Annotated in this window: 102 protein-coding genes and 10 pseudogenes (1 of these 112 running past the window's edge); 51 read left to right on the forward strand and 61 right to left on the reverse strand. The window is 58.7% G+C overall.

Going from position 1 to position 115,343, the window contains the following annotated elements:
- Positions 1-62 precede the first annotated feature (62 nt).
- From P0D73_RS26880 to P0D73_RS26890, 3 genes are all read left to right on the forward strand, one after another.
- Positions 63-1,199: a porin gene (locus P0D73_RS26880; RefSeq protein ID WP_408178695.1), complete on the forward strand. Its 1,137-nt coding sequence runs from the start codon at positions 63-65 to the stop codon at positions 1,197-1,199.
- A gap of 477 nt (positions 1,200-1,676) precedes the next feature.
- Positions 1,677-1,913, forward strand: coding sequence for a hypothetical protein (locus P0D73_RS26885; protein WP_408316132.1), 237 nt, complete (start codon positions 1,677-1,679; stop codon positions 1,911-1,913).
- A gap of 181 nt (positions 1,914-2,094) precedes the next feature.
- Positions 2,095-3,063, forward strand: a complete 969-nt coding sequence (locus tag P0D73_RS26890; protein ID WP_408433510.1) for a LysR family transcriptional regulator — start codon at positions 2,095-2,097, stop codon at positions 3,061-3,063.
- Positions 3,064-3,294: 231 nt separating this feature from the next.
- On the opposite strand, the gene P0D73_RS26895 is transcribed toward P0D73_RS26890, so the two are convergent.
- Entirely contained in the window at positions 3,295-4,485 is a 1,191-nt protein-coding gene (locus tag P0D73_RS26895) for a porin (RefSeq protein WP_408178692.1), read from the reverse strand.
- A gap of 719 nt (positions 4,486-5,204) precedes the next feature.
- Positions 5,205-5,642 (reverse strand): annotated as a pseudogene (locus tag P0D73_RS26900) (IS3 family transposase); the annotation flags it as partial.
- Positions 5,643-5,755: 113 nt separating this feature from the next.
- On the opposite strand from P0D73_RS26900, the gene P0D73_RS26905 reads away from it, so the two are divergent.
- Entirely contained in the window at positions 5,756-6,964 is a 1,209-nt protein-coding gene (locus P0D73_RS26905) for a cytochrome P450 (RefSeq protein ID WP_408433478.1), read from the forward strand.
- 598 nt (positions 6,965-7,562) lie between these two features.
- A complete protein-coding gene (locus P0D73_RS26910; protein WP_408316138.1) occupies positions 7,563-9,023 on the forward strand; it encodes an alpha/beta hydrolase in 1,461 nt (486 codons plus the stop codon).
- A 788-nt stretch (positions 9,024-9,811) separates the two neighbouring features.
- On the opposite strand, the pseudogene P0D73_RS26915 reads toward P0D73_RS26910, so the two are convergent.
- The 4 genes and pseudogenes from P0D73_RS26915 to P0D73_RS26930 all read right to left on the reverse strand — a co-directional run bounded on the left by P0D73_RS26915 (position 9,812) and on the right by P0D73_RS26930 (position 14,411).
- A pseudogene (locus tag P0D73_RS26915) lies at positions 9,812-10,430 on the reverse strand (FMN-dependent NADH-azoreductase).
- A 581-nt stretch (positions 10,431-11,011) separates the two neighbouring features.
- Positions 11,012-11,323, reverse strand: coding sequence for a DUF4148 domain-containing protein (locus tag P0D73_RS26920; protein ID WP_408316140.1), 312 nt, complete (start codon positions 11,321-11,323; stop codon positions 11,012-11,014).
- Positions 11,324-11,968: 645 nt separating this feature from the next.
- A complete protein-coding gene (locus tag P0D73_RS26925; protein ID WP_408316142.1) occupies positions 11,969-13,189 on the reverse strand; it encodes an NHL repeat-containing protein in 1,221 nt (406 codons plus the stop codon).
- A gap of 376 nt (positions 13,190-13,565) precedes the next feature.
- Positions 13,566-14,411, reverse strand: coding sequence for a transglutaminase-like domain-containing protein (locus P0D73_RS26930; protein WP_408291223.1), 846 nt, complete (start codon positions 14,409-14,411; stop codon positions 13,566-13,568).
- A gap of 241 nt (positions 14,412-14,652) precedes the next feature.
- Here P0D73_RS26930 and P0D73_RS26935 point away from each other — a divergent pair.
- The 4 genes and pseudogenes from P0D73_RS26935 to P0D73_RS26950 all read left to right on the forward strand — a co-directional run.
- Positions 14,653-14,832 (forward strand): annotated as a pseudogene (locus tag P0D73_RS26935) (transposase); the annotation flags it as partial.
- Between the two features lie 205 nt (positions 14,833-15,037).
- A complete protein-coding gene (locus tag P0D73_RS26940) occupies positions 15,038-15,739 on the forward strand; it encodes a potassium channel family protein (RefSeq protein WP_408291221.1) in 702 nt (233 codons plus the stop codon).
- A 235-nt stretch (positions 15,740-15,974) separates the two neighbouring features.
- Positions 15,975-16,268: an alpha/beta hydrolase gene (locus P0D73_RS26945; RefSeq protein WP_408316144.1), complete on the forward strand. Its 294-nt coding sequence runs from the start codon at positions 15,975-15,977 to the stop codon at positions 16,266-16,268.
- A gap of 19 nt (positions 16,269-16,287) precedes the next feature.
- Complete coding sequence (locus P0D73_RS26950) at positions 16,288-17,781, forward strand: acyl-CoA synthetase (RefSeq protein ID WP_408316146.1); 1,494 nt, start codon at positions 16,288-16,290, stop codon at positions 17,779-17,781.
- Between the two features lie 157 nt (positions 17,782-17,938).
- On the opposite strand, the gene P0D73_RS26955 is transcribed toward P0D73_RS26950, so the two are convergent.
- A complete protein-coding gene (locus P0D73_RS26955) occupies positions 17,939-18,814 on the reverse strand; it encodes a LysR family transcriptional regulator (protein WP_408178681.1) in 876 nt (291 codons plus the stop codon).
- A 100-nt stretch (positions 18,815-18,914) separates the two neighbouring features.
- On the opposite strand from P0D73_RS26955, the gene P0D73_RS26960 reads away from it, so the two are divergent.
- The 4 genes and pseudogenes from P0D73_RS26960 to P0D73_RS26975 all read left to right on the forward strand — a co-directional run bounded on the left by P0D73_RS26960 (position 18,915) and on the right by P0D73_RS26975 (position 22,540).
- A complete protein-coding gene (locus tag P0D73_RS26960) occupies positions 18,915-19,928 on the forward strand; it encodes an HPP family protein (RefSeq protein ID WP_408316147.1) in 1,014 nt (337 codons plus the stop codon).
- A gap of 59 nt (positions 19,929-19,987) precedes the next feature.
- Entirely contained in the window at positions 19,988-20,524 is a 537-nt protein-coding gene (locus P0D73_RS26965; RefSeq protein WP_408316149.1) for a carboxymuconolactone decarboxylase family protein, read from the forward strand.
- A 135-nt stretch (positions 20,525-20,659) separates the two neighbouring features.
- Positions 20,660-21,601 (forward strand): LysR family transcriptional regulator, encoded by a 942-nt coding sequence (locus P0D73_RS26970; protein WP_408178770.1) that lies wholly within the window; start codon positions 20,660-20,662, stop codon positions 21,599-21,601.
- 346 nt (positions 21,602-21,947) lie between these two features.
- Positions 21,948-22,540, forward strand: a pseudogene (locus P0D73_RS26975) (IS5 family transposase).
- A gap of 38 nt (positions 22,541-22,578) precedes the next feature.
- On the opposite strand, the gene P0D73_RS26980 reads toward P0D73_RS26975, so the two are convergent.
- Positions 22,579-23,520, reverse strand: a complete 942-nt coding sequence (locus P0D73_RS26980; protein WP_408316151.1) for a LysR family transcriptional regulator — start codon at positions 23,518-23,520, stop codon at positions 22,579-22,581.
- A gap of 146 nt (positions 23,521-23,666) precedes the next feature.
- Between P0D73_RS26980 and P0D73_RS26985 the strand changes: the two genes are divergently transcribed.
- The 4 genes and pseudogenes from P0D73_RS26985 (at position 23,667) to P0D73_RS27000 (ending at position 26,751) form a co-directional block, all read left to right on the forward strand.
- A complete protein-coding gene (locus tag P0D73_RS26985) occupies positions 23,667-25,175 on the forward strand; it encodes an amidohydrolase family protein (RefSeq protein ID WP_408316153.1) in 1,509 nt (502 codons plus the stop codon).
- Positions 25,172-25,537, forward strand: a complete 366-nt coding sequence (locus P0D73_RS26990) for a Rieske (2Fe-2S) protein (protein WP_132380096.1) — start codon at positions 25,172-25,174, stop codon at positions 25,535-25,537. The genes P0D73_RS26985 and P0D73_RS26990 overlap by 4 nt, the downstream gene beginning before the upstream one ends.
- Before the next feature lie 83 nt (positions 25,538-25,620).
- Positions 25,621-25,743, forward strand: a pseudogene (locus P0D73_RS26995) (IS5/IS1182 family transposase); the annotation flags it as partial.
- 54 nt (positions 25,744-25,797) lie between these two features.
- Positions 25,798-26,751 (forward strand): PDR/VanB family oxidoreductase, encoded by a 954-nt coding sequence (locus P0D73_RS27000; RefSeq protein WP_408178676.1) that lies wholly within the window; start codon positions 25,798-25,800, stop codon positions 26,749-26,751.
- 33 nt (positions 26,752-26,784) lie between these two features.
- On the opposite strand, the gene P0D73_RS27005 is transcribed toward P0D73_RS27000, so the two are convergent.
- Positions 26,785-26,928, reverse strand: coding sequence for a hypothetical protein (locus P0D73_RS27005; RefSeq protein WP_408178675.1), 144 nt, complete (start codon positions 26,926-26,928; stop codon positions 26,785-26,787).
- Positions 26,929-27,056: 128 nt separating this feature from the next.
- On the opposite strand from P0D73_RS27005, the gene P0D73_RS27010 reads away from it, so the two are divergent.
- The 4 genes from P0D73_RS27010 to P0D73_RS27025 all read left to right on the forward strand — a co-directional run bounded on the left by P0D73_RS27010 (position 27,057) and on the right by P0D73_RS27025 (position 32,491).
- Positions 27,057-28,154: a porin gene (locus P0D73_RS27010; protein ID WP_408178674.1), complete on the forward strand. Its 1,098-nt coding sequence runs from the start codon at positions 27,057-27,059 to the stop codon at positions 28,152-28,154.
- Positions 28,155-28,441: 287 nt separating this feature from the next.
- Complete coding sequence (locus P0D73_RS27015; protein ID WP_408178673.1) at positions 28,442-29,536, forward strand: BMP family ABC transporter substrate-binding protein; 1,095 nt, start codon at positions 28,442-28,444, stop codon at positions 29,534-29,536.
- A gap of 516 nt (positions 29,537-30,052) precedes the next feature.
- Complete coding sequence (locus tag P0D73_RS27020; protein ID WP_342960633.1) at positions 30,053-30,637, forward strand: DUF308 domain-containing protein; 585 nt, start codon at positions 30,053-30,055, stop codon at positions 30,635-30,637.
- A 408-nt stretch (positions 30,638-31,045) separates the two neighbouring features.
- The gene (locus P0D73_RS27025; protein WP_408433481.1) at positions 31,046-32,491 is read left to right on the forward strand and encodes a DEAD/DEAH box helicase; all 1,446 of its coding nucleotides are present in this window, start codon (positions 31,046-31,048) and stop codon (positions 32,489-32,491) included.
- A gap of 495 nt (positions 32,492-32,986) precedes the next feature.
- On the opposite strand, the pseudogene P0D73_RS27030 reads toward P0D73_RS27025, so the two are convergent.
- Positions 32,987-33,171 (reverse strand): annotated as a pseudogene (locus P0D73_RS27030) (transposase); the annotation flags it as partial.
- A 291-nt stretch (positions 33,172-33,462) separates the two neighbouring features.
- Positions 33,463-34,536, reverse strand: coding sequence for a type II asparaginase (locus P0D73_RS27035; RefSeq protein ID WP_408316158.1), 1,074 nt, complete (start codon positions 34,534-34,536; stop codon positions 33,463-33,465).
- A gap of 481 nt (positions 34,537-35,017) precedes the next feature.
- Here P0D73_RS27035 and P0D73_RS27040 point away from each other — a divergent pair, with 481 nt between their 5' ends.
- The 3 genes from P0D73_RS27040 (at position 35,018) to P0D73_RS27050 (ending at position 35,705) form a co-directional block, all read left to right on the forward strand.
- Positions 35,018-35,197: a hypothetical protein gene (locus tag P0D73_RS27040; protein ID WP_408178670.1), complete on the forward strand. Its 180-nt coding sequence runs from the start codon at positions 35,018-35,020 to the stop codon at positions 35,195-35,197.
- 99 nt (positions 35,198-35,296) lie between these two features.
- Positions 35,297-35,461, forward strand: a complete 165-nt coding sequence (locus tag P0D73_RS27045) for a hypothetical protein (RefSeq protein ID WP_165923964.1) — start codon at positions 35,297-35,299, stop codon at positions 35,459-35,461.
- Between the two features lie 34 nt (positions 35,462-35,495).
- Positions 35,496-35,705, forward strand: coding sequence for a hypothetical protein (locus P0D73_RS27050; protein WP_408316160.1), 210 nt, complete (start codon positions 35,496-35,498; stop codon positions 35,703-35,705).
- A gap of 247 nt (positions 35,706-35,952) precedes the next feature.
- Here the strand turns inward: P0D73_RS27050 and P0D73_RS27055 are convergent, their stop codons facing one another.
- The gene (locus P0D73_RS27055) at positions 35,953-36,699 is read right to left on the reverse strand and encodes a hypothetical protein (protein ID WP_408178668.1); all 747 of its coding nucleotides are present in this window, start codon (positions 36,697-36,699) and stop codon (positions 35,953-35,955) included.
- Between the two features lie 50 nt (positions 36,700-36,749).
- Here P0D73_RS27055 and P0D73_RS27060 point away from each other — a divergent pair, with 50 nt between their 5' ends.
- Positions 36,750-36,962, forward strand: a complete 213-nt coding sequence (locus tag P0D73_RS27060; protein ID WP_459252079.1) for a hypothetical protein — start codon at positions 36,750-36,752, stop codon at positions 36,960-36,962.
- 30 nt (positions 36,963-36,992) lie between these two features.
- On the opposite strand, the gene P0D73_RS27065 is transcribed toward P0D73_RS27060, so the two are convergent.
- Genes P0D73_RS27065 through P0D73_RS27080 form a run of 4 tightly spaced genes read right to left on the reverse strand, consistent with a single transcriptional unit; the run spans position 36,993 to position 41,607 of the window.
- Positions 36,993-37,682, reverse strand: coding sequence for an isochorismatase family protein (locus P0D73_RS27065; protein ID WP_408316162.1), 690 nt, complete (start codon positions 37,680-37,682; stop codon positions 36,993-36,995).
- A gap of 45 nt (positions 37,683-37,727) precedes the next feature.
- Complete coding sequence (locus tag P0D73_RS27070) at positions 37,728-39,074, reverse strand: MFS transporter (protein ID WP_408316164.1); 1,347 nt, start codon at positions 39,072-39,074, stop codon at positions 37,728-37,730.
- A gap of 39 nt (positions 39,075-39,113) precedes the next feature.
- On the reverse strand, positions 39,114-40,484 hold the full coding sequence (locus tag P0D73_RS27075; RefSeq protein ID WP_408178665.1) for a dihydroorotase: 1,371 nt from the start codon (positions 40,482-40,484) through the stop codon (positions 39,114-39,116).
- Between the two features lie 25 nt (positions 40,485-40,509).
- Entirely contained in the window at positions 40,510-41,607 is a 1,098-nt protein-coding gene (locus P0D73_RS27080) for a CobW family GTP-binding protein (RefSeq protein WP_408316167.1), read from the reverse strand.
- 143 nt (positions 41,608-41,750) lie between these two features.
- Here P0D73_RS27080 and P0D73_RS27085 point away from each other — a divergent pair, with 143 nt between their 5' ends.
- Entirely contained in the window at positions 41,751-42,554 is an 804-nt protein-coding gene (locus P0D73_RS27085; RefSeq protein ID WP_408316169.1) for an IclR family transcriptional regulator, read from the forward strand.
- A 131-nt stretch (positions 42,555-42,685) separates the two neighbouring features.
- Here the strand turns inward: P0D73_RS27085 and P0D73_RS27090 are convergent, their stop codons facing one another.
- From P0D73_RS27090 to P0D73_RS27105, 4 genes and pseudogenes are all read right to left on the reverse strand, one after another.
- A complete protein-coding gene (locus P0D73_RS27090) occupies positions 42,686-43,102 on the reverse strand; it encodes a ketopantoate reductase C-terminal domain-containing protein (protein ID WP_408433484.1) in 417 nt (138 codons plus the stop codon).
- Between the two features lie 17 nt (positions 43,103-43,119).
- The gene (locus P0D73_RS27095) at positions 43,120-44,253 is read right to left on the reverse strand and encodes a branched-chain amino acid ABC transporter substrate-binding protein (RefSeq protein ID WP_408316173.1); all 1,134 of its coding nucleotides are present in this window, start codon (positions 44,251-44,253) and stop codon (positions 43,120-43,122) included.
- A gap of 40 nt (positions 44,254-44,293) precedes the next feature.
- Positions 44,294-45,369 (reverse strand): annotated as a pseudogene (gene ocd / locus P0D73_RS27100) (ornithine cyclodeaminase).
- A gap of 63 nt (positions 45,370-45,432) precedes the next feature.
- Positions 45,433-46,464: a histone deacetylase family protein gene (locus tag P0D73_RS27105; protein WP_408178661.1), complete on the reverse strand. Its 1,032-nt coding sequence runs from the start codon at positions 46,462-46,464 to the stop codon at positions 45,433-45,435.
- Positions 46,465-46,580: 116 nt separating this feature from the next.
- On the opposite strand from P0D73_RS27105, the gene P0D73_RS27110 reads away from it, so the two are divergent.
- Entirely contained in the window at positions 46,581-47,069 is a 489-nt protein-coding gene (locus tag P0D73_RS27110) for an Lrp/AsnC family transcriptional regulator (RefSeq protein ID WP_168790669.1), read from the forward strand.
- A gap of 228 nt (positions 47,070-47,297) precedes the next feature.
- Here the strand turns inward: P0D73_RS27110 and P0D73_RS27115 are convergent, their stop codons facing one another.
- On the reverse strand, positions 47,298-47,786 hold the full coding sequence (locus P0D73_RS27115; RefSeq protein WP_408178660.1) for an NUDIX domain-containing protein: 489 nt from the start codon (positions 47,784-47,786) through the stop codon (positions 47,298-47,300).
- Positions 47,787-47,850: 64 nt separating this feature from the next.
- Here P0D73_RS27115 and P0D73_RS27120 point away from each other — a divergent pair, with 64 nt between their 5' ends.
- On the forward strand, positions 47,851-49,215 hold the full coding sequence (locus tag P0D73_RS27120) for a hypothetical protein (RefSeq protein ID WP_408178659.1): 1,365 nt from the start codon (positions 47,851-47,853) through the stop codon (positions 49,213-49,215).
- A 205-nt stretch (positions 49,216-49,420) separates the two neighbouring features.
- On the opposite strand, the gene P0D73_RS27125 is transcribed toward P0D73_RS27120, so the two are convergent.
- From P0D73_RS27125 to P0D73_RS27135, 3 genes are all read right to left on the reverse strand, one after another.
- Complete coding sequence (locus P0D73_RS27125; RefSeq protein ID WP_408178658.1) at positions 49,421-50,044, reverse strand: MlaC/ttg2D family ABC transporter substrate-binding protein; 624 nt, start codon at positions 50,042-50,044, stop codon at positions 49,421-49,423.
- 202 nt (positions 50,045-50,246) lie between these two features.
- Complete coding sequence (locus tag P0D73_RS27130; protein WP_408178657.1) at positions 50,247-50,846, reverse strand: NADPH-dependent F420 reductase; 600 nt, start codon at positions 50,844-50,846, stop codon at positions 50,247-50,249.
- Positions 50,847-50,950: 104 nt separating this feature from the next.
- Positions 50,951-51,685 (reverse strand): SDR family NAD(P)-dependent oxidoreductase, encoded by a 735-nt coding sequence (locus P0D73_RS27135; RefSeq protein WP_408178656.1) that lies wholly within the window; start codon positions 51,683-51,685, stop codon positions 50,951-50,953.
- A 129-nt stretch (positions 51,686-51,814) separates the two neighbouring features.
- On the opposite strand from P0D73_RS27135, the gene P0D73_RS27140 reads away from it, so the two are divergent.
- On the forward strand, positions 51,815-52,390 hold the full coding sequence (locus tag P0D73_RS27140) for a TetR/AcrR family transcriptional regulator (protein ID WP_408316179.1): 576 nt from the start codon (positions 51,815-51,817) through the stop codon (positions 52,388-52,390).
- 167 nt (positions 52,391-52,557) lie between these two features.
- On the opposite strand, the gene P0D73_RS27145 is transcribed toward P0D73_RS27140, so the two are convergent.
- From P0D73_RS27145 to P0D73_RS27195, 11 genes are all read right to left on the reverse strand, one after another.
- Positions 52,558-52,743, reverse strand: coding sequence for a thiamine pyrophosphate-binding protein (locus P0D73_RS27145; protein WP_408178654.1), 186 nt, complete (start codon positions 52,741-52,743; stop codon positions 52,558-52,560).
- A gap of 99 nt (positions 52,744-52,842) precedes the next feature.
- Positions 52,843-54,600, reverse strand: coding sequence for an L-aspartate oxidase (locus P0D73_RS27150; RefSeq protein ID WP_408178653.1), 1,758 nt, complete (start codon positions 54,598-54,600; stop codon positions 52,843-52,845).
- Entirely contained in the window at positions 54,597-55,211 is a 615-nt protein-coding gene (locus P0D73_RS27155) for a fumarate hydratase C-terminal domain-containing protein (RefSeq protein WP_408178652.1), read from the reverse strand. Before P0D73_RS27155 ends, P0D73_RS27150 begins: the two co-directional genes overlap by 4 nt.
- Positions 55,212-55,215: 4 nt before the next feature.
- Entirely contained in the window at positions 55,216-56,091 is an 876-nt protein-coding gene (locus P0D73_RS27160; protein ID WP_408178651.1) for a fumarate hydratase, read from the reverse strand.
- A 48-nt stretch (positions 56,092-56,139) separates the two neighbouring features.
- The gene (gene sdhC / locus P0D73_RS27165; protein WP_408178650.1) at positions 56,140-56,493 is read right to left on the reverse strand and encodes a succinate dehydrogenase, cytochrome b556 subunit; all 354 of its coding nucleotides are present in this window, start codon (positions 56,491-56,493) and stop codon (positions 56,140-56,142) included.
- Positions 56,493-56,840, reverse strand: a complete 348-nt coding sequence (locus P0D73_RS27170; protein ID WP_408178649.1) for a succinate dehydrogenase/fumarate reductase transmembrane subunit — start codon at positions 56,838-56,840, stop codon at positions 56,493-56,495. The genes sdhC and P0D73_RS27170 overlap by 1 nt, the downstream gene beginning before the upstream one ends.
- Positions 56,840-57,559: a succinate dehydrogenase/fumarate reductase iron-sulfur subunit gene (locus tag P0D73_RS27175; protein WP_408178648.1), complete on the reverse strand. Its 720-nt coding sequence runs from the start codon at positions 57,557-57,559 to the stop codon at positions 56,840-56,842. The genes P0D73_RS27170 and P0D73_RS27175 overlap by 1 nt, the downstream gene beginning before the upstream one ends.
- A 98-nt stretch (positions 57,560-57,657) precedes the next feature.
- Positions 57,658-58,929 (reverse strand): C4-dicarboxylate transporter DctA, encoded by a 1,272-nt coding sequence (gene dctA / locus P0D73_RS27180; protein ID WP_408178647.1) that lies wholly within the window; start codon positions 58,927-58,929, stop codon positions 57,658-57,660.
- A gap of 146 nt (positions 58,930-59,075) precedes the next feature.
- Entirely contained in the window at positions 59,076-60,251 is a 1,176-nt protein-coding gene (locus tag P0D73_RS27185; RefSeq protein ID WP_408178646.1) for a UxaA family hydrolase, read from the reverse strand.
- A 54-nt stretch (positions 60,252-60,305) separates the two neighbouring features.
- The gene (locus P0D73_RS27190) at positions 60,306-60,587 is read right to left on the reverse strand and encodes a UxaA family hydrolase (RefSeq protein ID WP_408292028.1); all 282 of its coding nucleotides are present in this window, start codon (positions 60,585-60,587) and stop codon (positions 60,306-60,308) included.
- A gap of 100 nt (positions 60,588-60,687) precedes the next feature.
- A complete protein-coding gene (locus P0D73_RS27195) occupies positions 60,688-61,491 on the reverse strand; it encodes a sulfite exporter TauE/SafE family protein (RefSeq protein WP_408178644.1) in 804 nt (267 codons plus the stop codon).
- A 257-nt stretch (positions 61,492-61,748) separates the two neighbouring features.
- Here P0D73_RS27195 and P0D73_RS27200 point away from each other — a divergent pair, with 257 nt between their 5' ends.
- A complete protein-coding gene (locus P0D73_RS27200) occupies positions 61,749-62,627 on the forward strand; it encodes a LysR family transcriptional regulator (RefSeq protein ID WP_408178643.1) in 879 nt (292 codons plus the stop codon).
- Positions 62,628-62,633: 6 nt separating this feature from the next.
- On the opposite strand, the gene P0D73_RS27205 is transcribed toward P0D73_RS27200, so the two are convergent.
- The 3 genes from P0D73_RS27205 to P0D73_RS27215 form a co-directional block, all read right to left on the reverse strand.
- On the reverse strand, positions 62,634-62,855 hold the full coding sequence (locus P0D73_RS27205; protein WP_408316183.1) for a hypothetical protein: 222 nt from the start codon (positions 62,853-62,855) through the stop codon (positions 62,634-62,636).
- A gap of 25 nt (positions 62,856-62,880) precedes the next feature.
- Positions 62,881-64,278 (reverse strand): MFS transporter, encoded by a 1,398-nt coding sequence (locus tag P0D73_RS27210; protein ID WP_408292021.1) that lies wholly within the window; start codon positions 64,276-64,278, stop codon positions 62,881-62,883.
- Between the two features lie 76 nt (positions 64,279-64,354).
- A complete protein-coding gene (locus tag P0D73_RS27215) occupies positions 64,355-65,272 on the reverse strand; it encodes a TauD/TfdA dioxygenase family protein (protein WP_408316185.1) in 918 nt (305 codons plus the stop codon).
- A gap of 184 nt (positions 65,273-65,456) precedes the next feature.
- Between P0D73_RS27215 and P0D73_RS27220 the strand changes: the two genes are divergently transcribed.
- On the forward strand, positions 65,457-65,723 hold the full coding sequence (locus P0D73_RS27220) for an ArsC/Spx/MgsR family protein (protein WP_408316187.1): 267 nt from the start codon (positions 65,457-65,459) through the stop codon (positions 65,721-65,723).
- A 48-nt stretch (positions 65,724-65,771) separates the two neighbouring features.
- Here P0D73_RS27220 and P0D73_RS27225 read toward each other — a convergent pair whose 3' ends face one another.
- Together P0D73_RS27225 and P0D73_RS27230 are read right to left on the reverse strand one after the other, a co-directional pair.
- The gene (locus P0D73_RS27225; RefSeq protein ID WP_408316189.1) at positions 65,772-66,893 is read right to left on the reverse strand and encodes a mandelate racemase/muconate lactonizing enzyme family protein; all 1,122 of its coding nucleotides are present in this window, start codon (positions 66,891-66,893) and stop codon (positions 65,772-65,774) included.
- 4 nt (positions 66,894-66,897) lie between these two features.
- Positions 66,898-67,785, reverse strand: coding sequence for a TauD/TfdA dioxygenase family protein (locus P0D73_RS27230; RefSeq protein WP_408316191.1), 888 nt, complete (start codon positions 67,783-67,785; stop codon positions 66,898-66,900).
- Positions 67,786-67,925: 140 nt separating this feature from the next.
- Here P0D73_RS27230 and P0D73_RS27235 point away from each other — a divergent pair, with 140 nt between their 5' ends.
- Positions 67,926-68,873, forward strand: a complete 948-nt coding sequence (locus tag P0D73_RS27235) for a LysR family transcriptional regulator (RefSeq protein ID WP_408178635.1) — start codon at positions 67,926-67,928, stop codon at positions 68,871-68,873.
- Positions 68,874-69,281: 408 nt separating this feature from the next.
- Here the strand turns inward: P0D73_RS27235 and P0D73_RS27240 are convergent, their stop codons facing one another.
- The gene (locus P0D73_RS27240) at positions 69,282-71,456 is read right to left on the reverse strand and encodes an alpha-galactosidase (protein ID WP_408316193.1); all 2,175 of its coding nucleotides are present in this window, start codon (positions 71,454-71,456) and stop codon (positions 69,282-69,284) included.
- 356 nt (positions 71,457-71,812) lie between these two features.
- On the opposite strand from P0D73_RS27240, the gene P0D73_RS27245 reads away from it, so the two are divergent.
- Entirely contained in the window at positions 71,813-73,057 is a 1,245-nt protein-coding gene (locus P0D73_RS27245; protein ID WP_408316195.1) for an MFS transporter, read from the forward strand.
- Positions 73,058-73,457: 400 nt separating this feature from the next.
- Here P0D73_RS27245 and P0D73_RS27250 read toward each other — a convergent pair whose 3' ends face one another.
- Complete coding sequence (locus P0D73_RS27250; protein ID WP_408316197.1) at positions 73,458-75,497, reverse strand: arabinofuranosidase catalytic domain-containing protein; 2,040 nt, start codon at positions 75,495-75,497, stop codon at positions 73,458-73,460.
- A 920-nt stretch (positions 75,498-76,417) separates the two neighbouring features.
- Here P0D73_RS27250 and P0D73_RS27255 point away from each other — a divergent pair.
- The 8 genes and pseudogenes from P0D73_RS27255 to P0D73_RS27290 all read left to right on the forward strand — a co-directional run.
- Positions 76,418-76,567 (forward strand): annotated as a pseudogene (locus tag P0D73_RS27255) (IS6 family transposase); the annotation flags it as partial.
- Between the two features lie 688 nt (positions 76,568-77,255).
- Positions 77,256-80,045 (forward strand): bifunctional YncE family protein/alkaline phosphatase family protein, encoded by a 2,790-nt coding sequence (locus P0D73_RS27260; protein WP_408433489.1) that lies wholly within the window; start codon positions 77,256-77,258, stop codon positions 80,043-80,045.
- A gap of 217 nt (positions 80,046-80,262) precedes the next feature.
- Positions 80,263-82,452: a TonB-dependent receptor gene (locus P0D73_RS27265; protein ID WP_408433491.1), complete on the forward strand. Its 2,190-nt coding sequence runs from the start codon at positions 80,263-80,265 to the stop codon at positions 82,450-82,452.
- Positions 82,453-82,464: 12 nt separating this feature from the next.
- Positions 82,465-83,163 (forward strand): MotA/TolQ/ExbB proton channel family protein, encoded by a 699-nt coding sequence (locus P0D73_RS27270; protein WP_408316203.1) that lies wholly within the window; start codon positions 82,465-82,467, stop codon positions 83,161-83,163.
- A 1-nt stretch (position 83,164) separates the two neighbouring features.
- Positions 83,165-83,566 (forward strand): ExbD/TolR family protein, encoded by a 402-nt coding sequence (locus P0D73_RS27275; RefSeq protein WP_408178629.1) that lies wholly within the window; start codon positions 83,165-83,167, stop codon positions 83,564-83,566.
- Position 83,567: 1 nt separating this feature from the next.
- Positions 83,568-84,302, forward strand: a complete 735-nt coding sequence (locus tag P0D73_RS27280; RefSeq protein ID WP_408316205.1) for an energy transducer TonB — start codon at positions 83,568-83,570, stop codon at positions 84,300-84,302.
- Positions 84,303-85,344: 1,042 nt separating this feature from the next.
- Positions 85,345-85,713, forward strand: coding sequence for a BON domain-containing protein (locus tag P0D73_RS27285; RefSeq protein ID WP_408291998.1), 369 nt, complete (start codon positions 85,345-85,347; stop codon positions 85,711-85,713).
- 236 nt (positions 85,714-85,949) lie between these two features.
- Entirely contained in the window at positions 85,950-87,362 is a 1,413-nt protein-coding gene (locus P0D73_RS27290; RefSeq protein ID WP_408316207.1) for a DUF2252 domain-containing protein, read from the forward strand.
- Between the two features lie 323 nt (positions 87,363-87,685).
- On the opposite strand, the pseudogene P0D73_RS27295 reads toward P0D73_RS27290, so the two are convergent.
- From P0D73_RS27295 to P0D73_RS27305, 3 genes and pseudogenes are all read right to left on the reverse strand, one after another.
- Positions 87,686-88,144, reverse strand: a pseudogene (locus tag P0D73_RS27295) (ISKra4-like element ISBte2 family transposase); the annotation flags it as partial.
- Positions 88,132-88,836 (reverse strand): hypothetical protein, encoded by a 705-nt coding sequence (locus tag P0D73_RS27300; protein WP_408291994.1) that lies wholly within the window; start codon positions 88,834-88,836, stop codon positions 88,132-88,134. The pseudogene P0D73_RS27295 and the gene P0D73_RS27300, both read right to left, overlap by 13 nt.
- 285 nt (positions 88,837-89,121) lie before the next feature.
- A complete protein-coding gene (locus P0D73_RS27305; RefSeq protein ID WP_408316209.1) occupies positions 89,122-89,652 on the reverse strand; it encodes a hypothetical protein in 531 nt (176 codons plus the stop codon).
- A 108-nt stretch (positions 89,653-89,760) separates the two neighbouring features.
- On the opposite strand from P0D73_RS27305, the gene P0D73_RS47005 reads away from it, so the two are divergent.
- Positions 89,761-90,078, forward strand: coding sequence for a hypothetical protein (locus P0D73_RS47005; RefSeq protein WP_427482132.1), 318 nt, complete (start codon positions 89,761-89,763; stop codon positions 90,076-90,078).
- 63 nt (positions 90,079-90,141) lie between these two features.
- Here P0D73_RS47005 and P0D73_RS27315 read toward each other — a convergent pair whose 3' ends face one another.
- The 3 genes from P0D73_RS27315 to P0D73_RS27325 form a co-directional block, all read right to left on the reverse strand.
- Positions 90,142-91,494, reverse strand: a complete 1,353-nt coding sequence (locus tag P0D73_RS27315; RefSeq protein ID WP_408316211.1) for an FAD-dependent oxidoreductase — start codon at positions 91,492-91,494, stop codon at positions 90,142-90,144.
- 191 nt (positions 91,495-91,685) lie between these two features.
- Entirely contained in the window at positions 91,686-91,826 is a 141-nt protein-coding gene (locus tag P0D73_RS27320) for a DUF3563 family protein (RefSeq protein WP_408316213.1), read from the reverse strand.
- Between the two features lie 418 nt (positions 91,827-92,244).
- Positions 92,245-93,594, reverse strand: coding sequence for a phthiocerol/phthiodiolone dimycocerosyl transferase family protein (locus P0D73_RS27325; RefSeq protein WP_408433495.1), 1,350 nt, complete (start codon positions 93,592-93,594; stop codon positions 92,245-92,247).
- A 1,291-nt stretch (positions 93,595-94,885) separates the two neighbouring features.
- Here P0D73_RS27325 and P0D73_RS27330 point away from each other — a divergent pair.
- Positions 94,886-95,152 (forward strand): hypothetical protein, encoded by a 267-nt coding sequence (locus P0D73_RS27330; protein WP_408182940.1) that lies wholly within the window; start codon positions 94,886-94,888, stop codon positions 95,150-95,152.
- Between the two features lie 324 nt (positions 95,153-95,476).
- Here P0D73_RS27330 and P0D73_RS47010 read toward each other — a convergent pair.
- Positions 95,477-95,618, reverse strand: a pseudogene (locus P0D73_RS47010) (IS5/IS1182 family transposase); the annotation flags it as partial.
- Between the two features lie 213 nt (positions 95,619-95,831).
- Between P0D73_RS47010 and P0D73_RS27335 the strand changes: the two are divergent.
- Together P0D73_RS27335 and P0D73_RS27340 are read left to right on the forward strand one after the other, a co-directional pair.
- Positions 95,832-97,559, forward strand: coding sequence for a methyl-accepting chemotaxis protein (locus P0D73_RS27335; RefSeq protein WP_408316217.1), 1,728 nt, complete (start codon positions 95,832-95,834; stop codon positions 97,557-97,559).
- Positions 97,560-97,658: 99 nt separating this feature from the next.
- Positions 97,659-97,805: a hypothetical protein gene (locus P0D73_RS27340; protein WP_408316219.1), complete on the forward strand. Its 147-nt coding sequence runs from the start codon at positions 97,659-97,661 to the stop codon at positions 97,803-97,805.
- 158 nt (positions 97,806-97,963) lie between these two features.
- On the opposite strand, the gene P0D73_RS27345 is transcribed toward P0D73_RS27340, so the two are convergent.
- The 6 genes from P0D73_RS27345 to P0D73_RS27370 form a co-directional block, all read right to left on the reverse strand.
- Positions 97,964-98,608: a glutathione S-transferase family protein gene (locus P0D73_RS27345; protein ID WP_408316221.1), complete on the reverse strand. Its 645-nt coding sequence runs from the start codon at positions 98,606-98,608 to the stop codon at positions 97,964-97,966.
- A 9-nt stretch (positions 98,609-98,617) separates the two neighbouring features.
- Positions 98,618-100,270 carry a class I adenylate-forming enzyme family protein gene (locus tag P0D73_RS27350; RefSeq protein WP_408433498.1) on the reverse strand — a complete coding sequence of 551 codons (1,653 nt, stop codon included), beginning with the start codon at positions 100,268-100,270 and terminating at the stop codon, positions 98,618-98,620.
- 50 nt (positions 100,271-100,320) lie between these two features.
- Complete coding sequence (locus P0D73_RS27355) at positions 100,321-101,307, reverse strand: NAD(P)H-dependent flavin oxidoreductase (protein ID WP_408182932.1); 987 nt, start codon at positions 101,305-101,307, stop codon at positions 100,321-100,323.
- An 88-nt stretch (positions 101,308-101,395) separates the two neighbouring features.
- Entirely contained in the window at positions 101,396-102,019 is a 624-nt protein-coding gene (locus P0D73_RS27360; RefSeq protein WP_408182930.1) for a 2-hydroxychromene-2-carboxylate isomerase, read from the reverse strand.
- 187 nt (positions 102,020-102,206) lie between these two features.
- Positions 102,207-103,037: an IclR family transcriptional regulator gene (locus tag P0D73_RS27365; protein WP_408316270.1), complete on the reverse strand. Its 831-nt coding sequence runs from the start codon at positions 103,035-103,037 to the stop codon at positions 102,207-102,209.
- Positions 103,038-103,198: 161 nt separating this feature from the next.
- Positions 103,199-104,767 carry a class I adenylate-forming enzyme family protein gene (locus tag P0D73_RS27370; protein ID WP_408316226.1) on the reverse strand — a complete coding sequence of 523 codons (1,569 nt, stop codon included), beginning with the start codon at positions 104,765-104,767 and terminating at the stop codon, positions 103,199-103,201.
- 178 nt (positions 104,768-104,945) lie between these two features.
- Between P0D73_RS27370 and P0D73_RS27375 the strand changes: the two genes are divergently transcribed.
- The 3 genes from P0D73_RS27375 (at position 104,946) to P0D73_RS27385 (ending at position 108,374) form a co-directional block, all read left to right on the forward strand.
- Positions 104,946-105,680 (forward strand): SDR family oxidoreductase, encoded by a 735-nt coding sequence (locus P0D73_RS27375; RefSeq protein WP_408316272.1) that lies wholly within the window; start codon positions 104,946-104,948, stop codon positions 105,678-105,680.
- Between the two features lie 293 nt (positions 105,681-105,973).
- Complete coding sequence (locus P0D73_RS27380; RefSeq protein ID WP_408316228.1) at positions 105,974-107,155, forward strand: acetyl-CoA C-acyltransferase; 1,182 nt, start codon at positions 105,974-105,976, stop codon at positions 107,153-107,155.
- 13 nt (positions 107,156-107,168) lie between these two features.
- Positions 107,169-108,374 (forward strand): acyl-CoA dehydrogenase family protein, encoded by a 1,206-nt coding sequence (locus P0D73_RS27385; RefSeq protein WP_408316230.1) that lies wholly within the window; start codon positions 107,169-107,171, stop codon positions 108,372-108,374.
- A gap of 6 nt (positions 108,375-108,380) precedes the next feature.
- Here P0D73_RS27385 and P0D73_RS27390 read toward each other — a convergent pair whose 3' ends face one another.
- On the reverse strand, positions 108,381-108,614 hold the full coding sequence (locus P0D73_RS27390) for a hypothetical protein (protein ID WP_408316231.1): 234 nt from the start codon (positions 108,612-108,614) through the stop codon (positions 108,381-108,383).
- Here P0D73_RS27390 and P0D73_RS27395 point away from each other — a divergent pair.
- Positions 108,613-108,936 (forward strand): DUF485 domain-containing protein, encoded by a 324-nt coding sequence (locus tag P0D73_RS27395; protein WP_408316233.1) that lies wholly within the window; start codon positions 108,613-108,615, stop codon positions 108,934-108,936. The two genes, P0D73_RS27390 and P0D73_RS27395, sit on opposite strands and share 2 nt — an antisense overlap.
- Positions 108,933-110,615, forward strand: a complete 1,683-nt coding sequence (gene actP, locus P0D73_RS27400) for a cation/acetate symporter ActP (protein ID WP_408316235.1) — start codon at positions 108,933-108,935, stop codon at positions 110,613-110,615. The genes P0D73_RS27395 and actP overlap by 4 nt, the downstream gene beginning before the upstream one ends.
- 323 nt (positions 110,616-110,938) lie before the next feature.
- Here actP and P0D73_RS27405 read toward each other — a convergent pair whose 3' ends face one another.
- Positions 110,939-111,349: a hypothetical protein gene (locus P0D73_RS27405; protein ID WP_408316274.1), complete on the reverse strand. Its 411-nt coding sequence runs from the start codon at positions 111,347-111,349 to the stop codon at positions 110,939-110,941.
- On the opposite strand from P0D73_RS27405, the gene P0D73_RS27410 reads away from it, so the two are divergent.
- Positions 111,258-111,692 (forward strand): PaaI family thioesterase, encoded by a 435-nt coding sequence (locus P0D73_RS27410; protein WP_408433501.1) that lies wholly within the window; start codon positions 111,258-111,260, stop codon positions 111,690-111,692. The two genes, P0D73_RS27405 and P0D73_RS27410, sit on opposite strands and share 92 nt — an antisense overlap.
- Before the next feature lie 185 nt (positions 111,693-111,877).
- Here P0D73_RS27410 and P0D73_RS27415 read toward each other — a convergent pair whose 3' ends face one another.
- From P0D73_RS27415 to P0D73_RS27430, 4 genes are all read right to left on the reverse strand, one after another.
- Positions 111,878-113,563, reverse strand: a complete 1,686-nt coding sequence (locus P0D73_RS27415) for a cation acetate symporter (RefSeq protein WP_408316239.1) — start codon at positions 113,561-113,563, stop codon at positions 111,878-111,880.
- Positions 113,563-113,883: a DUF485 domain-containing protein gene (locus P0D73_RS27420; RefSeq protein ID WP_408316241.1), complete on the reverse strand. Its 321-nt coding sequence runs from the start codon at positions 113,881-113,883 to the stop codon at positions 113,563-113,565. Before P0D73_RS27420 ends, P0D73_RS27415 begins: the two co-directional genes overlap by 1 nt.
- 215 nt (positions 113,884-114,098) lie before the next feature.
- A complete protein-coding gene (locus P0D73_RS27425; protein WP_408316243.1) occupies positions 114,099-115,085 on the reverse strand; it encodes an NAD(P)H-dependent flavin oxidoreductase in 987 nt (328 codons plus the stop codon).
- A 36-nt stretch (positions 115,086-115,121) separates the two neighbouring features.
- Positions 115,122-115,343, reverse strand: partial view of a CaiB/BaiF CoA transferase family protein gene (locus tag P0D73_RS27430; protein WP_408179670.1) — the 3' end only. 987 nt of this gene lie beyond the right edge of the window; 222 of the gene's 1,209 nt are visible here — the last part of the coding sequence; the start codon falls outside the window, past its right edge — the gene reads right to left on this strand; it ends in the stop codon at positions 115,122-115,124.

Here is a 115,343-nt window from a genome sequence, read left to right on the forward strand (position 1 = left end):
CTTCGAGATCTGCGTTCTCCATTTTGTGAAGCTATTTCACCGTAATTTTCTGGAGTGATGCAATGAAAAGAAACCTTATGGCGGCAGCCCTTCTAGGCGTGCTTGCGAGTGCCGCACAGGCCCAAAGCAGCGTCACGCTGTACGGCCTGATCGATGCCGGCATCACCTACACGAACAGCCAACTCACAAGCCAAGGCGGCCGCAGCAACGTGCAGATGACGAGCGGCTCGGTGGAGGGCAGCCGCTGGGGCCTGCGCGGAGCGGAGGATCTAGGGGGTGGTCTGAAGGCAATCTTTACGTTGGAAAGCGGCTTTAACGTGAACAACGGGACCTTTTCACAAAGCGGTCGGGAGTTTGGGCGTCAGGCCTTTGTCGGCCTGTCGAGCGTCGACTTTGGTGCTGTCACATTAGGTCGCCAGTACGACAGCATGATCGATTATGTGGGGCCGTTGGCGCTGACTGGCACGGAGTATGGCGGAACGCACTTCGCCCACCCGTTCAACAACGATAACCTGAACAACAATTCCTTCTCGATCAACAACTCGGTCAAGTACCAGAGTGCGAACTATGCGGGTTTCCAATTCGGTGGGCTGTACGGCTTTTCCAACGCAGCAGGCGCTTTTGCAAACAACCGTGCATACAGCGTGGGCGCGTCGTACAGTTGGGGCCCCTTGAACTTCGGTGCCGGGTACCTTCACCTGAATAACGGCGCGAGCTCGCAGGCGGCGGCCAACTTCAATGCCAACGGCGCCGTGACGGATGGCCAGGCGCTCACTGCCGCGCGCCAGCAGACGTGGGGAGCGGGGGTGAACTACGCGTTTGGACCGGCAGTCGTTGGTTTCGTATACACACAGACCAACCTGACTGAGATATTCCAGACTGGCTTGAGCACCCATATCCAGAACTTCGAGGGCAATATCCGCTATAACCTGACGCCAGCGATGAACGTGTCCGGAGCGTATACATACTCACGCGCGGGCGGTAACGCCGGAAGCGGTGCTCCGCACTGGAACCAGGTTGGCCTGCAGACGGGTTACAAGCTCTCCAAACGCACGGACGTGTATCTGCAGGGTGTCTACCAGTCAGTCAGCACGAGCCAGAACACCGCACTCGGGGTGGCGTTCATCAATGGACTGAGCGCGCCTTCATCGACCACCAACCAGGTCGAAGTGACGGCGGGCCTGCGTCATCGCTTCTAGAGCAAGCGCATGCACAAGCGCGACCTGCGAATTCGCGGGGTGGGGCGACACCGCGTGTGCACTGCATTTGTGACACGCGGCGGGACACGTCAAGCACGGCCCGCCGTGAAGGCCAAAGGTTGTCAGCCGGGGGCGAACTTCCGTGAGTGAATACGTAGCAATCAGGTTGTCCTACAGCAGATGAAAAGACCGTTCATAGGACATGCGCAACGCAGCGGCCAGGCATACCCCGGACGCTTGGTCAACCCCACAATTCGAACGGACCACGCGAAAACGGAGCTTCGCTCAGTTCGCACTGGGCCGGTGGGCCTGCTGGATGATTCCGAAGCTTTCCGTGAAAACAGGCGGCTTCACGGCTTGCTGCAACAGTGCAATGAAGACGGGCGTGTTTGACTGCTTCCGATATTCTCGCGCCACACCTGACGCCCAGTGGTCACCTGCTTGCGGTGCCGGAGGACGCTGCGCCACTATTGACGGATGAAACACGACTGCCTTATTGCCGATGCGCCGCCGCTGACGGGCGGGGAGTATCTAACGGCAGATGAGCTGGCCACGCTGTGGCGCGAGATCAATGCTGCCTTGAACCAGGAACTGGCGACCACAAAAGTCTCGCTTCAGGATTTCCTCAAGTTGCGCCACCCGGCCTGGAATCTCGTCGGCCGCGTGCATTTCAACCTCGCCGTCGCTTCGCAAACCTCCGTCCCTTTCTGCTGAAGTACACTATGGCGACATTCCCCAAAGAAAGCCGCTCGCACAAGGATGCGGACCCCTCGGGCACAGAGGTGTATTCATCGCAGTCCCGGTCGGCAAAAAATCGCCCCGTGGTATGACTAGTCAGTTTCCAGGCATTGACCGATTGTTTAACGCCCGAACGGAGCGAAATCGATCCATGGATATGTTACAGGCCATCCGTGCCTTTTCTCACGTAGCATCAGTTGCCAGCTTTACCACGGCAGCACAAGAACTCAACCTCGTTACATCTCAGGTATCACGCGCTATAGCAGACCTTGAGACGCACTTGAACATACGTCTGTTGCATAGGACGACTCGGCACGTGGCATTGACGGAGGCAGGGGAGCGGTATCTTTCCCACTGCGAAGTGATTCTCAAACATTTGGAACAGGCGGAGGCTGAGGCGTTGGGAGTGAGCGCCGAGCCCTCTGGGACACTTCGGATCGGCGTCTCCGCGAGCTTTGACCGGCACCACCTACCGGGTCTGATATCAGGCTACCTGGAGCGATTTCCGCAGGTTTCGGTGAGCGTTACACTGGTGCAGCAGATACAGGAAGCGATGCTTGGCCATCACGACGTCGTACTTCTTTGCTCATCAGAACCGCCCGTACCCGGCATAAGCTCTGAGTGTCTTGGTGCGATGTCTTCGATCCTCTGTGCTTCACCTGTCTACCTGGCACGTTACGGAGTACCAAAGACACCTTATGACCTTAAGCAACATCGGTGCATTGATCTCGCTGGCGATGTGTCATCTGGGGAATGGCAATTTGAGGGGCCATTGGGTCATGAGGCATGTTCGGTCGGCCACACAGTTCTTCTGAGCGACCTATGCGACGTACTCAAAGATTCCATTCTGGCTGGTCTGGGCGTAGGCCCATTGCCCCTTCGGGTTGGAATGCAAGAACTGCGTGCTGAGTCAGTGGTGCGCGTCCTGCCTGAGTACAGGGTGAACACGCGTAATGTCCACGTGGTTTACTCATCTCCCCTGCCTCTCGATAAAAAAATAAGGACATGGGTCGAGTATCTGCAGGAAGTGTTGCCCCAACGTCTTGCTAGTGATGAGGCCGCGTTCGCGCCTCTTGCTGCGGCGTCGGCTGGCAACGGCATGTCCGCAAACGACATACAAAACTGAGGTACTGACGATACCTCGAAATAAACGCGACTTTTCGATTAGAGGGCTAGACTAGAGAGCCAATACCGGTCTCACTTTGAGTTCTTTGAGTAAGCGGTTATCGCTCACGGAGACGCGCCCTCGTGTGGGTGCAAGGAACATGACAAAACAAAAAAGCCAACCTTTGGGCTTGCACCCGTGGTTGGCTTAAGAGTGCGGCCCGACGTTTCGAGCCGTATGTCATGCGTTCTATTAGAACTTGTGACGGATACCCAGGCTGACGATTTCCTGACTGGACGAACCTGCTCCGAAGCCATACGAGCCAACCGATGCGCCTGCGTCGACGATGGCGCCCGTGCTTTGATCACGCTGATGGCCGCTTGCTTTCTGGTAAGCACCGATCAGGTACAGGTCGGTACGCTTCGACAGACTGTAGTCGCCGCCCAGCGAAACCTGGTTGTAGCTTGCCGACGCATCGCCAGAGCCGTGCGTGTAGGTGTAGCCCAGACCGAGCAGCATTGCCGGCGTGACCTGCCAGCCTGCGTAAGCGCCAGCAACCTGGTACTTCTGCTGCGACGCGAAGCCCGAGAATGCGTCCGGCTTGTACTGCGCGAAGCTGTAACGCACGTTGAACGTGAACGGACCCGTGACAAATTGGCCAGCTGCCGAAGTGATGTCGATCTGCTTGGCAGACTGGTACGCGCCGTTGATGTTCGAGCCGTCAAACGTACCGTCCGACGTCGCGCCCGAACCCCAGACGCCAGCCGGCGTTGCCGGAGTGAAACCGCGGCTTGCCAGCGTGTTGCCGTTTTCCATGCGGAAGTAACCAGCAGCAACGCTGAACGGACCGCCGCTCCACGTTGCTGCGCCTGCCCACGATTGGCCTGAACCCGTTGCGCCAGCGACGCCGCCGAGAGCGTACATGCCTTCGAACTGGAAGCCGCTCCACACCGGCGAGACGTACTTGATGGCGTTGTTCGTACGCGAGCTGTTGTCGTTGTTGTCAACGTCGCCCGGCGTCGCGAACGTGCTGCCGAAGTAGTTGTCAGCCGTCAGCGGCTGGACCATATCGACGAGCGGGTCGTATTGGCGACCCATCGTGAACGTACCGTAGGCGTCGTGCGCCAGACCGACATACGCCTGACGACCGAACAGGCGACTGCTTTGGAGGCTTTTGCCGTTATTCGGATCGAAGCCGCTTTCCAGCTGGAAGATCGCCTTCAGGCCACCGCCAAGGTCTTCCGTACCCTTCATGCCCCAGCGGCTACCCTGCAGGTTGCCGGCTGCCAGCTGCCACAGGTTGTCGTTGGCCGTGTTGGCGTTGTGAATGTACTGGATCGATTCGTCGATCAAGCCATAGAGCGTCACGCTGCTTTGTGCATGAGCTGCGCCTGCAGCGCCAAGCAATGCCAGCGAGAGGGTCGACAATGCAATTCGTTTCATCCGTTTCTCCGCGCAGAATGATTCGCTTTGTTGTTACGAACGGGAGGGTAACTCGATATCCTTGGATTAACGAAGCGAAACAAAATTGTGTATCAAAATACTGACACCTACGCGCCTCATATTTGACTCGGACTGCTTGCCGTTTATTTTTTTCATGGCAACACGTAGGGATCCTAATAGGGTTTTCCCGGGGCTTTCTTCGCCCCGTTCTGAAAAGACCGGTACTGAAGCCCGTCAGTAACCCACTAAACCGAGAAGTTTGTATGGAGTATTTGCTGAATTTATGGACGGTTGGGCGGTGGCGAGAGAAATCCGGCGCAGACTCTGCGCCAAAGCAACTTTGATCCGACCTATGCCAACGCCCCTGATCGCTCCAGCCGCTATATCCTCTGCGACCCATTCGCCCGTGATGCAGCAGTACCTTCAGGGGTGACACTTCAATCCTCAGATGCGGTTTAACAGGTTCGTCTTCCTCAACCGTCCCATGCTCAGTCTGGAGGCTCATCTTGGCGTACCCGCTTCGCCACAAGCCCCGTTTCCCACGGACTACGTCACCTTGCCAGTGTCGGCAAGTCACAGCCGCTTCGGCTCACTTCCTCTCGCAGCAGAGAGAGGGCATGCCCCGGTACCGCAACGTCAACTTCTCCGGGTACTGCATTCCAGACATGCTCAAGCAGCTTCACCCCCCATACGGGCGGGCTACGCTGGCTGGGCGTACCGTACGTGAAATCCGAAACCCACAGCTGGTTTGGCCGGTCTGCCCTGAACTGACGGTTGACACGATCCAGCGGGCGTGGGGCCGATACTTCGGGGATGGTAGTACGCACTCGCTTACCGCGAATCACGCCGCGCAAACCCTGTAGCTTCATCAGCCGCTCAACTGTGCAACGTGCCACTGCGACACCTTCCCGCTTCATCTGCTTCCAGACTTTGTCCGCGCCGTAGACCCGCATGTTGTCCTGCCAGAGGCGCTTGATCTGCGGCCGCAAAAACTCGTCGCGTTTTGCGCGGCCACATCGCGGCGACGGATCGTGAAGTTGTGCGGCATGACGCCGGTAGCCCGACGGGGCAATCCGCAAGACCTTGCAGATTGGCTCGAGCCCGAAGGCGTCGCGGTGCAGATCGATAAAGGGCAACTCGGCCATTCTGAAGGCACCAGATCGCGCCCCCTCTGGACCACGATCCAAGATATAAATGCCACACATGACGGTGACGGCGCTTTGGTTTTTGTTGTTCGCTCACCCGGACCCTAGCGTGAGGCCAAACCATAATGCGCGAACGTCCGCACCGGTATCGCCGTCATGCATCGATAGAGTCGGTGCTGGAGGAGCTCGGCTGCAACGGACTCTTCTCTGCCGAGGGCGCAGCGTGGGCGCCTCAACGAAAACTGCTTATGCATTCGTTGTCCATTCCACATATCAAAGCCTTTTATCCCAGTCTTAAGGCCACTACGGAGAGGCTTTACCCACGTTGGCAACGCGCAGCGGCGCACGGAAATGTAGTCGAGATGACTGACGATCTCAAGCGCTACACGGTGGATGTCACCAGTGCTCTTGCTTTTGGTGAAGATCCGAGAACTCTAAAAAAACACCGTGGTGTCATACAAGAGCATCTCGCGCTTATATTTCCGATGTTAACGAATCGTATCAACGCGCCTTTTCCATACTGGCGATATGTGAAACTCCCTCGGGACTGCGAACTCGACCGCTCTCTGATCGAAGCCCACGGATACGTGCGAAATATGATGAGCCGGGCACGTGAACGAATGCGCGATGACCCGTCGGAGTTGCCAAGTCATCTCCTTGAAGCGATGCTGGTTATGCGCGACGCGCCGGAGTCCGATGTAACCGACGACCAGGTCGCTGCAAATGTTCTCACGCTACTGCTTGCAGGCGAAGACACGACAGCGAATTCGGTAGCGTGGACGCTGCTAAACGTTGCTGCCGATTCGGCCTTGCAACAGAGACTCTTTGACTCGTCGCGCGGTGTGCTCGGCTCAGCTCCCGTTTGCCCGGACTTTACGTCGTTGAAGCAACTGGATCTGCCCGAAGCGGTTTGTACGGAAACTGGAAGGCTATGTCCTGTCGTCGCGATCAACTCGTTTGAGCCATTGGAAGACGTGTGTCTCGACGACATCATGCTACCGGTTGGTACGAAAATGTTTTTCTTGAATCGGGCCGCCACACTCGACGCGCGCAATTTCTCTAATCCTTTGCAGTTCGACCCTGATCGCTGGCTGCATGACGGGAGCCGCCCGCGCACCACGCACGACTCACGTGCGTACCGGCAATTCGGCGCCGGGCCACGTGTGTGTCCGGGACGTCACCTGGCCGCTGTGGAAATGCGCCTGGCGCTGTCGATGCTGATGGCCAACTTCTCGATCCGAATGGCTGTCAACCCAAGTACGATTCGAGAGATGAATGCCTTCACCATGGTCCTGAGTGCCATGCCGGTGCATCTGTCAGCACGGACCACGTGAATTTCCTCGGCTCGCGCGCGCACTCGAAACATCAATGCGTATTGGCTTGAACCAGAATTCTTTGTGAACCTCAGTGATGAAACTTGCCGGCCAAGGAAGCTCAGCTTCAGGCTGAGTTCGACCAACAGCCGACTTCCGGCAAAAACAGCAAAGCGGACGTTGCAACGCCTCGCTTTCGCCACGGCGTTCTGCCCGTCGTCGCTGCGCGAAACTCGCCCTCGGTCGCGGGCGCCCCCCTTCGCCTGGTTTCTTGACGAAGTAGATACCGACGAACCGCCTGGAAGCAAAACGCGACGGTAAACCCCGTCTGCGTATGACCCTTTCGTCAGCAGAGAACCGAGGCGGATAAGCACAAGCACGTCCAACACGATGACGTGTACTATCGCCACAGTGTGAATGTTGTCCACTGCTGGAATGTCGCCTCTCTGCCGTGCAGCGCCTTCGACATTAATACCCAATCTGGCAGCGCGGTTCGCAACAGAACGAATTGCATATGGGAGAGCCGAGCGTGATGAGACCTGCGAAGCATTGCGTGGTAATCGCGGCGGTGTGCCTCGTGGCGGTATGCCTGATGGCCGCATGCTCGGGGAACGGCTTGTTGAACAGCAAGTCCACTCGTGCGGCGTCCTTCCGGACCATACCGTGTCCCCAACCGAACATCGCAGGCTTTCCCGAACTCGACTTCCCGTCAGGTGTTCAGTGTGGCTACCTCACCGTGCTCGAGAATCGGGCCAAGCCCGACGGGCGCCGTATCCGTATCTTCGTGATGCGCGCACCCGCTGTCTCGGCGACGCCCAAGCGCGATCCAGTCGTCTACCTCTCGGGCGGCCCCGGCGGGGCCGGGTCGTTCGAGGTGGCGTTCATGGTCGAGCACGGACTCAACGCCGACCGCGAAGTCATCTTCGTTGACCAGCGTGGCACGCACCGCGCCGATTCCCTCCTGCGATGTCCCGGCTGGGAGCAGTTTTTGTTCGACGCGGTCAGCCTTCCCTTCGCGGCGGAATCTAGCACCGCCGCAGACGCCGCGGCGATCAAGGAGTGTCGCGACCAGTTGGCCGCCACCGGCGTCGACCTCGCTGCCTACAACAGCACGGAGAACGCCTCCGACATCGCCGACCTCCGGGTGGCATTGGGCATCGACAGCTGGAACGTCTACGGGGTCTCCTACGGATCGAGGCTGGCGTTGACCGTCCTGCGAGATCACCCACAGGGCATCCGAAGCGTGGTCCTCGATTCGGTGTCGCCCCCCACGGTCAACATCGTCGAGACGTGGTGGTCGGCTCCGGCCAGCTCGTTCAAGGCGATCTTCGCCGCGTGTGCGGCCCAGGCCACCTGCGCCAAGGCTTTCCCGAACCTGGAATCGGACTTCACGGCCACGGTGAACCGCCTCGACCAGACACCGGCGGTCACCCAGGTGAAGGACGAGTCCGGCGCATTGGTGAGGGTCAACGTCGACGGGTTCTCTTTCGCCTATACGATCATCATGGCGAGCGAGCGCGGCGATGCCTCCGGTATCCCCAAGATGATGGCCGACATGGCGCGAGGCGACCCCCGCGCGGTCGCGGCCACATATCTCGCCTTACGAGGCCCGCATGATTTCGTGGGACTGGGCGGCGTCGGTCTGGCCCTCGACGTGTTCTGCGCGGAGAGCGCCAATCTCACCACCGAGGCTGCCACGTTGGCGAAGGCGAAGGCGGCGCTCCCCGGGTTCCCGGACCGAGTGCTAAAGGTGCAGCCCAAACAGGGACGACTCTTCACCGAGTGCCCGATCTGGAACGTCGGAAAGGCGGACCCGGCGGTGAGCGCCCGAATCGTGAGCGACGTGCCAGTGCTGATCCTCGAAGGCACCTTCGATGCCGCGACAGCGCCCGAGTGGGTCGACGTGATCACCCCGGACCTCAAGAACGGCCAAGTCGTGCCATTCCCCTTCACGGGCCACTCGGTCCTCGGCAAGTCCACGTGCGCGCCCTCGATCATGGCCGCCTTCCTCGACAACCCGACGAAGCCGGTCGACCCGACCTGCGCCAGACAAATCACGCTGAATTTCACGACAGGTTGATGTCCTACGATGAACAAAAACGCCCAAGGCCGGTGGTGTTCCCGAGTTCCATTCCTTGACCCCATGCATTTCGAAGACGCGAATGCAAACGCCGTTAGGGAACGCTAGATAAAGTTAGATTCGCGATAGTTATCCTATGACTACTTGATCAATGGTGGGGGCAAAGTGATTCGAACACTCGATCCCCTGCACCCCAGGCCGAGGCGCTGAGAGTTATCGTGCTCATCTGAATCGCCTCGCAGCGGAGAGGCACCGAGCCGGGTTATACCCCTTTCTTTCCGCGTGCCCCGAATAGAATGCGGCTCGATCTGCAATGACCGCTTACTAGTAATTTCGGCGACGACAATCACCGATTGCTTCTTTATTTGGGCGGTGATGTCAAGGGTCGATCTCCCCATTGCCATGGTCCTCGTCGCGTTGCCGGTGCTACCAGGCCTCCTCTATTCGACGCATACGGGCGGGGACCGACCGGCTGCTTTCCCGACACCAGGACCCGTCGAGATGTCCCGAAAAGAAGAGGGCCAACTAACAGCAGAAATCTTTGCCTAGATACGCAGCCACCGGTCGCACTCGCTCAAGGCCCGGCATTAACTTCTCACCTTTCCTTTCATGGCTAGAGGATCTTCCGGCTCGCCGCGTTAGTGCGGCTTAGGTCATTCAGCGTCAGTTCACACCACTGCTCGGAAACCGTAGTTTAGCCAGCGGCTGCTCTCGCCCGGGATATTAGGCTGCGCTGGATGCTTTGCCAACGAAATGACTGGCGGCCCGACCTGACTAGTGCGGCCCCCTCATCGATTCCAGTTATCAGGCGACAGAATCGCATCGATTTGCGATTCCGCATCGGCCTGAGCCTTCGAAACAGCTTCCGGACCGTAAGCGATGCCTTCAGCGTAGACGAATTGCACATCCGTCATACCGAGGAACGCGAGCATGGTTCTAAGAAATGGCACCTGGCTGTCTGATGGACCGTCCTTGTGAATCCCACCGCGTGCGAGGGCCACGATGACTTTCTTGTTTTTGAGCAGACCTTCCGGACCGCTTTCCGTATACCGGAATGTAACCCGTGCGCGGGCAATCGCGTCGAGCCAGCTTTTGAGTTAAACGGTCACGCCGAAGTTATACATTGGTGCGCCGATCACTAACACGTCAGCGCTTTGTACTTCTGCAATCAATGCATCGTCGATGGCTACGCGAGCAGCTTGTTCGGCATTACGTTCCTCCGGCGCGGTGAACAACGCGGTAAGGGCAAACTCATCGATATGTTGGAGCGGTGCGCTGGCAAGGTCGCGGCGGATGACTGTCGCGCTGTGTGATCGCCATTTGCAGCCGAGATACAACAATGTCAGCGAGGCGGGTTGATTCCGATCCAGTGCTACGGGCGCTGGAATTGATTTGCAGAATGTTCAATTTAATTAACCTCAAGCAAGCTTCCCTGTTACGAGAGAGCTTTTTCAGTTCTGAATCGATGCGTTGGCCCCGTGCAAGTTCATCATGTGCGACAGGTTGCACGGCACGCCCCCTGTACCCTTTTGCAGCATCGGCATCGCTCTGCCGGCTGCGGCTGCTTCCGCACCTGCCGCTGGGGCGGGTAAACAAAGAGCCCGCGACAGCCGAGGCTGGGCGGGCGAAGCTCGCGACAGGTGACGCACGAGCGAGGAGACACGGTGGTTGCTTGGCCCGGAATCGAGCCGCGCGCTACCATGGAATCAAGATAGACGGACGGCCCAAAAGAAACCATTCTACGAACGGTCGCTGCAGTGTTCCGTATGTATCGTGCGCTTATACGTTTGGATTGGCAGGCTTCAGTCCTAAAGCCTTGCAGCCAGCGCAACTGGCCCAATCAAAACTGTGCCGCATCGGATGGACTCGTTGAGTGCGGAACCCTTGGATGATTTCCACCGCACGCGCCAAGGGATCACGACCGCGATGCGACGTGCAGGTAGTGCGCGCCGCTAAGCCTGCAGGGGTTGGCATTCACCTTGACTTTCTCAACCGGGTTGAGGCTGCTGGCACTCCGTTTGGAACCAGTAGTCGACCAGGCGCTGTGCCGCTTGTAGGTCATCCGGGTAGTATGGATCGTCATACCACGGTGACGGGTTGTAGCCCGCTTTCCTCAAGGCAGCCAGTTCGCTATGGTGTTGCGCCATCGTAGGAGGCGCGTTGGTCCTGAGCGCGGCTAGGTCGCGGCACTCTGTTGGACTGAGGTGCGGCCCGGCATACGGCCTGCCGCCGACGGCACAACCGGCGAGCAAAAGCACCAGAGCTGAAAGTATTGACCGTATTCCAGGCGCCCTTCTCATAGTACGTGTCCTTCCCTACGATGGTGGCAGCCCGCCCAGTGGCATGCCGCCGCGCCCGGCGTCTCGTGGTCGAGTCGTTTCGTCCTTCGAGTGACGATGCCGTCTTGCTGCCGGCTAATACCTACTTGTTGCCGCTGTCAAGCTCGCCGCGCTTGTGCGAGTGCGTCGCGCCGTGAACCAACTAGCGCACACCCTTGCCGCTGCGCGTTGAGGGAAAATGCTCGCCTTCGACACACGTCACTTCTGAGCCGGAGCCACCGTCGCCTTCATTCACCCTTATAGATCCCAGACGTCTGAACCTTCTCGCTGGGTTTGTGCTGTTCGGCCATGTCAGGCTCCTTTTGACTTGCCTTGCGACACGCAAGCATTGTTCCCGCCTCGCTATTAGCAGCCAGGTCAGGAAAGCGCGCGGCGAATGCTCACGCGAGGCGCGCACCCGAGCCGTCGTCGCTCCCTGAAAGTCTCTTCGACTCGCTACCTTGTCGTCCAGCTTCGTGCTCCAGTCGTTTGCGATCAGTCTCGGGCGCGGCGGTGCCGCGCCGCCGGCGCTCGAAGACGACCACCTACTGCGGTTACCCAAAGGCCGACGGGAGCCGCGCGGTCAGCGCGGCAGAAAAGGGCTTGCGGAAGTGTCTGCGCTGCAATTCATTCGAGCGGTCCGAATGGACTCGCGAACGGATTTGTTCGGGGTGCGGCGACAAACCCCGCGTCGTTGGCGTTTTCCGGCACAACCGCAATCTCAGAGATCCACACGAACGGCGGTCCTTGCTTCAGATTCCTTGAATTACTAAGCAAAGTCCGTCGCCCGGTCTGCGGGTCAACCCGGAAGAGCAGGGTTGGGTCGGTGACCCTATTCGCCGGGTTACCCGCGCCAACGATTATTCCTCCCGCCCTCGGCTGCTCCAGGGCGATGCCGGAAAGGCGCCACCCAAGCGGTCCTTGCGCAGCATTGTCGAAATCGCTGAGGACAGCACGGTTCCCGGTATTGGGATCAATTCGCAGAAGCAGATTTCTGGGGACGGGCGCAATTGACGACCCATGCGAATTGACCAGGATCTGCCCGGAGGTCTCGACGGCAATGCCGGTTGAAGGTACCAGGTCGGTGGCACCCTGTGCCGGGCTGTTGAAATCGCTGAGCAGCGATCGTTGACCCGTAACCGGATCGACCCGGTACATGTCTCCTACGTCCCGGCTGGGGCCGACGGGGACGAACCACGTGACGCTTGCGACCACCGCCCCGGTTTTCTCCAGCGCGAGGTCGGTAAAGTACGCGACGCAACAATTGAACACGTCGCCCTGAGCCGGGTTCGCGAGATCGCTGACCACAACGCGGGTGCCAGTCAGTGTATCTATGCGAACAATTGACCTCGGAGCGCCACCGAATTGCGGTTGCGCCCAATTTGTCATGAGACGTCCGGACGCATCCACTGTCGAGCCAAAGACGTCTCCACGAAATGGCCCGGTGGTGAAGTCGCTCACGAGGGTCCGATTACCGGTGCGCGGATCGACCGCGTAAATGCCGGTAGTAGCAGCGGCGACGAAAATCTGCCGGCGTCCTATGGCGACACCCGCGAGAAACGATCTGTCCACAGGCCCTTGTGTCGGATCCAGAAAGTCACTGATGATAGTGCGGGCGCCGGTATTGGGATTCACAAGAAACAGCTTGCTCGCACGAGCGTCGACAACCAGGATATCGCCTCCATGGACAGTAGCAGCCTGCGCGAGGTTGCCTGCCAGCAGAAGGGCGCAGAGCACGCCGAGCCAAGCGCGAAGGAAGCGCCGACAAGAGACGCGACATGGTGCTTTCCAACTTGAACCGGCGATGCTGTGGCCTAGCACCGTGATCCACTTTGTCGCGTTTGCCATCACTATTCTCCTTTTGAACCGTGGCGCGTGGAAGCCCAGGAGGTCGAACACCGTAAGGCGTACTTCTAGCGTATGAAACTGGCGGTCAATTGCAAGGTTGTGAGCTGCTACAGCAATGTCGGTGCCGGAAGACGTGTTCGGGCGGCCCGCAGCGGAGACGCGCGTGCCCCTCCGTCGCACACAGCGAGCAGATCAAAGGGCAACTCCAGCCAAACCGAATTTTCTCGTGATGGTTTGCGCCCCAATTCAGCGCGTGGTAGACGGCCGCGAAGATCCGTTTGATCATACGCGCCCAGAACACAGCAATGGCTTGCAACCGAGCCGGGCATCACGGAGAAAAAGTTGCATGACCGTGTCGTCGTCATGACATGGCGATTTATGTCCGGAGGCTCGCTCGCCGCAGGTCGCTCGAGGGTCCATTGTCCGGCTCGCAGACGACCGTGAATTTGCTGAGCAGCGACGGGCCAAATGTATTGCTGATCGCGACATCGGCAGCATCGCGGCCGCGCGCCATCAGAATCCGTCCCGTGCGCGGCGCGTTGTTACGCGGATCGAAAGTCTCCCAGCCGTTGCCTAAATACGCCTCGAACCATGCGCAGAAATCCATCGGTGCGTAGGGAGGTGGAAGTCCCACATCGCTGATATAACCCGTGCAGTAGCGCGCCGGAATGTTCATCGCGCGGCACATCGCGACGGCAAGGTGCGCGTAGTCGCGGCAGACGCCCGCACCGTCCTGCCACGTCTGCCACGCCGTTTTCGTCGGGCGGGCGCAGTTGTAGTCGAAGCGGACATGGTTGTGCACGAAGTCGCAAATCGCCTGCACGCGACTACGTCCGAGCGGCGTCTGGCCGAAGAGTTGCCACGCACTCTCGGAGAGCAGATCGGTTTCACAGTAGCGGCTGCCGAGCAGGAACATCATGCATTCGTCGGGGAGTTCTTCTATCGCATGTTGATAGTCGCTGGAGCCGGATAGTTCGTGATTCGGCGGCACCTCGAATAGGCCGCGTGCCGACAGCGTCAGGACGCCTGGCGGCGCAGTCAGACGCGTGCAAAGGTTGCCGAACGTGTCCTGATACTGCCGCAGCGGAACCGACGGTACGGTGTTTATGTGATCCGGAACGAGCATGTCCTGTGCGCGGGAATAGTGCGTGTTAAGCATCAGAAGCATCGGCGTCGGTTGCGGACACTCGTACACCAATTCGTAACCCACGCGAAGTCTCATTCCATCACCCTTATCGGCGGCACTGCGGGCGCCTGACTGACGCCTTGACGAAAGTGAGAGCAACGGCCGTTCCCGAGGCGGCGTTCTCCACGCCGATGCCGGATGCCCCGCGACATTCCGAAGACTCCGAACATGCCCGCTAGCGATACCGGTTCCAACTCGCCTCATCTCGATGACGGCGAGCAGCAACAGGCAGCGCAGCACGCCTCTCCCCGTGCGCTAGTGATTCGTTGAATGCGATGACCGCAAGCAGGTCGCACTACTCCCCGAATGCGTCGATGACTACATCGGACAGGACAACCCGGTCAGAGTCATAGACGCCTTCGTCGACGAGTTGGACGTTGCAGACCTTGGTTTCAACGGTACCATGCCGGCGATCACGGGCCGCCCGTCCTATCACCCTGGCGTGATGCTCCAGATCGGCAATGGGTCGGTCACGGTCTTTCGCGTCAGGCAGGTGCCGGCCATACACGGTCTGTCGCGATCCGTTCGCGAATGTCCGCTGACGAGGGGATAAACTGCCCTTTGACGCGATAGGCGTGACCGGCGACTCGGCCGAAGCGAGCAGTTGCCCATCGCACCCGGGCCTTGCGACAGACGCGGATGCACGTTAAGCGGGATGGATCATGACATACATACAACGTTGGCGAGAGCGCGCCGCACGGCTGCGCAACGGCGGCATGGTCATTCTGCTGGTGCTGCTCATCATCACGGTGTTCGTTCTGCCGGTCGTTGTTACGTCGAACAGTGTGATCGACAGAATCGCACAAGACGTGCTTCTGTCGTCGATTCTCGTGTGCGGAGTGGCGGCGGCCCCAGGCCGCTCGAAAGGACTCGCGTGGATCGCGTTGGTCATGTTCGTCGCGATCGTCGTGCGCTGGATAGGATGGTTATCGCCAAATGGTTCCGGGCTGCCGATCCGTGACGCAGTTGGAATCCTTTCACTTACGCTGCTTGGCGCGCTCATGGGGACGCAGGTGTTCGGAGCCGGTACGGTGACACGCGACCGGATCGGGGGAGCAGTCGCGCTTTACATGTTGGTCGGGCTCGTTTGGGCTGACGCGTATCAGCTCATCAGCATCGTAGTTCCCGGTTCTTTTGTAGGCATTTCGGCGCATGACGGTTCCGTAGCTCGCTCGACGTTGGTGTACTTTAGTTTTGTCACGTTGACAACCGTAGGGTATGGCGATATCACGCCCGTCGCGCACGTGGCGAGGTCGCTTTCGAATCTCGAAGCATTGATCGGTCAACTCTATCCCGCTATCGTGCTGGCACGACTGGTGTCCTTGCAAGTCGCAGGGAGCGGGTCCGGTTCGAACAAATCCTGATGCCACTGTGCCGACCCTGAGGGTCAGGTTTCGCCGATTGTGCAAAGGTTCTCTTAGGACGGAACCGCTTCCCTTCAATTTTAGTGTTGCCCCTGCGGACGACGGTCAACACGGATTCATGCTCTTCTGGAAGGACTTCGGCCGCAAGCGCCAAGGCAGCGACATCGCGCCGCCAGTGAGGCGAGACGTCACTTCAATGCCAAGGCTGGCGCGGACCTTCTTTCCAGCATCTTCCTTGAACACCAGGCCGCCGCGTCATATCGTATGGAAGGCGCTACTCGGCTCGGAAAAAGTCGTGCTGGCCGGCTGGAGCGGTGGCGGATTGCTACTGGTGATTGAAAACAGCGCCGACGACGCCGTGCCGCAGCCGCATTCGAAGATGCTGCATGATGCCGCGCTATCAACCGACAACACCTTCCACGTTGTCAAGGGAGCGACCCACTACTACGCCGGGCAACGCGCGTTGCTGGCCGAGGCGACCTCCCTGATTTTCGACTGGCTGTCGGCGCGCCGTATCGGCGTGCATTGATTTTCCCTGGAGATTGCAAGTGAACCTGTTCCACCTGCTCGACGGTTCCGCGCAGCGCTTTGCCGACCGCGAGGCGGTTTTCCACGGCACGGAACTCTTTGCCACCTATGCGGAACTGCACCGGCGCGCACTCGCGCTGGCGAATGCACTGGGCAGCATGTACGAACCCGGCAGCCGCATCGCCATCGTCAGCGAAAACCGGCCGGAATATGTCGAGCTGATGTTCGGCGTTTGGGGGGCCGGCATGGCGGCCGTGCCATTGAACGCCAATCTGCATGCGAAGGAAGTGGCGCAGATCGCCGAGGATGCGCAAGCCGCCGTGGTGTTCGCCTCGCCGAAACATGCGCTGCCGCTGGCAGGGCAGTTGCGCGCACAGCGTCCGGTAGTGGCCATCGGCGAGACGGCTTACCAGCAATGCCTGGATGCCGCCCCTGCCATGCCGGTCGAGGTGCGGCCGGAGCAGCTCGCATGGCTGTTCTACACCAGCGGCACGACCGGTCGACCGAAGGGAGCCATGCTGTCGCACCGTAACCTGCTGGCGATGGCGGTGGCGCACCTGGCCGACATCGAGCAGATCGACGAGCACGCATCGCAAATTCATGCCGCGCCGATGTCGCACGGCTCGGGCATGTACATACCGGCCTACATCGCGCGTGGCGCGCGGCACGTGATTCCCGCTTCGGGTGCGTTCGAGCCGGACGAATTCCTCGCGCTGTGCAACGTGCATGCATCATGCGGCGCTTTTCTCCCGCCTACGATGGTGCAACGCCTGCGGCAGGAGGTCGAGCGCAGCGGGCTGCGTCCCCGCCACCTGCGCTGCATCGTCTATGGCGGCGGACCGATGTACGTCGATGAGCTGACAAAATCCATCAACACCTTCGGCCACGTACTTGCACAAATCTACGGCCAGGGCGAAGCGCCGATGACGATCACCGGCATGCGCTGTAGCGACCACGTGGACGCCGGCGAGAACGTGCTCGGTTCGGTTGGTTGGCCGCGCACCGGCGTCGAGGTCAGGGTCGTCGATAGCCAGGACAGGGATCTGCCCGCCGGCGAAATTGGCGAGATCGTCTGCCGCGGCGACGTAGTGATGGCGGGCTACTGGAACAATCCGGCGGCGACGGCGGACACCTTGCGCGGAGGATGGCTGCATACCGGCGACATGGGCTCCTTCGACGAGCGCGGCTGCCTGACGCTGCGTGACCGCTCGAAGGATGTGGTGATCAGCGGTGGCAGCAATATCTATCCGCGCGAAGTCGAGGAAGTGCTGCTGCGTCATCCCGGCGTGGCCGAAGTATGTGTGGTCGGCGCGCCGGACCCGGAGTGGGGCGAGATCGTCGTCGCCTTCATCGCGCTCAGCGGCGGCGCGTCGGTGACGCAGGAGGAACTGGACGCGCATTGCCTGGCCAACATCGCGCGCTTCAAGCGACCCAAGCGCTTCCTCTTCATCGACGAGTTGCCCAAGAACAGCACGGGCAAGGTGCTGAAGCGCGAATTGCGCAAGCAGATCTGAATACCGGAAGAGTCTACATGGCAACAGCAATCGCCGGCTGGGCGCATACGCCCTTCACAAAGTACGACAACGAGAGCGTGGAGAGCCTGATCGCTTCATCGCAGGGGACCGGGCTCGGCCAACAAGGGACGTTCGCGTCAATGCAACGAGCGTCCGCTTAGGGTCGATGGTCCGCCAAGGCGGGATTTTCGGCTACGATTTTCACCAGGAAGTCCATGACTGCCCGTATTTGCGGCGAACGGCGCAAGTCTCGATGAACAGCCATCCAGATATCTCGCGAAAACGCTTCGCCACCGTACGTGAGGCGCTGCAGCTTCGCATCGGTATCCGCCAGGAAATCTGGGAGACCCGCCACGCCCGCGCCTGCCCGCGCCGCTACCAGATGGCCATTGATATCGCTGATTTCGCAGGCAATAGGCCTTTTCCCTGCAACGCTCGTCAACCACTTCTGCTGTGGCACGCCGACGAAGCCAGCGTCATAGGCGATGAACTCCCAGGCGGACGGATCGTGCAGATGAGGATAGTCCTTGCTCGCGTACAGACCAAACGACACGCGCCCCAGCTTCCGCGCGACGCTCGTGAGTTCCTCCGGCCGAGTCAGTCTCAGGACAACATCTGCCTCCCTTCGGCTTAGGGAGACCTGACGTGCTTCGCACGAAACGGACAGTTGTACGCCTGGATTTGCACGACGAAAGTCTGCTAGATGCTTAACCAGAAAATTCGCCACGAGGACGGGCGGTGCGCTGAGCGTGACCTTGCCGCTCAGCGGCGAACGGCTGGCGTCCAGGAGTCGTTCGACAGCGTACGCGCCTTCTTCCATTTCCTGCGCCAATTCGAACACGCGCTGGCCGATCGGCGTGAGCCTGCAAGTCCTGGGCTGGCGCTCGATCAAGCAGGTCTTGATTTCGCTCTCCAGTGCGCTCAAACGCCGACTCACCGTCGCGTGATCAACCTTGAGGCTTCGGGCGGCGCCCGACAGCGTCCCGATGCGAGCAATAGCCAAGAAATATCGAATGTTTTCCCAATCGAACATCGGTGCATTAACGCAAGGTAGGGTTGCAGATACGGGGAATATTCGCACAAATCCGAAATCCCTATCATCGGACTATGCAAGCCGGTAGGGTTTATTTCTGATGAGCATTTCCATGCGCCGCGACCGACGTGGCACGTTCACCGACGCATTGATCCTTGGGCCAGTGCTTTCGGTTGTCCTTCTCGCTGCTGTCGCGAAGGCGGCGCTTTTGACTGGCGCGTTCTACGTTCTTTTTCCCGAACTGGCCGCGTTGAGCTATGACGTATTCACGCGCCCCGCGGGAGAGTGGGCACGCTCGCCGGTCATGCTGGCGATCACGCCCTCTGTGACCGCGGCACTGGGCACCGCGCTCACGCAAGCGATGGTGTACAGCCTATGGTCGGTGGCGATGACCATTGCCGGCGCGATACTGATCATCGGTTTGATGCGTTCGCCCATCATGCCAGCCATTTCCGCAGCCTTTCTGCCCCTCGTGTTCGGTATCACGAGCTGGTGGTATCCAATCTCCATCGCTGCCGTGATGGCGATTCTGGCCCTCGTCTCCACGATCTATGGCCGTATATTGGCTTCGGGCGATGTTGGTCAGGCGCCCGCGCTCGATACCGTGGCCCAAGCCGATGAAATTGAGCGTGCGCCCCGGCTCAGGATGTGGCTACCCATTTTCATTTTCTTCGGGTTTGTTCTCGTGGCGTACGGATTAGCCCGCGTCACCGGTCTACGGCTGATCCTGTTTCCCCCACTTGTTATGACCGCATTCGAGATCTTCACCAACGCTAACATCCGTCCATGGGCGAAGCGGCCCCTCACTTTGCCCCTTGTCTGCACGATCACCGCCGCTGCGGGGCTCGCCGCGCTTTTGTGGTTCGGCGCCGGCCCGTTGTCCGTCGTCGTTTCGTTGCTGGTCGGAATCGTGACGTTACGTGCACTGCGACTCCACTTTCCACCCGCCCTGACGGTGGGTCTTTTGCCACAGATCATGCTGCACCCTGATTGGCGTTTCGTGCTCGCTGTCACACTGGGTAGTGCGGCGCTTGTCGGCGCATTTCTGCTCGCTCGTCCCCTATTGCTTGATCAAAGCGCACGCTCACAGCGGATGACTGATCAGGTTCACTAAGCTTCACGCGCCATCCGCCCGCTATTTGCCTATTTTTCACCGCCCCAAAGGAATACAACATGCCTCGCTTCCATACTATCTCAGTGTCTGAAGCCACCGGCCACACGGCCGAATTGTTTAAAGGTGTCAAAGCGGCTGTCGGCAAGGTCCCGAATTCATACATTGGAATCGGTGCTAATAGCCCGGTCGCGCTGGAGGCAGTACTCAATCTTGAGGCATCGCTCAAAAAGAGCAACTTGAGCGCACGAGACATCGAAGTCGTTAAACTGGTCGTCAGACAGACAACCGGCTGCGGCTATTGCGTCGCCGCACACACGCTGTTGAGCAAAAAAATGGGCCTTGACCGTGAGGCCATTCTGGCGTTGCGTCAGGCCCGGCCGTCGGGCGACGCGCACGATGATGCGTTGGCCAAGTTTGTGCTGCATCTAATCACAACGAGCGGCACAGTTCAAACCGATGTGATAACCGAGGTCAAACAGGCCGGTGTCACCGATGCACAAATCGTCGATGTCGCGATGGCCATAGCCAGCATTGCATTCACCAATCTGTTTAACCGTATCAACGACACTACGCTCGACTTCCCTGCTGCGGACTAGTGCGAAAGCATCGGCTCCTTCCATTCATAGTACTTGCGTGAGCCAAGCGAGCGCAAGCGCTGCTGAAAATTGCTCGATGTTCGCGCTGACGGCGATCAACGGGTAGCAACAACTGAGGACGCAACGTCTGTGGCGATAAAGCTTTCGTTTGAAGTTCTTGCGGTCTTGGACGCGATTGACCGCACTGGCACATTCGCTGAAGCAGCAACGTCGTTGCATCGAGTTCCTTCGTCACTCACGTACCTCGTGCAGAAGCTGGAAGGCGATATGAACGTCGAGCTTTTCGATCGCAGCGGCAGACGAGCAAAACTCACGCAAGCCGGTCGCTTCCTTGTCGATGAAGGGCGGCAACTTTTACACGCTGCTCGACATCTGGAAATCAGAACAAAGGGAATACAAGACGGCTGGGAATCGGAGCTGCGGATATGCCTCGACGCAATCTTGCCTTCCGCATCTTTGTGGCCGTATGTACGTGCCTTCTACGATCTCGAGATGGTTACCCAACTACGCCTTTCCACCGAGGTGCTTGGGGGAGTCTGGGATGCGCTGATTACCCGACGGGCCGATCTGGCCGTGGGTGCATTTGGTGAGCCGCCGCATGCCGCCAACATCGCAGCTCGACCAATCGGCACGCTCCGACACGTGTTCGTCGTTGCACCGGACCATCCACTAGCAGGCATCCTCGAGCCGTTGCGAAGCGAGACGATCGCAAGATACCGAGGTGTTGTCATAAGCGACACTTCGCGCAAGCTGCCACCTCAATCGGTGGCCAAACACGATGGACAGATGGTGATTGTCGTGCCGACACTGGGCGCGAAGGTTGAAGCGTTGTGCGAAGGTATCGCTGTCGGAATGCTGCCCGAGCGCGTAGCGGAAGGGCCGATCCATGAGGGGAGACTCGTCGCCCGACACATTGTCGGCGTGCGTGAACTGACAAATTGCTACCTGGCCTGGCGCGAAGACAAGGTGGGGCGAGCATTGGAGTGGTGGATCGAGCGACTGGACACATCCGATTTGGCTGAGCGGTTCCTGGCGGGACTTGGTGACACGAAAGAACGGCAATCGTCCGGTCAATAGGCACGACCCGGCCGCGAGGAGACAGTCGTCCGGCGCTACCGAATGGCCGGTCACGACGTGAGCGGACGTTCCTGTTTTGCGGACGCAATGGCTCCTCAGGGTGGCGGATTCAACCGGTGGATGCAATAGTTTGCAGGAATCAGTTGACTGCCGAGTTGCAAAGTAAAACGCCAGTTTCAACGAATACAACGGGGCGAGCCCTCACCCCCGCCGGGAGAACCGTGCATGGACCGCCGCTCACAGAACGCTAGTGAACCGTCGAAGCCACCGCCGACTGCGGCGCGCTAGGGTCTGTTTACATTTGAAAAAATGTGTTTGCATCCTGTCTTTTGCGCTGCGACACAGGATGGTACGAACGTTACTGAGCGACGAAGTATGGAACAAAGTCCAAGCTATCCTGCCGGGCAAGGAACGCGACCCTGGCCCAACGGCATTCAACAATCGCTGGTTCCTCGAAGCGGTGCTATGGATTGCCCGAACCGGCAGTCCGTGGCGTTAAAAAAAGCGGGCCGCAAGCGCTCGGACGTTCCCGAGGCGGATTGAGCACCAAACTACATCTGGCGGAGGATTCGAAGGGTCGCCCGTTGCGACTGATCGTCACTGAAGGACAGGCCGTCGACATCACGTGTTCCGTGCAACTGGTCGAGCATCTGCGCACGGGAGCGGTTATCGCAGACAACGGCTACGATGCTGACCATTTCGCAACGGATTCGGGCTACCCGCGCAAAGGTCGTGATCCCCCCGCGTTCAAATCGCAACACAAAGCGCCGCTACAACCGTGTCCTGTACCGTACACGCAACCTGGTCGTGCGGTTCTTCAATCGCATCAAGCATTGTCACCGCGTCTCCACTCGACATGACAAGCTCGCGGAGAGCTATCTCGTGTTTGCATCGCCTGGCTGCGCGTTTGGCCCAGTCGTAAATGTAAACAGACCCTAATAAAACAGTTCCCGATGTCGAGCTATGAGTTGCTCACTCTATCGTTCCCAATCTCTTCGAGGATGAGCCCCACGGTTACGTGGCATTTCCATGGTGGCTAATGCGTCTTTAAAGTATTCCTGAAGTTTTGATGCAATCGGTGGAAGTTTACGTCCGCTTTGTTCAATGAGTAATAAACGTTCAGTCAACTTTTCCACGAGTGGCCGAAAGATAAGCTCGTTATTCCGAATCTCTCGTTCGATTCCAAGCCGGCTTTTGAACATGAGGCCGGCCCCGTCCCGCACTAACGCTTTCAACGTCTCCACCGAGTTACACATGATAAACGGTTCGAGGTCGATGTTCTGTTGCGACAGAGCGTCGTTGACGACGGACGTAACTGAGATAGAGGTTGTAGCAAAACAAATCGGATAGTGCGCGCAATCCACGACCCTGATCGATTTCTTTGAGGCCAATGGATGATCAGGGCGCATAACCACGCCTATCTCAAGTTCGGCCGAAGCGATGCGACGCACCCCACGAGTTATCGGCGAATTAAACGACACGCCAATATGGGCCTCGCCTGACGCAACCAGGGTTGGTATGGCAGCCGAGGGAGCAACGGTGATGGAAAAGGTGATGTGGGGATAACTCTTGCCGAATTCAGTGAGCACTGTTGAAAGTAGATCAATTGCCACCCCCTCAATGACCGCAATAGAGACTCGTCCTCGGCGCAGGCCTCGCAAATCCTCGATCTCGGATCTGGTGCGCTCCAGATCCTGCAGTGTCCGTCGGATATGTTGAGCCAGTATCTCGCCGGCGGCCGTCAAGCGTAAGCCAGATGCATGACGTTCATAGATCGCCGTGCCGAGTTGCTCCTCTAGCAACAGTATCCGCCGGTCGATTGCGGAAGGGGTGACATGCAAGGACATCGCCGCTTTGCGGATCGAACCAGTGCGCGTGACTTCGTCAAGATATTTCAAGGCTCGGCTATGCAGGTGCATGGGGGGCTCCTTTCATGCAATGTGGCGTCCAGTCGGGATGGGTGTATACAAAAAGTGGACACCCGAGACTAAAAATTGCGCTTTTAATCGACACCGAGTCCGCCCAATATTGCCCTACCGAAGCTCAGATATACAAGGATTTCAATATGAAATCGGATACCTCGATCCTGCGGGGGGCACACGTCATAGACCCCAAGCAAGGAATCGACGCCATTGCTGATGTTGTCGTCGCGAACCAGCGTATCGAATTCGTTGGTGATGCATCGCACGTTGATGGCGAAGTGCTTGATTTGACCGGCCATTATCTATCGCCTGGCTGGATTGACATTCACGTTCATACATACGGCACGCTTGGTTTTTCGGATCCCGACGCAATTGGTGTCTACCAGGGGGTTACCACCTTTGTGGATGCGGGAGGCGCAGGTATCGGTGTGCTCGACGAGTTCGTCGCAACAATGGATGGTCTCCATACGAGCCTTTACGCTGGTCCGTTCGTGCGTCCACTCGGGTTGATCGCGTTAAACTTCCTTGAGGGTGAGATACGTAGCTTGGGAAATATTCCCCTGTCCGAATGGGTGGATTTCATGAAGCAGAAGCGAGGCATGCTCCGCTATCTCAAATGCAACGCGATGGGCAACTATGGGCCAGGGTCGCTCAAGATCTCGAAGGGGCTGGCGCAGGTTCTTGGCGTACCCCTCTACATGCACATTGGGGAGTTTCAGCAGCACAAGGTCGAAGAGACTCTGGCTATGGAGGCTTTCCGGATTGCAGAGCCGGGTGACATGATTACGCATGTCTATCACGGAAACATGGGGAAGGTAGTCGACGACCACGGCAAAGTCCTCGATCTTGTCCGTCGAGCGCAGGACCGGGGCGTGCTTTTCGATATTGGTTTCGGTGGCTACAACTTTGCCTGGAAAGTGGCTGAGCAGGCGTTCAGTCAGGGATTACTGCCGGACACCATCAGCTCCGATCTGCAGCAGTTCAACGTTGTCACCCCGGTCAAGTCTCTGGCGAACGTGATGACGGCAATGATGATCTTGGGAATGGGCTTGTACGACGTGATCTCAAGAGTGACCGACCGAGCCGCGCGGGCTATCTCCTTGCAGGATGAGGCAGGTACTCTCGCTCCAGGTATGCCCGCGGATATCACGGTGTTCGACCTGGTCAAAGAGCCCCTTGTGGTAACCGACTGCATTCTGCATAAACGCACAGCTTCCGCGTATCTGAAACCTCTGATGGCGTTCAAACACGGGCAGCGTTTCGACTGTGACATGGAACGAGCAAAGAAAGAGAGTAACTGGCTGGTCCAGTACTCTGACGAAAAGGTTCCACAAAGGGCGAAGTGGCTAACTGCTCCACAGAAACAATTTCTGAGTGATCTGGTCAATGCGCTTGCTCACGTGGAGTGGAGTATCACACCAGAGGAAGAATTCGATTACGACAAAGCATTGGAGCTACAGCGAATCTTCCATTTGGTTAGGAAACGCCACGTTTTGACGCTCAAGGCCTGTTTGGATTCACTCTATTCCAGTTTCACCGATCACCAATTCCCGATACAGGCTGGGCTATTCATCATGTGTCAAGAGCGCGACTTCTTCTTCTCGCGTATTCGCGAGATCCTTGCCAACCAAGCTTCTGCTGAGATCCTGTGAACTGCGAGCAAGCACATAGTGCTGATGCTGAATGGGCTATAGCATCACCGGTACCAATTGGTGACCTCAAGTTTCCGCTGCGCGTGAAGATCGGTGATGAGACGATCGTGATTCACCGGACCAAGGCCGGTTTCCGGGCGGTGGATAGAGGTTGCCCACACCAGGGCGCTTCTTGGACGCAGGGGGACCTCATTATGAACGAATCTATGATCAAGTGTCCACTCCATGCCTTTACTTTCCGACTCTCCGATGGAAAAGGCGTGAACTGTCCTGGATTTCGGATCAAGGTTTTTGATGTGAGGGAAACCGACGGACTGCTCTATGTTCGAATCCCAAAAAAGGTTGTCGTGAAGGATGCTTAATCGATTTGATTGCATCTTGCTACGGGAAATTGGCCTCGTGATCGATCTTTTTCGCTTATTCCGATAAGCGCAAAGCGAACCACGTCGAGCGTCCACATGCCTGGTTGCATAACTTCCGCCGCCTGCGTATTCGCTTTGAACATCGTGGGGACATTCACGATGCGTTCCCCAAACTGGACTGTTGCTTGATCTGCGGAACATTCTTCAGCGAGTTCAACAGCGTTTATAAAAACCGTCTCTTACTACACGTTTCTTTTGCCATGAACGTTGTCGTCTCCCGTATTGAGGATGTCGCTGTCGACATCCGCGCGTTCGAATTCACGCCGCTCGACGGACAATCATTGCCCGGTTACGAAGCGGGCGCGCATATTGACATCTGTCTGCCGGGCGTAGTCCGTCAGTACTCGCTATGCGGCCGTCGAGAAGCCACTGGCGCTTATATGGTCGCGGTTCAGCGCGATGCCGCGTCGCGAGGCGGATCAATCGCGATGCATGCGCTAAGGGTTGGCGACGTGCTGCGCATTGAAGGTCCGCGCAATCACTTTCCGCTCGAGGCGGCCGCTACGGAGTCGATCCTGTTCGCCGGTGGTATTGGCATCACGCCGCTGCTCGCGATGGCCGAACATCTTGCCGCGCTGAACTCATCGTTCGAGCTTCACTATTGTGTGCGGGAGCGCTCGCGTGCCGCGTTTCGTGACCGGCTGGATTCGCCGGCGTTGCGCGAGCGTTCATTTCTGCATGTCGACGCGGAGCGGGGAAGCCCGGCGCTCGATGCGGCGCTTGCGATGGGTGCGCCCGCGCCGGGAAAGCATCTGTATGTCTGCGGCCCGGGCGGGTTCATGACCCATGTGCTGACTACCGCGCAACAGGCAAGATGGGACGACGCGCATCTTCACCGCGAATATTTCAGTGCGCCGGCGCAAGCGTCCGACGCCGCTTCGCCGCACGACGCGTTCAACGTGCGGCTCGCGAAAAGTGGTCGTGTCATTCCGGTCAGCGCGTCCCAGACCGTCATCGAGGCACTTGCCGCGCATGGGGTCCGCCTCGAAACGTCGTGCGAGCAGGGAGTTTGCGGTACCTGCCTGACACGCGTGCTCGAGGGCGAGCCCGATCATCGCGACGTGTACCTCACGGAAGCGGAGCGGGCAGGAAACGATCAGTTTCTGCCGTGTTGTTCGCGCTCGCGCACGCCGGAGTTGGTGCTCGATCTGTAAGCGGCTGCGCGCTCCAGCGCGGGAGATGTCGCCCTACTCGACCTTCGAGCGCGTCCTCTCGTCGGCCAACGGCTGATGAAGCGCCGTCTGCTGTCGCTCGCCTAAGGCCTGCTGCTCGCGCAGTTGTTTAGTCGCGGCACCCGCCTCGGCAACGAACCGCACGTTGTCCTTGTTCAATTGACTGATCGATGATGGGCGCTCCTTCTGCGGCCCACCCCCGGAAGCTACTCAAAGAACAGCGCGGCGAGGCGAAGTCCCTTGCCGGCCACAGTTATATTTTTTTCGACAAAATTACTGGAGAATCCATGAAGCCTCTCGTCCACCGTACGCTAAAAACCGCAGTCAAATTCACAGCCCTCGCTAGCATATTCGGGTTGTTGGTCACAAATTCAGCACATGCGCAATCAAGCGTGCGACTGTATGGTTTGGTCGACGAATGGGTTGGCGAGCAGAAATTCCCGGACGGCAAGGGTGCAGCGGTGGTGTCGGGCGGTGGTATGGCCACCTCTTACTGGGGTTTGGGTGGAGTGGAGGATCTGGGCAACGGCTACAAGGCGATCTTCGCTTTGGAAGGCTTCTTCCGGGCTCAGAACGGCGCGTACGGCAGCTTCACGGGCGACACGTTCTTTTCGCGTAACGCGTATGTCGGTATCGCATCGCCGTACGGCATCGTCACGGCCGGACGTCTGACGACACCGCTATACGTCTCGACGATCCAGTTCAACCCGTTCGTCAACTCGTACACGTTCTCGCCGATGGTCAAGCATACGTACCTCGGCCTCGGCTCCTTTCCGACGTACACCACCGACATGGGCGTGGTCGGCGGCTCGGACTGGAACAACGCGGTGGAATATTCGTCGCCGAACTTCAATGGCTTGAGCGCCAACGTGGTGTATGCCCTCGGCAATACGGCGGATGAGAACGGTGCGAAGAAGTGGAGCGCTCAGTTCCTCTACTTCCATGGTGCGTTCGCGGCAACCGGCGTGTATCAGTACGTGAACTTCAACGGCGCCCCGGGCGACCTGACCAGCCTCGCGCAGAGCGTCGGGCTCGCGGGCATGAAGAGCCAGAGCGTCGCTCAACTGGGTGCGACCTATGACCTGAAGTACGTCAGGTTCTTCGGTCAGTACATGTACACCGACAACGCGCAGGACACCGGCAGCTGGCACGTGAACACCGCACAGGGCGGCCTCACGGTTCCGGCGGGCCTGGGCTGGATCATGGCGTCGTTCGCGTACTCGCGCGACGGCGGCGGTCTGGACCAGACGCGTCAGACGACGTCAATCGGCTATGACTATCCGCTATCCAAGCGCACTGACGTCTACGCAGCTTACATGTACGACCACCTCAGCAACCAGACTTCGGGCGACACGTACGGCGTAGGTATCCGCACGAAGTTCTGAATCTCACAGAACGACTTCTGCAATCGGCTTCTCGAGTCCGTGCGTCGAGTGTCCGTACCGACTGACAGCGAGGGGCCATCTTCGAACTAGGTACCGGATGAATCAAATTTGCAAACATGGATGGTTGATCGGGCATATCCAGCGCCGTCGCCTCGAGCAGCTGTCAAATCGCTGTGATGTGCAGCACAACGCCGGGCAGACGGCAGCTCAGATGCTTGTGGCCGACCGATTTCCCCCCAAATTTTTTACGACAACATGGAAACACCGTACAGGACTGGAGAATCACGATGAAGATAACATGGCTGAATGCGCCACGAGTCGCCCGTTTAGCACTTGTGCTGTCAGCAGCGATTGGTGCATCAGGCGCTTCGGCAACCGACGCCCCCGGCGTCGCATTTGTCTACCTTGGCAACCCGGGAGACGCCGGCTGGACCTACGGGCATGACCAAGGTTCGAAGGAAGTCGAAGCGAAGTTCGGCAACAAGATCAAGATCACACGCGTGGAGAACGTGCCGGAATCGGCCGACTCGGAGCGCGTGTTCCGCGATCTGGCAAACAAGGGCAACAAGATCATTATTGGCTCGACCTTCGGCTTCCAGGATTTCGAACTGAAGGTTGCGAAGGATTTCCCGGACACGGTGTTCCTGCACGCAACCGGCTACAAGAAAGCGCCGAACTTCGGCACCTATGCCGTGCGGATGTATCAGGGAGCGTACCTCGCGGGCGTCGCCGCAGGCTACGTGACGAAGACCAATACGCTCGGCTTTGTCGCGTCGGTGCCGATTCCCGAAGTGGTCCGCAACATCAACGCGTACACGCTCGGCGCGCGCTCGGTGAATCCGAAGATCCATACCAAGGTCATCTGGATCAATAGCTGGTTCGATCCGGGCAAGGAAAAGCAGGCGGCGGAAACGCTGATCGGCCAGGGCGCCGACGTGCTGCTGCAAAACACCGATTCGAGCGCCACGCTCGCAACCGCTTCGGAAAAGCACGTGCATGCGTTCGGCTGGGATTCGGACATGAAGAAATTCGGCCCCGACGCGCACCTCGGTTCGGTGGTCGCGCATTGGGGCGTGTACTACACCGCGGCGATCCAGCAGGTGCTGGACGGCAAGTGGAAGAACGATCCGGTGTGGTGGGGCATTCCGCAGAAAGGGGTTAGCCTAGATGACCTGAACACGTCGGCGCTTCCGGCCAATGCGCTGAAGGACGTGGCGACAAAGCGCGACCAGATCGCGAGCGGCAAGTGGGATGTGTTCACCGGTCCGCTCAAGGATCAGGCGGGCGAAGTAAAGGTGCCGGCCGGCAAGACGCTCAGTGATACAGACCTTCAGCGCATCAACTGGTACGTCGATGGCGTCGACGGTTCACTGCCGAAATAGACGTTGGAGTTTCGGGACTGCTTAGGCCATCCCGGCGCTTCCTGCTGATTGTCTGAATCGTCGCGATGTCCAGTCGCGGGGCCACCACTGCACGGATCGTCGAATAGGCACCGGTCGATGAGCGCCGTCATTGCGTCATCGGATGATCGGCGCGTAGCCGCTGCATGACGCTGCTCTGCCCGCAGGGGAAGTAGCGTGGTCGGGACGCTCATAAAGGTCCCCTTTCAACTGACCGGTGAAGGCTCGGGCGGCCAAACAACCAGGGCAAACGACTGCGGACTCCGACGCGGCCGCCGAGCCTGGCGACGATTCGGAGCCGATGGAGCACGCCGAACTCGGCGCACGCCTATCGGTCGTTTGACCGATGCCATCAAGAAAGGCCGAATGCCATGATCTCTACCAACACAGGATTCTTGTCGCGATGACGCTGGTGTGATCCTGCCGACAGCTCATCGCGACGAGAGCCTGGCGCGTCGTTCAAGGCGACGCGGTCGACAAAATTTTGAAGGAGTTCCAATGGCTGATCATCTTTCAGATACCACCCGCCTTCAGGGTGAGCAGTGGCTCAAACACTATTATTTTATCCGTGCCGCATTTTCTGTCGTGTGGGTCGCGCTCGCGTTCGCCATCGGGCAGCATGCCACGGCGATCGGAGCAGCACTGCTCATCGTCTATCCCGTATGGGATGCGCTGGCTAACTATGTCGACATGTCGCGTAGCGGTGGGATGCGCGAAAACCCTACTCAGGCTTTCAACGTCTTCGCTAGCGCGGTGATAGCGATTGCGGTGATTGTAGTATTGAGCGTCAACACAAGCCTGGTCCTTGATGTATTCGGAGTCTGGGCCATTCTGTCCGGATTGCTTCAGCTCGCCACCGCCGTTCGCCGCTGGAAGCGCTTTGGTGCGCAATGGGCAATGATTTTGAGCGGGGGCCAATCGGCGCTGGCGGGCGCGTTTTTTATCGCGCAGGCCCATGCATCAGTGCCTCCGGCGATTGTCAAAGTGGCTGGCTACGCAGGTGTCGGCGCGATCTATTTTCTTGTCTCCGCGTTGTGGCTATCGGCCGGCCAACTGCGGCGCAAGTTTGCATCGACGCATTAAATGACCGGATTATCGTGGCCGTATTTTGCAGGTGCTGCGATTTGGCGACGACTACAAGGTCAACGCTGGCATAAGTCGAATAGGCTGCTGAGCAATGGTACGTCTTACGTGTTAGCGGCGTGGTGCTGCAACCCTCGGTCGCCGCCTCTCGCTTGCGCTCTCATCCGATTGATGTCGATACAGGTGCGCCCCTATGAATTTAACAAGATGACCGGTGGCTGTACCGCTGAAGCGGTCGTTCCGACCGCGCGTGTTGGAGTAACGGCTCCGGGTCGACTTCGTCGGGTGCAACCACTGCACTTTCAGACTACCCGCCAAAGACAACACCCAGAAATCCCAGGCGTTAGACTTTCAGCACAGGCTGTAACCGTAACCGCTAGAATTGCGGCTTTAGCCCGGAATACGCCAATGTCTTTTGCCTCGCTTGGCCTGATCGATCCCTTGCTGCGTAATGTGCAGGACCTCAATTACCAGACACCTACGCCGGTGCAGGTCAAGGCGATTCCTGCTGTGCTCAGTGGCAAGGACGTCATGGCTGCGGCACAGACCGGCACTGGCAAAACGGCGGGTTTTGCGCTGCCGCTGTTGCAACGGCTGGTGCAGCACGGCCCCGCGGTGTCCAGCAACCGCGCGCGTGTTCTGGTGCTGGTGCCCACGCGTGAACTGGCCGAACAGGTGCTGCAAAGCTTTATCGCTTACGGCAAAGGCCTCGACTTACGGTTTCTGGCCGCCTACGGCGGTGTGAGTATCAACCCGCAGATGATGAAGTTGCGCAAAGGCGTGGATGTGCTCGTTGCCACGCCGGGCCGTTTGCTAGATCTCAATCGCCAGAACGCAGTGCAGTTTGATCAAGTCCAAACGCTGGTGCTGGATGAAGCCGACCGCATGCTGGATCTGGGCTTTGCGCGCGAACTCAACGCCGTCTTTGCTGCGTTGCCCGCTCAGCGCCAGACCCTGCTGTTCTCTGCCACGTTTACGGATGATATCCGCGCCATGGCGGCCGGCATTCTGCGCGGCCCGGTCAATATCAGCGTCAGCCCACCCAATGCCACGGCCGGCAAGATCAAGCAGTGGGTGGTGCCGGTGGATAAAAAGAACAAGCCTGACCTCTTCATGCACCTTGTGGCTGAGAACAACTGGGAGCACGCGCTGGTGTTCGTCAAAACCCGCAATGGCGTGGATTACCTGGCGGCCATGCTGGATGAAGCGGGCTATGCGGTCGACACCATCCACGGCGACAAACCGCAGCCCGCGCGCCTCCGTGCGCTGGAGCGCTTCAAGACGGGCGAAGTACATATGCTGGTAGCCACCGATGTGGCTGCGCGCGGGCTGGATATCGACGACCTGCCGCTGGTGATCAACGTTGATCTGCCGATCGTGGCGCAAGACTATGTGCACCGTGTTGGCCGTACCGGCCGCGCGGGCGCCAGCGGCGCGGCGGTGTCCCTTGTGTGTGCCGATGAAGCGCCGCAACTGGCCGCGATTGAAGCGCTGATCCGGCAAACGCTGCGCCGTGAAGAAGTGCCGGGTTTTGAAGCCGAACACCGCGTGCCGCAAACTAGCGCGACGGGCCAGATCATCAAGAAACCCAAAAAACCTAAGAAACCGAAAGTGCCGCAAGCTACGCCTGGTGCCGTGCAGGTGCCCAGCAAAAAACCGCGACCGCAGAGTGGCGAAAACAAACGCAAGCCTGCGGCGCAGCGCGCTGTGGCCTCGGGTAAAGGCACAAACTTGTCCAGCGGCAACCCATTCAGCGTGCAAAAGCCACGCAGCAAACCCGCCAGCAAGCCAGTTGCGGATTCACGTAAGCCGGCTGGCAAACCCGCTGGTGGCCGCGGCAAACGCCAACCCTGATCCATGGGGATGAGTAACGCCAGGCCCTGGAACAGGCTGGCGGTTTGCGGCCCGCTGACGGGCAGCGGCGCGGCTGCGGCGTGCATCAGGTCGGCGGGTAACGGCGCACTGAATCCCGGATCGATAACAACTTCGGGGCCGAGCGGACGTTGAAATCGCGCGCAGCGAGCGTTCGATCGAGGTCGTCTCTGGTGAATGTGTCCGCTTCTCAAACGAAAGCCGTCATTTGATTCCCTCAACGCGAACTACCGCCTTGAGTCGGGTACGGAACTCCAGACCAGGTCGGCGGCCGCGCTTTGCAGCGCTGACCTCGTACTTCCGAATTCGGCCCGGAGTGTGTCAAAACGCGAAGGAGAAACGATTCGGGAGGTTTCCTGCGGGGTCGTGGCTTGGTAGCTCTCGCAAGGCTATGGCGGTCTGCCTTTCGCGTGCTCCGGTTTGCCGGGAACAGCGCCACGTCGCGTCTAGGAGGGCAGTCGAGTTTTCTGCTGGCCCTTAGGCCCGAATAGCTTTCATCAGCGCGACCGCGCCGAGTAGCTTGATCGTTCGCTTCATGTTGTACGCCTGCACGTGCAAGCGATTTCCGTGGCCACACGGTTGAGTGTTCTGGTCAGGAAATGGGTGGCTCCCATCCACGACTTGATCGTGCCAAATGGATGCTCGACCGTTCGGCGGCGGATGAACGCTCTCTTCACCAGCGAGATGGAACTCAACGGGTCGAGCACAATGGTCCAGAGGATGATGGCGCTTTGCCACGACGCACTCTGAACACGTTTCGAGCTCAAGCTCGTAGCAACTGCTTTCAAGTCGCGGGCAACAGCGACTGCGCTTGCTCCGCGCCGAAATCTCTACATATCACGTTGGGAAAAGCGGCCGCAGTTGGACATCTGTTTGAGGGCCTTGGAGGCTACGCTTAATAGACGAAGCGCGCGGCGATGACTGGCGTCAACGTCGCCGCGCTGGTCGCACGTTTAGAACTGTTGGAACATCTCCTGCACGCGAGCAGGGTCGTTCGTCACCGTCAGCGCGAGCATCAGGAGAACGCGAGCTTTTTGCGGGTTGAGGTTGTCGCCGAGAAGACCGATATAAGCCGAGTCTTCGGGGACATAGCCACTGCCGGTTCGCGACGAGCGGACCACGACGACTCCTTTATCTACAGCCTTCTTGATAGACGGCAGCGTGAGAAGAGACTCGCTACCCGCGCCGACGCCCGCCACGACGATGCCGCGAGCGCCGTGAGCCACCGCAGCGTCATACATGTACCCCCCGTCGTTCTGGTGCCCATAGACGATGTCGACTTCCGGCAGAGAATCCAACTTCGATACGTCGAACGGAGTCTGCGTTGTTTGCAGCTTGGCTACAGCTGTTTCGAAGTGCGGCACCTGGTCAATCAACGTGCCGATAAATCCATCGTCCGAACTCTTGAACGTGTCGAGCGTGTTCGCGTTCGTCTTCGTCGTATATCGAGCCGAGCCGATGCGGTCGTTGAGGACAATTAGTACGCCACGTCCTCTCGCAGTTGGGGAGGCGGCAACTGTTACGGCTTGAAGGATATTGCTGGGACCGTCGGCGCTAATTGCTGTCGACGGGCGCATCGAGCCAGTGAGGACCACCGGCTTGTCACTTTTCACCACCAGGTTGAGGAAGTAGGCCGTTTCTTCGAGCGTATCTGTTCCATGCGTGATGACCACGCCAGCGATGTCAGGTTGAGCAAGAAGTGTATTTACCCGCTTGGCCAGCTTCAGCAAAATTTCATTAGTGATGTTCTCGCTGCCGACGTTCGACACCTGCTCGCCAGACACCCGCGCCACCTTTCCAAGCGACGGAACGGACTTCAATAGAACGTCCGCAGTGAGGACGCCGGACTTGTAGCCGGTGGTTTGCGTTTCGCTCGCGCCGGTTCCAGCGATAGTGCCACCCGTCGCCAGCACGGCGACATGGGGCAGCGTCGTCTGTGTTTGATTTTGAACTTGCGCTATCGCCGTTCCTGACGAAATAAAGCCAAATACCAAGGCCGAACAGAAAAGATTCCTGTACTTGCTCATCTGAGCACTTATGTCTCGCACCATGAACTCCAGATTCAAAGTGTAAATGTTGCCTGCGCCTCCGCGGATGACGCGGGAGAGGATAATCGGACCTTGGGACTGCCGGCATTACCACCTCTGGGGACACCGGAACTCGATTAGTTATCGGTCCAATGGCAAGAGTTTAGTGACCAACAGAACAAAGCCAATCGGGGTTTCCTGATTATTAAAAAACTTGATACTGCGCTATGGATAAGCTGACAGTGGGCTTTTCCTCGGGGAATTTCGGTTGCGCAAATCTTTTTGAAGAGACGTGCGTAGAGGACAAACTCGATATGAACCGCAGCCTTCCAGCGCCGAAAACCAGAACCCGCTACTGACTCCGTCTTCGACGGCGGTCGCCGCGTTCGCGCTCCTGCTGGCGCTTCGCCAAGAACAACTTTGTGTCTCTTGAGAGTACGTGCACGATGGCGTTGGAGTTTGATCGTGGTATGAATTGGACGTGACGCCACTGGCAGCGGCTTCGTACGGCGACAGTTTCCGTGGATTGGACAGCGACGTGTTACGTGGCCCTGGCAGAGAACATCCCAAGGATTTCAACGGCTTCCACCAACAGCAGTATCTGGTCGCCGTCTCTATTGTTGTCGTTTTGAAAACTGTGAATTCACCGTGGCTGCGTTGATGTCCAGTGCATAGTGCTTAAAATGGATTGTGTGAGCAAACGGCTCGCGCGCATCAGAGTGGTAACAGAATCGCATGATTCAACGATGTGGAGCATCAGATGGACATCCTTGACCTGGCTCGGAAATCGGGCATGACAGTGGTGCTTGACGCGAAGATTGGACGTCAGGAGTACCGCACAGTGCACGGCTCAGTCGCGGCGCTCGAGCGCTTCGCCGAGCTTCTCGCCGCGTCCATGCACGATGAGCTGGCGGAGCAGGATTGATACGCGTTGACAGCAACCTCAAACAGGAATCGCAATGAACTACGACTCATCGAAATCCAGAAACATCGGCCGCGCTGAGCGCACGAACGACCATTACGATGGAGGTTCGCCCTCCGAAGAGGTCGCACAGGCGGTCGCCAAAAAAAGTGACGCAGCAAGGAACTGGGCGTGGGCGCACAGCAACGAATCGTACGATTGGATGGACTCTCATAGTCTCTTCAACACCCGGGACTCGATTCATTGAGCGATTTACCAGGGGGCAACGGTTTTGCGCGATCGCAGCGTTGAACTGTATCGATCTTTGAAGTTGGCTTAACCCATCTCGAGCAGCAGACTGTCGGCGTTCATCTCGATCTGTCTGACGTAGACGGATGCAAAAGTGTCACTATTTCGAGACCGATCAAAAGTTGAGGAGGTCGATTTCGTCTGACCGCACTGGCTGATGGCAGGGTTACAGGGTCTGTTCTGTTCGTTGCTCGGTCCCGGCCTGGTCATGGTACCGCGGTGCATTCACCGTGTCGCGAGGCGGCTATCTTGAACCCCGAGATGCGATGTGAAGAGAATTCCCCGTTCAAAACCGTGACTCTGACCTGCGCCATGCAATGCGCTCCTTTGTCAGTCCAGCGCATCTGTCGCTTCGTGGCCATACGGTAGCTGACAACCTGGTTCACCGCAGACTCGGCGATGCTGCTGCTGATCGGCAAGGCCTGACGATGCCGCGCGCTGTAGTTGACCAACGTGCGCGTGTTGTTCCTCAGGTAACTGGAGACGGTATTCAGATTCCACCACAGCGTTTTGAATTCGTATCCTTCTCTCGCCAGCAACCGACTGTCGAGCGCCTTGATCCGCTCGACCGCCTTGCTGCCCTTGCCATGCCAGACCAACCACTTCGCGTGCGTGATTTCGGTCTCCACTGACTCCTGGTCCATCGAGTCGATCATCTTGCTGCCGAACACGGAACGCTGCGTCGCCTGGAACTTCATCGCAATGTGGAACCAGTCGAAGATCCGGCCCCGAGCCGGTTGACTGCCCTCGACCGTCTTTGCAAATTCACCAGCGTCGTCGCTGATCACGGTCACGCGTTCATCGCTCGCCACACCGTTCCAGCTGAGGAACTGATCGAGTCGCGCTGCAGCCGAGGTAACCTCCCTGTGCGCAATCACAGCCAGAACTCCGTCACCTTCCTCGACCGTATCATTGTCTCCGTCGGCCAACCTTGCTTCGATGATCAACCGCATGGCTTGCTCCCACCGTTGCGAGACCGATCAGCCTACTCCAGACGAAACCGATGCCGCTGTCGGAAGCAAAAACGCTCCTCCGCGGGAGCCTCCCCAACTTTTTGCACGCTCTCCTTTACGACCACGCGCCGATGGAAAGCTTCTGGGGCTCGCCCAAGACCGACCTCGCCACGCGCCAGGACGCCCGCGAACAGGCTCGTCTGGGCTACCTGTCTCCTGCCGCCTTCACGCAGCCGTTATTCAAAAATCAACCCGCTGCTTAACCGGTTGGCCTCCGCCATTGGCGACCGACCTCAATAATCCCGCGGCGCAATGTGAGCGAGGCGGGTCAGCAGATCGGACGTTGTGCCCACGTCAGCATATTTTTCGGACATGTCGAACAGGTTCACCGCATGTGAAGTCAGGCTACGGTCATACACGCAGTCTTGCGGGACGAACACTCGAAAGTTCAGCGAAAACGCGTCGACAACGCTTCCGCGCACGCATCCACTCGTGGTGCAGCCCGTCACAATCAAAGTATCAGCCTGCGCGTCGATCAGATGGCTGGCGAGCGCGGTCCCAAAAAACGCGCTCGGATGTTTTTTTGGCAGCAGAACGTCGCCGTCGCGCGGCGCAACCTCTTCGACGAAATCGTAGCCCCGAGCGGGAATGTTCATTATTGACGGGATTTTTTCTGCCAGTCGTCCGCCCTCTGTGGACTTTTTGGGCGCGACATGCGGGTACAGTACGGGCCAGTTTTTCGCCCGGAACACTTCGAGCAACTCTGCAATGTGGTCCACCGCGGCCCAACCCACGTCCCCGCAACTCGTCGGGAATTCCTTGATCGATTCCCAGAAGGGCTGACGTTTGGTGCCGACAGTTCGGTACTGTACGTCAATGATCAGCAAGGCGGGACGCTTGCCCAGGCCGGACGGACGCCCGAAACCGGCAGCACGGTATTTTCGCTGCTCGTCATCCAAGATGATGTTTTCCCAAGGTTTCATGCAAATGCTCTCCGTATTCTCCATGGTTCAAGTAGGGCCAGCACGTCACGGCTTAAGCGCCGATCCCGCGGTTTCTTTAAGCGTGAAGGCTGAAAAAAGCGTCACAACGGCCGTGCCGATAAGAAAATAGGCTGGGGCGATCGACGAACCCGTCACAGATACGAGCCACGTGCAAATAAGCGGCGCAGTTCCGCCCGCGACGACGCCGCCGATGTTGAATCCCAACGCAACGCCGGTATAGCGGACGCGGGTCGGAAACAGCTCGGCCATCGTTGAAAACGCGACGCCCATCAGGGCCGATTCAATCAGACCCAGTACAATCTGCATGCCAACGGCAGTCAAGCCGCCAGCATTCATCAAGTTGAAGCACGGTACCGCGAGCACCAGTGCGGCCAGGCTCGACACGACGAAGACTGGCCTGCGCCCTACCCTGTCTGACAGCGCACCAAACAGTGGCATGCAAACGACAGAGACGGCCAGCGTCAGCGTCGTAGACCAGAAAGCAAGCTTCGAACTCACTCCGACCACGCGCTGCAAGTGGATGTTCACGTACACGTACGCGATGTAGTAAAGCGAGAACAGCAGGATCGATAGCCCTATGCTTTTGGCAAGGGGCCCACTATAAGACCGGAGCAGTTCGATAACCGGCGCGGATTCGGTCCTGTCGCTCTCAGACAGCACCTGAAACGATTTGGCCTCTGTGAGTCGGGAACGAATCCAAAGTCCGATCACACCAATCGGGATCGCCACCAGGAAAGGGACCCGCCATCCCCATGTGGTCATATCAGCTTTCGAAAGAGTCTGGTTCAATGTGGCAACGACAATCGAGGCCAGCAGAATGCCCGCAAGCGCGCCGGTCTGAGTCGTAGAACACAGAAGTCCCCGCCGGTGTGCAGGTGAATGCTCCGCGACAAACGCGATTGCGCCGCCCAACTCGCCGCCCGCAGCAATGCCCTGCATGCATCGCGCAAGAACTAACAGGGCACTTGCGCCTACGCCAATCGCCGCATAGGTGGGAAGAAAACCAATCAGTCCACTTGCCACAGACATCAACAACACGGTCGCGGCGAGTGCGTTCTTTCTGCCGAAGCGATCACCAAAATGACTGAATACCAATCCGCCAACCGGTCTCAGCACAAACGCAATCGCGAAAGCTGCCAGCGTGTTCAAGATTGCGGAGGTTGGATTGCCGGAAGAGAAGAACTGGGTAGCGAGGATCACTGCGACGTAGCCGTACACGCCAAAGTCGAAGTACTCCACGATCGAGCCCACCGCGCCCGCGACAACAATACGCGGGGAAATTCGCGCTGGAAAAGGCGCATCCAATTCGGACGTGCGATCGATGTCCAGCGCGGGCAGGCTTTGAGTGCCAAGACTTGCTTGTGTTTCCATGATTCTTTTCCTTGCAAGCGTTCGTTACGATGAACTTGCTTAACGCGACGTCAACGGACGCGACAGGTAGCGCCCATACCCGGGCTTTCCAACGATCTCGCCGTCCAGCATGATCGTCTCTCCACGCACAATCGTGCGCACGGGCCAGCCTTTCAGCGACCAGCCGTCATAGAGGCTGTAGTCCGAGTACGAACCGAGCTCTTCTGCACGCACTACCCGACTGAGGTTGAGATCGACAAACGTCAAATCAGCGTCGGCGCCCACCGACAGTGAGCCTTTCGCCGACGCCATGCCGAAGATTTGCGACGGAGCTTCAGTCAGTACCTCGGCTATTCGTGACAAACTCAGCCGGCCCTTGTGGTAACCCTCGCTGAGCAGCACCGGCAAGATTGTCGCCGTGCCGGGGAACCCTTGCGAGGCAAGCCAGAAAGGACGCTCCTTGGTGGCTTTCTTGCGCGGCACATGGTCGGAGGCGACTACGTTTATGCTGCCATCCTGCAGGCCTTCCCACATCGCCGCCACGTCGTCCTTGCTGCGAAACGGCGGGTTCGCGCGACCCAATGAGCCCAGTTGCGAATCTTCATCGTGCGTCAGATAGTGCGGGCACGTCTCGACATATACATGTGGATAGCGCTCACGCCAACGACGTACTTCATCAAGCGCCATACGCGTGCTCAGATGCGGGATATAGATGTGCGCGCCGAAATGCTCGGCAAAATACATCGCACGGATACAACTCTCGGCCTCGGTGAAAGGTGGCTTGACGGACGCCCAATCCTTGAGCGTCGGTGCGTCGAGATCCTTCATCGCCGTACGCAGACGGTTGACGATCTCGATGTTCTCGGTATGGCACACGACCTTTACCCCGTCCATACAGCCCGCCGTCCTGAGCAAATTGAACAGATACCCGTCGTCCGTTCCGTCGAGACCGAGATAGCGTCCTTCCTCGCCCTTGAAGTTCATGAAGTACTTGAACGACGTCACGCCGTAGTCGCGCACGTAGGCCGCCATGTCGCGCACGTGTTCTTCGTTCGCGACACTGAAGTGAAATCCGTAGTCAATATGTGCGCGAGCCCGTGCGTATTCCTGTTCGCGCTCGAAAACTGCGCCGTACGCTTCGTTGTTGAGGAAGTAGCCGAGAATCGACGTAAAGCCGCCTTGTGCGGCATACGCGGTCTCCGTCGAATACTCGGTGATCTTCTCGCCGAATCCGAAATGGACATGTGCGTCGATCAGGCCCGGGAAGATATGCAGGCCCTGTGCCTCTATGACAGATATCGACGCATCCACCGGTGTTCCCGGCAAGAACCGGCCGGCAATCTTGCCGTCCCGGATCAGCAGGTCGAGCGGTGCCGGGTCCTTTCCCGCCTCGACGATCTGCGCATGGCGTACGACGAATTCCTTACTCATCTTGAAGACTCCGCAAATACTGTGATCAATGTTGTCCGGGCAATATACGGTCGAGTTCGTCCAGATTGCGGGGCAGCAATCCCGCCTCATCTATCCGCAAAGCACGCAAGCTCGACGCCAGCCAGTCGCGTTCGAGCGCCTCGCCGATAACCGTCAATCGCGCACGGTTATCACCGATGGGCCAGCGCAAAAGCGTCTCCGGCGGATAGAAGTGCGTGCCGACACCCTGAATCAGCACGGCCGCCTGAGTCTCTTTCAGGCGAAATAATCCCTTGCAGCGCAGCAACCGTGCGCCGTATCTTTCGACGACCAGTTGCCACCACGCCGCGATGCCGGGCCACGAGGTGTCTCCATCGATCCAGAAGCTCTCTGCGCCTACTGACGTCTCATGCACGCCACGGGCGTGATCGTGGTGCCCGTGCTCATGCTGATGGGCCAGCGCTTCCAGCGGCGCAATCGGCACTCTGTCGGGCGTCGCCTCGCAGAAGGCGGCGTGAAGCGCGTTATCGGCTGCCGCATCGATCCGGCTTGCTCGCGGATTCATCGCGATCGTCATGGTGCCCACAGCGGACACTTGCGCCGCGTCCACCAGATCCGTCTTGGTTATCACCAGCACGTCCGCCACCGCGATTTGCCGAGCGGTCTCGCGCTGCATCCTGATCTGCTCTGCGGCCAATCGGGCGTCGACCGTGGTGATCACGCGTCCGAGTGCAATGTAGCCCGCGAGCGCCCTATCACCGATCAGCGAATGCAGGACGGGCAATGGCTCGGCGAGTCCTGTCGTTTCAACAACCACCTTGCGCAGTGGCATACCGATCCGCTTTGCCTGTGCGGCAATATTGAGCAAGGTCTCGCGCAGCGCGCCGTTCAATGAGCAGCACAGGCACCCCGAGTCAAGCAGCAACACGTTGTCCGACACCTCACCGAGGATCACCTGATCGATACCGATTTCACCCACCTCGTTGACCACGACGGCCGTCCCCAGAGCCTCGGAGCTCTTCAGGAAACGATTCAGGAAGGTTGTTTTGCCGCTGCCGAGGTAGCCGGTCAGCACGTCGCAAGGAATCGGCGCGCCGTGCTGAGACACTTCCCCGGCTACATCGTGGAGTTTTTCCATGATCATTTAAATCGTTACGTTTAGCGATACATCGTTACGATCAGCATAACACGCTAATTTTTTTGTTTGCAACTGGCCGCAGCGAAGTCGCTTGATGGGCGTCGCGGCCTGCTAATCTCTCGTTTCACGCGTGAAAAAGAGAAGGACGTATGACGGAGAAGAAGCTGAATTCGGTGGATGCGGTCAAGGTATCGGTGCGCATCATGGAAGCAATGGCGCTGGCTCAACGCGCTATGGGCGTGACTGAACTGGCGGACTTGCTTTCAGAAACGAAACCGCGCGTGCATCGACATCTCGTGACGCTGAAGGAAGTCGGCATGATTGAGCAGGACGCCTCCAACGATCGGTACCGATTGGGATGGAGAATTTTTCAGCTGGGCGAAGCGGCTGGAAACCAGTTTGATCTACGCCGCCTTGCTCAACCCTATCTGCTCGACCTGCGCGACGCGTTGCATGAAACGGTCGTGTTGGCCGTACCTACCAATGGCCTGCCGATGGTGATCGACTCGGTCGACAACATCTATGCGCGCATCTGCGTGAGCGTCAAACCGGGGAACCGGCCGCCACCGCATTGCTCAGCGCTTGGCCGCGTCACAATGGCATTTGCCACTGAGACTGAGCGTCAGGCGCTGGTCGGGGATTTACTGAAGGAAGACTTGAGCTTTTCCAAAGCGGCGCTGACGCGACTCGAGAAGCGCCTTGCACGCATTCGCTCAACGCGGTTCGATGTTTGCGCCGGAGAAATGATGCCAGGTATCAATACACTGGCCGTGCCGGTCTTCCGCGACGGCGCGACGCTCGCCGGCGTGATCGCAATCATCGGCTCCGTCGAGAGCATCACTGAGCCGCCTGCGGTGAAACAACTCAGTCTGCTGCACCATGCTGCATCCGAACTATCGCGACATCTTCACGGCGACGTCTATGCCCTCGATGTCGGCGGCACGCCTGCCTAAACGCTCAGCACGTTCCGCCAGCTGTTCAGGCACATGACTGGCCGGACGACTTAGGCGGGCGACGCGGAAGTCGTGCGAGCCTCGCCAACTTTTGCGCGCTCTCTACTTCTAATCAGACATGCCATGTCCATTCATGTTCGTTGCGCGCGTAACTTCAATAGCGCCAGCACGCCATCGATAGTGGGCGTTTCAAGCCCGGCAACATCGCGCATCGCCTGGATCGAATCGACGATCACCTCGTACTCGAGCGGTCGTCCACGCTCCAGATCCTGAAGCATCGACATCTTGTGATGCGGCGCTGCGCGTGCCGCCGCCATGCGCTCAGAGCTCGCGATGGGTGGTGCGCCGCCTAATGCTGTCGCGACGGCATCGGCCTCGGACATCATGCGCCGGAGGAGTCGCAGCAATTCGGGACTGTCGCTGATTTCGCCCCGTGTCGCCAACGTTAAAACCGCAACCGCATTCCAGCACATGCTGCTTATCATCTTGATCCACGGCCAGCTGCGAATGTTGTCCACCACGGGCGAATCGAAACCCGCCGCGATCATCGCCTCAGACAATCGCTTCACATCCGAACGACATCGAGCAGGATTTTCTTGCCGTCCTTATACGAGAACACCGAGATCGCACCGTGCCTGAGATCGCCCTGTGCCGTGAAGCTCGTCTCGCCGATCACACCCTTGTAGTCGGCGGACGGCATGGCGGCCACTACCTTTGCCGCGTCGATCGAGTTTGCCCGCTTCATCGCGTCGACGATGATGTACACCGCGTCGTAAGCAAAGGGCGCATAAACCTGTAACGGCTGATGGAAACGCGCCTCGTACTTCCGTGCAAACGCCGCACCGCCAGGCATCTTTTCCAAGGCCATGCCGGCCTCCGAGCAAACCACGTTATCCGCTGCCGCGCCCGCCAGCTTGGGGAGGTCTGAAGAACAAACGCCATCGCCGCCCAGAATCTTTGCCCTCACACCCAACTGTCGCGCCTGCTTCGCGAACGGCCCGCCGGTTGCGTCCATTCCGCCGTACAGGATCGCGTCCGGATTTTCGCCCTTGATCTTCGTGGCGATTGCGCGAAAATCGATCGCCTTGTCGTTCGTGGCGTCGCGTGACACGACCTTCAGGCCGGCGGCTTTAGCCGCTTTCTCGAACTCATTGGCAAGACCTTGTCCGTAGGCTGTCGAATCGTCCACGATCGCAATGGTTCTCACACCGAGGCTCTTGCCAGCGTAGATGGCCAGCGCGGGGCCTTGTTGCGCGTCGGTGGCGACAACCCGGTACGTCGTGTTGAAGCCCTGCTGCGTATAGGTCGGATTCGTCGCTGCCTGCGAGATCTCGACGATGCCGCCATCCTTGTAAATCCGCGACGCGGGAATCGAGGTGCCGGAATTCAGGTGACCAACGACGCCGACTACCTTATCGTCGACGAGTTTCTGCGCAACCTGGGTGGCAGTACGCGGATCGCCCGCATCGTCTTGTGCATCGAGCTGCAATGTGATTCGCTTTCCTCCAATCACGAGGCCCTGTGAGTTGATTTCTTCGACCGCGAGCCGCGCGCCGTTTTCGCTGTCCTTACCCAGGTGCGCGATGGCCCCTGTGAGCGGCGCGACGTGACCGATTCGCACCACCTCCTCGGCGTGAGCAGCGAACGAGCAAGCGATTGCGGCAGCCGCGACCGCGATTTCCTTGTAATGCTGAGTCATGTCCCCTCCTCTTCGTGCGGCGCCAAAGGCGCCTGTTCAATCAATGACGAATCGCGTCAGCCAGCGCGGTATCGACGCGCTTCAACGGTTCACACGAGGTGCTACCGATCGCCACGCCATAGAGATTCTTCGGGTCAGGCGGCGTGGGAATAAGATCGAGTTCGATGCCGATGTTCCGTTCGCGTGACGCGGCATTGAGGTAGCGCAGCGCGGAGAAGTCTTCCAGCGCGAAACCGACCGAGTCGAACACGGTGACCTGCGAGGCGGATTCGCGGCCTTTTTCCGCGCCGGACACGATCCGGTGGAACTCGACAACAGGAAAGTCCGGCGTGAGCTGCTGAATATCGCCTTCGATGCGCGTCTGCGGCTCGTACTCGACAACGACACGTGCGCGCCGGAGAACATCGGCATGCAATTCCGTCTTGCCGGGACAATCGCCGCCGACGGCGTTGATATGCATGCCGTCTTCGATCATCTCCGGCGTCAGAATCGTCGCGTTTGTCTTGTCCGCGGTAACCGTGGTCACGATGTCCGCGCCGCGGACCGCGTCCGCCGCGGAGTCGCTCCGGATCACTCGAAGCGTCCTGTACGGCGCGAGGTTGTGCACGAGCTTTTCCGTCGCGGTCTCGTCGACGTCGAAGACTCTGATCTCGTCGATGCCCAGCATCTCGTGAAACGCAATGGCCTGAAATTCGCTTTGGGCTCCGTTGCCGATCATGGCCATCGTGCGCGAGGCCGGTCGTGCAAGGTAGCGTGCAAATAGCACTGAAGTCGCGGCCGTCCGAATCGCCGTCGTCAACGTCATCTCGCTCAGGAGCAACGGATAGCCCGTGTCCACATCCGCCAGCACGCCGAATGCCATGACCGTGAGCAGATCAGACTGTGTATTCTTAGGATGCCCATTGACGTACTTGAACGAATACAGCCGGTTATCCGACGTCGGCATCAGTTCAATCACGCCATCAGTCGAATGGCTTGCCAGCCGGGCAGTCTTTTCGACGTATCCCAACGGCGATAGTCCTGTTCGATGTAAGACGCCATGGTCGTCAAAACTCGTGTCATGCCGACCTCGGCGACCAGCTTTGAAACATCCTTTACATCTATGTATCGCGTCATGCTTTTAGCTCCTTGTGTGCGGGCGACGGTCAGATCGCAAAGCGACGAATCGGTAAAACAACATCAGGCTCTGCCTTCAAAGCCCAACAGAACGTTGACCGCGTTGATTCCAATCTCGTCGACCATATATCCGCCCTCCATCACGAAAAGCGTGGGGACGTTGAAGCTTGCGATCGCCTCGCCGATGCGCAGATAGTCTGGCGTGCGCAGGCGGAAGTGGCTGATGGGGTCGTCTTCGAACGTGTCGACCCCAAGAGAAATGACCAGTGCGTCGGGTGCATGCTGCCCGATCGCCGTGCCGGCGTGGCGCAGCGCGTGGTCGAAGCCTTCCCAGGCCGTTCCCCTCGGAAGGGGCAGGTTCAGGTTGAAACCCTCTCCCGCGCCGACGCCACGTTCGTCGGCATGCCCCGAGAAATATGGATAGGACACCGTGGGATCGCCATGAGTCGACACGAATAGAACATCAGGTCGATCGTAGAAAATGTCTTGCGTGCCGTTGCCGTGATGGAAGTCGATGTCGAGAACGGCTACGCGCTTTGCGCCGCCGTCGATGCAATGCTGGGCCGCAATCGCCGCGTTGTTCAAGTAACAATAGCCGCCCATGTATTCACGACCAGCATGGTGACCGGGCGGGCGGCAAAGCGCGAATGCGGCGCGCGCGCCACCCAACAACGCATCCATGCCGGTCAGTGCTGAGTTGGCACTGGAACTGATCGCGGCCCACGTACCCGCGTTGATGGGGGAACCGGCGTCCATCGAAAAGAAGCCAAGCTTGCCATCGATGAATTCGGGCAACTCGTGACCGGGCAGTCCCCTCACGGGCCAGACGAGTGGCAGAGCCTGACAGGTTCTGCCCGTTGCAAGCCACTCGTGCCACGCTCCTGCCAGAAAGTCGACGTACCGCTGGCTGTGCGCGCCTGCGTAGTCCGCGCATTGGTAGGCCTTCGGGCTGATGACATCGCCGAGTCCGGTTGCCCTCACTTGCGCAAGCACCGTCTCGGCGCGGAGGGGCTTCTCGAAGGAATCGGAGATGGCGCCGTCCTTTAGTTCGACGCCATGGTGCAAGCGATGATCGCTACTGTAAATGGTGAGCATGGTTGACTGCCGCGTTGAAGACAGCCAACAGTTTATTGAGCGGCGGCCGCATTGGTTTTGCTTTCGGATGCGGAAAAGCCTAATATTTTGGGAAATTTGTCTAACAGGAATGAAAGATGAGCACAAATCGCCCAAAAATAGAAATGGACGCTGTCGACCGCTCGATGTTGCGCCTGCTTCAGGACGATGGTGCCGTGTCGAATGCCGCACTCGGTGAGAAACTCTCGCTGAGCGTGACGCCATGCTGGAGGCGGCGCAAGCACCTGGAAGACGAAGGTGTGATTACCGGTTACCAGGCGAACATCGACCGGCGCGCGGTCGGCCTGAATCTTCTTGCGTTCGTGCATCTCCGGTTCAATGTGCACTCGGACAAAACCGCGGATAACTTCGAGGCCGTCATCCGCGGTCGACCGGAAGTTCTCTCGTGCCACAAAATCACAGGCGATGCGGACTATATTCTGCAGGTGGTCGCCGCTGATCTGGACGCATACGGTGAATTTGTCGAGCGGGTGCTACGACGGCAGCCGGGCATCGCGTCGATACAATCGAGTCTTGCGCTACGCGAGGTGAAGTTTTCGTCCCGGGTTCCGATTCCTGACGCCTGAACACATCACTCAAAAGTGGGCTGCCGATTCGCCACTCGTTGCGACTCAACTCGGAGCGGGCTGTCAACGCGCGCTCGACCACCACGCGCTGCACCCCGTTGTGGACCCTCGCCCTAGCCGCGCGTGCGTCCGATATCCGTTCGGAAGAGCATTCTCTCGATGACTTCCGCCCTGCTTGCTGGCCGCATTGAACTACCCCTCGAGATGTCCCGAAAGGAAAAGGGCCAGCTAACAGCAGAGATCTCTGCCGAGATACGCAGCGACCGCCCCTGTCAGCGCGATGCCGTGCAATTCCTCCGGCGATACCAGATGCGCGGCGATAATCTCACGATTATCAAGCCGCAACTCGGGTATGCAATCGAGGTGCAGTTCAAAGAAATGCACCCGGTCTCTTCGCCCATCCCAAATGCCGCAGGCGCTGCCCGCGGGAAGTAATGGGTACGACGAGAGACCAATCTCCTCCCCCATCTCGCGCTGCGCCGCTGTATCAGGTGTCTCACCGGGCCGGACACTACCGCCGGGAAAATTCCACTCTGCCCGGTACGATGACTCCACCAGTAACAGCGCCCGCCCGACGTAGATTGCTACTAGTGCTCCCTCATGCCGAGGCCGTCGAAGGTGCCACCAGGCGCGAGCGAACGGGAATCCAAGACGAAGCACCATGCGCCAGACAGAGTCGATAGGTATAGCTGGTCGCACTTGCTCAAGGCTCCGCATGAGGTCTCCCCTCCCTTATAATCCCTGCATTGATAGTGATTTCACCGGCGGAGAGCCCCACTTTATGAGTCAAGCACACGGGCGATACTCGGGATCTCGGGACAAGGGCCCGCGTCAGTCGCGCCAACCTTCAAAAACGACATCTTACCGACAGAACAAATCATACGTAAAGGCGCCACCTGCCCGAGACCCGGCCCAGACGGCGTCTATTTTCAAAACGCGTTCCTTTAAATTTTTGGTCGATGCAGTGGGCGCGGAGAACATCGCACTAGGACTCGATTCCAACCTGACGCGCGTAACCGAATTGATGAATGGCGAGAGATTCACACCTGAGACGGCCTTCCACATCGAAACGACGCTCGGGCTACCGGATGGGTTTTTCGATCAACCTCATCCCACCCTCCCGTCCGAGACCATCAGTCGCTTGAGGGCGCCGCTCGACTTTATTCACCCGAATGCTGAACCGGAATCAGCGCACGGGCAGGTATTGGAGACGGCTCCCGCCACACAGGCGAATTCCCGCCCTACCCCCACAGATCGTTTGCCCAGGGAATCAGAAATGTCAAAGAGGACAGATGGCAGTTCGACAAAGGCCGCCGCGAAGAGTAATCCCGCAGGGGCAAAGCCTGCCACGACTCCCCCGTCGAAATCTGCGTCAGCGAAAGCCAAAGCGTCTCCAAAGTCAGGGACTCAGCAATCGTTGCCACTGAACGACGTCGCAGCGTTGGAAAACATCCGTCGTGCCAATCTGCATGTGCTTACCCACCGTAAGGGATCGAAGGTGCGGCTCAGCGCAGTAGTGAGTATCAGCGCCTCCAACCTCGACAATCGTCTGTATGGACAGAAGCGCATGGACGACGCCGAAGCCAACCGCTTCACCGAACGTCTTGGTCTGCCAACCGGTTGGCTGGACGTTCCCCGTTCAGTCAGAGACATCCCTGAATCGGTCTCGGCTCTGCTTGATCCAGATCCACGGTCCGGTCGACATGCGACTGATCAGCAGGAACTACCAACTGCTTTAAAACCGGAAGCTACGGTGGCAAGAAAGTCTGCGGTTAAGAAAGCGAAAACCGCGCGCCGTCGAAACACCGACCCGTCGGAGGCAGATCACACGGGCGTCGCCGCCGAAACGAAGGCAGTTGTGGAGCAACAGGATGCGATGCTCCCATCAGCCGCCGATCCGGACGTTCGGCAAGCTGTTGACCGCGATGTCCCGTCGTCCGCCTCTCACCCGCAGCCTGCGCTGGCCTCCGTCACAGAGGTTATCGCGGAGCCACACCGTTATGCTTCCGTGACGAGCCTGGACGATCTGATAGGTATTGAACCGATAGCAGAGGCGCTGATCAAGACGCTCGCGGGTAAGGCACGCACCGGCCGCCTGGACGAGATGAAAGCGTTGGAACTCTTGCGGCAGATCGTGGCGCTCTGACCTCAATCGACAATTCACCGGTATTCCACGGCCGCCGGAGATTCCGCCGGAACGGAGTGCCTTTCCAGCAAACGCTGCGTATCCGATCATTGAGATGGGAACTGCGCCTCGTCACATGGCGGGTTTGCTGGAGTGTCGTGCGAGATCTTCGCGAACGTCACTTAACGGTCGGTAAGCGCCCGCCGCCATGATACCCAGCGGTCACTTACTGCTTGCCGGAAGCGAGCTGCTGGTTGCGCTCGGCAAGAAACTGGATCAGACCGTCAACACCGCTTTCCTTGATCTTGTCACTGAACTGCTGCCGATATGTCTGGATTAGCCAGACGCCGAGCACATTCAGGTCATACAACCGCCAGCCCTGCGGCGTGCTGTACAGCCGGTAGTCGATCTCTGCTGGTTCGCCGTTCCTGATTGCAACCGTGCGCACCACCACGTCCGTATCGGTTGGAGCGATGTGTATCGGCGGGTAGTCGATCCGTTGGTCTGGACGGAGCTGACCGATAGCACCCGAATAGGTGTGGATCAGGAGCATCTTGAACTGTTCGACCAGTTGCTGCTGCTGCGCGGGCGTAGCCGTCCGCCAGTAACGGCCCATCGCCAGTGACGTGGTGCGGTGAAAATCGGTGTAAGGAAGAATGTCCCGGTTTACGATATCAATGATGCGAGGAATATCGTCTGGCGCGATCGCTCGGGTCCGCACCTCGTCGAGTATCTGTTGCGTCGCGGTCTTGATCAGCAGCTGAGGCTCAGATTGGTCGACTTGCGCGTACGCCGCACCGCCGAACGACAACAACGCTGCGCAAAGAGTCAGTAGAGAAAGTGTCTTCATGTGCAGAATCCTGGCTGGACGCGTTGGCTTGCTGCTACGAAGTATCCTCCATCTACGCCCGAATGCGTCGCGGCAGCACTCGTCGCTGTTTCAAGTCCGAAGGCCATCATGCACTCGCTCACAGGCACTAACCGAATCTCGGTCAGATCACCAGCACGCGTTTAGCGATGCGCGTGGCCGCTGTCTTCGTCGTGAGGCGCCGCTATTTGAACTTGACGAGATCCTTGAAGATCAGTTGCCCCCAGGTATTCCCCCTACCTTGGACAAGCAAGCCGCCATCCTTGAGCGGTCCTAGCGCAATCGGCGCGAAACCGAGTTGTTCGGCCAAAGCAGCGACCGATGCCACCGCATTTTCGTCATCGCTCGACAAAAACACGACGCGGCTGCCGCCATTCACGCTTGGATCAGCGGCCAGAACGGCAGCGGGCAGATGGTTAAAGCCCTTTACGAACCTGGCGCCGGTAAACGCTTTGGCGACAACCGCGGCCGACGGCAGACCTTCCAGGTCTGCAACGGGAACACCGTAAGCATTGGTCGTATCGATGATTGTCTTGCCCTGCCAGGCTGGGATCTGCTTCGCGACTTCGCGATGTTCCCAGAACGGTACCGCCAGGAAGATCGTGTCGGACGAGATTGCATCCTGCAGCGTCCCGGGGACAACGGTGCGGCCAATCGCTTGTGCCTGCTGCATCAACGTCTCGGGAGAGCGCCGGCTGGCGACGGTCACATCGATGTTCTTTCTTGCAAACGCTCGGGCGAGTGCCTGACCTACCGCGCCAAAGCCAATAATTGAATAGCTCATGCGAACTCTCCATTCCGTATTGACAAGGAATCCATATTTATCGACCCAAATCGGATCATCTTCGTCGAGTTGACAGGTCCTTCTACACGCTTTTCGGCGCGATTTCAGATGGCCGAGAAGCCGCCGTCGACAGACAACTCCACCCCATTCACGAAGCTCGAATCGTCTGAAGCAAGAAACAGCGCGACCGTCGCAATTTCCTCAGGACGACCCATCTTTCCCCGCGGAATCAGGGATTCGAACATCCGCTTCGCCTCCTCGGTGAGAACCTGGTCCTGCATCGGTGTGGCGATCGGCCCCGGGCTCAGCACGTTCACCCGGATATTCCTACCCTTCAGTTCGTTAAGCCAAGTGCGTGCGAATGAGCGCAACGCCGCCTTGCTCGCCGAATACACGCCATAACCAGGAAAGCCTTTCACCGAAGCAACGGACCCGGTCATGAAGATCGATCCGCCATCGTTGAACAGCGGCAACGCTTTCTGAACCGCAAACAGCGTTCCGCGCGTATTCAGACCGAAGATCGCATCGAAGTGCTGCTCGGTAATCTCGCCCAGAGGGACAGCTTCGCCCGTGCCTGCGCTCGCGAACAGGATGTCGATCTTGCCCTTTTCCCGCTTGACTGTATCGAACAGGCGGTCGAGGTCGTCCAGATTGGCCGCGTCGCCGCGCACGCCGGTCACGTTCCGGCCAATCAGCTTGACGGCCTCGTCGAGCGCCTCCTGCCTGCGGCCCGTGATGAAAACATAGGCGCCTTCTTCAACGAACCGCTTGGCGCTCGCCAGCGCCATGCCGCTCGATCCACCCGTGACGACTGCAACCTTACCCTCAAGCTTTCCCATGACATCTCCTTTCGTGGTGTCGGACAGCGTCTCTGTTCCAATTTGCACAAATGCGCTGTATCTTATGGATCAGTGATCCATATTCCGATTCAAATATATGGATCACTGATCCATTTGTCAAGGAAAGTTATGCGGGCCGACGCCAGAAAAAATTACAACCACCTGCTTGCAGTCGCACGTGACGTCGTCACCGAGAATGGCGCCTATGCATCCATGCGTGACATCGCCCGCCGGGCCGAGGTCGGGTTGGCCACAGTGTTGCGTCATTTCCCGACGCGAGAAGCCTTGTTCGAAGCGTTGCTGCGTGCGAATCTGGACGCACTGACGCAAAAGGCAGGCGAACTCGAAACGTCGAATCCGCCGGGCGAAGCGCTCGTGTCCTGGTTTCGCGAAGGGGTCGCATTCGTTCATAGCTATAGCGGCGTTGTCGCCTTGATGGCGAGCGCCCACGCGGACCCGGACTCCGCGCTTTACGCTTCATGTGCAGCGGTGCATGAAGCAGGCGAGCGACTACTGCGCCGCGCTCAGGGCGACGGAACGGCGCGCGCCGATATGGATGGGGTAGATCTGTTCGCCCTGATGTCGGCGCTCGGCTGGCTCGTCGACCAACCCTCATTCGCGTCACGGGCCGATCATCTCCTTCACGTTATTACGAGCGCCATCCTGACAAATCGGCCTGGCAACGATATCAAGAAGGCAACGTAACAGAGCGCAACGAATTGTTGTCTGCATTGCGTCGGATGGCGTCCTCTATGACCGGCGCCGGCGACACTATGCACAAACGTCCTGGCAAAGGTGACGAATGCACTGATCGTGTCGGGAGTTTTGAGCGGCTGTTATCCGCCGGGCTGGACAGCAGGACCACGCGGGACTCAACTAGGCACGGCGTGTATGGGGGCCGACACAGCGTTGGCGTGCCCGGGACCGCCCGTGATCGCGGCCATGCCTACTCTGCCGGTCATCCGCGCCAGTGAGTCGGCCATGTGAACGGTAACGGCCTCGTGCCTCGTATGTATCAGCTTGATTCCTGTCTCGAAGGACGCGCCGAAGACCGGCACGATGTGATTGCGCTAGACCGTAAGGATCTGCCCGACTCCATCCCGAAGCACAGTCTGCGGAGTCAGGTCTGCGCCACGAGTCTCTGTCATTGATTACTCTCAAGTCACCCGGACCGGCGGCGTCGAAAATGTAGCATCCTCCTCCCGGATTACCGTTTCACCGGGCTTCACGATGACAAACTCCACTGGCTGCCTCGCGATCTTCACAGTTCCTCCTGAGAGCTTCGCCGTCGTAAAGGCCGAAGATTCGAGATTCCCCGCCGCTGGGAAGTCTTCGCGGAAGTGAGCCCCGCGGGAATTTTCGCGCGCGAGCGCTGCTTCCGTGATCACGCGGCTGACGGAGATGAGATTTCTCAGGTTCAACCAGTCATGCCACTGAGCATTCAACGCGCGATCGCCATCGACGACGCCAGTATCCATCAGCTTCGCCTGCATATCAGAGAGGCTGTCTCGTGCTTTCACGAGCCCCTCTTCATTTCTGATGATCCCGACATCCTTCCACATGCATTCGAAGAGTGACTCGCGGATCGACTCAAGGTCCTTGCCCTTTCTGGCAAACGGTCGCTCTGCCTCGTTGATCGCGGCGAGAATCGACTGCTCGTCGGGTGCACGATAGCTAGTATTGACCTGCACCCAGCGCGCCATGCTGTCGCCCGCGATGCCTCCAAACACAGTCGAATTCGCAACACCATTACCGCCGAGACGATTCGCCCCATGCACGCCGCCCGTGTCCTCGCCTGCGGCAAAAAGCCCGGTCAAGTCCGTCTGACAGTCCGCCTTGAACACCACGCCACCCATCATGTAGTGCGCGGTTGGAACGACTTCGACTTCGCCGCCTGCCAGATCGAATCCACAGTCAGCGCAGCGTTCTACCATGCCTTTAAATTGTTTGCGAACCTTTTCAGGGCCAAGATGATTCATCTTGATATACACACCGCCGTTGGGCGACGTACGGCCCGCACGCAACTCCGAATAGATCCCGCGCGAGACGATGTCACGCGTCGCGCGCTCGCCCCTGGAATCGTACGATTGCATGAAGCGCTCATGCTGACCGTTGAGAAGATGCCCTCCAGCCCCTCGCAGCCCTTCTTCGAGAACAGTGCCAGTCATTCGAGTATGGCTTCCTGCGAGAAGTCCGGTCGGATGAAACTGCACCATCTCCATGTCCCGCAGCGTCAGCCCCGCACGCAGTGCCATTGCGAGCCCGTCGCAACTCTTGTCACCGGACGGCGTGTGATATTTGTACATGGTCGGCCCACCGCCGGTCGCAAGCAATACCGCTTTGGCCTGCACGAACACGAACTCGCCGCTTCGCATATCAATCATGAGCACACCGGCTAAGCCATCGCCGCTCGGCGTCTTGATCAGTTCGATCGCGCGATGTTCTTCCAGTCGGTTGATCCCCCGACTCCAAACTTGTTCGGCCAGGCGATTGATGATCTCGATGCCGGTCAAGTCGCCCTTGTGAACAGTCCGATCGAAGGTCTGTCCAGCAAACGCCTTCTGATGTATAGACCCGTCGGGATTACGATCGAAGAAACAGCCGAGTTCGTTTTCCAGCTCGCGCACTCGCTCGACCGCTGTGCTCACCAACGTCCACGCCAGTTCCTGATTCGACAGCCACTTGCTGCCTTCAATCGTGTCCATGAAATGACGTTCGATGGAGTCTCCGGGCGCCAGCGCGACGTTGTACCCGCCCTGAACCATCCGGGTGCAGCCGCACTTGCCCAAAAGACCTTTCACAGCGACGGTAATTGAACATTTTGGCGCGTTCTGATGCGCGTGCAGCGCGGCAAAGAGGCCAGCACCGCCCGAGCCCAGAATGAGGATATCGGTCTGGATTCGTTTGACGTTCATGATGCACGCACTCCGAGGCTTTCGAGGGCAGCCGCTCGACGCTTGGCGGTATCGTCCTTGACGGCATCATAGAGACTGGTGCCCTCACTATCCATCGCGACGAGCAAAGGCCCGAACTCCTTGATTTTGAATCGCCACAGCGATTCGGGGTTGAGATCGTCGAGATCCACCGCTTCGATGCTCTCGATCCAGGTCGTCTCGAGCGCCGCCGTACCGCCGATGATGGCAAGGTAGACACCGCCCAGCTCTTTGAAAGCGGCCTTCGATCCGTCGCGCAGGCCGCCTTTCCCGACGATCACCCTAACGCCGTACTGTTCCATGAGCGGCCTTGTAAAGCGCTCCATGCGATCCGAGGTGGTCGTCCCAATGCAGATAGGTTGATAGCCTGCGGGGTACTCCGGGCTTGGGGGGACCTTTCGAACATTGGGCGCCGTGTGAATGACCGCATGTCCGCGCAGGTCAAAGTCCGTCGTTCGCCCCTTGTCGAACAGGTGAATCTGCGTTGCGTCCCGGATGCCGTAAAGCGTTGTTTCAAGCGTGACCGTGTCGTTGACGCGCAGCTTGCGGATCGTGGCTTCGTCAACCGGAGTGGCGAGTTCATAATGGGCCATGGCGTCAGAATCCGTAAGTGATGCCTTCGTTCGAGAAAACCGCTTTTGCGCGGCGAGCCGAGTGACATTGCATGTTCACCGCGATTGGATTCATCGTGATATGCGTGGAAGCAAGTTCGATATGCACCGCGAACGCAGTGCTGTCGCCGCCCAGTCCCTGCGGTCCGATGCCAAGCTTGTTGACCGCCGCAGAGAGCTCTTTTTCGAGGGCCGCGCCCTCAGGATCCTCGCAATGGGTGCCCAGCTCTCGTGTCGCAGCGCGCTTGGCGAGCGCGACAGAAAGGTCGGACGTCCCACCAAGACCCACACCAACGATCGTCGGCGGGCAGGTCTTTCCGCCGGCCGAGACCGCACAGTCGATCACAAAGGTCTTGATCGCGTCGATACCGTCAGCGGGAACCGCCATCTTGAGAAACGAGTTGTTCTCGGAGCCGCTTCCCTTTGGCACCATTTCCAGCGACACATGGTCCGGCTCGGCCGAGAAATCGATATGAATCACCGGCACCTCTATGCCGCACGACGTATGGTTGTTTTTTCGTGAGAGAGGATGAACCACGGACGAGCGTAGCGGATGTTCTCTTGTCGCTCGCTCACAGCCACGGCGGATAGCTGCTTTCAACTCGAAGCCTTCGAATTCGACATTGCGGCCGATACTCACGTTGTAGATCGGAATTCCCGTGTCCTGACACAAGAGATTTTCAGTTTCTTCCGCCACCCGAATATTCGTTTTCATCGTCCCGAGCACGCGTTGAGCGATGGGCGACGTTTCATTCGATGCCAGCGTTTCGATTCCAGCCTTTACATCCGGAGGAAGGATCTTCAGCGCACGGATGTAAAGCTCCTTTGCCGTCTCCTCGACAGCGTTCAGGTCGAGCCTCATTTTCTCGTCTCCTACTCTGATTGTGGGGTGTAGTGTGTTGGACGAACTTCAATGAACCAGCGCCAAGAGAAAAGCCAAGCCGGTGCAGGCACTCGCTCCGGCGCCCAGTGCGAGCCAGTTCTTTCGCAGACCGCTCCAGGGCAGAAACTCGATGGCGAGCAAGCGCAAGCCGCCCATCAGATGAAGCGAAAGTAGGATGACCAGCCCCCATTCGGCGAACTTGAACAGTGGTCTGTCGGTGAAACGCAGAAAACCATCCAGTGAGCGGTCATGTGAAAGCGTTTTGCCGAGCGCCCAGAAATGCACTGGAATAAAGAAGGCAAGCGCAAGTCCTGACAAACGATGGACAATGAAGGCCCAGTACGCGGGGTGGGATTTCGCCCGGAAGTCGTTCTTTCTCATCACAGGATCACCCCCGTCACTGCTCGCATGCCGAGCGTGAGCAAGCCAAGCGTCACCACCGAACAGGCAAAATGAGCAGAACGACCACGCCATGCGAGCCACTCTTCCGCGATCCTTAAGAGGCCAATCGGCACATGAACTGCACATGCCAGGACAAAAAGCGTATAAAAGCCGGCAAAGAACCAATTCTTGTGTGTGCGTCCGAGGATCGCATGCTCGCTGAGCCCGCTGTGGACGGCATAAATAATGACGACGATGTGCAACACCACGCAGGCGGCGAGCACCATCGCGCTCATCCGCTGCCAGTACCACAAGCGAGCCTGCATTTTTAAAGAGAGTGTTTGCATCACAGTTTTCCCTCGATCGCGGCCTTCATCACGAGCCGCTTCAAACCTGCGATGCCTGCTGTCGGCGACAGCTGCTTTGGGCAACGCTCCGTGCAGGAGCCCTGCGTGTGACAAGAGTGACACCCGGCATCACCTGCGACAGCCCGCAGGCGCTCGACGCCTTCGACATCCCGTTCGTCGTTCATCAGCGTCCAAGCACGGTTCATCGCTGCAGGTCCAAGATAGTCACGCCTCCACGTCACGACGTCGCAGGACGAGTAACACACTCCGCAACCGATACATTCGATGCCGGCGTCGGCCGATGCGCGCTCCTTGCTTTGTGGCGACACCTTGCTAAAGTCGTCGGACCGTGTTCGTTCGCCTTTGAACCGTCCCTTCGCTTCCGCCCATTTATCGAAGAATTGCTCCATGTTCGTCGCCAGATCCTTGATCACGGGCAAATTGGACAGCGGCGCGATCTCCAGTTCTTCTTCGACTGCAACCTTCGATACGTGGGTCCTGCAAGTCCACCGAGCCTTGCCGTTTACGTTCATTGCGCATGATCCGCACATGCCGACCCGGCACGCATATCGGAAGGCCAGATCGGGCTGGAGATTGCGCTGGATGTACATGACCACATCCAGCACAGTCTGGTTTTCGAACCGTGGCACGTCGTAAGAAACCAACTCGCCGGAGGTCCGCCCCCTCCAAACCTTCACGCGGAATGTCTTGTTGCTCATGTCGTCTCTGGTGTAGTTGTGCATCGGCTAGAAAAAGTCTGCGCCCGCGCAATGCAAAGAAAAAGCGAATAATTCCTCGTTTTAGATAAAGCTTTTATCTACGTTTCCGCAGCGCGTCGCTTTTGTACGAATGCCATCTTTGTCTCGTCGCGCTCTTTCTCCAAGCCAGAGATGACAAGCGTCGCCACCGCATTGCCGATCATGTTCGTAACCGCCCGGATCTCCGAAATGAAGCGATCAACGCCGAGAATTAGTGCCGCCCCTTCTATTGGTATATGTTTGAATGCGGTCAATGTTGCGAGCAAGGTTACGAAACCCGCCCCTGACACGCCGGCGGCCCCCTTCGAACTGATCATGGAGAGAACCATGAGCGCAATCTGTTGTTCCCAGGACATCGGTACGCCATACGCCTGTGCGATGAACATTGCGCAAATCACCTGAGCGACGCAGGTACCGTCGAGATTGAAGGAGTATCCCATCGGCATCACAATACCCACGACCTGTTTCGGACAGCCGAGCGCTTCCAGCTTCCTGATGAGTTGAGGAAAGACGGATTCCGATGAGGTGGTCGCAAGCACCAACAATATCTCCCCCTTCAGATGACCCATCAGCCTCCAGAGACTGAAGCCGCTCATCCGACAGATCGTTCCAATGACTACAACTAAAAAGAAGATCGTTGCAACATAGACCGTGATCAACAACATGCCCAACGAGTGCAGTGCGGACAGCCCGTATTTTCCGACAGCAAATCCCATCGCACCGAGCGCACCGAGAGGCGCAAGACGCATGATTAGCGCGACAATGCGAAACAGGACATCGGAGACAGATTCGAAAAAGGAAAGCAGCAATTCGCCTTTCGGACCTAAATATGACAGCCCTATTGCAAATAGACACGCAATCACGACGATCTGCAGCATGTCCCCGGAAGCGAACGGACTCATAAAGCTGCTGGGAATCATGTGCAGCAAAAAGTCGACGAGATCACCGTTCCCGTGTTGCACCGAAGTCTGGTACTGGGCCAAGACGTGCGTATCGGTCGTACCGACCTGCAAGTTCAAACCCTCGCCCGGCGCAAGCAGGTTCACCATGAGCATGCCGACCAGCAGCGCCAACGTGGTGACCACCTCGAAGTAAATGAAAGTCTTTCCTGCGACTTTCCCCAACGACCGGAGGTCACCAATCTGCGACGCGCCACAAACGATCGTTGTAAAAATGAGCGGGGGCGTGATCATCTTCACGAGTCGGATAAAGGCATCCGACATCGGCTTCAACGACTGTCCGAAGGTGGGAAAGAAATGACCAATTAGAACGCCGATTACGATCGCGATAAGCACCTGCACGTAGATGTGTCTCAAGCTGCGGCCAAGCATGGTGTCTCCTTTGTCTCATCGCTCTCAATGCTTCCCAAGAGCCGATGAGATCGTTCTTTGGTGCCGCGCCTCATTCGCCTCTTTTAGGGCGGTGCAATACGTAGGCGCGCCGCCTTACCTGGGATGGTCCTCGTGAACAAGGTTGGTTACGCGCTTTCAAACAGACGCGTCAGTACGAACTCGCGATGGCCGAGCGCTTCCGCCGCGGTAAGGCGGCCGTTGATCGTGGCCAACATGCATTCGAGCAGTTTGTCGCCGCTCTGATCGAGATTCTGTTCGCGCTGCAGGATGCCCGACACGTCGACGTCGATGTGTTCGCTCATCGTGCGCACCGTGCGCGGGTTCGCGCAGATCTTGATGACTGGCACGATCGCGTTGCCGATCACGTTGCCTTGTCCCGTCGGGAAGAAGTGCACGGCGAAGCCCGAGGCCGCGCAGAGCGTGACCATCTCCGCCGCCGCCGATGACGAATCCATGAACCAGAGACCAGGGTGCGTCGGCGTTTCGGCCTTGTCCAGCACGCCGTCGACCATGCACTTCTTGCCGATCTTCTGGATGTTGCCAAGCGCCTTCTCCTCGATCGTCGTGAGGCCGCCCGCGATGTTGCCCTTGGTCGGCTGCGACTCGGAGAGATCGTCCGTCTTCCAGCGGTTGATCATGTCCTGATAGCGGTCGAACATGAAGTTGAAGCGTCCGCGCACGCCGTCGTTCGCGCAACGCGCAGCCACGATCTGCTCGCCGCCCGTCAGTTCCGATGTCTCGCCGAATACGAGTGTGGTGCCGTGTCCATAGAGCTTGTCGAACGCATTGCCGACAGTGGGATTCGCGCCGCAGCCGGAAGTCGTGTCCGACTCGCCGCATTTAGTCGAGACCCACAGTTCGCTCAGCGGGCACTCCTCCCGATCGAGCGACGTGGCGTACTGCACCATCTCTTTCGCGGCCTTCGAGGCGCGCATGATCGTGTCGTGATCGCCGTGCAGCTCGATGCCGAAGCCCATCACCGGCTTGCCCGACTTCGCGATGCCATCGACGACGCGCTTCGTCCAGCCTTCCTCGATGCCGATCACGATGACCGCCGCGACGTTCGGATTGCTGCCCGCTCCGATCAGCGTGCGAAAGTGCAGGTCGAGGTCGGCGCCGAATTGCAGGCGGCCGTACGGATGCGGCAGGGCCATCGTGCCCTTGATATTGTTTTCCACTGCCTGCGCCGACGCGTTGGACAGATCGTCGACCGGCAGGATGATCACAAGGTTACGAACGCCGACGCGGCCGTTGTCGCGACGAAAGCCGCGGAAAGTGGTGTCCAGACTGATCACGCTCATGATGTCTCTCTCAAGATGGGGAATGCGTTGATTGACTGATGCCGGGTGCGTGGCTTACCAGCGCTTCGTCTTGATGTTGTGCACGTGAGCGTGTTCGCCCGCCGTGATGGGCGCGACCACCTTGCCGATGTCGACGCCGTACTTGAACACCGTGTCGCCAACGGCCATGTCTTTCAGAGCGACCTTGTGACCGATGGGAATGTCCTGCTTTGCCGAGACTGTGACGATTTCATCCTCGTCCATGATCCAGGCGTTAAGGTTCGTCCCTGCGGTAATACCTTCGACAACGGCAACACCGACCGTATCTTTAGCTTCATGCAAAACGGCGTGAATCATTTTCCACTCCCTATCGTGAACATGTTTACTTAATCTATTTCTTGCTGGCACCAGCGAAGCACCGGGATCCTCGTTTCAAATTCGTCGCATGCTCAGCCTCTTAAAGGAAGAAACTCAATACGGTTCTCGTGCAGAGATTGATGCCGGATAAGAGCAACACGAACCAGAGCGCTTTGAGCAGCTTTCCCGCCGAGACTTTTCCTCGAAACCACGCGCCCAGACCCAGACCAACCGCACCGCAAGGAAACAGGCAGAGCGCGAGCGTCAACACCTCAGGATTTTTGTATAGGCCTGATGCACTGAACAACAGGAGCCTCAAGAGCGCTGTAATCGTGATAAGCGTGCTGATCGTTGCTCTGCGTTGTTCAGCGTCGTTGAGCCGGCCGGCCAGATAGATCGTGTAGAGAGGGCCACCAGTTCCAAATATCGCCGTCAAACAACCGCCGGCAAGCCCGAGCGGCACTGACCATGCTGTTCGGATCGTGCTGAATTCTTGCCGCGAAACTAGACGCCACACCGAATAAACCAGAAGGGTCGAACCCAATAGCAACTTCAGTGGCCTTTCGGGCACCGCCACTAGGACAAAGACGCCGACCAGTAATCCGATCGACAACCAGGGCATCAGACGGCTTAGTTCAGATTTCGACACGAGTCGAATGCCGCGCATGCCGACAAGGAGTCCGGCTGCGAGATCAAGGATCAGCAGCACGGGTGTCGCCGTTCTCAAGGCCACCACCTGCGTCAACACCGGTACCGCGACAATCGACGAGCCGAAGCCAGTTAATCCGTAGACGAAATACCCTGCGGCGACGCTCATCCCAGCTATGAGCAGATCGACCGATTGGAGGCCCACTCCCGTCGCCGCTATAAGCGAATCGGGCATTTGCGAGAGGAAATCAATCACTGTCGTTACGCCAAAGAAAAGGCGCAAGCGAACGCCCGTTCGCGGACCTGAGTATCAAACGGGCCATGAATCGATGACCCGTCGTTGGTGCATGTTGATGCATGGACTTGCGTATCCATGGCGCTGTCTCCGTGTTTTATGGGGCTTTTCCTCTTCTGTTGGAACGATTATGATCGGGCTTCACATAAAGAAAAACCGAGTAATTATTGATCTAAGAGAAAGGTCTGCTTTCTAATTGCCCCGATACCAAGGCCGATATGCCGTCGATCAGAACGCTCAAGATCTTTCTCACCGCTGCTCGCTGCGGGACTTTCGCGGCCGCAGGGGACGTCGTTGGCTTGACGCCGGCTGCGGTCGGACTGCAGATTCGATCACTTGAGGATGAATTGGGTGTTCAACTTTTTGATCGAAGTGCGCGAGCCGTAGTGCTGAATCCTGTCGGTCGGTCGCTAGTCCGCCGCGCCGAGCAAGTCGTGAGTCAGTACGAACTGTTGGAGGCTTCCGTCAGCGGAGGAGAAATGTCCGGCACCGTCGTTATTGGGGCACTGGTATCTGCGCTAATGGGCGCTTTTGCGGATGCGTTGTGGTCGATCAGGCGCCGCTACCCTAGCCTCGACGTGCATTTGTTGGCAGGAATGTCGAGCGACTTTGCACTAAAGGTCGAAAGTGGAGAGTTGGACGCTGCGGTGGTCACGCAGTCGCCAAGGCCGATTCCGTCAAGCCTGAAATGGTGTCCGCTGTACTCTGAGCCAATGGTTTTGATCGCGCCGAAATGTCCTCACTTCGAACTTCCGGAGGACCCGCGAGCGATGCTTGAAACGGCTCCGTTCATGAGATTCGAAAGAAGCACGTGGACCGGCATTCTCGTCCAGGACGTACTAAAGCGTTGTGCTGTGCAATTGAACGAAGCCATGGAGTTGAACTCCATCGAGGCGATCATTGCACTTGTCCGTCAGGGCTTCGGAATATCGATCGTCCCCAAGTTGGCGAATGTCGCGTGGGAAAAGGATGATGCGCTGGCGCTATTTCCGCTCGAAGGCGTCGACGTTCGACGACATGTCGGCTTGCTCGAGCGCGCCAGTCATGGGCGGATGAACTTCACTGAAGCGATCAAGAAGTACTTTGATCAAGGCTGACGGCACTCACTCTCGCGTCTGATCGAGGATCCGCGCTTGATCAGCCTTGCGGAAAGCGGCCATCGCGACCTGCAGGTGCAGCAGGCCGATCTTGCCGCGGACGTCAGAGCCGTCGTCGAGGAATCGCACGAGGCGCGGCGATTGCGGGCAGGCATGAGGTGTGTCCGTTACTTGAATCCACGATATGCAACAACGCCGGAGCAAACCTGCTTCGATGAGAGCCAGCATCTGGCTGGCTGCCGCACCCGCACATTCAAGCTGCCTCCAATGATTCCACGGTTCGATTTGCAGTTTCCGGCGCGAAGATCGTCACGATCAGCATGCCGGCGATCATGATCGCGACTCCGATCATCATCGACACGTGCAGGCCGACGTTCGACAGCAACACTGGGAATACAGCGGTCCACACCACGCCGCCAAAGAAGCGCCCACCAAGGCCTTCGACCACGCTCTGTCCGGTTGCGCGGATCCGTGTGGGGTATTGCTCCGCGTACCACATCTTGAACGACGGCGACGCGCCAGACGACGAGAACATCACCATGCCCCACAGCACCATAGCCAGCGTGCTTTGAGCCAATGTGAATTCATACGTCGATATCGCAGCGAGCACCGTATAGACGAAGAACACTTTTTTGCGCCCGAAATGCTCGGCGGCAATGCCGTTCATGATCTTCCAGGGAATCTGCGTGGCCGTGGTGATCAGCGTCAGAAAGAGCGCGCTTTCGAGCACGACGTGCTTCTCGATGAAAATCGACGGCAGGTAGTTGACCGAAATGTAGAACATCGAGAAAAGGCTCGTTGCGCCGATCGTCATCACGATGGTGCGGAACAGATACGGCGGTGTCCACACCACGCCAAGCGACCACCAGAATTTCGGTGCAGCATGACCGCTCACGCTGGCGCTCTCGGTCACCTCGTCGACCACCGCCAACGGCAGACGCACGCCGAGCTTGCGTTCCGCGGTGGCCTCGAACCGGCAGATGATCCCGTCGGCCTCGTGATAGCGCCCAACGCGATGTAGCCAGCGCGGCGACTCTGGCAGGAATTTCCAGATCAGCACGACGTAGACGACGGGCAAGCCGCACAGGAAAGTGAACACGCGCCAGCCGACTTCGGGCGCGAAATGCGGAATCACGGCCATGCCGATAGTCGGCGGCAGCAGATAACCGATGCCGAGCGCTGTCTCCAGCAGTCCGGCGAACGCGGTGCGCGTGGTTGCCGAGACGATTTCGGAAGTGAGGGTGTAGGGCATGATGAATGCCGGCGCCATGCCGAAGCCGGTCAGTCCGCGCAGGATCACGAGCGTCGCGAAGTTCGGACTGAATGCGGATATCGCAGTGCCACCCGCGAACCACACGACACCGAAGATCAGCAGTCGTTTGCGGCCGAAGCGGTCGGCCATATAGCCGGTGGGGATCATCCCGACGACGATGCCGAGCGCCGACGATGCGGCGAGCATGCCGGTGTCGCGCGGCGTCAACGCCATGGTCTTCCGGATGATCGGCAACGTGATCGACAGACTGCCGATGTTAAGCGCTTCGATGACGAGCGCACCCGCAGCGAGCAGCACGATCACCCAGCTATGCCAGGTGGTGGGAATGCGCTGCAAACGCGCCAGCAAAAGTGCGGGTGACGGCGGCTGGTTATCCATTTTGTCTCCTCCCTGTATCCGACCTGGACGGCGACCGGTCGGGGATAGTTGTCGTAGGGACCTGCGTCTGAAGGACTCACTTCTCCTTCGCGTACCCGATGGGCGTCGCGCCACGAATTTGCGTGCGGTGCATCACGCGCTCGTAGCGGTCGTCGAAGCTGTCGCGCCGGTGCATCGCGCAGCGGTTGTCCCAGATCACGAGGTCGTGCTTCTGCCACTGCTGCGTCCAGCTGAAGCACTGTTGAGTCGCGTGAGCCCATAGATAATCGAGAAGACGTTCGCTCTCGTCGAGCGGCAACTCCGGGATATACGCGTTACGGCGGCGTCCGAGGAAAAGACACGCGCGTTCGGTGACGGGATGCACGCGCACCAGCGGATGCCGCGCGCCGATGGTCCGGGTTGGCTCGGCGTTATCGGCGAAGCCGCGGCGCAGCTCGCCCGAACTGTTGCGAGATGCGTCGTGCACGCAGGTGAGACTGCGCACGCGCTCGCGTGAGGTCTTGTCGAGCGTGTCATACGCGAGGTGCATGTTGCAGAACGACGTGTCGCCACCTTCGGGCGGCACTTCGATGCCATACAGCAGGCTTGCGCTGGGCGGCGTGTCGTTGTACGACATATCGGTGTGCCAGTGCGCCTCGTAGTTGCCGAGGCCGCCGATCGCCATTCCGTCCACTTTCACGTTCGAGATGATGGTGACGTATTCGCGTGCTTCCGGACCAATGGCGAGGCGCGGATCCGTGTGATCCATCACGTCGCTCGCGCGGATAGGCACCGGGTCCAGTGCACCGAAGCGGCGGCTGAATTGCATCAGATCACGGTCGCTCAGCTGCTGTCGACGAAAACGCAGCACGAGGTGGTCGGCCCATGCGCGTTCGATCTGCACGAATGACGCATCGTCGAGCAGCGCCAGATTGACGCCTTCGATCTCCGCGCCGAGGGCTTCACCAAGTGGCGTGACCTTGAGCGCGGTGCCTGCAAGCGTTGGAGCGGACATGATGTGTCTCCTGAACTGTTGCGACGAGCGCCGGAACGCGGCCCATGCGGGTTTACTCATCCGTTTTATTCAACTTTTTCTGGCAGGCCGGTATGACGCTCCTGCAGGTCAGCGCGCTGACCGCGGATCGCGTAATCGCACTAGGCTTGAGTCATCGTGCAGCGTTTCACTGGACGAGGACACCATGACCATCACCATCTTTCATAATCCGGCTTGCAGCACGTCGCGCAAGGTGCTCGACATGCAGCTTTCGCCACGCGAGTCGTTGCGTATCCAGGAGCCTGCTTATACCGACCCTCGCCTTGGTGATGTATCGCTATCGAACGCACGCATCGTCGAACTCATGGTGCCCAATCCGGTGCTGATGAACCGGCTCATCGTCCGCACGCCGCACGGCATCAAATTGTGCCGCCCGGCCGAAGAAGTGGCGCCGCTGCTTCAGCCCATCTGATTTATCCGGCGCGCGGTGCGTCTGACGCCCGTGCATGTATCACGTCGGTCACGCGTCGAACAGATAGCGCCGCACTTTCTCGTCATCCAGCGTCACGCCAAGCCCCGGCCCTTGTGGCACCGCAAGGTGGCCGCGCGTCAGATCGAGCTTGGCGGTCACGATGTCGTCCGCTGTTTTTAGCGGACCCACACATTCCAGCCCGTCGAGCACGTTGTCGCTGGTGCATGCGAGCATTATTTCGGCAGTCGTATTGATTCCGAGCCCGAAGCCGTGGCCGATCACTACGGGCATACCGGCTGCCGTCGCGGTTTCCAGCATCCGGCGGCAGCGTAGCAAGCCGCCTTGCTTCATCACCTTGAGCTTGACGATGTCGGCGCAGTCAGCGCGGATTACGTCGATCAGGCTGCGATAGTCGGTGATCGACTCGTCGGCCATCACCGGCATGCCGACCGCCTGCCGCACTTTCGCCATGCCGGCGAGATCTTCCGCAGCCACCGGCTGTTCGAGCAGTTGCAAACCCACCGGCTCGAGCAGTCGCCCGAGAGCGATCGCGTCTTCCACGCTATATCCCGCGTTGGCATCCGCTCGCAGCGCCATCCCGGAACCCACAGCTGCACGCACGGCCATCAGGCGGTCGCGATCGGCGTGAATGCCGCCGCCCACCTTGATCTTGGCCGAGCGGAAACCACCATCGAACCATTTCCGCGCCTCGGCGGCTGCCTCACCCGGCGACACGATACCGACCCACGCATTGAAGCTGACCGTGTCCTTCACAGCACCGCCCAGGTATTGATGCGCGGGGATGCCCAGATGCCGCGCCAGAAGATCGACTGCGGCCATTTCGATGGCCGCTTTGGCGTCCAGATACGCGTCGATTGTGCGATCCATCGCATCGATCAGGCGATGCGGGTTACCGGCATTCATGCCTTTGACGCATGGCGCCAGCGCTCGCCGGATGACCGTAAGCGACTCCTCGACGGTCTCAACCGAATATCCTGGCGACGGATCGATATTGCCGAGACCAATAGAGCCGTCTTCGGCCGTAAGACGCACGATCGCGCTTTTTTGCGTCGTCTTGGTCGTATAGGCATTCTTGAACCCAGCGCCGACGAGCGGTACAGCGACGCCGAACACGTCGACGCTCTTGATGGGCAGATAAAGTTCGTCCATATGATCAGGATGCTACTGTGAGATTGGCCGGCTCATAGGGCGCAACTTTACCGCCCTTGATCTGCGTACGGTGCATCAATCGCGACGCTGAAGGATCGAACGAATCGCGTCGATGCAGCGTGCAGCGGTTGTCCCACATAATCAGATCGCCCTCCTGCCAGACCTGGCGGAACGTGAACGCTGGCTGCGTCGCGTGTGCCCAGAGCGTATCGAGCAGGGCATTGCTCGCGTCGAGATCCATGCCGACGATATAGCTGTTGCGCCGCCGCCCAAGAAACAGTGCCGGACGCTGCGTTTCAGGATGACGGATCACGAGCGGATGATGCGCGCCGGGCGCCTTGCGCGGATCGGTCACTTCCTGCATGCCCTTGCGCATCATCCCTGCGCTGTTGTACGTGGCGTCGTGAATCGCGCGCTTGCCGTCGATCTGCATTTTCATCGCGTCCGGCAGCGCGTCCCACGCGAGATACATGTTCGACCAGAACGTGTCGCCGCCTTCGGGTGGGATCTGCAGCGCATGGAGCAGCGCGCCACGGGGCGGCGATTCGATGTACGTCATGTCGCAGTGCCATACCGCTTCGCCGTCACCGAGGTTGCCCATCGGGACGCCGTCCTTCTTGATGTTGGAGATAACGTTGATCTCGGGAAATTCGGACAGAAACGGCTTGCCGTAAGGATTCGGCCCCGGTGGATCGAGCTCGCCGAAATGACGTGTAAATGCGAGCAGTTGTGGATCGGTCAAGATCCGACCGCGAAACCGGAGAACCAGATGGTCAGCCCATGCCTGTTTGATTCTGTCGATCACATCTGCCGCCAGCGGTGCCGACAGATCGACGCCGGAGATTTCGGCCCCGAGCGCATCGCCGAGCGGAGTCACAGTGAAATGAGCCATGGATTTGCACTCCTTTTTCTACGGTTGCCTTTCGAATGCAGATCAATATAGTCAGTACCTGTAATAGCGTAAATGAGATATTCAAGGCATCACGTGATACCTTTTTCATATCTCCTCATCAACCCTCGGATGGTGATGTCATGAAGCGATCTCCTGCGGCACTGCAACGAAGTCATATCGAAGCCCTGATCGCCATCGGTGATGGTGGCTCGGTACATCGCGCTGCGCGCAGTCTTGGCGTTGCGCAACCGGTGCTCTCACGGTTGCTCGCCGATGCGGAAAGCCGGCTGGGAACACGACTCTTCGAACGGTCGAGCCAAGGAAGCCAGCCCACGTTGCTCGGCGAAACCGTGCTCGCGCAAGCGCGCTCCGTGATGCGCGCGATGGACCGGCTGAGCGCGAGCGCCGCGTCCGCGCGGTTGCCGGTCCGGCTCGGTTGCATACCCCGCGCAATGCATACGCTGATCCCGCCGCTCTATGCGCGGATGTACGCAGGGACGCACGCAGACGATCCAGCTGGCACCGACGACACGGCATTCCGCTGTAAGGTGATCGAGGGCAGCTCGACTATGCTGTTTGAACTACTGGAGGCAGGCGAACTCGATTTCGCGATCCTGCGCTGCGCCAGCACGGTGAAGAGCGACGAGGTGAAGATCGAACGTCTATATGCGGAGCGCACCGTAATCGTCTGTTCAAACCACCATCCTGTGCTATCCGCGCGGCCGCTGCGGCTTGCCGACCTGGCTGCGCTCGACTGGACGCTCCCGCATGCCGACACGACCTCGCGTATCGCCTTCGATCTATTCTGGACGCGACGTCGTCTGCCGCCGATCGAGCCAGTGCTCGAGACACGCTCGTTCGAGTCGAATATCGAAGTGGTGGCACACACGCGGCTCCTGTCGATCGCGCCGGAGTCGATCGCCCGGCGCTACATGCGCTTCGGCATGCTGAGCATTCTGGAGATCGAGAGCGCGTTGCCATCGAGCCCGATCATGCTGGGCTCGCGGTTAACGGCGCGCGAAGAACCCGTGTTGAAGCGCTTTCGCAAGCTGCTGCAGGAAACGGCGGGCGAGTTGGCTTTGGGCTGAGTGGTGCTCGATTGCTTCCGTGATGGGACGTATCGTCCTTTGAAACAGCGAACAGCAATCTGATCGTCCCCGCGCTGCCGCCGGCGACGCATCTTGTATTCCGCATGCCTTGAAAATCGCTATCGTGAGAGGTAGTACACGAAAGCGAAAGGCCGCGATGGGCCGGCCTACGGACGTTCAGCATCACACCGTTGGACATCCGGCAGTTTCGGCCCCATACGGACGCCAACTGGAACAGCAGACACGATTCGCGCTGCGGCTATCGACCGCACCGAAGAGTGAGCGGCAAGCTCGCCCCCTGGCGACGCCCGCTGCGGCCTCACACATAGCGCACCCAACGTTGCGCGTCTCCCTGGTTTGACGTTTGCGCCGCCGCAGGACGCGGCGGCGCAGGTCTTTCAACTGAAGCTACTGCGCTGCCGGCGCGCCGACGCCATCGATGTCCGGTGCCCAACCCGAAGGGTTCGAGAAGATCAGCGCGTTCGCGTTGCCCGACTTGAATGTGCCCGTCACAGCGAGAGTCGAGATGGTGCTCCACCCACCGCTCGGCGGAAACGACACAGTGACAGGCGTTGATCCGTTAAAGCTGATGTCCGCGGAGCGCGGCGCCGAGTCGCCGTTCGCATAACCCACCAACACGGTGTAGGTGCCGTCCGCGGGAACACTAATGTTGTTGATCGTCAACGTCCCGCCGTTGCCAACATAGCCGACGTCCGAGCCGCCCGAACAAACGCCGCATGCCGAAATACGCGCGCCACCGGCGAGTACGCTGCTCGACGCTTCTGCCTCGTAGGCGGCCTTGAACGGCGGAAGCGTCACCGGGCCGGCGACGACAGACACTGTGCCAATATCGGGCGCAGGCGCGGTGCTGTCCGCGCTCGACAGCGTCAGCGAGTTACCCCCGGGCTGCAGCGGCACATAGACCGTGACCGTGCCAACTCGCCCTTCGCCGCCGGTCGGCGGAAATGCCACTGTGGTCGTCTGGCCGCCGTTCGTCGAAAGCTGTGCGGTCAACGTGTCGCGAGAGCGGTTCGCATATGCAATCTCAACGTAGCCGCCGGTGCCGGTTGATGCGACGTTGCCGAAGGTTACCGTGCCAAGTCCCCGAACGATCCTGCCGCCGTCGCAGTCCGGGCAGTGCGTATACGATGCACCACCGCCAAGTGAAGTCGGCTGGTAGGTCTTCGCGGCGACGTCCTGTCCGCTTACCGAGAGCATCACGGCGCCGCCCGCGGGTACCGTGGGCGCCGTATACGAAGTGACAAACGAGCCGAGTTGCTTGCCGGCCCACAGATCACGCACCATCGCACGCGCGTTTGGCACCAAGCCGAGTTGCTGCCACGTGATCGTCATCGGCGCGTCCGTCGTGCCGTTGTTGAACAGCACGACAGCACGCTGTCCCTGGCCGGCGAGAAGCTTCGCCCACACCTGCTGTGCGCCGGATTGTGCGACCTTTACACCTTGTGTGCCAAGCGGGTCCTGGTCGACCGCAATGACGTCGGTGTTGGTCGTCAACTGCGTGGTATCTACGGTCAGCGGCTTCGACAGGTCGGCGCCGAGAATCAGCGGTGCGCCGGCGATCGCCCACAGGCTCATGTGCGCCTGATCGTGAACCGCCGTCATGCCCATACCGACCACCATCATGTCGGGGTCGTTGTAGAAGCCAGTGTGCTGGGCCTCGGGGTGATAGTTGCCAAGAAAGTTGCCGGTCACGCTGCCGAAGTTCGGCGCGCCGCTGTTCGGCCCATAGATGTCGCCCGTCGTTCTCCACATCCCGCCAACCCCGGCGGCCCACGCCCACGGTCCCTCGTTGAAGTCGGGGTACGTGCTGTTGCTGGCGATGGTTCCCCAGTCGCAGATGCTGAGCGTCACGCGGTGGCCGGTCTGCACGTATGCCTTGTCGATCGCATCGGCGATGGCCGTATAGGCTTGTTGCGGATCATAGCCGGCTGCGCCGCCCCCGCAGAAGTCGACCTTCACGAAGTCGAATCCCCACTGCGCGAATTGCAGGAAGTCGTGATCGTAGTGCGCGAAGTCGCTACCGACGAAATGCGTGCCGTTGGTTCGCGTGCCGCAACCCTGCGGGCCGGCGTCGATGTAGATGCCCGCTTTCAGTCCCTTGCTGTGGATGTATTGCGCGATGGCCTGCATGCCGCCCGGCCATTGGGTGTTGTCGATGACGAAGTTGCCGTTGGCATCCCTCGCCCCTGAGGTCCACCAGCCTTCATCGGTGTTCACGTACTCGTATTGCGCGCCGGATTTTAGCTGCGCATTCAGTGCGGAAAGGCCATCGGCTTCGGCCTTGATCGTGTTGTAATTCACGTTCTCCGCAAGGCTATTCCATGACGACCATCCCATTGGCGGCGGCACCACGGCGATTTGACGCGAGGGGCGGCGGCTTTGCTGCGCCGCGGATTCGCTTTGCGCGGCAGAGGCCGCCGTGGCTTGTTGACTCTTCGCCGAGGCGACGGCGCCGCTACCGCCCGGCGCATCGCCGCCACAACCCGACAAGCCCAGCGACACACTCACGGTTAATGCGGTTAACAGCGAAACGGCACAACGTCTGTACACGAGCAGGTTCATGTCTGTCTCCTGGTTGAACGCTTGACTCTTGCGGCAGGGCTGTTTTCGGGAGTGACTATATTCAGGTCCGCTCAGGAACTCCAAAAACTTTTTTGTTATCCCAGCACGTGGGAATATTTAGGGTTACAGAAATTTATGCGTAGAAGATAAAATCGAATGACCGCTATAAACGAGTACACGGACTGCCGAAGCGTTTGCAGTTTCAAGCCTCAGTCCGTCGTTTCGGCAAATGCGGAAGTGACCAGTTCGACCTGGCTATAGCAATCGAGAAGCGGTCGCGATAGTCTCCAGTGTGCGGGCCGCACGGACCGTCGCTGCCGAGCAAGTTCAGGAACATAACCGGGGGGCGTTTCACAATGTCTGACCAACGCGGTAGTCAATCTGTCACGATGTCTGACCGAACCGGTAGTAAATCTGCATTGCGTCAAGTTGCAGCTTCGAGGCTTTTTCTCGGCGCAACCATTGCGATGTTTTTGTCGGGTCTCGGCGCGTCGGCGGCTGCACCACAGATCGTTCTGTTCCTGGTGAAGGAACTCGGCGCCTCGCTGCCGTTGGCGGGATTCTATTACCTGACCAGCCTTGCAGCTCCAGTCGCGGGGTATTTCGTCGGCCGCTACTCTGATCACACAGGGAATCGCCTCGGTCTTTTTCGCATGTGTGCTGTGGCGGGCTTTGTGGGCTGGGCGGGGCTGGCCGTCTCTACTTCGGTCTGGATACCCTTCATCATTTCGGTCGCTTTGCTGGCCGTTTCCGGTGCTACCGCCTCGCAAATTTTTGCGGCTGTCCACGATGAACTCAGCGACAAGCCCGACGACGCAAATGAAAGTGTCGTTGCCATTATCCGTATGGCGCTTACCGGCGGATGGATCGTCGGGCCTGTGCTGGGAGCGTGGGTGGCGGCTGCCTATGGCCTGCGCCCCATGCTTTGGATGACCGCCATCTGCATGCTTTTACAGATCGCACCTCTCGGAACGCTGAACCCAACCGTCAAGATCAAGCCGGCGTCGGCGAGCGAGCCCGCGCGTCACTCCAGCCTACGTGCCACGCTTCCACTGCTGACGTTCACAGGACTCTTCGTCATGCTCTACGCAGGGGAGCCAGTGAAGTACGGATTCCTGCTGATCTACATGGAAGAACACCTCAAGCTAGGCCCGGCTGTACGAGGAACGGTCATCGGGACACAGCCATTCATCGAGCTGCTCATCATGCCTTTCAGCATCGGGCTGGGCCGCAAGCTTGGCAACGTGTGGTTGATGTGTATCGCGGCCGCCATGGGGGTGTTTGCCAATCTTTGCTTTGCGCTCTGGTCGTCTGCAGCGGGCATGTTCGCCGGACAGATCCTCATGGGTGGTGTTTGGGGCATATTTATGGTTCTGGGCATCATCGTCGCTCAACGCCTGCTTCCCAACGCGGTAGCGACGGCGTCGGCAATCTTCATGAGCTCGACGGCCCTCGCCTCGGCGTTGGGAGGCATCGCGAGCGGTTTCGGGGTCGCATTCCTGGGCCTTCCCCATGTCTTTCTGCTGCCAGCGCTCTTCGCGGGTATAGCAGTTATTGGACTGGCATTGATGGCAAGCACCGAAAGCTTCAAGGTGTATTGATTTCCGGCCAGTCCCTTCGCACGCTTCACCGTCCCGTTAAGGCAGTCCTTCGACGGCGCGGGCTGCTCTGCGGATATATGGCGCGGCACGCAGTACTTGCGCGTTTGGCTCCATTTGTGTCGCCAGCGCGTTGAGTACCCCAGGCAAGTTTGAAGGCGTTCCCCTTGCCGGCCAGTTCGCACACGCGCTCGAGCACAGATGCAGCGTCCGATTCCGATCGAGAACCGGCCGTTGATTGCGAGGACAGGAACGTCTGAGTTGGGTTGGGAGCGCTCATTCGCTGACAGTGAGACCTGACATTCGCGGCCATCGGTGTGCGAACGTCACCGCTGTCCAGTGCGTCGTCGACCAACGTGGTGGCGCCCATGCGCTGGACGCCACCGTTCGCACACTTCGAACGCTACATTCCTGAAGCAGTCTGAATTGCCAGGCTTGGGCAATAATGCGTTGCGCTGAGAAATGCCGCTTGCTGCGATCGGTTTCCAGCGGCGCTCGACGTGGGCGGATCGATAAAGACAGATGCGTTATTCGATCCCGCAGGCGCGGTGAAGGTCATCGTCACTTTCCACCACTTGCCCGCTCGCACCGCGCTCAGCGAGGTCGCTTGTCCGGCGCCCCATGTTCCCCTCACGACCTGCCCCGTATTCGTGTTGACCACCCACCCGAATTCCGTGCCGCTCGAGTCATCGGTCTGGATCGATCCGCCAGGAAAGACCGTCGCGTTGGAGGTAGCCATAACGTAGTCCGTGAAACTGTAGGTTTGGCCGCCCTGAACCCGGATGATTTCGCGGATATTCGCAACCGACGAGCCATTCGTACCGATGACCGTCGCCGCATGCTTGCTGTTCCCGCTGATATCAGTCGCAGGCACAGCCGTGCCGCCATTTTGCTGGCTCCATGCATCTGGCATTGCAAGACTCAGCGGCGAATTCACCAGATTGTTCGCGTAGCAGGCGGCCGAAGTCTTATTGGCCGGCGGCCCGTAGAAGCTCGCAATGCTGGACTGGATCCCGTTGTCCGTCACGTCGGATGTCGCCTTGGTGATGATCGCGCCTTCGAAGAACTGAATCGGCGCAGCGCTGCCGTCGCCCCCTTCACCAAGTGAAAGACCGCCTTGCCATTGTCCGTTGAAGGCATGGCCCGCATCGCCGCCAAAGTTAAGGGCTTCTGGCGGAGCCTGATCAAAGAGCGGGGTGAGCACGCTCTGCGAAGCAGAACCGCCCTTGACGACGAAAATATTCGATGCGTTCACCGGCGAATACTTGGAAAGTACCGTGACAAACTTTTCATTCTTGGGCTGCTGTGGGCCGTACAGATAGACCCCCGCCTCGGCATCGACGCCCGGCCAGTTGGTATCCAGTCCGTTACATACCGGATCCTTCGCATTGGGTGGCTGATTCGAATCACCATCACAATAGCCGAACACCGCTGCGTTGCCGTTTGAGAACGCCAGCGCAAACATCTCGCCCTCGATTTCGCCATGAGCAAAGGTGCTGGGGTTAGCGCTGTTCTCCATGTTTCCGTACGTGCCGCAACACGTAGAGGACTGGCTGTAATGTGCGCCGGCCACCATATACTCGGCGATCTCGGTATCGCCGATCGACTGGTTCACTGTGCCGAACCGGTTCCGATAGGCTTGTCCCCCCAACGTATTCAGCGCTGGAATCTGCGCGCCTTCGAGCGGTACGAAACCCAGCTTCGCCGGTGTGCCGTGCGCCGGCAAATCGTTACCGATCGATACCTGCAAAGTGGGCGACTGCGCGGTCAGCGCGGTGGGTGGCTGCGACAACTGCACAGTCAGTGTCCCACCCGTTCCTGGGAGCGTGATCGTCGCAAAGCCGTTGATGACCGGTACGGTCGTCGTCTTCTTCGATCCTGAAGCGCTACTCGCAAGGGTCAGTGATTCTGTGCCGTCCTGATTGAGTGTGAGAACGGCGGGCACGTTACCAAACGCGCCTCCCTTGAGGGCCGCAACTGAGTCGATCTGATCGTAAATGTATGAGACGGCGCAGGACGTATCGTTGCAGAACGCGTTTGCGCTTCTGACATTGGCCGAACCGATTTGCTGCCGATCGCCGCCGTTCGGCAAGGTGCTCGACGTATAAGGGTAGATGTCCTGCTTTGCATTGTCAGAGGCCCGTTGAAGCTGGAACAACGGGCCTCTATAACTCCTTGTCAGTAAGCGTGTCACGCTGTGAGCCGCGGAACACGGTGTGTTGGCCGCTGCGGCAGTGTCGCAAGGTAACGGAAGCGCATTCGCCGCTTCCGTTACTGCACTGCTATCTGGCTGCGATGCAATGTTCGCTGATGACGTCGGTGACGCACTCGTGTTCGCCACGCCTTGCGCCGCAGATGTGCCGGCGCTGTCTCCATTGCATGCAGCGAGTGCAACAGTCGCCGCCAGCAAAACAGAAATCAATCCAACTCCTCTGGACATCATGACCTCCTCCTATCAAACCGCGCTTCGGGTTAGACTTCATAAACTTAGTTATGCAAACTGATTTGCAGCGAATCATCACCGATCAAGCAGATAGTGTGCGGAACCGTCACTCGTTCCCGGCGATTTGGAGAATGTTCTGCTGCGTGACGCGACTCGCCAGGCAGAGGGAGCACGATGCCGGCCAGGCGCCAGCGATCTCAACTATTAATAATATTAGTCAACAATATTGCCTCACCATCTCAGGATAATCCCCTAGCTGCAGCGCCGCAATTCAAGCTATCCGCCCGTTGAATCCTGATTTGCAATGGGCATAACAGGGTCCTGTGTCAATATTATTGCTAATAAAGAACCTTTCATAATTGAATGGTTTGGCGTCGTCCAACTCACTCGCGCCCGCTTCCGTGGTGCCATCGTGTCCCATGCGCAGCGCTGGTTTTCCCGGCTTACACGTCAGGGTACGTCGTGCGCGGCCGTGCTAGCGGATGCTGATGAAGCAGGGTCGGCTGTAAATGCAATTTTCTATCAAGAGAAGCGATGCAGCATCGCAACGCAATTATTCTTAAAGTTGTCGGTCAACAAAAAACGTTCGCTTTAATCAATTTGTAACGTTCAATAACACATAACCACCGCGCGGCGCGTGTACTGTCACGTTGTTGATGGTCGAGCGGGCGAAGACTTTGAACATCAGCATTCCTGATTTGTGCGGCAAGGCGATCCAACGTCGCGTTGCCGGTCACGGTTTCCCACACTTTAAAACCTGTATGCGCGCCTGCCGCTTGTCTTGCGCGGATACTGTCACGTTGCTGGGATGTTGGCGGAAATGCAGCGACAATTGCGGGTATGAAACGGACTGCTCTCCAACACAGCGCACCTGCCAACGACGCTATGTCTATGCCGGCTAGCGATTTCCGCCCGACGCGATCAGTTATGCGGTGTGGCTGTACTACCGTTTTCAGTTGAGCCTGCGTATGGTTGAGGAGTTGCTGGCAGCTTGCGGCATTGACCTTATCTATGAAACGGTGCGAAGCTGGTCGGTGAAGTTCGGCCTGGGTATCGCCCGGCGCATCCGCTCTACATCGCTGACATGATCGCCAAGGGCAGATGACATGCCACAAAGGCATTCGCTTGTCCGTCGCACAGCAATTCTACTCCCTGGTTTCATAAACCAGCGCAATTCACCCGCTGGCTTCGCCCAACCGTCCTTATTGCGACGAAACCAGTTTATGTACCGTGCCCGAAAAGATCCGCTCGATGACTCGCAAAAACTGGCAGCCAGTTGTGAGAAAGAAAATCACTCTATTTACGCATAGTGCAGACTGCGAAGTATTTTCAATCTCCGGTAATTTTTTGAGTAAAGCGAATGAGTGGGTCTTTAGTTTTCGGAAAAAAGTGCATACATCGAGAGGCTTTTTTATAAAGGCACAAATTTCGGAAATCCGAATAACAATTTGCTTATACAACCCGTCGATCCGCATTTTTTTTCGCCACGTCTTGATTCACGTCTCTGACATATGCAAACGATAGATTTTTCTGGCTGAGGCTCAGAAACGCTCAGCACAAGCAGCTCCAATTTTAGATCAGGGGTAACAGAACAGATCTGAGACGTTCAGTTCAGGAGCAGAGATTTCAATTCTGTTTGTTTTCTGGAGATATGAAATGAAAAAATGCAGACTGGTTCAGTCTAGCATTACATTAGGATTACTTACCGGCTCTATACTCTTCCCAACCCTTCAAGTAAGCGCAGCACCTCAAAGCAATATGGAACTGTTGCCGACCGGCCAGTTCATCTCCCCGAGAGCCATTCCGGGCGCCGTCCAGCAATTGCTGAATCCGCAGCTTTCGGCCAAGTCGACCCAAGTGGTCAGCGGTGCCATCAAGTCGCAGCTCAGCCCGGACGGCAACACGTTGGCCGTGATCACCGCTGGCTACAACACCGTCTACACGGGCGCCAACAACAGCACGCTGGACAAGGCTGACTCGACCCAGTACATCTTCATCTATGACGTGTCGGGCGCGAACAAGGCCCACCCGATGCTGGCGCAAGTCATTCACCAGAACAACGCGTTCGACGGTCTCGCCTGGAACGGCAACCAGACCCTGTACGGCACCGGCGGCGCCGACGACAAGGTCTATGTGTACAACCGCGCTTCGGCTGCCCCGTCGGCGCAATGGTCCCAGACCGCGGCCATCGCACTGAACCACACGACGGGTATCGGTTCGGGCGTCAAGCCGAACGCTGGCGGCCTCGCTGTCTCCGCTGACGGCCGGAACCTGGTCGTTGTCAACAACTACAACGACTCAATCTCCATCATCGATACGGGCTCGAACACGCTCGTTTCCGAATACGACCTGCGTCCGTTCAACACGTCGGGCCAGCAGGGTGTCGCCGGTGGCGAATACCCGTGGGCGGTTTCGCTGAAGGCCGACGGGACCGCGTTCATCTCGTCGGTGCGTGACCGTGAAGTCGTGGTGCTGAACCTGGCGAACCCGGCCGCGCCGCAATTCATCACGCGCATCCCGGTGAAGGGCAATGCATACGGCATGGCCTTCTCGCCCGATCAGTCTAAGCTCTACGTCGCCGTATCGAACACCGACCAGGTCGCCGTCATCGATACCGCCAGCCACAGGGTTGAGAAAACGATCGACATCGCCAGCCAGAATGGTGACGGCAACGACCGGGGTAGCGGCAATAACAAGAAATACAGCGGCCGCGATACGGTCAACGTGACCGTTTCGAAGAACGGCAAGACCCTGTATGCGGTCAACAACGGCGACAACTCGATCGCTGTGATCTCGCTCACCGGCGAGAACGGCTACCACGTCAACGGTCTGATCCCGACCGCCTATGCGCCGAAGGACATCACGCTGAGCGCCGATGGCTCGCAGATGTACCTCATCAACGGCAAGTCGGTCACGGGCCCGAACCCTCTCTATACCTCGGGTACCACGGCCCAGTACCAGTTCGGCCTGGAACAGAGCAGTCTCGTCAGTGCTCCGGTCCCGACGGGCGATGTGCTCGCCCAGCTGACCACCCAGGTGGACGAAAATAACCACTACTCGGAGAAGGAGTCGGATAGCGATCGCGAGACGATGCACTTCTTGCGCGCTCGTATCAGGCACGTGATCTACGTCGTGAAGGAAAACCGCACGTTCGACCAGATCCTCGGCGACCTCGGCAACGGCTCGAACGGCGATCCGACGCTGACGATGTACGGCAAGGCCACCACGCCGAACTTCCACAACATCGCCAGCAACTTCGTCACGCTCGACAACTTCACCGATCCCGGCGACGGTTCGATGGACGGCTGGTCGTGGGTGCAGCACGCACACGTCACGCCGACCGAGGAAGTTTCGCAGCAGGAGAACTACGCCGGCGTCAGCCGCGGCATGGCGTATGAATCCGAAGGCGACAACCGCGGTCTGCCGGTTGGCCTCCCCACCACCGCCATGCGCGACTTCGCCACGAATGGCAGCTTCACAAGCGCCACGTCGTCGCTGCCGGGCGGCGCGGCCAACGCGCTACCGGGCAGCGCCGACGTGTCGGTGCCGGATGCGCCGTTCGGCTACCAGAAAGCGAGCATCTACGACGCGGTTCTGCAAGCAGGCGGTGCGGTCCGCAACTACGGCGGCATGGTCAACAACGTTGGCTCGATCGGCACGATCGCCAACCCGCTGCTCAATCCGGCTGGTGCCAACATCGTCCAGGCTCATCCGCTCAAGCCTTCGCTCGTCAACCTGACGGACCAGTACTACCGCGGCTTCGACCAGGCCTATCCCGACACCTTCCGCGAACTCGAATGGAACCGCGAGTTCCAGCAGTACGTCGCGAACGGCCAGCTCCCGTCGTTTGAAGTCGTCCGCATGGGCTCCGACCACACCGGCAGCTTTGCCCAGAACGTCGGCCAGATGGGTTCGGCTGAGCAGGAAGAAGCCGATAACGACTTCGCAGTTGGCAAGCTGGTCGAAACCGTCGCGCACAGCCCGTATGCGCGGGACACGCTGATCGTGGTGGTCGAGGATGACTCGCAAGCCGGTTCCGATCACGTCGACTCGCACCGCTCGCCCGCTTACGTCGTCGGTGCGTACGTGAAGAAGCACGCCGTCGTCAGCACCGCCTACAGCCAGGTCAACGCGCTCCGTACCATGGAAGACCTGCTCGGTACCCAGCATATCGACCTGAACACGGCGTACGCGCGTCCGATGTCCGACCTCTTCGACACGAAGTCGGACGGTTCGTGGACCTACACGGCGGTCGCTTCGACGATTCTGAAAAACACGAACGTGGGCAACGTGGCGAGCGGCACCGACGGCAACCAGTTTGCCCAAGGCGAGGACATTCATCCGCTGCATGACGCGACGTACTGGGCGAACGCGACGAAGGACTTCGACTTCTCCAAAGAAGATCGTATTCCGCCGGATCTGTTCAATCGCGTGCAGTGGAAGGGCGTGATGGGTGACAAGCCGTATCCCGTCCCGCACTCGATCTACTCGAAGGCCGCAGCCGACGGTTCGAAGTCGGTCGCCGCTGTCGACGACGACGACGATTAAGCAGGTCGTCGCGTGGTCCGGTTCCAGTGCATCGGGCGGCCTTGCACTGCCTGATGCGCGAGATCCGAAGTAGCCAGTCACGGCGGGTCGCTGTCCCAACGGACGGCCACCCGCCGACCTTCTCACTACCGTCTCCAACAATAGCCAGCACCGCGTGAAGCCAACGAACGTATCCAGGTCCCGAACCGCAATTGCCATATCGGCGCTATTTGCCGCTTTGTCATTCCCCAATTTGGCGAAGGCTCAACAAGCTCAACAGGAACAGCCTCAGCAAGCACAAGGTCAACAGACGCCAACCCGGCAGACGCAACCCGCGAGCACGCTCGGCGAGATTTCCGTCACCGCTGCGACGGCCGCGGCCGGGCGCGACCATAACGTCAACGACCCGTATCAGGTCACGGGCGTCAGCAAGACGGGTACCGCGCTCGGCGACCTGCCGATGAGCGTGCAGGTCATTCCGCGCGGAATTCTCGACGAACAAGGCGTCACGTCGTTGCAGGAAGCGATCCGGAACGGCAACGTGTCCGGCGTGAACTATGGCGGTACCGATTCGAAAGGCTTCACCGACCACTTCATGATCCGCGGCCTGCAGGCGCAGACCTATGACGACGGCTTCTCGGACGGCGACCAGGTCAACGGCCCGACGCATTCGCTGCTGGGCGTCGAGCGCATCGAAGTGCTCGAAGGACCGGGGTCGGCGCTGCTCGGCAGCGGCCCTCCGGGCGGCGCGATAAACCTGATCCACTACACGCCGTCGGCGCAGTTCCACTGGGGCGGCAATATCCAGGCCGGCTCGTTCGGTACCGTTAACGCCAGTGGCTACGTCACCGGTCCAACCGGCATCGACGGACTGAACTATCGCGTGGACGCCGGCGCCGGCCGCTCCGACGGCTACCGCGACCTCGCATCGTGGAACAAGGAAATCCGTCCCGATCTGCAATGGAAAATCGGCGACCACAAGATCGAGTTCTCGATCGACGCGCAGGACTATATGGCAACGCCCGACTCATACGGGATGATCTATTACAAGGGGGCGCCGATCCGCAATGTCCCGTTCGACGCCAAATATTCGACGCCGTTCGCGAACGCACACGGCAACGATGTACGCGCCACGCTCACGGACGAGTGGCGCATCAGCGACTACCTGACGATCAACAATCGTTTGTCGTACATGCACCACACGCTGGACTTCTACAGCAACGGCGACAGCACGCACGCGAAGGTCAAGGGCAACACATTCACCGGCCGCCAGTTGCGTGATCAGGACGATTCGCTCAACACGCTCGACTACCAGTTGGAGCCGGTCTGGAAATTCTCGACGGGCAGCATCCACCATACGCTGCTGACGGGCTTCGAATACCTGAACCAGGATCTCAACACGGTGAAGGCGACGGCAGACCTTCCGGACATCGAGGACATCTTCGCGCCGGTTCCGACGGAAACCTCCATCGCAAGCCTGCATTTCCAGTGCGCGCCCTCTCACTCGTGCCAGAACGACCATGTGTACGCGAACTTCTACAGCATTTACGCGACCGATCAGGTGGACGTGACGGACAAGTTCAAGATTCGCGCGGGCGTGCGCAAGGACTGGTTCGATACGTCGCTGACCCTGAACCCGCTCCCCGGCGAGCCGAACCGTACCGCCAACGACGGCATCACGCTGGTTCAGGGCAATACGTATACGCGCAACGATGCGCCGACCAGCTGGAACGCCGGCGTGCTGTACAAGGTCACGCCCTGGATGACACCGTATTTCGGCGTATCGCGCAGCTACCTCGCGAATTTCAACTCGGAGAACGATGCGTTTTCCATCGGCCCGCCGGAATCGGCGTTGCAATACGAGCTAGGCGTAAAGTGGTCGCTCGACGACGGGCGCTACGTGCTCAACACCGCGCTGTTCGACGTGCAGCGGGAACACGTGGCGACCCCGTTCGGCGACGACCAGATCGCGTTCGATTCGCAGCGCACGCGCGGCGCCGAGGCCTCGCTCGACGCGGATCTCACACCGAACTGGCACGTGTACGCGAATTTCACCGCGCAGCACGCGCGTATCACTTATAGCCCAGACACTCCTGGCGCAGTCGGTACGGTCCCGCAGGGCGTGCTCGCCTATATGGCGAACCTGTGGACGACGTATCGCTTCAGTCTCTTCGGCAGGGCGGGCTTTCATGCGGGTGCCGGCATCAATTACATGAGCCGGATGTCGAACGGCTTCGCCAACGGCTACGACTGGGCGCCTGCCTCTTTGATCGAGAACCTGCAGTTCGGCTATGCGGAGCCTCACTGGGGGGTCGATCTGAACATCGACAACGTCACCAACCAGCGCTACTACATCGCCACCAACGTGGTCGGCGCCTACCTTGGCGCGCCGTTGGCCGCCTACGTTTCCCTGCATGCGGATTTTTGAGGAGGATCGATCATGTCGATGGACATCCTGTTACGCGTCGCCGATCATTCCGGCGGCGTGCTGTATGTGATCGCCGCGCTGCTGTTCGTCTCACTGACCGTGGTCATCGAGCGGCTGTGGTTCCTGCATCGTGTCGCGCGCGATGCGCACGCGGCGCTTGCCGAACTGGACCATCAGAAGACGCTGAACGCGAGCGCGCTCGCGGCCTGGGCCCAACGGCACGACGGGCTCCCGACGGGCAGCGTGATCGCAACCGCGGGCCGGCTCGCCGGACGCGCCGATCGCGACACGCTCGCCGCGAGCCTCGAGGAAGCAGTGATGCGCGAGGCTCCCCGCATCGACCGTTTCCTGTGGGTGCTCGATACCGCGGTCACGCTGGCGCCGCTGCTCGGCCTGTTCGGCACGATCGTCGGCATGTTCGACGCGTTTCAGGTGCTGTCGAATCCGGGCAACGCGCCGATCCAGGTGACGGGCGGCGTCGCCGAGGCGCTGATCGCGACTGCGTCGGGCCTGTTCGTCGCGATGATCGGACTCGTGTTCTTCAATGCCCTGCATAATCGCGTGCGACTGGTCGTGCATCAACTCGATACGCTGAAGACCGCGCTCGTCAATCGCCTGACGAGCGACATCCCGGATGTCCAGGTCGCGCGGGAGGCGGAAACTGAAACCCCCCACGGGGTGATCGGGTCGCTCGCCCGGCGGGGAGCATAACGTGAAGTACTTTGAGGCACGCAAGGCGCGCATCGAGATCATTCCGATGATCGACATCATGTTCTTCATGCTGGTGTTTTTCATCATGATCACGCTGCACATGATTCCGAACGCGGGCCTGCGCACGCAGCTGCCGTCGGCCGCGAGCGCACAGAGCCTGCCTCCGCCGAAGGTGACGGTGACGCTCGCGGCCGACGGCAGCGTGTCGGTCGACGGCCGCACGCTCAGCACGGCCGATCTGACCGCGCTGCTCGCGAAGCGCCCCGATCCGGCGCATACGGTGGTGACCATCGCGGGCGCGAAGGACGTGCAGTTGCAGAAGCTCGTGAACGTGATGGACGCGTGCCGCGCGGCCGGCGTTACGCAGGTGTCGCTGGCCGCGCAACCGGAAAAGGTGGACTGACATGTCGTCGATGCCGACCGTCGCGCAGCATGCGCCGCACCCCGGCACGCGCAAGCCGCTCTATATGTCAGCCACTCTCGCGCTAGCCGTCGAGGCGCTCCTGCTCGCGGGCGTCGGCGCATGGCTGACTCATCCGCGCATCTCTGCGCCGAGGCGGCCCGAGCCGATGACGATCACGCTGGCGCCGCCGACGGCCCCGGCGCCGAAGCCCGCGCGCATCCCCGGGCGCGAAGTGTCGAAGCCGGTGCCGAAACCGGCCGTGGAGCCGCGTCGCGCTCCAGCGGTACATCAGGCGCGCGTCGCGCACGCGGCACCGCCGAAGCCGCAGCCGGCCGCGCCGATTCCGGCGCCGAACACCGCGCCCGCTCAGAGCGCCGCGCCGGCCGAACCCGCGTCCCCTCCCGCACCGCGTCCCGCGCCAGCGCCCGTCCCCGCTCCGGCCCGCCCCGAAGCGAGTTTTGATGCCGCGCTGCGCGCCGCGATCGAAGCGGCGCTGCGCTATCCAGAATCGGCCCGCATGGAAGGGGTAACCGGGCGGACGCTCGTCCGGTTCGTCTATCGCGACGGCGCAGTGTCCGACACACACGTCGTGACGTCCAGCGGCATGGGCCTGCTCGACCATGCCGCGCTCGCGGCCGTGCGCGACGCCGTGTGCCCGCCTCCGCCCCATGGGCTCGAGGGCAAGAGCCTGCCCGAGCAGCTATGGGTCGATTTCACGCTCGACAGTAAGGGGTGAAGACTATTGTTAGGTCGTTGGACCAATGAGATCGCGCCGTTCGTCCACTGTGCATGACCGTATGCGGAATACAACGTCGGCCTCGAAAACACATCGATGAGAAAGAAATCGCATGGCATTGCGCCGCGAGACGCGCTAACGCCGGCGGCCGGGTCCGGTCCATTTCGTCCGGCATCTTCTCCTGCCGTGGCGGCCGATACGGCTCCCACGAAAGTCAGCGCCATGAACGGGCCAAAGCACAATTCCGAAATTCGATCGACAGTATCGAGGACCGGTTCGCGCGTTTCGACATCTTCCGGATGCGTCATACCAGTAGTGCACATGATTTCTTCATGGGCAGATAGCGCATGGTCATACTGGTTGGCGGCCGAACTGGCGATCACTGGCACAGCACCAAATTTGCTGCCAACGTCACGGGAGCAGATGGCCTCCTTGCGCCGACCAGGGAGAACCCGAATTTGGGTTGTGCCTCGGCGCGCCACATTTGTCAGTATGGTCTGGCGCGATAGGGGCAACGCGCTGAGGCGACTGGGGGTGGTTGCGGCAGTCACCGGTTTGGCTGACTCGAAAGTGGATTCGATCAGCGTAACGCGCTCCCGATGCTCCAGGAATTGGACCAAAGTTGCATTGCCGCTTTTTGTTCCGCAGCCTACATTATGAAAGGAACTCCGGAAAGTACCTGAACCGGGACTCGCGAAGACAGGAATGGCGAAGACAGAGGCGAAAAAAGACCGGTCCGTCATCGTGTTCATAGCGGCGGAAATGCCGGCCAGATTCGTTCGCGGCGCTTCGGTGGCGCCGACTTTCAATTCGCTCGACTCCGGGACTCTGAGCGAATTGCAGCCGCCCATCCATGATTTCTTCTGAAGGAACCGGAGAGTCACCTCAAAGGTCTTGAGGACCGGCACTAGTCAGTCGAATCTGAACGTGATCGTCCGCAATGGTCGACGACTCGACTAGCATGATCGTCGGGTTAAGGTCCGTTGTCAGATGCAGACCGGCGATTCCCGCCGGATCTATCGTGCCTCAACAGGAGCGAGAAATGAAAGCAATCAGGACATTCAAGCTGATGGGTGGCGCATTGATCGTCGTGGTATCCGTCAATGCGTGGTCGCAGACTAGCGAATCCGCTGCGCCGTCGACTCAATCCAGTATGGCGCCGTCAAGCGGAGGAAGCGCGAAAGCCACCAGACAGGCGAATCGCGCACTCAGCAAGAAAGTGCTTGTCGCGCTCTCGAAGGGCGGTGTCGGCACGTCCAGAATCAACGTAGTTGCGAAAGGCAGTGCAGTGACGCTCGTGGGAGCCGTCACTGACGCGACCCAGATCGACAAGGCGGGAGAACTAGCGAAGGGGGTGTCCGGCGTCACGTCGGTGAAGAATTCCCTGACACTGAAAGAAGTGGGTCAGTGATCCTTCCTGATCAGGTCGGCCGGCGGGGGTTAATTTCGCAATAGTAAAGGCTGGACCTCCGTGCTCACCCATGCAGGGTTGATGGCTAACCTCGCACCGCAGGTGCACGAAGGTTAGCAAGCTCGATATCTGAAGTATTTTTGGGCACGTGCCCGGGGCCGGCAGGATCAGAGGATGCCGGCCTCCGCCATGCCAGAGTGAACTCCGCATCGCGAGCCGGTCAGGAGGAGGTGAGCATGGAAACCATGGTGAAGGTGCCTGGGAAAGCCAAGGTCAGGGTCAATAACGTCGCGGAGGATGTCCCGGCTCCTCGCTCCCGGTCAGAGCGACTTGCCGCCGGTCGAGCGTTGCGCGATCGGGTGCCGCGCAACAGCCACGCCGACTGGACACCATCGGCACAGCGCCGGGACCCCATCGAGATACTGGAAGAATCGAACCTGGATCGCTTGCCGGAATTGGTCCCGATCCGCTATGGCCGTATGCTCCGCAGTCCCTTCACGTTCCTGCGCGGCTCGGCGGCGCTCATGGCCCACGATCTTGCGACTACCCCAAGTACAGGTCTTCGAGTGCAAGCCTGTGGAGACTGCCACCTGTTGAATTTTGGCCTGTTTGCCACCCCGGAGCGCAATCTGGTCTTCGATCTGAACGACTTTGACGAAACGCTGCCAGCGCCTTGGGAATGGGATCTGAAACGGCTGGCCGTCAGTTTCGCGATTGCTGGGCGCGATAACGACTTGCCGGATGCGGATTCCCGGAAAGCCGTCCTCGAGTGCGTGCGCGCATATCGGGAACGCCTGCGGGAGTATTCCCGGACGAATCCTCTGGAAGTCTGGTACACCCGCCTGGACATGGAAACCCTCATTGCGATGGCGCCCGATGAAAAGGTCAAAAAATACCGGGAGCGACTGGCAGAAAAAGCCCGCCAGCGTGTTGTCGAAAACCTCTTTCCCAAGATCACCGGCGAAGTGGCTGGACGACGCCGCCTGGTCGATCAACCGCCGCTGCTCTACCACGTCAGTGACCCGGGCTTCGAGGAACGGGTTCGTGAGGCACTCGCCGACTATCGCCGGTCGCTGTCCGACGAGCGCCGTGTCCTCATGGATCGCTACCACCTGGAGGACTTCGCCCTGAAGGTCGTGGGTATTGGCAGCGTCGGCACCCGGTGCTTCATCGGGCTGTTTTTCGACGAGGAAGACCATCCCCTGATGCTCCAGTTCAAGGAACAGCGCCGGTCGGTGCTCGAACCCTATGCGGGAAAGAGCCATTATGAAAATCAGGGGCAGCGCGTCGTCATGGGACAACGGCTGATGCAGTCCTCCAGCGACATCTTTTTAGGGTGGTTGCGGGGACAGCGAGGCTATGACTTTTTTGTGCGGCAGTTGCGGGACATGAAGATGTCGGTTGTCCTCGATGAAATGACCGCCGCGCAGCTCAACCGCTATGCCCAGTTCTGCGGCTGGACCCTGGCCCGCGCCCATGCCAAGTCCGGGGACGCCACGACCATCAGTGGCTATCTGGGCAAGGGTGACACCTTTGACGAGGCCATCGGCGCGTTCTCCCTCGCCTATGCAGATCAGACGGAGCGCGACCACGCAGCGCTGGTGAACGCGGTACGTGCAGGCCGACTGGAGGCTCTCGTTGAGGAGTAGCCGTCCTGCACCACTCACACGCGACAGAGCGTGGCGAAAGACTTGTCGTGGCAACTTGACCAGCCCGACGTGCCGCCGGCTCAATGCCTTTTCACAGTCCTTCATGGGCAGCTTGCGGTTGCTTCTCCCGGATCGGTCCAATGGATGTGGTGCGTAAGCGGCCGGCGATCCTGTCTTGAGTAACGTTGAAGGTCTTGGGAGCATCGTGTGCACTTAAATAGGTGGACACGTGAACACTATCGAAGAAGACGTGCCGGTTGGAAGGCGTCAGCGCCGGCGGGTCTCGCGATACCGCGATCGACATTGGGTGCGTGGGTCGGTACTCGCACGAACGCGAACGTGCGACACGTCTCGCCTTGCGCAGACAGTCGCCCTGTTAGCACCTCAAATCGAACATTCCGGTTTACGCCGGCCCGGACGAATCCCCCACCAATGGTCAGAGTCCATTCGGGGTCGCCGTCCATGCCGGTCTGCGTTACTGGTTACACGGCCTCTACACGAGTACCGATGCGAAGGCCGTGTTCAGAACAGTCACGTGATTCAGGCTGCTCCTTACAGGTAAGAACTCGCGTATTGTTGCGGCAGCCCGTCGATACGGCATCTGTGCCGAGAGCTTCGCTTCGAGCGCAATCAGCTCACCGGTCGCGCGCTCAGGAACATACTCTGTCATTGGACTATATCGCATATCCAACTGGCAGAAAGTCTCGCACAGGCACGATATGATCCGGCCACTTCGGAAAACGAACCGTGCCGAAGACAATAAGTTCGTCTATTGCGCGTAATTCACCTTCAGTGCCGGCAAAGTCGGCATAACCTCGAAATACAACTCTGCGCTAGAGCGGATAAGCAAAGCAAACGAATCCCTATGATAGTGTCCAAAGGTCATGTAGACAAAGCCAAAACGGTAGTCGACGACAAATCGGCACTCCACGTACAGATCGTCCTGACACGTGTATTCCATAAACTGCCCATTGGTAGTCGCGTTTGCTGCTGCCTGATTATGCGGGAGAGCACCAACCGTCTTCGCGGCGTATCGAATGAAAGGAGCACTGACCGCGGACGGGGCATCATCCTTGTGCGGCAAATAACCGTGCTCATTCTGATGTACGGACCGCGCATCTTCGACAAAAGGGAGAAAGGCATTATGTTGGATGCGCATCGCTTTGCGAACCTTTTGGAGGAGAGCGTATGTCTCTGGTTTATTCTCCAGACATTCATCATGGAAGATCGGTATTACCTTTTCGGCATGGTGGGCGTCAAGGAGCCTTAGCGATCCGTTGTAGTGCTTATTGCCACATTGATTGAATAAAGCCCTCAATCCAGATGGAAACTTGCCAGACGCGTTATCTTCCACTAAAGAAACCGGTTGAAATGGCACAAAACCCTCCTCTTTCAAATCAATAAAGTTGATTGTGATCTTGCGAAGCGTCTTATAGGCATGGACCTTCGAGGCTGCCGCTGGTGCCGCGTACAACAGGTTTCCTTTGTGACCCGCACGAGCGCATTTCCGTTTTCCGTTTTAACGCCGTGATGGTGAGTACTTACGCTCGATGGGCCGAACAAGATGCCTACGACCACAACCACAAGGACAGCTGGCACGCCGACCCACCAGGACAAGCCGAAGTCGTGGCACTTCCATAGGATCGTCAGTGCGGCCAACCGTCCAGGCACAGAAACCAGCAACGTCCATGCGGGCAGTTTGCTCGCGTCTGTGTTTTGGTTCATGTGTTCCTTGTTGCGCGGCGGGCCGCTTTTCCGATTACCCGGATTTCTTTATTGACTCTCGCTCCGGGGCGGGCTTGACTGCAACAGTGGATCTAAAGGGGACATCAAAGGAAAATTCGTAGCCCGTCGCCGCCTTCAACGACGCAGTGATGCCCGTTCCAGACGCACCCTTCCGAAAAATTGCGACGCGCCATACAGATCCCGTGGATCGGCAACGGACCTCATGAATGTCCTGTTCAACCGTGGCGTTGTCGTGCATTAGGCCAGGGAGAATATGGCGAGTGTACGATGCGCAACCAGTGAGTTCGACATCCATGCGATTCCCATTCGAGTAGTCGTACACAAGCGAGCCGATTGTTCCGTCCGAGCTGAAAGAGGTGGTCAGGCGAGAAAATCCCGCTCTGCTATCGCTCATTTCCACCACATTGAACGCGCCGGTCATCTCGGGCGCAAAGTTCTGTCCCGATGGTGTCGGAGAGGAAGGGTCGATCGCGCAGCTCGCCGCGAGCATAGAGAGGGCAAGCATCGCCCCAACCCGGAGGAAACCCTTTCTAGCCTTCTGCATGTGCTAATTTCTCTTTAATGTGTCGTCGAGTAATTCAATCGATTTGATACAGCGAACTCTGCGCATTTCCGGCCCACGACCGTCTATTTGGCTAATCATGCGAATTGCATGAATCTGCTTCGAACGTGGAATCTGCATCCAACGATAGTTAACGGCATCCACGCATCAATCTTTATCAAAGACCCTGTCGAATGTCGCGATGGCTTCCCATCGCTCCCGCCGAGTCACCTCCAGATACGGGGCAACGTGATCCAGATCGGAATGCCCAAGCAGAAACTGCACCGTGTCGAGCGAGTCGCCCTGCGCAACCAGGCGGCTTACAAATGTCCTTCGTCCACTATGGCTGCCATGACCAGCACCGAGGCCAGCGGCACGATACCGTCTCTCGCAGAGTTTGGCGCACGCACCGCAATGCTCATCTCATGAGGCATCATTCACTTATGCAAGGAATATGGTGGACCGGTGCGCCTCGGCTTCGTGCAGACGTCATCAGGCTTTGACCTCTTCGCCGGTCACCTTCTGCGTGATCGCCGGCGCCTTTAGCGCGCTGACCGGCTTCAGCAGATTCAACACCTCGATCAGCCGTTTATGGATGTCGGGATCGTGGTGCGCCGCCTGGGTGATCGCCATGTGATGCCCGATCGATTCTTCCAGATCGGCTGGACGTTTGCCCCGGGCATCGGGATAGGCCAGATCGGGCAGCGCCGCCAGCGACCACGGATTCTCGATGATCGATTCGATCGTGGATAGAAACTCACTGCTCAGTGTGGCAAGCGGATCGGCATCACTGGCGTGCGCCGCGAGCAGATTTCGCAGCACGACGGCCTCCTGAGCCGCGGCGCTCATGCCCTGTCCGTAGACCGGATTGAAGCGACAAACCGAATCGGCGATCGGAATCAGTCCGCGCGGAAAATCGCCGGTGGTGTTGAAGTGACGTCGACGGCTCTCAGGGAACGCAAACTGTTCGATGTGGCCGTGCAACGTTGCGTCTTTGATCGCGTCGTACACGCTGGAAGTCGGCAGGCTTGCGGCGTAGGCGGTGAATGCATCGCCGTCGGCGGGCGGCGTATCCGCGCCCCGTCCTCCGAGCGCCGCGAACCAGTTGCCGTCTTCACGCAGCAGCAAAAGACCCATGCGGCTTTCTTGCGGCGCCCTGGGCATGGTGATCACGACTTTCCTCGCGGGAGTCGCGTCAGGCGGAATCGTACAGACGGCAGTCGAGTAACCGAAGTCCACGCCGATCACGGTCTCCTCCGGCATCGGGCGGGCGGTGGATTTAAGGAAGTCCAGCGTGGGCTTTCCGCGACCGGATGCGTCGACGACGAGGTCAGCGGGCAATACTTCGAGCTTGCCGTCGCGGGTCTTGTACGCCACCGAGGCGACCGCGTTGCCATCAGGCGTGGCGCCGATGGCAACGACACGGCATTCATCGCGAAAGACGACGTTTGCGCGTTCCCGCACACGACGGCGCACGGCAAGCTCGAGCAACGGGCGCGTCATCGTAAAGGTGGCGACACCGAGACTGCGCACCGGCAACGGTTCCTGCCCCGGATACTCATGGCATACCTCGAGACCGGAGTCGAGCGAGTTGGCGCCGGCCTGCACGAGTGTGGAGGAAAAATCCGGAAACAGATCGCACAGCGCCTTGAGCCCGCCGGCAAGCAAGCCATGCGGATGCTCACCCTGCGGTACACCGGGCCGCGGTGTCGCGTCCGCGGGAAGGACATCCCTTTCAAGCACGACGACTTCCCTGAAATAGTCGGCCAGAACCTGTGCGGCGGGCAGTCCGCCCATTCCCGCGCCAATGACAACTGCTCGTTCACCTGAATAACGATTCGACATCGTAGCTCCTGCAACGGTAATCGGAGATAAGGCACCACCTCGGCGGAACGCTGCATCACAGAAATTCTTGCGAGCAGGGAGTCCGCAATCGGCGACATGACTTGAAAACAGCCGTGGAAGAGCGTTTATTCCGAATGCCGCCAAGGGCTCGATGGGGCTGACCGCACCCGCTCGTCGGCGCACTATCGCGGCTAGCCGTCTCTTTCGAGCAAGCGCATGCGCAGTTCGAGATCAACCAGGTCTCGCGCACCTGCAAGGTACTCATCCCTGCGGTGTCGTTCAGCGCGCTCGAATGACAGGCCAATGCGTTCGAGAAGGAAGGCAATGAACATGACGATCTCCGTGAAATTGTGTTTGAGTCGACGCCGCGCTGCGGCAGCGTCGACGAAATCGGAATCGCGTGGCGCATGGATGTGCGACGAAGCGCGGCTCGTTGATGGGGCATCGAAAATGCCAGGAAGGAGCCGAAAGTGATCATGATCACCTCCGGCCCAATGGCTAGTCGTTTTGGGCAAACCGGACGGCGTCGACGACAAGTGCTCTGCGCGTTCTGTTCGTGTTCGGATAGTGATCCGTTTGTCGCGTGCCCCTAACGGCGTCGACGAAACAGGTTTCGCTTACTCCTTCGTCATACTATCGATCGAGTATCGTAGGAAAGTTATTACACGTCACGTTTGGGTTGACGTTTGTGCAATATCCGATTGAATCCCAGTCCGTCCGCGTCGCCCGTCAATTCCAGCTGCAACGCCGTCAGTAGACGTTGGACAAGGCATCCAACAGTTCCGCGGTCATCTGATCCAGCAGGCCCTTGATCGGGGCGTAGCTCGTGTGGGCGAGATGCAATCGGTCGTTGAATGTCGCAGCGCCAATCACCTGCTCGCCTACCAGACCGACGGCGATCGACGGTCCCCAGACTGCATCGAGGACCAGCGAGCCAAACACTTGCGGCAGAGTGACGACACCCAGATTTGTCACGGCAGCGTCACCAGCGAACACATTCACAAAGATTGTTTTCGCTTCGGCGGTCTCTTTGACTCCGGCCAGCGCATCATATTTTGCAAGCACTTCTTCCGCCAACATCGACGGTGATTCAAGGCCGGCGAAACTTTGCCCCAGGTGACGTGCCCGGCTCCACAAATCAGCGTTCGCAGGACCGTCATCGGCGAGAACGACGGCGCTTGCGCACATGCCCAGGTGGTCGCTGTTATCAAGCAATCGACGTCGCAGATCAACGGGCGATACTATGCGCATCGGCTCCCCGCATGCCTCGGGAGCCAAACGATAACTCGCTCCAACCAGTGCCGCCACCAGCGCCGATTGCACGGACGTTCGCTCGGTCCTCGCCCGTTCCCTAAGTTTGCGCGTTGTATCAGAACTCAGGCGCAGCATCTCAACGTGCGGGGTGGATCCGTCCTGGTATCTGAATACTTTCGGCTGCCGCGCAACCGCCGTTGCTTGTTCGGTTGCTTGTTCGGTTGCTTGTTCGGTTGCTTGTTCGGTTGCTTGTTCGGCTGCTTGTTCGGCTGCTTGTTCGGCTGCTTGTTCGGTCGCATGCGTGAGCGCACGGCGATACCTGAATTCCACGAGTCGCTCAACGGATTCGCTCTCCCGGCTACGCAACAGGTCCTGTCCGGACACTGCGCGCAAGAGGTCGCCCAACAGAAACGTGAGTGACACCCCGTCGCTGATCGAGTGGTGCGCAACCAGCACGACAATCGAACGTTCCGCGCTGTGCAGCAACGTGGCTCGCAAAAGTGGTGGATTCGTTTCGTCAAACGGCTGCGCGAGTTGCGCCGCGACCTCATCGGTCCATCGGGATCCGTCATACGAAACCACCTTCAACGGAATAGACCCGTGTGGTGATGGACGGAACACGGGAACGCCACCACTATCACGCTCGATTCGCGACCACACCAGCGGCGAATGGTGTCCCACCAGATCCAGTCCATTGCGCCATTGGTCGATACGCGTTGGTCCGGTCACCTCACCTGTGATAGCGAAGTGATTCGGGTGATCCTGGTTCAGCAGGTAGAAGAACTTTTCCATCGCGCCTAACGGACGTTCGATGCCGGATGCAACTGGTTTCATCAATGAATTCATACGGATCTTCCATTTGGTGGTCGGTTGCCGCCACCCCTTGCGCCATTCAGAGAGACGGTAGGGTCAGCAGGCCACGCCTGCATAAAGAGCTGATTTGCTATCTGGCGCTGCATATGAAAGAACAGTTAACCCGTCTCTCTTATTTCATGCTCTTGGCAAATAGCAGCACGCGAAGCAGATCGGTCACCGGTGACACCATCAGGACACGATTCGCCGCTGCTGAAGCAGGCGTTCACTGGAATGAAAGCCCTGGCTTCTCGCCGAACAGATGCCGGGGCAACGCGGTAATCACCGGCAAGCCGCGGCGGTCCGAGAGGACAAGGCGCGATGCGAGCCGAACAGCTAATCCTTCGCTTCGCGACATCGGCAACGCCGGTCTCGCATGTGCGCGCTGCGACATTGCATAACGCCTCGCGCGCAATCCGATGCACGCCAGATCATGGGTGTGTGCTGTTTGAGAGTTCCAATACGTGGCCTTCCTCACTGACGCGACGGTCGAGCGATTCCGCGTATGCACCGGAACGTGCGACCAGCAAAGGATCACTGGACCGCGCGATTCCGTCGGTAAGGATCAACGGGTTAAAACTGATGTCGCGGAAGGATTGGTCCGGCAAGAGGGGCAATTAGCGCCAATAGCTTTGATCGCCATTTCCTTCAGCGATCTGTCGAGCCTGTACGCAGTTCTTATGGCGCGCGGTGCGTCGAGAAACGCCGGTAGTTACTTGAATTCGCGTGCGGAATAGATCCGCGCTCTCGCCTGTTATTCAATAAGCAGACTCTTCGAAGTGAGTCGGCGGCACAAAGCACCACAACAGAATGCCGACGCGCCGCCGCACCTCACGGCAAGGTTGTGTTTTCCCCATGTTCGATCAAATGTTTGGAAAGGATGAAGATTGAAAACAGATCCAGGAATAGTGATTCCCTATAGACGCGGGCCACCAGGTTCTCAGACAGTTCGCGCACCTTTTCCTCATTCGCGAGTTACCTGGTGCTCGTCGTCCGATGTTAACGGGCACGTCGATGCCGTTCGCTTCTGACCGTTCGTTGCGGACAGATCGGCTTGTCGACGAAATTCACGCGGCTAACGCGTCACCGCGCCGGCGGAGCGCCTATTACGAAAGGCATATAGGCGAAGGTGCTTCCACACACCATGAAGCGCAGTCCACCGTAGTCGAACCGAATCTTTCTGTATTCGTCATGCAACCTTAGATGCGTTCCTGTCGAACGTGGCGAGACTCTCGCCGGTCCGACGCAACCGAAACTGCGCCAATACTTCCGCAAGGGGATTCACATGAAGACAGCACTGTTACTTGTCGGTGGAGCGATCTGTATGTCTGCCTGGCAGGCGAACGCCGCAGACACCAACTCGAATCCGTCGCCCGCAACGTCAGAGACCTTGATCACTTCACAAGGTCCGGATTTCTCTGGCCACTCCATGTCGGGCGGCGCTGCCGTTCCCCTTGCAAAAAGCCGGGCCGACATTTATCAAGACCTCGTGCGCTCGAAAAATAACGGCGAAGCGGCGCACATCCAACAGCTTTACAGAGGAACTCATTGAATCTACGACACTCCCCCCGGCTGTCCGACACAACGAGGACCGAAGGCCGATTACTACCTGACCTTGCACGCCAAAAGCGCGCTTGGCAAACGGGTACTAGTCTTTCGGCCCCAAGTTTGTCGGCTCCCAGTCGGCGGGTGATGAGCTGAATCAGGTACGTTGCAAACTCCGGTCCTGGTAGTCGCGTTAAGTCGGCGCAGAGGCCGAAAGGAGTTCGCAGTCGCTCCGGCAGCGTGCCGTGCAGGTCCGCCGGTGGTCGGGCGAAAACAGGCCGATCTCCTCCAGCATCGTGCCGGCCCCTACCTCAATTCCGATCTCCAGCAGTCTTCCGCTCGTCGCCATGGAACGTGCGTCTGGATCGCAAGCGCACGATCTTGTCCTGCAGTCGGATTGCCTTTACTTTCAGCTCAGCGAGTTGCGTATGGTCAGCAGTCTCCAGCGCGTTCAGATACCGCCGGATGCTCTTCATGGACAGTCCGTGTCGCGGGGGCATCACAGCCAGGCGGGTGACATTCAAGTGTTATGTAAAACATGACAAGCAATACGTAATAAATATGATGCCAACCGATTACTTTTTTTTGCGGTAATATTCGTCCCTTCGTTTTACACATAAAAATAATTGATGTGCTCTCCGAGGGAATATAACGATCCATTTATCTCGATCCTGGAGGGGGGTGCCATGCAGTTTGGAAGAAACTTCAAGGTAGTAACGCAGTTGATCGCGGGATTTTCTCTCGTGATCTTTCTGATGGCTTGTCTTGGTGGGTTTTCCCTTTACAAGATGAATCAGGAGAACACTCACGTTGCCGCCCTGCGCGACAACGCATTGCCTAGCGTACGCACCAATCTGGAGATGCAGTTGGCTATTCGCGGCATCCGGGCAAGTCAGCTTCTTGCCGCCACCGCAACGACGCCTGATGAATCCCATACTGCAGAAGATCGCATCAATACGGCGCTGGCCCACTACCAGAAGGCATCTTCGGAATACGCAACTCTGGTAGATAGTCCCGAGGAAAAAACCGCCTACGCCGACATTCAGACGCTGATGCCGAAGTTTCTCGATCTCAACAATCAGGTTCTGGAACTCGTCAGACAGGATCGGCAGGCCGATGCGATGAGCCTGCTGCGCAAGAAGTCGGACTCGATTCGAAATGCAATCGAAAAAGACATCCAGACCATCGTGGATGCCAATACGGCCAGCGCAAACGACGAAGGCAAACAGGCCGGTCAGGATTATGCGCAGGCGAAAACGCTAGTTTACAGCTTGATGCTGGCAGCGGCCGTGGTCGCCATCGTGGTTGCCCTCGTCATCGCCTTTGGTGTGGCAAGGCAACTTGGTGGTGAGCCTCGCGACGCAATGGCACTGGCCAGCGAGATCGCGGCGGGTAACCTGCGCGCCACCGTACAGCTTAAGCCGGGCGACCACTCAAGCCTCATGTACTCGCTGAGCACAATGAGAGACCAGCTTGCGGCCCTCGTCCTGCGGATCAAGACCGCCAGCGAGTCGATTACGGTCTCCTCAGGCGAGATCGCGCAGGGCAATACCGATCTCTCACAGCGGACCGAAGAGCAGGCCGCCTCTCTGGAGGAGACCGCATCGAGCATGGAACAGCTGACCAGCGCCGTGCGCCAGAACGCAGACAATGCGATTCAGGCGAGCCAGCTGGCCGGTACAGGCTCGGGCGTCGCGCGACGGGGAGGGGAAGAGATTAGCCGTGTTGTCACGACGATGCACGAGATCGCCGAAAGCTCCGGGCGGGTTGCCGAGATCATCAGCGTGATCGAGGGGATTGCGTTCCAGACCAACATTCTCGCGCTCAATGCGGCGGTCGAGGCCGCCCGTGCCGGCGAGCAGGGGCGAGGGTTTGCCGTCGTCGCGGGAGAAGTCCGCACGCTTGCACAGCGCAGTGCCACTGCCGCGAAGGAGATCAAGGATCTGATCACCGAATCGGTCAGACGCATTGATACCGGATCGAAGCTCGTTGAAGACGCGGGCCGGACCATGACTGAAATCGTGCAGGCAGCCGGGCGCACCACGGACATCATGAGTGAGATCGCAGCGGCTTCCGAGGAGCAGAGCACCGGTATCGGACAGGTCAATACGGCCGTTACCCGGATGGATGAAGTGACCCAGCAAAACGCCGCACTTGTCGAGCAGGCCTCGGCCGCGGCCCAGTCTCTGGCGCAACAGGCGGAGGGACTGCGTGACGCGGTGTCCGTCTTCAGCGTAGACGACCATGAAGCATCCCATGCGACTGTCCAGCCACTCGAACGGCCCCGAACGGTAGCCAGAAGCGCGCCATCCATCGCAAAGGCTACGTCATCGCAAAAGCTCGTGCGAGCCGAGCGTACCGGCGACAACACGGCTCTGGCTGATAGCGGCGCCGATGACTGGCAAACGTTCTGAGCGAGGCCTGGAAATGCCAAGCGACACCGGCGTTCTGGGAGAAATGACAGGCTCGTCACCTCCAACACAACAACTATCAGCAGGCTGGAGGCACAGGCGATGATTCTTGGAAAGTTTCTCGACTCTGCCTTGTCGCGACTGACCGGGTCACTTCGTGCCGAAGTCACCCGGTCGTTCCGGCTGGGCATTGAAGATACCCTGTCGACGATGGACGACCTGCCCTTGCCCGCCGAATATCACTCATGAGCGCTGGCCTGATGGCTGTCGCCCTCCTCGCGATTGCATGCAGCGCATTCGTCATCCGCCGAACCAAGAGCGTTCGACACAACGGGGAATCAATCTCCGTCAGCCAAAGACGCTCTTCCGGACTTGAGACCGGCAGTCGATGGGTTCACGCGGACACCTTACGCTTGCCCGCCATCCTGACGATTCGGAACACTTTCAGCAATCAACGCGCGCCTGAATGCATCCCTTGCGCGCAGCCGTTCGAGATACGCGAACACTTCCGGTGGAAAATCGTCCTCTAGCCCGTTCATAGCAGCAAATATGAGCGCATATCCAACCGAGATATCGGCTGCCGTAAAGCGGCCACCGCACACATAATCGTCTTTGGAAAGAATTGCCCTGATTGCCCGAAGCCGCCCGAAGAAAAAACGCCGGTAATCGTTAGCCACCCGAGGCGCTCGAGTTTCCTCGGGTTCGAGGCGCGTGTATCGCATGTAAATGGCGATCGGAAACGTCAGTGTGGCTTCACCGAAACTCAAAAAATTAAGGTATCGCGCGTACGTTGGGTCCGACGGCAAAACGGAGAAGCCATGGGTTTCGTCCCGATCTGCCAGATACTGGCAGATCGCGCTGGACTCCGTCATGATCACGTCTCCGTCAATGAAACACGGGACGGTTCCTAGCGGATTCAATCCCAGGTACTCCCGCGCCTTTACCCGCGGAGGAAATGGCAGGACGTGCAACCGATAAGGCAACTGCAATTCCTCAAGCATCCACAGCGGGCGAAACGAACGCGATCGGGCGCAGTGATAGAGGTCGATCATGGTCAGTGATTATTCGTTGCGAAGCATTGGTCCAGGCGCGTCCGCTCGAGTCGTGCCCGTGCGCGTCGAGGGCGCCGCTGCGGCCCATTCGCGTAAGACAGCCTTTGCAATCTTCCCGATTCCGATGCGCGGTAGGCTCTCGATAAGCAGAACCTCACTGGGCCCTTTGAATCTTGCCAGGTTTTGCGCACAATGCTCACGCACCGCTTCGGGCAACAGTCGGGTCTGCTCCGGACCAAGGTCCGGACTTGCGACAACGTATGCGACGACCACCTCGTTATACATTGCACAAGGCTTACCGACGACCGCGACCTCTTTCACAGAAGGCAGCCTTGCGATGGTCGCCTCGACTTCCGCTGCTGAGACATTCTCGCCGCCAACCTTAATGATGTCTTTCTGCCTGTCGGCAAATTCCATCCAGCCATCGTTGTCGAGCCTGACCCGGTCTCCTGTTCTAAAATAGCCTGCCGAATCGAACGACTCTTCTGTCGTGCGTTCGTCGCCATCGTACTCGCTGAAAATTGAGAGTCCGCGACGGCCGCCAACGAGGAGACTTCCTGTTTCACCCGCTTTAACATGGCGCCCCTCGTCGTCCACCACTCGCACCTGGTATGCTTGACTCGGTCGCCCGATTCCGCCGGTCAATTTTCCGTGACTGGGCGTCGATACGATGACCTGGGTCAACACCTCAGTCATGCCCCATCCAGCCACCATCGAAACACGGTAAAAGGATGACAAGGCGTGGTCGTGTCGGGAAGTTACCCAGACGCGAAAGTTGTGGTCGGGTACCGGCTCGGCTTTCAACGCTGCCATGGTGAAATGCACCTGAGAGCCTACGCTCGCCCTATACCGCAGCGCGCTGTCCCAATAGCGGCTTCGGGAGAATTTTGGCTGAAGGACGACTGTGCCACCTGCCCACATCGTCGAAAAAAAGCACCAGGACAGGCCAACGACATGAAAGAGCGGAAGAAAGAGCAGGTGAATATCGCCGTCCTGCAAGCGCTGTTGCCGGGCGTTCAGTTCCGCTGCCCAAAGGATATTGGCATGCGTCCAAACAACACCCTTTGGTCGAGAAGTAGAACCTGTGGTGTACATCACCGATGCTTGCGCCAAAGGATCGGCCCGCCTGCGAGGCAGAGGCCCGGCATACAGTCTTGAGAAGTCAAACACCCTCTGAGCCCCTACAGCACTCTCAGCGCCTTCGGCCTCAGCATTCACTACAGCAATCCAGGCAAGTTGGGGGCAATGCTCTGCGAGAAGTGAAGCGAGATGAGACTGGGTCACCGCGCAAACAGCGCGCGCAGCGGTAACCAGGTATGCGAGTTCGGGTCCCGCTGCTAGCGCATTCGTTGCGACGCACACCGCGCCAAGCCAGGCGCACGCAAAGCGAACCAGCACTGCCTCTGGACAGTTCTCCATGTGGACAACGACGCGATCGCCTGCGCGCACTCCACGGGCAGCCATACCGCCCGCGAGACGCTGTACGTGGTCAAGAAGATCCGCATAGCTGTACGTACGACCTTGACCTTCGAAGGGATCCCATATGAGGAAGGGATGATCTCCTCGACGTGCAGCAAGCTCGACCAGCCATGTGGCGATGTCATAACCGGCATAAGGGTTCGTAACGACGTCTTCAGTATCGGAGATGCTGGATGGGGCCATACTGCTTTCTCTCTGTCATCGGGTGGTTGTGACGGTAAGTTCGCAAGTTGTCAGACGCTGCGCAGGCTTGATTCCGGAAATGCCAATCGTGATTGCGCCTGGTCATACTCGTGCCTCAGCCGCTCTATCAGTTTTGCTGCAGGTACGATCTGCTTTACAGCACCGATTCCCTGGCCTGCGCCCCACACGTCCCGCCACGCTTTGGCCTTTGCATTGCTTCCCGATCCAAAATTCATAGTTGACGGGTCTGACTCAGGCAGGCCATCTGGATCAAGTCCTGCTGCAACAATGCTTTTGCGCAGATAGTTGCCATGCACACCCGTAAACAGATTCGTATAAACAATATCTGACGCCTCGCCCTCGACAATGGCATCCTTGTAGCCTTCGACGGCGTTGGCCTCCTCCGTGGCGATGAAAGCACTGCCGACATAGGCAAGGTCGGCACCGCTCGCCTGCGCTGCCAGGATCGAGTTGCCGTTGGCAATTGCGCCTGACAACAATAGCGGGCCATCGAACCATTCTCGAATTTCCTGCACAAGAGCGAACGGCGAAAGCACGCCGGCATGACCACCCGCGCCGGTTGCAACTGCGATCAGTCCGTCTGCGCCCTTCTCGATTGCCTTACGTGCAAACACGTTGTTGATGACATCGTGAAAAACAATTCCTCCCCACCCGTGAACTGCGTCATTGATCTCTTTCCTCGCTCCGAGTGAAGTGATGACAATCGGGACCCGATATTTCTTGCAGACTTCCATATCCGTGTCGAGACGATTGTTTGATCGATGGACAATCTGATTGACCGCGAACGGTGCCGATGGTCGCTCCGGATGATTCCTGTCATGCTCCGCCAACTCGGTTGTGATGCGATCGAGCCATTGCTCGAGCACCCCTTCAGGTCGTGCATTGAGCGCAGGAAAGGAGCCGACAATCCCGGCTTTGCATTGTGCAATGACGAGATCAGGGTTCGAAATGATGAACAAAGGCGAACCGACGACTGGAACGGAAAGCCTGTTATGCAGAATGCTGGGAATAGCCATACACATACTCCGTCGTAAAACGATTTTGGAAAAATACCGATGCAAGCGAACCCTGCCGGGTGCTGCTTTTACCCGTTGGGCACTTCTTTCACGCCTGAGGTGCAGTCAACCTGATGATTTCTTCTTCGACATCGCGCAGCTGGTCTTTGCCGAAGTACATTTCGTCGTTAACAAAGAAAGTCGGTGAGCCAAATGCTCCTCGGTCAAAAGCTTCCTGGGTATTGTCGATCAGCCGCTGCTTGACCTCCGGGACGTCGATCCGCTGTGCAAATCCTTTGCCGTCCAGACCGGCCTTATCGAGTGCCGCGGAAAGCACGACAGGGTCGCCCATGTCGAGCTCGTCTTCCCACATGAACCGATACACAGACGTCACGTACAGGTCGAACGTTCCGTCCAGCTGGGCTGCAACGGCTCCGCGCATCAGCTTTAGAGTATTGATCGGAAAATATGGGTTGTATCGGTACTCCGTGATCCCATATCGGGCGACAAACCTGGCAGTTTCGAGTTTGCCGAACTGCGGTTTGTTCTTGATATGGGAAAAGGCGTCTGCGGGCGATTGATTCCCTGTCAGCTTGAATAGTCCGCCGAGCAGAATAGGCACGTACCGGAACACCACTTCCTGGCGCGCCTCGATATGCGGAATCACCTTGTGGCTGAGGTACGCATTTGGACTGCCGAAGTCAAAAAGAAAATCAACCTGGATCTTACTCACGTTGTCTCCCGTCATATCGTTCAACATGCACTATATTGTGCATATGCACTCGAAAACAGTCATTGCGACTGGAATTCGCAATGATCAATCAACCACTAAACGACAGCCACCCATGCGAAAAGTGACCGTCCTGGCACCATCATCGTGTCGAAAAGGCAGCGATGCCACCGCGCACATATTTTTTCAGCTATGGCATCTTGCCGAGATTTTCCTCAATGCTTTTGACCATAGTTATCAACTTCGAAGCGAAGTGCATCAACTGATCTTTTGGGAACGCTTGTGCAGCTCCTGCAACGCTCATGACCATAACCGGCAGCCCCCTCCCCGGATTGAATGGGACGGCAATACCGTGCACGCCCTTCACCCAGTCTCCGAGAGAAGAGCAACATCCCGTCGCTTCATACTCGTCCACCGCTCGTACGATACCCGCGCTTATCTTAGGCCAGGCTGCATCGTCCAGCTCGCGAATTCGTTCCATCAGATCCGAACGTTCGGGCGCGGGCAATCCGGCCAGCAAGGCCCGGCCTGCGGCCGTGGTGCCTAAAGGTATGCGCGACCCGACGTCCAGGCTAAGTGTGACGATAGAACTGCCCCTGCAACATTCCAGGTACAGCATCGAAAGCCGGTCGCGAGTTGACAGCGCAACGATGGCCTCAGTCTCTGCGGCAAGCAACTGCATGAACGGACGGGCGACCTGGCGCACGTCGAGTTTTGCCAGCATTGCGCTGCCCAATGCAACCGTTGCTGTCCCGAGGCGATATTTACCGCTGTTCGGCACCAGATGAAGATAGCCCAGCTTGGTCAGCGTGTACGTCAGTCTCGTAACGGTTGAACGCGGCAGCCCGCATTTTTGTGCGATCTCGTGATTTGCCAGAAAGTTATTGCCCGTCTTAAAGCAGCTCAATACCTCAAGGCCGCGAGCGAGGGCCGTAACAAAATGACGATCGGACGCGCCATCAGATCCTGATTCCTCGTCCGCTGCGTCATCGTCCACGCGATCGCCTTCTGCAGTGTTCATATTCAATTTTATCTCCGGCCGATCGCCGTTCGTAGAGGATTGTCACGATTGCTGCGTCGCACAACACACTTTGCAGCAGCCCGGGCACCCTGGTCGGCGCCGCGAGCCGCGACACGATACCACGCGTCTAGTACGAAGAAGCGGCCTTGTCAGCTTCACTGTCAGCCACCAGGATGCGTCGCGCGGCGCTCCGCGCTTCGCAACACGTCAAGCTCGCGGAGATTGCCTTTTAGCACTTTCCCAGTCGGCGCGGCAGGGAGCTTCTCTATCACGTGAATTTCCGCTGGCACCTTGTACGGTGCAAGTTGCTGCCGAACCCATCTGTCCAGATCGTCGGTGTCAACGTAGACATTGGCTTCGGGCTCTACGTAAGCAATAACCTGTTCGTTTCCTTCGGCGGGGCGGCCAATGACTGCGGATTGAACCACGCCCGGATAGGAATTTATCGCCTGCTCGACTTCAACTGGAAAAACGTTGAATCCTGAGCGGATGATCAATTCGCGGGTACGGCCCATGATGAAGACACCGCCGTCCTCGCCCTGTCTAGCGAGGTCGCGGGTATTGAACCAACCATCCTGAATCGACTCTGCCGTCAGGTCCGATGCGCGGTAATAGCCTTTCATTACATTGGGTCCGCGCACCCACAGTTCGCCAACTTCGCCACGGGCAACATCGCGGCCGTCACTTCCCATCATACGAACCTCGACGCCCGGTACCGGTGGTCCAACGGAACAGTCGTTCCGCGGGGCGGACAGCAACAGTGTCTGGCAAATGGTCGGTGAGGTTTCTGTCAGCCCGTAGCTGTTTTGCAGGGTTGTCTGCATGGCCGCCTCGATCTGCGCTTTGAGCTCTGGAGTAAGAGGCGATCCTGCCGCACCGACTGAACGTAGCTGATGGCGACTTATATCTACGCCATTCGCGCGCGACCATTCAAGCAACTTCGAAAACATCGCAGGAACACCGACGAAGACCGTCGCGCCGCGCTTCAGTATCGCGTCGGCCAGCGCCTCCGCCGAGTAGCGCGACTCGATGAACAACTTGCTACCGCAAGCAAGCGCCCCCAGAAGTTGCGATGAGAGTCCCACCACATGCGCCATGGGCAAGACGCCATACACCGTATCTTGCGGCGACAGGAGCCTGACGGATCGCGCAACCTCCGATATGAATAAGAGGTTTGAGTGCGTCAACATGACACCCTTCGGGCTGCCTGAGGTGCCGGATGTGTAAATCATCACCGCGACCTGTTCCGCGGGATCGGTGTGTGTTTGCTCTGCTACAGCCGGCTCGTTCAGCGGCCCGATATTTAGACGGCCTGTCAGCGGCCAGAATTCTTCCTTTGCTCCAACCCGCCGGGCATGCGCCCCGGCTTCAAGAGAAACGTCAGGCGTATAGATGACACGCCTCGCACCCGAATGCTCAGCGAATGTATCGATCTCCCGGGGTGACAGACGCGCATTGACCACGACAGCCCACGCATCAAGCCGGCTCAGCGCCAGCAGGAGCACGCCTACCGCGACGCAGTTCTCGCAAACAACGAGTACGCGATCACCCGGTCGCACGCCGAGCTCGCCCAAGCGTTGCGCAGCCCCTTCGACTGCCTCATGCAGCTGCCTGTAAGTAAGACTGGCAGTCCGGTCGATCAAGGCGGGCGCATCCGGACTCGCGCTGACCCATGGGTCGATCACATTGTGAATGCGCCGTAGCGGGCGCCCGTTCAGCAGGACAGTCATCCGGTGTCTCCGAGTCACTTTTGTATCGCTCTGCGGTCTACTATACTGCATAGCAGTTCAACCAAGCAAATTTTGTCGCTTCATCAGCACACAAAATCTTTGACTTTCTCAGAATGCGTTCCGATAATGGATTGCAATGCAGTTCGTCATTCTGCATTGCGGTTCAATATCGGGAGACATGATGGCAACATCCAAAAAGGCTGTGGTGGTGATCGGGGCCGGCGACGCGACCGGCGGAGCAATCGCACGTCGTTTTGCGCGCGAGGGTTACATCGCGTGCGTGACCCGCCGACATCCGGAGAAACTCACACCCCTTGTCGAACAGATTCGCTCGGAGGGCGGTGAGGCGTACGCCTTCGGGTCAGACGCACGAAAAGAAGAGGCGATGGTTTCCCTGTTTGAGGAAATCGAAGCGAACATTGCTCCAGTCGAAGCCGCAATTTTCAACATCGGCGCGAACGTCAAATTCGACATTACGGACACCACTGCTCGCGTGTATCAGAAAGTTTGGGAGATGGCGTGTTTTGCCGGCTTCCTGATGGGCCGGGAAGCGGCAAAAGTGATGTTGCCCCGTGAAAGAGGATCCATTTTCTTCACTGGCGCCACTGCGAGTTTGCGCGGCCGAGCCGGTTACGCAGCGTTTTCTGGCGCGAAGCACGCGTTGCGCGCGTTGGCCCAGTCGATGGCCAAGGAATTGGCACCTAAAGGATTACATGTTGCACAGTTGATTGTCGACGGCGCCATCGACACGGAATTCATTCGCGAGAGCTTCCCCGATCGTTACAAACTCAAGGAAGTCGACGGCATTGTCAATCCCGAACATATTGCCGACACCTACTGGATGCTGCATCAACAGCCACGCGATGCGTGGACCCATGAACTCGACATTCGGCCCTGGATGGAATCGTGGTGAGCGCATCGGAGCCTGACTTGCGCGGCGATTTGCCAATCCGCCACCTTCCTCAACGCCCCTGACCAATCCTTAATCCGGCGGCTGAATGGATCAGTCCTCGTCGCAGCGATCAGCAGTCCACCTCTGAACGCACTGAGCATCCGGGTCCGTGCAGAGCTTCTGGATGCCATCCGGTTCGCGGAGACCAACCCTCCGTAAGGGCGGTTCTCCGCTTCTCGTCCAGCTAGCAGATCAAGGACCAGGCTTCTCCTGCTTGAACGATTAAAGACCTACTTCCTTCTGAAGAAATATATATGCGTGAAGCCGTTATTGTTTCCACCGCCCGAACTCCGCTTGCAAAATCTCACCGTGGAGAATTCAACCGGACACATGGGCCGACCCTTGCTGCATGGGCCGTTCGAGCAGCCGTAGACCGCTCAGGCGTCGACCCGTCCCTGATCGAAGACACCATTCTCGGCTGCGGGTATCCAGAGGGCATCACCGGGCGCAATGTAGCCCGCCAGACTGTCGTGCGGGCAGGCCTTCCTCTGTCCATTGCTGGGACAACCATAAACCGCTTTTGCGCCTCGGGACTTCAGGCAATCGGCACGGCGGCCGCACGTATTGTCGTAGATGGCGCACAAGCGGTTATCGCCGGAGGCGTAGAAAGCATAACTGGAATCCAGACTCGCGAAGACGCCGACAAACACCTCGATCCATGGATCGCGGAGCATAAGCCTGATCTCTACATGGCGATGATCGATACGGGTGACGTCGTCGCAAAGCGCTACGGCATCAGCCGCGAAGCGCAAGACCGATTCTCCCTCGCAAGCCAGCAGAAGACTATGCGGGCTCAGGCTGAAGGCAGATACAAGGAAGAGATCATCGCCGTTACCACCACGATGGCGGTCAAGGATAAAAACACAGGCGTCGTCACGCTGAAAGAAGTCACGATCGACGAAGACACATGCAACCGGCCTGACACCACGTTCGAAGGCCTTTCGCGGCTCGAGCCGGTAAAAGGCCCGGACCGATTCGTGACAGCCGGGAACTCCTCTCAACTATCTGACGGTGCGTCCGCGTGTGTACTGATGAACGCGAAGGATGCCGAACGGGCAAACGTCGATCCCCTCGGTGCGTTCAGAGGTATGGTTGTCGCCGGCTGCGAGCCTGATGAGATGGGCATCGGACCCACGTTGGCCGTGCCGAAGCTGCTTGATCGACACAATCTCAAGGTCGATGACATAGGACTTTGGGAACTGAACGAGGCATTCGCATCACAGGCGATTTATTGCCAGGAAAAACTCGGCATCCCAGCTGAGCGCCTCAATGTCGATGGAGGTGCAATTGCCCTCGGCCATCCATTCGGAATGACAGGTGCACGCCTGGCCGGCCATGTTCTCCTTGAAGGACGCAGACGCGGCGTGAAATATGCCGTAGTCACAATGTGTATTGCCGGTGGCATGGGTGCGGCGGCGCTCTTTGAGATCTTTTGAGGGGCCCGAGCAAATGGACCTCGAATTTAGCGCAGAGGAAAACCGCTTCCGCTCTGACGTGCAAGCTTTCTTGCAAAGCAGTTTGCCTGCACACATATCAAACAAGGTACGCAACGGAATTAGACTGACTCGTGCCGATCTCCACGATTGGCATTGCATCCTGAATGCCAAAGGCTGGCTGGCCGCTCACTGGCCCATCGAATACGGGGGCACCGGGTGGACACCTACCGAGAAATACATCTTCGAGACCGAATGCGCGCTTGCTGGTGCGCCTCGCATCGTCCCATTTGGGGTGAACATGCTCGCACCAGTTGTCATCAAGTACGGGACGGAACAGCAAAAACACCGTTGGCTGCCCAGGATACTCGACGGATCCGATTGGTGGTGCCAAGGCTATTCTGAGCCGGGGTCCGGCTCTGATCTGGCGTCGGTCCGGACAAGCGCAGTACGCCAGATCGACTCTCGGGGCGAACACTATGTCGTCAACGGGCAAAAGACATGGACCACGCTTGGACACTATGCCAACAAGATCTTTTGCCTCGTTCGAACTTGCTCGGAAGTCCGCAAGCAGGAGGGAATCAGTTTCCTGCTGATCGATATGGAGTCGGAAGGCGTAGATGTCCGCCCCATTATCACTCTTGATGGTGAACACGAGGTCAATGAGGTGTTCTTCAGTGACGTAAGAGTGCCTGCCGAAAACCTCATTGGAGAAGAAGACAAAGGCTGGACATACGCCAAGTATCTGCTCACCTACGAGCGAACCAATATCGCGGGTGTCGGCCTGTCCGTCGCCCTGCTCGATCGGCTCAAACGGATTGCCAAAAGCCAGACTCTCCGAGGACGTCCCCTCATCGAAGATCCGTATTTCGCTGCTCGTGTCGCGCGTGTCGAGATTGAACTTGAAAACATGAAGACCACCAATCTTCGCGTCATTGCCGCTGCGACGTCCGGCGGTGCCCCGGGAGCGGAAAGCTCGATGCTCAAAATCAAAAGCACCGAGATACGACAGGAGATCTCTTCGCTGATGCGCAGAGCGTTGGGACCGTATGCGCTCCCCTATATCGAGGAGGCACTGCACGGCGATGACGTTTTGGGTGTCGGTCCTGCAGGAACCTCTTCCGTCACCCCGCTATACCTGAACAATCGGAAGCTCTCGATCTATGGCGGTTCGAATGAGATTCAAAAGAACATTATTTCCAGATCCATTCTTGGTCTCTGAGGAAGATCAGGATGAAATTTGAGCATGATGATTGATCATCAACTCGGCGACGAAAGCCATCATCTCCCAAGAACATTGCGCTTGAGGGAAGTGGTTGAGTTCGACGCCAGTTATCAAACAAATTGCCGCGGCGTGCAACCAATATAACAAGTCCGTCGCTGGCACAAGACGGTTGATCAGCAGAAGTAGGCCGACATACGCCAAAAGGGCGATTACCAGAGGCAGAAAGGAGACATCCATGCAGCAGATCCTAATAGACGCAATACGGAAAAGTGGAGACTATCGGGCGCTTGTAAGAGCCAAGCGCCGCTTTAGCTTCACTTTTGCCGGACTGATGACACTGACTTATTACGGATTCATCGTTCTCGTGGCCGCTGCGCCTCGCTTTTTGGCACGGCCGATCTACCACGGCGCTTCCACCAGCATCGGCATCGTTGCCGGTGTAATCGTCATTGTGACTGCTGTCAGTCTGACCGGATGGTACGCGCTTGTCGTGACCCGCGTCCTCGACCCCAGTATGAAACGCGTCTTGCAGAAATCCGGCGGAGCGCACGCAGAATGAAACCGACATTACACATTCCGCTTCTCGCTCTCTGTGTTCCAGCTTGCGTTCAGGCCGCCGAGGGGAACGCTTCCGCTGTCCACGGAGCGACGCTGAACCCTATCGCCATTTCGATGTTCTTCCTGTTCGTATGTGTGACTCTCGCAATTACACGTTGGGCCGCCCGTCGAAATACATCGACGCGCGCTTTCTATACAGGCGCCGGCAACATTACCGGGCTACAGAATGGGCTCGCGATGGCGGGCGACTTCATGTCCGCTGCGTCCTTCCTGGGCCTTTCCGGCATGGTTTTCGCGTTTGGCCTTGATGGCCTTATCTACGCCATCAGTTTTCTTGTCGGATGGCCATTCCTCATGTTTCTGCTCGCCGAACCGCTGAGAAACCTAGGCAAGTTCACCTTTGTGGACGTGGTCGCACACCGGTTGCAACAGGTTCCAATACGGTTGCTTACCTCGTGTACTTCGCTCGTAGTCGTCGTCTTTTTTCTGATCGTGCAGATGGTCGGCGCGGGCAAGCTAATCGAGTTGCTTTTTCATCTACCGTACTGGATTGCCGAAGTGATCGTCGGCATATTGATGGTCACGTACGTTTCATTTGGAGGGATGACCGCAACTACATGGGTACAGATAATCAAGGCTGGCCTCCTTCTTTTTGGCGTAACGTTCATGGCGGTAGCCTCTCTTGCTCAATTTGGTTTCAGTCCAGAGGCGATGTTCACCGCGGCGATTCACGCCCATCCGCACTCGGAAGCGATCATGGGGCCAGGACACCTCATGCACGAGCCACTAAACGCACTATCGCTCGGCATAGCCGGCATGCTCGGTCCAGCGGGATTTCCTCATATCCTGATGCGTTTCTTCACCGTTCGTGACGCGGCAGAAGCAAGAAAGTCGGTATTCTTCGCGACGGGCTTTATTGGATATTTTTACCTTCTCACCTTTGTCATCGGTTTTTCTGCGATCGCCCTTCTCTCCCAACATCCAGAATTCTTCAAAATTGGTTCGACCGGTCAGTTTCTGCTCACCCGAGACCTTATCGGGGGAACAAACATGGTCGCCGTTAACCTTGCCAAGGCGGTCGGAGGAAGTGTCTTTTACGGCTTCATTGCCGCTGTGACTTTTGCGACCATACTCGCCGTGGTAGCGGGTCTGACATTGGCCGGCGCGGCAACCGTGTCGCACGATCTATATTCTTCGTGCATAGCTCGCGGGAAACAGTCCGATCGCCGGGAGATGCAGATATCTCGCATATCAACTGTCGCACTAACGATGGTCGCAGTAGGCTTGGGCATTCCTTTTGAGCACGTGAATGTCGCGTTTATCGTCAGCATGGGAGCAGCGATTGCCGCCAGCGCCAATTGCCCCGTTCTTCTCTGTTCAATATTCTGGCGAGGCACAACCACGCTAGGCGCCGTGCTTGGCGGCCTACTCGGCCTTGTCTCGGCCGTGGTTTTGACAATCCTGTCCAAACCGGTATGGGTTGATGTCATGCAACATGCCACCGCGCCCATCAGTCTAGACAATCCTTCTCTTTTTTCCGTGCCGCTCGCCTTCGCAGGCATATTTGTCTTCTCGAAGCTCGACCGCACTGCCCGCGCCAAAAAGGAAATTGCCGCCTTCGACGCGCAGGAGTTCATCTCCCAGACAGGCATTTCACCTATGGAGGCCACCAGTCACTGATGTAGCGCAAGACGCTGTGCAGGCCAGCGCCTGTACGGCGCCTCGCTAACAGTGACCCATCTCAGCGTGCATTGGGGCCTATCCATGACGCCTCGCGGCCGAACTTAAACGTGGTTGCGGGCGTCGCCAGTGTCGCGAAGAACCCATCGGTTTGCCTGTCTGACTGCCGACTTGCTCTTGGCCGCTATATGCCAGCGATGCTGGACATGACTGTTGCTCCGCGAGCGCGCCAAACACCAGTCGCTCCTTCAACCTCGCGAAGTGCCGCAGCCGCGTTGATGTCAAGTTTCAGTTGACGGCTCGTTGACTTTCACAAATGCGCTTCAAATGCGAATAGGTTTATACTTCGCATGCGAACGTTTAAGCGCGATGGCGTTCCAGAGGAGGCACCTCTCGACGCCGCGAATTTTGGCAGGCAAGTTGACGACCCCAGAATTCAAAGTTGAGCTATCAGGTAGTGGTGCACCGGCCGTCACATGGAACGACTTGCAAGCGCCGAAGCGAAAGAACCCTTCACGGCGTTTGCGCAGAAGCGCCGGCCGGATTTCACGAAAGTCGTTCGACAGTAGGACGGTACGGATTGCGAACGCGCGGACAACCATCGTGTTGGCGCTCGTTTGAACAAAATCAGGAGAGGAAAGGATGAATCCGTTGGAAATGAGCGGTCTTGAATTGCTGCGCGCCGCCGTGTCAGGCGACTTGCCGCGGTCTTCGATGGCGGAGACGATTCCCATGTGGTTCACAGAGGTCGACCCTGGATATGTGAAGATGACAGCGCGCGCCGGCAGCCAGCATCTGAATCCACTTGGCGGCGTGCACGGCGGCTTCGCCGCAACCGTACTCGATTCCGTGACGGGTTGCGCCGTGCACTCGATCTTGGAGGCCGGCGTCGGTTACGGCACGATCGACCTGCAAGTGAAAATGCTGCGGCCTGTGCCGCGCGATCAGGACGTCGTGACGGAAGGCCGCACGGTCCACGTCTCGAGGAACATCGCAACCTCGGAAGGTACGTTGAAATCCCTCGACGGGAAACTTCTCGCGACGGCAACGGCGACTTGCTTTTTGAAGAGAGGTTGAACCGGTGACTGATCACCGAACTGCGATCCAAACGCTCGTGCCGTAGCCACAAAAGCATTCGCAACGTCCGCCGTCGTATCCCCGGGCACCGGTAATCAGTCGCGTTTCCAGTCATACGAAACGTGGCGCGGCTCGCGTGTGCGAGCCGCGAAAGCATGCTTCGCGGTTGTCCGCGCGAACGGTGTTCAGTGATCGACTGCCTTCGCCGACAGCATGCCCGTCTGCCCATAAAATTCCTGCAGCGCAAACGCTTGCCGCTCTCGCTGCGCACGCGCGCCGCGATCCAGCATCGAGAAGACCCAGATGCCCGCGAACGCGAGCGGCACCGAAATCAGTGCGGGGTTGTCGAGGGACACCAGCGCATGTGCCCGATGCAGCACGTCGACCCATACTGATTTCGAAAACAGTGTCAGCAGCACTGCGGAAGTCAGCCCGAGACTGCCGCCCACCACCGCGCCGCAGGTCGTCATGCCGCGCCAGAAAATCGACGACACCAGCACCGGAAAATTCGCACTTGCAGCGACGGCCGCCACGAGACCGACCAGGAACGCCACATTGACGTGCTCGAAGAGAATGCCAAGTCCGATCGCGACGACGCTCAGTATCAGTGTCGCGAGACGTGACATGCGCATTTCGTGAGCTTCGTTGACTTTACCGCGCGCGAGCCAGCATGCGTAAAGATCGTGTGAAACCGTGGTCGCCCCGGAGAGCGTAAGGCCCGCGACCACCGCCAGGATCGTCGCGAACGTCACGGCGGCGATGAAGCCGTAGAAGAGGTTGCCGCCCACCGCCTGCGCCAGCTTGACGGCAACCATGTTCGAGCCGCCGACGAGGTCGCGCGTGAGATTGAAATGCCCGTCGACGGCAGCCTTGAAGAACTCGGGATGCTGCGCAAGCAGTGCGATCGCGGAGAAGCCAATCACGAAGGTCAGCAGATAGAAATACCCGATAAGCCCGGTGGCGACGAACACGGACTTGCGCGCCTCCTTCGCGCTGGGCACTGTGAAGAAGCGCATCAGGATATGGGGGAACCCTGCGGTGCCGAACATCAGCGCGATGCCAAGCGAAAGTGCGTTGAGCGGATCCTTCAGCAGTTTGCCGGGGCCCATGATGCTGAGTGAGCCGGGATGGACGTCGACCGCGCGTCGAAACATCTCGTCGGGATTGAAGCCAAATTGCGCGAGCGCGGTGACGGCCATGAACGTCGCGCCGCATAGCAGGAGCACGGCTTTGATGATCTGCACCCAGGTGGTCGCCGTCATGCCCCCAAAGAACACGTAGATCACCATCAGCACGCCGACGACGACTTCCGCGATCCAGTACTGCAACCCGAACAACAACTGGATCAGCTTGCCCGCACCGACCATCTGCACGACCAGATAGAAGACCACGACGACGAGCGACGTGCTGGCAGTCAGGAGGCGAATCGGTGCCTGCTCGAACCGGTAGGCGACCACGTCGACGAACGTAAACTTACCGAGATTGCGCAAGGGCTCGGCGAGCAGGAACATCACAAACGGCCAGCCGACCAGAAAACCGATCGAATAGATCAGGCCATCGAATCCGAACACGAACACCATGCCGGAGAGGCCCAGGAACGAGGCTGCGGACATGTAGTCCCCGGCAATGGCGAGCCCGTTCTGAAAGCCGGAGATGCCGCCACCCGCGCTGTAGAAGTCCTTTGTCGTGCGGGTCCTGCGCGACGCCCAGCGCGTAATGCCGAGCGTGACAAGTACGAATAAGAGGAACATGCCGATTGCGACGGGATTCAGCTCGACATGATCCGGCACCGGGCCTTCGACGGAGGAGGCGTGAGCGAGCGCGGCCATGGAGGCAAGGCTCGCACAGGAGAGGAAGCGAACGAGTTTCATCAATGGCTCTCCTTCCCTGCACTGGCGAGAAGCGCGCTCATTGAAGGATCGAGTGTGCGGTTCGCGCGCAGCACGTACCAGCCGGTCATTCCAACCGCGATCAGGATGATGCCGACGCCCACGACGATGCCGATACTCGTCGTGGCTCCGGCATACAGCGGATGGGCCAGCACTTGAGGTGCGAGGGCGACGAACAGGATAAAGCCGTAGTACGTGATGATCATCAGCGCTGTCAACGTGAAGCTGAAACGGCGACGTGACGTGATGAGCCGCTGGTACGCGGGGCTCGCCTTGATTGAATCGATGTGGACATGCTGCATGGGTTGTCTCCTGCCTGTTGTCTGCTGACGTCTTTGACGACGAATGGAATGAGCTTCGGTAGCTCGATGCAACTGCTTGACGGGCTGCTTTCAACAGCGCTTGTTATGGATGGGGGACGGTGTTCGGCTGGCGAGGGGAATATCGCCTCGCGCCGCGTGACTGCATGACTGCATGACTGACGCCGGCACGACACGTGCGGCGTCCATGAACCCGATCAGGCGATCGCTACCCGCGCCAGCGCCTGCCGCATGTCACTCTCGAAGCGGCGGACGATGTCGGCAAGCGGTTCGATACGGTCGACGAACGCGAGCGACTGCCCGGCAGAAAGCAGCCCCTTCGACCAGTCGCCCGTGACGTATGCGTTGCGGCCGAGCTTGCCGGCAACCATCGGCATCAGGTCCTGAATGGTCGCATTCGGGTTCTGTGCCTCGATCTCCTTCACAACGGCCGTCGTCTCGTTGCGCAGCGTGCGCACGGTATTGCGCAGGGACTGCATGCACAATTCCGTGTCGGTCGGCCCGGCTTCCACCAGCCGCCGCTTGTAATCGGCATGTGCCCAGATCTCCTCGGCCACGGCGAAGCGCGTGCCGACGATTACGCCTGAAGCGCCCATCGCGAGCGCCGCGGCGAGTTGCGAGCCGCGGCCGATGCCGCCACCGATGAGGTAAGGAATGTCCAGGTGGCTTTCGGCCCACGCGGCGTTGACGAACGATCCCACCATGTCGAGTCCCGGATGTCCGCCGCATTCGGCTCCGACGATCGCGACGGCATCGACGCCGATCGAGGCCGCCTTGACTGCGAACCGTACTGCCGGAACCTTGTGGAGCACCTTGATGCCGGCCTGCCTCAGCAGCGGCATGAATGCCTCCGGACTGCGCCCGGAAGTTTCGACGAACTTAACGCCCTCTTCGACGATGAGCTCGAACACTTCCAGCGTCTTCTCGCCCGGGACGAGCTTCGGCAGCATCGAAACGTTGACGCCGAACGGGCCGCCTTCGCACAGGTCGCGACAGCGCCGGATCTCCGCGCGCAGTGCGCGCGGCTCCGGAAAGCTCGCGGCCGTGATGAAGCCGATGATGCCGGCGCGCGACGCGGCGGCGACATAGTCCGCATCGGCGAGCCACATCAGGCCGCCGGCGACGATGGGCAGGCGTGTACCGAACAGTCTGGTGACGCCATTGGAAAAAGCGATCTGGCTCATGCAACGATCCCCTAAGAAGTCAGGCCCAATGCAGCGTCAGACGACGCCGTCGGCCTTCAGTTGTGAAAGTCGTTCGTGGGACAGTCCGAGCAACGACTGGAGAACATCGTTCGTGCCTTCCCCGAGTTGCGGCGGAGCGTTTCTCACAGGCAGGCGCGCGCCGTCGAAGCGATAAGGCGGAGCGAGCACGGGCGTGCTGCCGGCCTCGGGATGCGCGTAACTCGTCACAAGCCCGGCCTCTGCCGCGCGCGTTGAGGT

The organism is Paraburkholderia sp. RL18-101-BIB-B (assembly GCF_046026985.1).
Taxonomy (GTDB): Bacteria; Pseudomonadota; Gammaproteobacteria; order Burkholderiales; family Burkholderiaceae; genus Paraburkholderia.

Coding starts and splice junctions, on each gene's coding strand:
- P0D73_RS26940 (WP_408291221.1), top strand. CDS start 15,038: ATGACATACATACAACGTTGGCGAGAGCGCGCCGCACGGCTGCGCAAC.
- P0D73_RS27175 (WP_408178648.1), bottom strand. CDS start 57,559: ATGAGCAACAAGACATTCCGCGTGAAGGTTTGGAGGGGGCGGACCTCC.
- P0D73_RS27245 (WP_408316195.1), top strand. CDS start 71,813: ATGTCTGACCAACGCGGTAGTCAATCTGTCACGATGTCTGACCGAACC.
- P0D73_RS27120 (WP_408178659.1), top strand. CDS start 47,851: ATGAGTCAAGCACACGGGCGATACTCGGGATCTCGGGACAAGGGCCCG.
- P0D73_RS26960 (WP_408316147.1), top strand. CDS start 18,915: ATGAGCATTTCCATGCGCCGCGACCGACGTGGCACGTTCACCGACGCA.
- P0D73_RS27280 (WP_408316205.1), top strand. CDS start 83,568: ATGTCGTCGATGCCGACCGTCGCGCAGCATGCGCCGCACCCCGGCACG.
- P0D73_RS27385 (WP_408316230.1), top strand. CDS start 107,169: ATGGACCTCGAATTTAGCGCAGAGGAAAACCGCTTCCGCTCTGACGTG.
- P0D73_RS27015 (WP_408178673.1), top strand. CDS start 28,442: ATGAAGATAACATGGCTGAATGCGCCACGAGTCGCCCGTTTAGCACTT.
- P0D73_RS27160 (WP_408178651.1), bottom strand. CDS start 56,091: ATGAGGCTCGACCTGAACGCTGTCGAGGAGACGGCAAAGGAGCTTTAC.
- P0D73_RS26930 (WP_408291223.1), bottom strand. CDS start 14,411: ATGAGACTTCGCGTGGGTTACGAATTGGTGTACGAGTGTCCGCAACCG.
- P0D73_RS27230 (WP_408316191.1), bottom strand. CDS start 67,785: ATGGCTCATTTCACTGTGACTCCGCTCGGCGATGCGCTCGGGGCCGAA.
- P0D73_RS27240 (WP_408316193.1), bottom strand. CDS start 71,456: ATGAACCTGCTCGTGTACAGACGTTGTGCCGTTTCGCTGTTAACCGCA.
- P0D73_RS26895 (WP_408178692.1), bottom strand. CDS start 4,485: ATGAAACGAATTGCATTGTCGACCCTCTCGCTGGCATTGCTTGGCGCT.
- P0D73_RS26890 (WP_408433510.1), top strand. CDS start 2,095: ATGTTACAGGCCATCCGTGCCTTTTCTCACGTAGCATCAGTTGCCAGC.
- P0D73_RS27370 (WP_408316226.1), bottom strand. CDS start 104,767: ATGACTGTCCTGCTGAACGGGCGCCCGCTACGGCGCATTCACAATGTG.
- P0D73_RS27375 (WP_408316272.1), top strand. CDS start 104,946: ATGATGGCAACATCCAAAAAGGCTGTGGTGGTGATCGGGGCCGGCGAC.
- P0D73_RS27020 (WP_342960633.1), top strand. CDS start 30,053: ATGGCTGATCATCTTTCAGATACCACCCGCCTTCAGGGTGAGCAGTGG.
- P0D73_RS27415 (WP_408316239.1), bottom strand. CDS start 113,563: ATGAAACTCGTTCGCTTCCTCTCCTGTGCGAGCCTTGCCTCCATGGCC.
- P0D73_RS27060 (WP_459252079.1), top strand. CDS start 36,750: ATGCCGCTGTCGGAAGCAAAAACGCTCCTCCGCGGGAGCCTCCCCAAC.
- P0D73_RS27000 (WP_408178676.1), top strand. CDS start 25,798: ATGAACGTTGTCGTCTCCCGTATTGAGGATGTCGCTGTCGACATCCGC.
- P0D73_RS27095 (WP_408316173.1), bottom strand. CDS start 44,253: ATGACTCAGCATTACAAGGAAATCGCGGTCGCGGCTGCCGCAATCGCT.
- P0D73_RS27355 (WP_408182932.1), bottom strand. CDS start 101,307: ATGGCTATTCCCAGCATTCTGCATAACAGGCTTTCCGTTCCAGTCGTC.
- P0D73_RS27200 (WP_408178643.1), top strand. CDS start 61,749: ATGCCGTCGATCAGAACGCTCAAGATCTTTCTCACCGCTGCTCGCTGC.
- P0D73_RS26880 (WP_408178695.1), top strand. CDS start 63: ATGAAAAGAAACCTTATGGCGGCAGCCCTTCTAGGCGTGCTTGCGAGT.
- P0D73_RS27035 (WP_408316158.1), bottom strand. CDS start 34,536: ATGAGCAAGTACAGGAATCTTTTCTGTTCGGCCTTGGTATTTGGCTTT.
- P0D73_RS27025 (WP_408433481.1), top strand. CDS start 31,046: ATGTCTTTTGCCTCGCTTGGCCTGATCGATCCCTTGCTGCGTAATGTG.
- P0D73_RS27380 (WP_408316228.1), top strand. CDS start 105,974: ATGCGTGAAGCCGTTATTGTTTCCACCGCCCGAACTCCGCTTGCAAAA.
- P0D73_RS27115 (WP_408178660.1), bottom strand. CDS start 47,786: ATGCGGAGCCTTGAGCAAGTGCGACCAGCTATACCTATCGACTCTGTC.
- P0D73_RS27345 (WP_408316221.1), bottom strand. CDS start 98,608: ATGATCGACCTCTATCACTGCGCCCGATCGCGTTCGTTTCGCCCGCTG.
- P0D73_RS27080 (WP_408316167.1), bottom strand. CDS start 41,607: ATGATCATGGAAAAACTCCACGATGTAGCCGGGGAAGTGTCTCAGCAC.
- sdhC (WP_408178650.1), bottom strand. CDS start 56,493: ATGAGAAAGAACGACTTCCGGGCGAAATCCCACCCCGCGTACTGGGCC.
- P0D73_RS27135 (WP_408178656.1), bottom strand. CDS start 51,685: ATGGGAAAGCTTGAGGGTAAGGTTGCAGTCGTCACGGGTGGATCGAGC.
- P0D73_RS27150 (WP_408178653.1), bottom strand. CDS start 54,600: ATGAACGTCAAACGAATCCAGACCGATATCCTCATTCTGGGCTCGGGC.
- P0D73_RS27305 (WP_408316209.1), bottom strand. CDS start 89,652: ATGCAGAAGGCTAGAAAGGGTTTCCTCCGGGTTGGGGCGATGCTTGCC.
- P0D73_RS47005 (WP_427482132.1), top strand. CDS start 89,761: ATGAATCTGCTTCGAACGTGGAATCTGCATCCAACGATAGTTAACGGC.
- P0D73_RS27425 (WP_408316243.1), bottom strand. CDS start 115,085: ATGAGCCAGATCGCTTTTTCCAATGGCGTCACCAGACTGTTCGGTACA.
- P0D73_RS27045 (WP_165923964.1), top strand. CDS start 35,297: ATGGACATCCTTGACCTGGCTCGGAAATCGGGCATGACAGTGGTGCTT.
- P0D73_RS27250 (WP_408316197.1), bottom strand. CDS start 75,497: ATGATGTCCAGAGGAGTTGGATTGATTTCTGTTTTGCTGGCGGCGACT.
- P0D73_RS27270 (WP_408316203.1), top strand. CDS start 82,465: ATGTCGATGGACATCCTGTTACGCGTCGCCGATCATTCCGGCGGCGTG.
- P0D73_RS27110 (WP_168790669.1), top strand. CDS start 46,581: ATGAGCACAAATCGCCCAAAAATAGAAATGGACGCTGTCGACCGCTCG.
- P0D73_RS27010 (WP_408178674.1), top strand. CDS start 27,057: ATGAAGCCTCTCGTCCACCGTACGCTAAAAACCGCAGTCAAATTCACA.
- P0D73_RS27065 (WP_408316162.1), bottom strand. CDS start 37,682: ATGAAACCTTGGGAAAACATCATCTTGGATGACGAGCAGCGAAAATAC.
- P0D73_RS27075 (WP_408178665.1), bottom strand. CDS start 40,484: ATGAGTAAGGAATTCGTCGTACGCCATGCGCAGATCGTCGAGGCGGGA.
- P0D73_RS27320 (WP_408316213.1), bottom strand. CDS start 91,826: ATGTTCATTGCCTTCCTTCTCGAACGCATTGGCCTGTCATTCGAGCGC.
- P0D73_RS27055 (WP_408178668.1), bottom strand. CDS start 36,699: ATGCGGTTGATCATCGAAGCAAGGTTGGCCGACGGAGACAATGATACG.
- P0D73_RS26905 (WP_408433478.1), top strand. CDS start 5,756: ATGCGCGAACGTCCGCACCGGTATCGCCGTCATGCATCGATAGAGTCG.
- P0D73_RS27325 (WP_408433495.1), bottom strand. CDS start 93,594: ATGAATTCATTGATGAAACCAGTTGCATCCGGCATCGAACGTCCGTTA.
- P0D73_RS27390 (WP_408316231.1), bottom strand. CDS start 108,614: ATGGATGTCTCCTTTCTGCCTCTGGTAATCGCCCTTTTGGCGTATGTC.
- P0D73_RS27205 (WP_408316183.1), bottom strand. CDS start 62,855: ATGCTGGCTCTCATCGAAGCAGGTTTGCTCCGGCGTTGTTGCATATCG.
- P0D73_RS26920 (WP_408316140.1), bottom strand. CDS start 11,323: ATGAGAAGGGCGCCTGGAATACGGTCAATACTTTCAGCTCTGGTGCTT.
- P0D73_RS27315 (WP_408316211.1), bottom strand. CDS start 91,494: ATGTCGAATCGTTATTCAGGTGAACGAGCAGTTGTCATTGGCGCGGGA.
- P0D73_RS27210 (WP_408292021.1), bottom strand. CDS start 64,278: ATGGATAACCAGCCGCCGTCACCCGCACTTTTGCTGGCGCGTTTGCAG.
- dctA (WP_408178647.1), bottom strand. CDS start 58,929: ATGCTTGGCCGCAGCTTGAGACACATCTACGTGCAGGTGCTTATCGCG.
- P0D73_RS26985 (WP_408316153.1), top strand. CDS start 23,667: ATGAAATCGGATACCTCGATCCTGCGGGGGGCACACGTCATAGACCCC.
- P0D73_RS26885 (WP_408316132.1), top strand. CDS start 1,677: ATGAAACACGACTGCCTTATTGCCGATGCGCCGCCGCTGACGGGCGGG.
- P0D73_RS27170 (WP_408178649.1), bottom strand. CDS start 56,840: ATGCAAACACTCTCTTTAAAAATGCAGGCTCGCTTGTGGTACTGGCAG.
- P0D73_RS27105 (WP_408178661.1), bottom strand. CDS start 46,464: ATGCTCACCATTTACAGTAGCGATCATCGCTTGCACCATGGCGTCGAA.
- P0D73_RS27190 (WP_408292028.1), bottom strand. CDS start 60,587: ATGATTCACGCCGTTTTGCATGAAGCTAAAGATACGGTCGGTGTTGCC.
- P0D73_RS26955 (WP_408178681.1), bottom strand. CDS start 18,814: ATGTTCGATTGGGAAAACATTCGATATTTCTTGGCTATTGCTCGCATC.
- P0D73_RS27340 (WP_408316219.1), top strand. CDS start 97,659: ATGATTCTTGGAAAGTTTCTCGACTCTGCCTTGTCGCGACTGACCGGG.
- P0D73_RS26925 (WP_408316142.1), bottom strand. CDS start 13,189: ATGGCAAACGCGACAAAGTGGATCACGGTGCTAGGCCACAGCATCGCC.
- P0D73_RS27225 (WP_408316189.1), bottom strand. CDS start 66,893: ATGGACGAACTTTATCTGCCCATCAAGAGCGTCGACGTGTTCGGCGTC.
- P0D73_RS27125 (WP_408178658.1), bottom strand. CDS start 50,044: ATGAAGACACTTTCTCTACTGACTCTTTGCGCAGCGTTGTTGTCGTTC.
- P0D73_RS27090 (WP_408433484.1), bottom strand. CDS start 43,102: ATGATCGCGGCGGGTTTCGATTCGCCCGTGGTGGACAACATTCGCAGC.
- P0D73_RS27155 (WP_408178652.1), bottom strand. CDS start 55,211: ATGGCCCATTATGAACTCGCCACTCCGGTTGACGAAGCCACGATCCGC.
- P0D73_RS27130 (WP_408178657.1), bottom strand. CDS start 50,846: ATGAGCTATTCAATTATTGGCTTTGGCGCGGTAGGTCAGGCACTCGCC.
- P0D73_RS27420 (WP_408316241.1), bottom strand. CDS start 113,883: ATGCAGCATGTCCACATCGATTCAATCAAGGCGAGCCCCGCGTACCAG.
- P0D73_RS27070 (WP_408316164.1), bottom strand. CDS start 39,074: ATGGAAACACAAGCAAGTCTTGGCACTCAAAGCCTGCCCGCGCTGGAC.
- P0D73_RS26980 (WP_408316151.1), bottom strand. CDS start 23,520: ATGCACCTGCATAGCCGAGCCTTGAAATATCTTGACGAAGTCACGCGC.
- P0D73_RS27350 (WP_408433498.1), bottom strand. CDS start 100,270: ATGGCCCCATCCAGCATCTCCGATACTGAAGACGTCGTTACGAACCCT.
- P0D73_RS27235 (WP_408178635.1), top strand. CDS start 67,926: ATGAAGCGATCTCCTGCGGCACTGCAACGAAGTCATATCGAAGCCCTG.
- P0D73_RS27335 (WP_408316217.1), top strand. CDS start 95,832: ATGCAGTTTGGAAGAAACTTCAAGGTAGTAACGCAGTTGATCGCGGGA.
- P0D73_RS27140 (WP_408316179.1), top strand. CDS start 51,815: ATGCGGGCCGACGCCAGAAAAAATTACAACCACCTGCTTGCAGTCGCA.
- P0D73_RS27405 (WP_408316274.1), bottom strand. CDS start 111,349: ATGGGAATCGTCTCCGCCATCGAAGACCGCGGCAAGTCGCCTGACACG.
- P0D73_RS27330 (WP_408182940.1), top strand. CDS start 94,886: ATGAAGACAGCACTGTTACTTGTCGGTGGAGCGATCTGTATGTCTGCC.
- P0D73_RS27050 (WP_408316160.1), top strand. CDS start 35,496: ATGAACTACGACTCATCGAAATCCAGAAACATCGGCCGCGCTGAGCGC.
- P0D73_RS26965 (WP_408316149.1), top strand. CDS start 19,988: ATGCCTCGCTTCCATACTATCTCAGTGTCTGAAGCCACCGGCCACACG.
- P0D73_RS27290 (WP_408316207.1), top strand. CDS start 85,950: ATGGAAACCATGGTGAAGGTGCCTGGGAAAGCCAAGGTCAGGGTCAAT.
- P0D73_RS27395 (WP_408316233.1), top strand. CDS start 108,613: ATGCAGCAGATCCTAATAGACGCAATACGGAAAAGTGGAGACTATCGG.
- P0D73_RS27220 (WP_408316187.1), top strand. CDS start 65,457: ATGACCATCACCATCTTTCATAATCCGGCTTGCAGCACGTCGCGCAAG.
- actP (WP_408316235.1), top strand. CDS start 108,933: ATGAAACCGACATTACACATTCCGCTTCTCGCTCTCTGTGTTCCAGCT.
- P0D73_RS27185 (WP_408178646.1), bottom strand. CDS start 60,251: ATGAGCGTGATCAGTCTGGACACCACTTTCCGCGGCTTTCGTCGCGAC.
- P0D73_RS27410 (WP_408433501.1), top strand. CDS start 111,258: ATGAATCCGTTGGAAATGAGCGGTCTTGAATTGCTGCGCGCCGCCGTG.
- P0D73_RS27215 (WP_408316185.1), bottom strand. CDS start 65,272: ATGTCCGCTCCAACGCTTGCAGGCACCGCGCTCAAGGTCACGCCACTT.
- P0D73_RS27285 (WP_408291998.1), top strand. CDS start 85,345: ATGAAAGCAATCAGGACATTCAAGCTGATGGGTGGCGCATTGATCGTC.
- P0D73_RS27085 (WP_408316169.1), top strand. CDS start 41,751: ATGACGGAGAAGAAGCTGAATTCGGTGGATGCGGTCAAGGTATCGGTG.
- P0D73_RS27260 (WP_408433489.1), top strand. CDS start 77,256: ATGGAACTGTTGCCGACCGGCCAGTTCATCTCCCCGAGAGCCATTCCG.
- P0D73_RS27365 (WP_408316270.1), bottom strand. CDS start 103,037: ATGAACACTGCAGAAGGCGATCGCGTGGACGATGACGCAGCGGACGAG.